The following is a 99,343-nucleotide window of genomic DNA, read 5'->3' on the forward strand; positions in this document are numbered from 1 at the left end:
CCGGGTGGCCGAGTACGCCCTGTGCGACGCCGGTCTCCTCGATCTCGCCGTTGCGCGAGAGGACACCGGGCACCCAGCGCAGGTCGATCTCATCGGGACGCTTGCGCACGTCGCCGAGCACCATCGCACCGTAGGCGGCATTGTCGCTGATCGTGTCCACGATCGTGCGGCCCTCGAGCTCGATGTGGGAGTTGAGCACTTCGAGCGCGGGAACGGCGTAGTCGATCGCGGCCAGAGCGTCTTCCAGCGTGCAGTCGGGGCCCTCGAGCGGCGCCTTCAGCACGAACGCGAGTTCGACCTCGATGCGCACGTTCGAGAAGTCGTCGAACCGGATCTCGGCGCCAGAGGAGAACACGGTGTCATCGAACATCACGCCGTAGTCGGGCTCGGTGATCCCGGTTGCCTGCTGCATCGCTTTGGATGTCAGTCCGATCTTGCGACCGGCGAGCTTGCGCCCGGAGGCGACGTTCTTGTCCCGCCATATTCCTTGAATGGCATAGGAGTCCTCGATCGTCGCATCCGGGTATCGCGCGGTGATCCGCGGGATCACGCTCTTCGTGCGATCGGCCTCGGCGAGCTCGTCCGCGATCGCTTCGATCACCTCGGCAGGCAGCGTCACAACTGGTGTCCCAGTTTGTACTCGCCCTGCTTGTACTCGGGCATGGAGTCTTCGCCCTCGTCCTTGCGGGTGTACGAGAAGCCATCGGCGCCGATCGTGACCGCCATCTCGCTGGAGTCGGTACGTGCGATGACCGGCTGCGGGTTGCCGTCGAGGTCGAGCACGAGGGAAGCCTCGGTGTACCAGGAGGGTACGACGGGGGTGCCCCACCAGTCACGACGCTGGTTGTCATGCACATCCCAGGTGACGACCGGGTTGTCGGGGTCGCCCGTGTAGTAGTCCTGGGTGTAGATCTCGACGCGGTGCCCGTCAGGGTCGCGCAGGTACAGGTAGAACGCGTTGCTCACACCGTGACGGCCGGGGCCGCGCTCGATGGCATCCGAACGGCGCAGCGATCCGAGCTTGTCGCAGATCGCGAGGATGTTGTGCTTCTCGTGCGTGGCGAACGCGACGTGGTGCATCCGCGGGCCATCGCCGCCGGTAGCGGCGGTGTCGTGCACGGTGGGCTTGCGGCGCATCCAGGCGGCGTAGACGGTGCCTTCTTCGTCCTGGATGTCCTCCGTGACGCGGAAGCCGAGGTCCTGGTAGTGGCGCACTGCGCGTGGCACGTCAGGGGTGACCTGGTTGAAGTGGTCCAGACGCACGAGCTCACCCGGAGTGTGCAGGTCGTACCGCCAGGAGAGGCGTTCGACGTGGGTGGTCTCGAAGAAGAACTCGTACGGGAAGCCGAGCGGGTCGACCACGCGCACCGAGTCGCCGATGCCCTTGACGAAGCCATCTGCATTGCGGCGGACGTCGCAGCCGAGTTCGGTGTAGAACTCGACGGCATGGTCGAGGTCCTCCGCTGAACGAACACGGTACGAGAACGCGGCAACGGCCGCGATCGGGCCCGTGCGCAGCACGAGGTTGTGGTGGATGAACTCCTCCGTCGAGCGCAGGTAGATCACCTCGTCGTCCTCTGCGGTCACGTGAAGGCCGAGGATGTCGACATAGAACTGGCGGGAGGCTGCGAGATCGGTGACCACGAGCTCCATGTACGCGCAGCGGAGGATGTCTGGCGGTGACGTCTTGGGGGTCGCGACCGGGTTATCTGTCTGGATGGGGGCCTCTGCGCTCACGTAGTAGCCCGAGGAGGTCAGGGTCATGTCTTCACGGTTCGTCATGTCAGCGTCCTTACTGCTTTCCGAAAACGGGGTTGTGGACCTCGCCGAGGTTGATGTGCACGGCCTGCTGGTCGGTGTAGAAGTCGATCGATCGGTATCCGCCTTCGTGGCCGAGGCCGGACGCCTTCACTCCGCCGAACGGGGTCCGGAGGTCCCGCACGTTGTTCGAGTTCAGCCAGACCATGCCTGCCTCGACATTTCCTGCGAAGTTGTGTGCGCGCCTGAGGTCATTCGTCCAGATATACGCAGCCAGGCCGTACCTGGTGTTGTTCGCCAGGGCGAGAGCCTCTTCGTCGTCATCGAACGGCGTGATCGCGACGACAGGTCCGAAGATCTCCTCCTGGAAGATCCGCGCATCGGGGGAGACATCGGCGAAAACGGTGGGGGCGACGAAGTTGCCGGTCTCGAACCCTTCCGGGCGCCCGCCGCCGGCGACGAGCTTCGCCTCGCCCTTGCCGATCTCGATGTAGCTCATGACCTTGTCGTAGTGCTCGGGGTGGACGAGAGCGCCGACCTCGGTGGTCGGGTCGTTCGGGAGTCCGACCTTCACGCGCCCTGCCTGTGTCGCGTAGCGCGTCACGAACTCCTCGTAGATGCTGCGCTGCACGAGAATGCGCGAACCCGCAGTGCAGCGCTCGCCGTTGAGGGAGAAGACGCCGAAGATGGTCGCGTCGATGGCCGTGTCCAGATCGGCATCTTCGAACACGACAGCGGGCGATTTACCGCCCAATTCCATCGACAGTCCCTTGAGGAACGGCGCGGCATTGGCGAAGATCAGCTGTCCGGTGCGGCTCTCGCCGGTGAACGAGATGAGCGGAACGTCAGGGTGCTTCACCAGCGAGTCGCCGGCAAAGCCCTCTTCGCCGAAGCCGTTGACGAGGTTGAAGACTCCGGCGGGGAGGCCGGCCTCCTCGAAGATGCCAGCCCAGAGGGATGCCGACAGCGGGGTGAACTCGGCCGGCTTCAGCACGACCGTGTTGCCGGTCGCAAGCGCAGGGCCGAGCTTCCACGACTCGAGCATGAACGGGGTGTTCCACGGCGTGATGAGCCCTGCCACACCGATCGGCTTGCGGTTGACGTAGTTGATCTGGCGACCCGGCACCTTGAAGGTGTCATCGGCCTGCGCGACGATCAGGTCGGCGAAGAATCGGAAGTTCTCGGCGGCGCGACGAGCCTGACCCAGAGCCTGGGTGATCGGGAGGCCGGAGTCGAAGCTCTCGAGCTCTGCAAGGCGCTGATCGCGGGACTCGACGATGTCGGCGATCTTGTGCAGCACACGCGAGCGCTCGCGGGGCAGCATCTTGGGCCATGGACCCTCATCGAAGGCGCGCTTGGCTGCCGCGACGGCGCGGTCGATATCGGCGACCTTGCCGGAAGCCGCCTTGATGTAGACCTCGTTGGTGACCGGGTCGATCACGTCGAAGGTGTCGCCGTCGAGCGAGTCGACGAACTCTCCGTCGATGTAGTGCTGGATGTGATCGGGAAGGTCTGCGGGGATGCGTGAGTCGGTCATGATTCCTCCGGTATCAATGGACGGGGGCGGCGACAGCATCGTCGCGCTGTTCTTGGGCAGCTGCACGGTCGTGCGAAATGTAGGCCTCGAGGGTGGCCGAGTGGTGTCTGCGTGCGGCGTCCTCGATCTCGGCGAACGGCGCCCCGGTCTCGATCAGCGCGATGATCTGCTCGTGCTCGCGGACCGATTCATGCGCACGGCCGGGAACGAAGCTGAAGGTCGAATCGCGCAGACGGTTCAGGCGCTGCATCTCGAGGGTGACGAGCTCACGCAGGCGCGGGTTGGGGCATGAGGCGATGAGGGCCTCGTGGAACTGCTGGTTCAACTGGGTGAACGCAGTCGGGTTGAAGTGACCGAGGGTCTCGGTCATCTTCTCGTTGATCGCGCGGGCGCGCTCGAGGTCTTCGGACTTGAGGTGCGGTGCCGACAGGGCAGTCGCACTGCCCTCGAGCACGCTGAGCGCCTCCATGCTGTGGCGGTACTGCGCATCATCGACCATGGCGACGCGTGCGCCGACGTTGTGCTCGAACTGCACGAGACCTTCGGCTTCGAGCTGGCGGATCGCCTCGCGTACGGGGACGACGCTCATGTCGAGCTCGCCGGCGATGCTGCCGAGCACGAGCCGATATCCGGGTGTGTAGCTCTGGCTCGCGATGCGCTCTTTGATCCACTGGTAGGCGCGCTGTGACTTGCTGGGGGGTTTGATCATGCACGGCTCGCTTCGTACTTCGCGCGCCATTCGGCGTTCATGGGGAATAGGCCATCGACCGGGTGCCCTGCCTCGACCTGCGTGGCGATCCAGGCGTCTTCGTCCTCCTGCGCGAGGGTCGCATCGACGATCTCTTCAGCGATGGACGGGGGAATCACGATCACGCCGTCACCATCACCGACGATCACGTCGCCGGGCTGAACAGCGGCTCCACCGCAGCCGATCGTGATGTCGAGCTCCCAGGGGACATGCTTGCGTCCGAGTACCGATGGGTGGGCGCCTTGCGAGAACACCGGTAGGCCGATGCGCGCGACCTCGTCGAAGTCGCGCACGCCGCCGTCGGTGACCACTCCAGCCGCACCGCGCGCGGTGGCGCGAAGGGCGAGAATATCGCCGAGCGTTCCGGTCGTGGCATCGCCTCGTGCCTCGATGACGATGACCTCGCCCTCGCCGACGGCGTCGAACAGGCGTTTTTGCGCGTTGTAGCCGCCGCCATGGCTTGCGAAGAGGTCTTGGCGAGCAGGAATGAAACGCAGCGTGCGCGCGGTGCCCACGATCTTCGTTCCAGGTATGTTGGCGGCGACGCCATCGATGAAGCACTGGTGGTGCCCGCGCTTGCGCAGCTGGGCGGAGAGCCCGGCGGTGGGGGCCTTCTCGAGCTTCGCCCGCAGCTCGGCAGAGAGGCCGCTCGGCGTGGCGGGGGTGAGATCCGCTTCTTCAGCAGATCCCCACGCCTCCGTGCGCTGCGTGTCATCGACAGCGGGAAGCGAGCCCAGCGTCTTGTCGAACGGAATCGAACCCTGCGTGACAGTGGTGACCAGCCGGCCCGAGGTGGGGGAGCCGGGTGCGTTCGGAGCATCCACTTCGACCTCGACGACATCGCCGGGGACGATCACCGATGAGCCCGCCGGGGTGCCGGCGAGGATCACGTCACCGGTCTCGAGCGTGAAATGCTGCGACAGATCTGCGACGAACTGCGCGAGAGGGAAGATGAGGCCGGCGGAGTTGTCGTCCTGACGGAGTTCACCGTTGACCCAGGTGCGCACTCGGATGTCGCCCGGATCGATCGACTGCGCGTCGATCAGGTCGGGACCCAGCGGCGTGTAGCCATCGCCGCCCTTCGAGCGGACGTTCGAGCCCTTGTCGTTCGCGCGCAGGTCGTAGAGGCCGAGGTCGTTGGCCGCGGTGACGGATGCGACATGCGACCACGCATCCTCGAGGCTCACGTGTCGGGCGGGGTCGCCGATGACGAGCGCGATCTCGCCCTCGAAGGCGAGCAGCTCGGTGCCGGCTGGGCGCTCGACAGTGCCACCAGATGCCGCGACCGAGCTTGCGGCCTTGAAGAAGTACGAGGGAGCAGCGGGCCGCCGGCCGCGCTGCTGCGCGCGAGAGGTGTAGCTGAGGTGGATCGCGATGATCTTGCCAGGACGACCGATCGAGTCCGTCACAGTGAGCGCCTCCTTGCGGTGTGTGCATCGCTCTTGTGCGATGTATTTGAAATCGTATATCATCTGATCACGAGGTTGCAAGGATGACTTCAGCCCCGAGACAACGACGTCCCCCCAAGGAGCATCAATGACTGATCAGCCCGGCTTCACGCCGACCGGCACCATCGCCAGTGCCGCAGATCGCCGCCGCGTCGTCTTCGCGACTGTCGTCGGCACCACCGTCGAGTGGTACGACTTCTTCATCTATGCCACCGCCGTCGGCCTCGTCTTCGGACAGCTGTTCTTCTCGGCGCTCGGAACCAACACCGTGATCCTCGGATTCGCCACGGTGGGCATCAGCTTCCTGTTCCGTCCACTCGGCGCGTTTCTGGCAGGACACTTCGGAGACCGGCTCGGCCGCAAGCGCGTGCTGATGTGGACGCTCATTCTGATGGGTGCGGCCACTGCGCTGATCGGTGTTCTGCCGACCGCTGAGGTCATCGGCATCGGTGCACCGATCATGCTCGTCTTCCTGCGCATTCTGCAGGGCATCTCTGCAGGCGGCGAGTGGGGCGGCGCGGTGCTCATGGCCGTCGAGCACGCTCCTAAGCACAAGCGCGGCATCTTCGGCGCCTCTCCGCAGATCGGCGTGCCGCTCGGCCTGCTGCTGGCCTCTGCCGTCATGGCGATCATGACCGTCATCGCACCTGGCGACCAATTCCTCGCCTGGGGATGGCGCATCCCCTTCCTGCTCAGCGTCGTGCTGATCCTGATCGGCTACTACGTGCGTCGCAACGTCGAAGAGAGCCCCGTGTTCGCCGAGCTCGCCGCACGCAAGGAGAAGGCGAAAATGCCGATCGTGCAGTTGTTCCGCAAGCACCTGCTCCTCGTGATCATCGCAGCCCTCGTCTTCGCCGGCAACAACGCGGTCGGGTACATGACCACCGGCGGGTACATCCAGGGCTACGCGACCAACCCCGAGGGCCCGATCGGCCTGGACCGCGGCGAGGTGCTGTGGGCGGTCACGGGCTCTGCGGTCACCTGGCTGCTGACGACTCTTCTCGCCGGATGGATCTCTGACAAGATCGGTCGCCGCAACGCCTACATCTCCGGGTGGATCTTCCAGCTGGTCGGTGTGTTCCTGCTCTTCCCGCTGGTGAACACCGGGAGCGTCGGGCTTCTGTTCCTTGGCCTTGCGATCCTCACGATCGGCCTCGGGTTCACGTACGGGCCGCAAGCCGCGCTGTACACAGAGCTGTTCCCAGCATCCATTCGGTTCTCGGGAGTTTCTATCTCGTACGCGATCGGTGCCATCGTCGGTGGCGCATTCGCTCCCACGATCGCCGCGGCCATCGTGGCTGCCACCGGCTCCACCGAGATGGTCACCTGGTACCTGGCGGGGATGACGCTGATCGGGTTGATCGCGACTCTGCTGCTGCGCGACCGAAGCGGGATTCCGCTGGGTCCTGACCATGAAGACGAACAATCAGTGAGTCCGATCTACGGAATGTCGAGGGCATAAGAAATGCAGTTCCACCACCACGGTTACGTCTCGAAGGACCCGCATGTCGTCGCGGCGGCGGGCACCGGCATCGATCGCCCGGCTGACCTTCCCGATGAGATGGACGTTCTGATCGTCGGATCTGGGCCCGCGGGGATGTTGCTGTCCGCACAGATGTCGCAATATCCGACGATCACCACGCGGATCATCGAACGCCGTGACGGCCGGCTTCCGCTCGGCCAGGCCGACGGCATTCAACCGCGCAGCGTGGAGACCTTCCAAGCGTTCGGGTTCGCCGAGCGGATCATCGCTGAGGCGTACAACATCGCGTACATGAACTTCTGGAGTCCCGACCCGGAGAACCCCGAGAACATCATCCGCACGACTCGCACTGAGGACTACGGATTCAAGATCAGCGAGTTCCCGCACCTCATCGTGAACCAGGCGCGCGTGCTCGACTACTTCGCCGAGGCTGCTGCCGACGGTCCTGGGCGCATTGTGCCGGACTTCGGCGTGGAGTTCCTCGGGCTCACCATCGGCGAGACCGGCGAGTACCCCGTTGAGGTGCGCGTGCGCTACGTCGCGGGGGAGCGCAACGGCGAGGAGCGCACGATCCGTGCGAAGTACGTCGTCGGCTGCGACGGGGCTCGCAGTGGCGTGCGCGAGGCGATCGGTCGCCAGCACATCGGTGAGTTCTCGGCGCACGCCTGGGGCGTCATGGACATCCTGGCGAACACGGACTTCCCGGACTGGCGCACCAAGGCCGCCATCAACGCGGCGGCGGGGAACATCCTGCATATTCCGCGCGAGGGCGGCTACCTCAGTCGTGTCTACGTCGATCTGGGCGAGGTCGCCGCAGACGACAACCATCGCGTGCGCCAGACGCCGATCGAAGCGATCATCAGGAAGGCGAACGAGATCCTGCATCCGTACACCCTGGACGTGAAAGAGATCGCTTGGTCGAGTGTCTACGAAGTCGGACACCGCGTCACGGATGGATTCGATGACGTGGCTGGAACTTCTGACCGCGCACCGCGCGTCTTCCTCACCGGAGATGCCTGCCACACCCACAGCGCCAAGGCCGGCCAGGGCATGAACGTCTCGATGCAGGACGGCTTCAACCTCGGTTGGAAGCTGGGCTCCGTGCTCACCGGAATCTCGCCGGAGAGCCTGCTGCGCACTTTCTCCGCAGAGCGGCAGCCGGTCGCGCAGCAGCTCATCGACTTCGACCGGGAATGGTCGACCCTCATGGCGCGCAAGCCCGAGGAGATCTCCGACCCGCAGGAGCTGTCGAACTACTACCTCGCGACCGCAGAGTTCCCCTCTGGATTCATGACGCACTACGAGCCCTCGGCGATCACGGGCGGCTCTGAGCACCAGGATCTCGCCGTGGGCTTCCCGCTCGGGAGGCGCTTCAAGTCGGTCGAGGTGGTGCGGGTCTGCGATGGCAACGTCGCGCACCTCGGGCACCACGCGAAGGCCGACGGGCGCTGGCGCGTGTACGCGTTCTCGGACGCCTCGCACGAACAGCTGGAGAAGTGGGCGGCAGATGCCGCGCCCATTCTCGCCGGATTCACGCCGGCGGATGCTGACGCGGATGCTGTCTTCGATGTGAAGGTGATCTACCAGGAGAAGTACGAGGACATCGAGATCCTGTCAGCGCCGGAGCTGTTCCTGCCGAAGTCCGGTCCGCTGGGACTGACGGACTGGGAGAAGGTCTATACCGCAGCTCCCAACGCGTGGACGGACGCGGACATCTTCGCTGAGCGCGAGCTGAGCCGAGACGGCGTGGTCGTCGTCGTGCGCCCGGATCAGTACGTCGCCGCGGTGCTGCCGCTGGATGCGGCGGACGAGCTCACGTCGTTCCTGGACGGCGTCTTCCTGCGAGCCTGACCCCGACCACGGCATGACACGTGTCATGCCGACGAGGTGACAGCGGCCTCCGGAACCTGTGCAGCGGCTGCGCCAAGCTGGATGCATGAGCACTTCACAGGCAACTCTGACTCCGAGGACACCCGCAGTCGCGGCAGCCGACACAGCCATCGCGATCGAGAACCTGCAGAAGCGGTTCGGCGTGGGCGAGCGTGCGGTGAAGGCCGTCGACGGCGTGAGCCTCAGCATCCGCCGCGGCGAGATCGTCGCTCTTCTCGGGCCCAATGGTGCCGGCAAGACGAGCACTCTCGACATGCTGCTTGGCCTCGCAGAGCCGAGCAGCGGGAGTGTGACGATCTTCGGCGAGAAGCCGGGCAAGGCAGCCAAGTCCGGCGTGATCGCCGGCGTGCTGCAGACCGGCGGACTGCTGTCGGACCTCACTGTTCGCGAGACCGTCGAGGTGATCGCATCACTGCACGGCTCCGACGCTCTCTCACGTGTTCCGGACGTGCTCGCGCGCACCGATCTGACCGAGATCGCACGCCGTCGCGTCGCCAAGTGCTCCGGTGGTGAGCAGCAGCGGGTGAAGTTCGCGTTGGCGCTGGTCGCCGACCCCGACATCCTCGTGCTCGACGAACCGACCGCGGGAATGGACGTCAACGCCCGCCGGCACTTCTGGGACGTCATGCGCGCCGATGCGGATGCAGGCCGCACGATTCTCTTCGCCACGCACTACCTCGAAGAGGCCGAGCAGTTCGCTCGCCGCACGGTCGTCATGCGCCGGGGCGCGATCGTCGCCGATGCGCCCACCGCGCAGTTGCGCGCGAACCTCGGCGGACGCACCCTCGCAGCAAACCTTCCCGCCGAAGGTGCGGATGCTCTGGTGCGCGAACTGCAAGCGACAGACGGCATCGTCGACGTGCGCGTCGACGGTGATCGAGTCAGCTTGCGGGCGACAGATTCGGATGCCGCGGCATCCGCTCTTCTGAACGCCGGGGCACACGATCTGGAGATCGCAGCGCCCACCCTCGAAACCGCTTTCACCGCCCTCACGGAGGACTGATCATGGCCATGTCGATCTCACCCACAATGTTGCGCGTCGAAGCGATGCGTCAGGTCAGAAACCCGTACACGCTCGCGTTCACGCTCGGGATGCCGGTGGCGATGTATCTGCTCTTCGGAGCGAGCATGGGCTACGGCGACATCACCGCAGGACACGGCAACGTCAAGTTCTACGTGATGGTGTCGATGGCGGCCTACGGCTGCGCGGTCGCGATGAGTTCGCTGTCCTCGTTGGCAGCGACGGAATCCAAGCAGGGCTGGGGGCGTCAGCTCGCCATGACTCCGCTTGGAACGACCGGATACGCGGTGACCAAGCTCCTCACCTCGCTCGCTTTCGCGGCTCTCGCGGTGCTGCTGGTCTTCGCCGTCGGATTCGCCACGGGTGCGGAGGCATCCGATGCCTGGCGATGGTGGGCGTCTGCCGGGATCATGCTGAGCCTCGGCCTGGTCTACGGCTTGTACGGGCTCGGTGTCGGGCTGTTCTTCAACTCCGATACGGCTGCGGCGCTGGCATCGATCTCGATGACCTTCTTCGCTTTCTTCGGCAACGTGTTCATGCCGCTCGATGGCGTCATGCTCGACATTGCGCGGTTCACCCCTCTCTACGGCTACGTCGCACTGAGCCGCTGGCCGCTCACGGACGGAACCCTTACTACCGGACAGGTCGATCCGCTGTGGATGGTCGTGCTGAACATCGTGGTGTGGCTCGCGCTGTTCACCGCCCTCGTGATGGCAGGCATCAAGCGCTCGTACTCGCGCCGATAGGGTCGAGACATGACGGATGGAACCACCCGCCGAGGCCAGCGCTCGCCGTGGGAGCGCTACGGCTGGCTGATGGCTGTGATCTGGCTGGTGTTCCTCGTCTACCCGGTCATCGCCCTCGTGAACTCTCCGGCGGCGCGCGGCTGGGTCATCACCGGTTGGATCGCACTGGCAGCCTTCGTGGTGATCTATGTCGCGGGGTTCATCAACGGCATGAGCGGCAGCGGAGGCGGGCTCATGAGTCCGCCCAAGCCCATTCAGTGGTGCGCGTTCGCTGCGCTGATCGTCTGCGGCGTGTTGACGATCCCGAGTGTGGGCGGCAACGCGCTGAGCTTCATTCCTTTCATCATGTCGTTCGCGTCATACGGACTCACCAGGCCCGCGCATTGGATCACTCTCGCTTCGGGAGTGGTCATCACGGCAGCGACGGTGTTCCTGTTGCCCGGGTGGCTCACCTACCTCGCGATCCTCGCGATCGTGCTCATGCTGGGGGTGGTCAATACGGTGTCCACGACCTTGATCATTCGGTCATCGGAAGCCGACACTCTGGATCGCGAGCTCACCACGAGCGAGGCGCGAGAAGCGGTCGCTCGTGATGTGCACGATCTCGTCGGGCACTCGCTGACCGTCGTGAAGCTGAAGGCGCAGCTGGTGCGCAAGCTCATCGACAGCGACCCTGGGCGCGCGAAGGCAGAGCTCGCGGACATCGAGTCCCTCACCGCCGAGGCGATCGCCGGGGTGCGCGCTACGGTCGCGGGGGTCCGCAGTGCGGCGCTCGGCAGCCAGCTCGAGTCCTGTCGTGATGCGCTGAGGTCGGCCGACGTGGTGCTGCATGTGGAGGGGGATCCCGCAGTGCTCTCCCCGGTGCAGTCGCTGACGGCGAGCTGGATTCTGCGTGAGGCGACGACCAACGTTCTGCGGCACGCGGATGCGAAGAGCGTCACTGTGCGCATCGCGCCGGGGAAATTCGCGGTGATCGACGATGGGCGCGGAAACAGCGGCAACGAGGGCAACGGTGTGCGCGGGATGCGCGAGCGCGCTACGACCAGCGGAGCAATGTTTCGTGTTGCACCGGCCGACGACCAGGGAACGAAAGTGGAGGTGACCTGGTGACAGATTCAGAGCAGATCACGATCGTGGTCGCCGATGACCAGGCGATGCTGCGCGGTGCGCTTGCAGCCCTGCTGGAGCTCGAGTCCGATCTCCGCGTCGTGGGCATTGCCTCCGATGGTGAAGAAGCCGTTCGTGTCGTCTCCGAGACGAATCCCGACGTCTGCCTGATGGATATTCAGATGCCGGGGATGGATGGCATCGTCGCTACGCGCGCCGTGCGCGATGCGAGCCCCGATACCCGGGTGCTGATCGTCACGACGTTCGCGCGCCCCGGCTATCTGCGGTCCGCTCTGGAGGCTGGTGCGAGCGGATTCGTCGTGAAGGATGCTCCGGTGGAGCAGCTCGTCGACGCTGTGCGCCGGGTGCACGCAGGGTTGCGCGTCGTCGATCCGGCGCTGGCCGAAGCCAGCCTGTTCGAGGGCGCGAACCCCCTCAGCGAACGCGAGCAGCAGGTGCTGCGACTGGCAGCTGACGGACGCAGCGCCGCGGCGATCGCATCCGAAGTGTTCCTCTCACCGGGTACGGTGCGCAACAACCTGTCCGCGGCGATCGGCAAGGTCGGCGCTTCGAACCGCGCCCAGGCGGTGCGGATCGCGCAGGACAAGGGCTGGATCTGACGACAGCTCGCTGAAGAGCCCGCAGCTCAGGGCTTCGCCGCTGACTGCTTCATCTGCGCGAGCCAGGTGTGGTTGGCGATCGCCGCGCTCACCTCGGCAGCGTACTTCTGTCGGCCGCCCGGTCGGCGGTAGAGGTCCCTCGAGTAGAAGGGAGACGTCTCTTCATAAGGACCGCTTCTTTCGATACGCCTGGCGAGCTCGGTGATGTAGCCGTGACCGCGTTCGCGATACTGCTGCTGCTCTGACTCATCCAAAAGGATCAGAGCACTGTCGTCGACCATCGTGTTGATCGCGTACCTGACGTCGAGATACAGCCCGTCGGGTCGCTCGACGAGGAACCAGGATGCCGGTTCATGATCGACGTATCGCATTGCGTCGCGGGCCGCAGCGATTCGGGCATCGTCAGCCCATCGCTCGATAGGAGGAATCGCCTCGAGCGGACGTCGCATCGCGGCATCGACGGGATAGTGGCCGAAGGTCGGGGCAGAATCGCGGTGAAGCGTGATGCATGCGACCCGGTGGCATGCGGTGCAGGTGGCCTGACTCTCAACCAGCGCCATCAACGCCGAGACATGCAAAGGTCGAAGATCGGCGAGGGGCACGCATCTGCCTTTTTCTTTGAGGCTCCCGGCGTCGACGGCCGCGATGAGAGCGTCGACCGTTTCATCCACGTCGAAGGATCCGTCGGACGTTCGGCGAATCAGATCGCGGCACACCGAGCAGTCTTCGTCTGCCGGGCGACAATCGGCTTTCGGATCATCAACGATGAAGAGCACGCGCCGCAGATCGCCGGCTGCAGAGCCGCCGTACTTCTTGAACTCAGGGAGCACGAACCCGGAATCGAGTGTGAAACAGCGGTCACCGTCGGCGAAGTGCCATGACGAGCCGAAGACGGTCTTGAAATCGTGGAACGTCGCGTCGTTGTCGACACCATCGATCCATTCCGCCACGTCGAGCCCACGTGGAGCGAACGGTGTTGCGGTCACATGCAGGATCACGGCGATGACGGCATCGTCGTGAAGCACGATCTCCCCGCCGGACTCGAAACACAAGTGCCGCGAGAACACCTGTGGTTCACCGAAGCGGTACTCATGAACCTCGACGGGTTCGCCTCCGAACGCATCGACCAGCTGACTCACCCGTGCGTCGTTCTGTCCGAGACACAGAGAGTCGAGGATCATCTGCATTCGATCGGCCGCTCGCTGCGATGTCATCTGATCAGTATCCAGGACGAATGTCCGTGGTCGCGCGTAGCGTGGTGGATGGCCGGGCGCCGATGCCCGCCAGGAGGAGCAGATGATGGACTGGAAGATCGAACTCATCTTCGTGCCGGTGACCGACGTCGATCGCTCGAAGGACTTCTACGTGAAGATCGGTTTCAACGCCGATCACGATCACACCCCGGCTGAGGGGCTGCGGTTCGTGCAGATGACGCCTCCCGGATCAGCATGCTCGATCGCGTTCGGCACGAACCTCGGGACCAGCCTCGAGCCCGGGCAGCAGAACACGATCCAGGTCGTCGTTGCCGATGCAGATGCCGCCCTCGCGCAGTTGCGCGACGTCGGCGTCGAGGCTGACGGTGTTGATGAGCAGGCATGGGGGAGGTTCGTGACGTTCGACGATCCCGATGGCAACACGTGGACGCTGCAGCAGCTGCCCGACTACAGCGCAGCCTGACGGCAGCGCCTCGTGAGCACAGTGCCTCGTGAGCACAGTGATGGGGCTTTTATGATGCACCGTCAAGGAATACCTTTTCCTTGACGGGCGCTGTGCTTCTTCGCACGTTGCGTGTCCGCCCGCGACGGCAGAAGGGCGATGCGCATGGAAGGTCTCGAGATCACGGTCCTGCTGGGGCTGACGATTCTGGTGGGAACGCTGCTCGCGCCGCGTCTTCGCCTGGCGCTGCCACTCGTGCTCGTCATGTTCGGCCTGCTTCTGGGGTTCGTCCCGCCGCTGCGCGAGGTGCAGCTGCCGCCGGAGACGGTGCTGCTGCTGTTCCTTCCGGTGATGCTGTTCTGGGAGAGCCTGACGACCTCGTTGCGGTCGATCAGGCGTGACTTCCGATACATCCTGCCGATGAGCACTCTGCTCGTGGTCGCCTCCGCATTCGCGGTAGCGGGAGTGGCGGTGATGTTCGGAATGCCATGGGAGATCGCACTCATCCTGGGTGCCGCGGTCGCGCCGCCGGATGCGACGGCTGTCGCGGCTCTTGGCAGACTGCTGCCTCGGCGCGCTTTCATGAAGTTGAAGGCGGAGAGCCTCACGAATGACGGCACCGCGCTGGTGCTGTACGCGATCGCCGTGTCTATCGCCGTCGGTGGCCAGGTGACTCCACTGATCGTCACCTGGACGGTGCTTGTGTCGTACCTCGGCGGGATCGCAGTCGGAATCGCGGTCGCCGCTGCAGCCTGGCTGCTGCTGCGTCGAGTGCACACGACGATCGCGACCAATGTGACGATGCTGCTGGTTCCGTTCACCGCGTTCATGATCGCTGAGATGATTCATGCATCGGGTGTTCTCGCCGTCGTCGTCGCCGGACTCATCGCGGCGTATCTCAGCCCGCGAGTCACCACCGCTGCTTCCCGGCGACAGGCAGAAGCGGTCTGGCCGTTCGGGGTCTTCCTGCTCAACGGGGCGCTCTTCGTGCTGATCGGGCTGGAGGTGCAATGGGTCGTGCACCAGACCTCGCTGCGAATGATCGGCTGGTTGACCATTGCCACCGTCGCCGTATGGGTGGCGCTTCTGGTCGTGCGTTTCCTGTTCCAGATGCTCGCGGTGCCGTTCCAGCGCATGGGGGGAGGGGCGGTGCACCCGCTCGGCCTGCGCACGCGGATGCAGATCGTGAGCACCGTGGCAGGGATGAGGGGTGCGGTCTCACTCGCGATCGCGCTTTCGGTTCCGCTCGCAACCGAGAGCGGCGCCCGACTCGACGGCCGCGACGACATCATCTTCGTCACCGCAGGAGTGATCCTGCTCAGTCTTCTCGTGCAGGGCCCTCTTCTGCCGATAGTGGCCCGCTGGGCGCGGTATCCGGTCGATCACGCCGAGGACGAAGAGTCCGAACTCGCTGAGCGTGCGATCTCGGGCTCGGCGATGGCGGCGCTGGACGCGCTCGCCGCTGAGCACGGGATCAGCGAAGAGGTGCGAGATCGAGTGCGACGCGACGGCTACGAGATGCTCGAGCTCGCGAATGCCAGGGCGATGGCGAGGGAGCGTGCCCTGGTCAATGCCGAGGTGGGGGCGATGGAAGAGATGCTGGACGAACCGGATCCGCTGGCCGATGGCTCGGTGGAGCTGAGCAGTGCTCCCGTCGCGGCATCCGGGAGAGTTCTGCAGATGGTCGCCACCTCGTCGGATGTCGACCTCGAGCAGCGCTCGCCGCTGCTGAAGAACGACGAGCTGTCGCGGCTGAAGCTCGCGATGCTCGAGCACAAGCGCGAGGTGCTTCGTCGCCTCCGCCGTGCGGGAACCGTAGACGATCTCATCGTGCATCAGATCTCTGCGCGACTCGATCTCGACCAGATCCGATTGGAGGGCATCGAACGGTTCGAGTGAGAGACGGCTCGTCAGGAGTTCACGCGGATGACCTCTTGCTGGTACGGCGCGATGACCGTGGGGGAGATGCGCAGGTCGAGCAGCAGGAATGGGCGCTCGGCCGCCGGCTGCGCAACCCAGCTCGCAAGACGATCGAGATCATCGAGAGTGCGTACGGCGACCCCCTCGGCGCCGACTGCGGCAGCGAATGCCGCGAAATCGACCTCGGGAATCAGCATCGGCTCCTCGGCGAGACCCTTTCGTCCATACAGGTGAACCTCGGCGCCGTACGCGGCATCGTTCCACACCACCGCGCAGCCACGTCCACCCGCTGCGCGCACGGCTGACTCCAGATCGGCGATCGCCATCAGGCCGCCGCCGTCTCCGGTGGTCAGGACGATGGTCGATTCAGGCCGCGCGCGCGCTGCGCCGACGACACTCGGCCATCCCTGGCCGATCGCCTGGAAAGCGGTGCCGACCATCATCATGCGATCGGGGGCCGCGACGGGCCAGTACATGTTGGCCCAGCCGATGAAGTGTCCGCCGTCCGAGACGACGATGCGGTCCTCGGGCAGAAGTTCGGCGATGCGACGGGCAGCCGAGCGGGGGTCGATGCGGCCGTCCTGGGCGAGTTCATCGCCGGCGTCATACGCGCGCGCCGCCGCCACATCGACTGTCTCCCGCCACGGCAGCCCGGAGAAGCTCGTACGACTGAGCCGGGCGACGAGGGCCTCCGCGACCACTCGGGCATCGCCTCGAACGAAGCCGCCCACGTGGGCGTGCGTTGCGGCCGGTGCGACATCCACTTGGAACACCCGGGTTCCCGGGGCGAACAGCTCGCCGAAGCGCATCGTGAACTGATTCAGCGAGGCACCGAAGACGACCACGACGTCGGCATCGTGAACCAGCGACATCGCTCCGTCTGCCCCGAATCCGCCGGTGACGCCCAGATCGAATTCTGCAGCGGGGAACACGCCTCGCCCGAGAGCGGTGGATGCTGTCAGCGCACCGGTCGCGTCAGCCAGAGCCCCCAGTGCCTCGCCTGCTCCGGAGAGCCACGCGCCGCGTCCCGCGAGCAGGAACGGCCGCTTCGCATCGCGCAGCGCAGCAGCGATCTCATCCAGCATCCCTTCGGCGAACTCGCCTTCTGGTTCAGGGGCGGAAGGCACGCGGGGGGAAGGAACGTCAGGGACCGGCCCTGCTTCTCGTGAGGCGACGTCGTAGGGAATCGCGAGCACGACCGGCACGCGGTAGGTGAGTGCGTGCTCGATGGCGATGACGGTTGTCGCCGCGGCATCCGCATGTCCGACGGTGTAAGTGCGGGCGCCGACGGCCGAAGCCAGTGCGATCTGATCCACATCCCATGGGCGAGGGCCAGAGGTCGGCTCATCGCCGACGACGAGAACGAGCGGAACGCGCGCCTGCACCGCCTCCGCGAGGGCCGTCAGCGTGTTCGTGAAGCCTGCACCGTAGGTCGCCGTCCCCGAGGCGACACGGCCGGAGGCGCGATAGTGGGCATCGGCCGCGACGACCGCGCCCTGCTCATGACGCACCGCGGTGAATCCCGCCGTGGTCTCGCGTTCCAAGGCATCGAGAAAGTAGGCGTTGCCGTTGCCCATCACGCCGAAGACGGCATCGATGTGTTGAGCGAGGGTGAGAGCGACGTGTGCGGAAACCGAGGGCATGGCAAGCCTTTCGAGACGGTATCGGTGAAGGATTCCGTATGTGTCTCGCGCATCGCATCGCTGCGACGTCGGCGTCGTGCCCTTTTTTCGAGCACCGGCTCGGCCGGACGACTCGATTCTACTGTCGTTCGCCAAACCACTGCTGAGCATGCGGCCCCCACTACGCTGGGAAGTACCTTGACTCACCGGGACGGCCTGACTATGACAACCTCAACCTCATCACTCCTGCAGCGGGTGCAGCACGCTTCGCGCAGGGGCGTGATCACTCTCGAGAGTGCGGCTCTGCTCGTCGGCGCGGTGTTCTTCGCGCTCGGTTTCCTCATCGCGATCATCATCTTCTGGGGGCGCGAACTCGCCATCACGGGAGAGGGCTCGATCGGTACGTACGCCGCAATCGGCGGGGCAGTGGTCGCGGTTCTGTCCGTGCTGCTGGGCAGATACGTCGTGGCGCGCGAGATCGGCATGAAGACCCGTGCGGACGGGCTGAAGATGCACGATGATCGCCTGCGCTGGTACGACATCGCAGCGATCGCGCTCGCCTACGCATCGACAGCATTCCTGGGGTGGTGGGGCGTCGCGTCGCTGCTCGAGCTCAGCTTCACAGGCGCTCCGGTCTTCGACTTTCCCGGAGCGATCCTGGTCGCCGTCGCTTTTGCGCTGACCGCGTACATCTGCTTCCTGAGCTCGGCATCGCTGACGCCGATGACACTCTCGCTCGTGCTGGCGATCTTCCTGGTCGTGGGCGCGTTCGCCAGCATGCTCACGGCCACTGATGCGCACTGGTGGCAGGACAACCTCTCCGCACTGGGCATGGCCAGCAATGCCTCGTCGTGGGTCTTCAACGGAACCGTGATCGTCGCCGGCGTCATCGTGACGATCATCGCGCGCTATGCGACCTCGGAGCTGCCCGTCGATGACCAGAAGGCCATCCGCCGGCGCCACGTCGTGCGCATCGGTCTCATCCTCATGGGCATCTTCCTCACGTGCGTGGGGATCTTCCCGGTCGACAAGTTCTTCCTCGTGCACAACACCGTGGCCACCGGCATGGTGGTGTCGTTCGGCCTCGTGGTCCTCGCGCTGCCGTGGCTGGTGCCGTCGGTCTCTAAGGTGTTCGTCGCACTCGGATACATCTATGTTGCGGTGATCGTGCTCGTGGTGATCTTCTTCGCGACGGGCTACTACAACCTCACCGCCGTCGAGCTGATCGCCGCGATCCTCATCTTCAGCTGGATCATCGTGTTCCTGCGGGCGACCGCAGAAACCGCGTCAGCAGACGAAGAGGTCGTACGGCTCTGACGAGGTCGGCCCTCGGCGAGGGTGCGCTGCTCGGTCAGTCGCGCAGCGCGAGTGTTGCGTCGCGCGTGCGCTGGAGGGCGTCCATCGTCTCTGCGTAGCGACGCTTGGCGACGCCGATGAACAGGCAGTCGACCAGGGCGAGCTGCGCGATGCGGCTCACCATCGCGCCAGCGCGGAACGTCGATTCGCGCACGACGGTGTACAGCGCGTGGTCCGCGACGCGAGCCAGCGGCGTCTCCTTCGACGACGTCACCGCGATCGTCGTGGCACCGCTCTGCCCCGCTGCGCGCAAGAAGCGCACGGTCTCGGCGGTGGCCCCCGAGTGTGAGAACCCGATCGCGACGGTCGGCCCGCTCTTCAGCGCGGTCGCCGCGATGGCTTCGTGCGGGTCTGTGATGGCGTGAGCGTTGCGCCCCACGCGCAGCAGCTTGTGGGCGAGGTCGCCCGCGATGAAATGGCTGGCGCCGATCCCGAAGAGCAGGATGCGCTCCGCTTGATCAATCGCAGTGATCGCCTCGTCCAGCACGCCGAAGTCGAGGCTGCCGACGGTCTCTTCGATGGCGAGCAGTTCGAGGGTGGCGAGTTTGGATACTGCGTCAGGGAGCGTGTCGCTGTCGGAGATCTCTGAGCCGAGGGCTCCCCGCGTGGGGAACTGGGCGGACTCCTTGCCGAGCTCTGTGGCCAGCGCCATGCGCAGAGGAGCATAGCCACTGAATCCGATCGCGCGGCAGAATCGCACGACGGACGCCACTGACGTATCGCACTTCTCGGCGAGTTCGTTGATCGTCAGATCGATCACTGTGGAGGGGGTCTCCCGCACCACGGCCGCAATACGTGCAAGTGAAGGCGGAAGTGTCGACGCCGCGGCCTCGATCGTGGACTGGATGCTCATCCGCGCTCCTTCTGGGTGGGATTACAGTATGTCTCGTCGGGAACCTCAACGAAGAGTAAATTCTTTTCATCAAGCATACGCTCCATGTAGACTCTTTTCACTGTTCCCGTCCTGCCTGCTGAGCTGAGAGTTGAGAGATGCCGATACCGCTCACGATCGCCGCCATCGACCTTGGGAAGTCTCGTTGCCGAGTCGCTGTTCTTCGCGGCTCTGAGCGAGAGACATTCGCCGATGCCGGTTCCCCTGGGCTCGCCACCAGCGATGGCGTCGACACGGCGCTCGCCGCGATCCTTCCGCTTCTCGAACAGGCGGGCGCGGTAGAGGCGATCGGGGTGGGAGCTGCCGGAGCCTGGTCGGCATCATCCGCGGCGCTCGAACTCGCACGGGCGCTGGCGCGGGCTACCGGTGCCACAGCGGCAGTCGCCTCCGATGTCGTCACCGCGCATGTCGGGGCGCTGCAAGGAGACCCGGGAACGCTGCTGATCGCTGGCACAGGTGCCGCTGCCCTCGGCGTCGATGCCGAAGGTGTGCGACTGGTCGATGGCTGGGGACCCGACCTCGGCGACTTCGGCGGCGGCTCATGGATCGGCCGTGAAGGCGTTCGGGCGACGCTGCGTGCTCGCGCGGGGCTCGCAGACCAGACAGTGCTCACTGTCGCCGTGCAGGCGCACATCGCACCACACGCGGATGCCGTCGCCTGGCTCGCCGGTGAGATCCCCGTCGCAAGGCAGCTCGCCACCGTCGCCCCGCTCGTGCTGGATGCCGCGGAAGCCGGAGACTCCGTCGCCGAGGCGATCGTTCGAGAGGCAGTGCGGCTGCTCGCCGCATCCGCCACCGCAGCATCCGCCGACCCTGCCGTCGTGATCCACGGCGGGCTGACCGATCACGCCTGGTTCAGAAGCGAACTCGAGAACTCCCTGACGATTTCCGGCCGCACGCTCACCCCAGCTGCCGGAGACGCACTAGATGGCGCCGCACTTCTCGTGCGCCGCAGCGACATGCCCCACGAAAGGTTTGTGCACCGTGCCCGATAAGACTGTCCCCGAAGCGGATTCCTCCCGTCTGACCGAGCTCCTCGAGGTGCTCTCGACGCTCAGCACCGAGGCGGTGACGACCGAGCGCGGCGACCTCGACCTGCAGGGCACCGTCGAGCTCGTGTATCAGATGAATCAAGAGGACCGGCGCGTGCCCGCCGCTGTCGCGGAGCGCGCAGACGTCATCGCGCTGGCCGTCGATGGCATCACCGCACGCTTCCGCCGCGGTGGTCGCCTCATCTACATCGGCGCAGGAACCGCCGGACGCATCGGCGTGCTCGACGCGAGTGAGTGTCCGCCGACGTTCGGGACTGATCCCTCGATGGTCGTCGGTCTGATCGCGGGTGGCGAGAGGGCGATCCGCAACGCCGTCGAGAATGCCGAAGACGATGCGGATGCTGCGCCGCAGGCGCTGCGCGAACTCGAACTCACCGATCGCGACACGGTCGTGGGCATCTCGGCATCCGGGCGCACGCCCTACGTCACCGGCGGGCTCGAGTACGCACGCAGCGTCGGCGCGCTCACAGTGGCGATCTCGTCGAACGCGCATTCCGAGATCGGCGCAGCGGCTGAGATCGCGATCGAGGTCGTCACCGGTCCCGAGTACATCTCGGGTTCGACGCGGCTGAAATCGGGCACCGCGCAGAAGCTCGTCGTCAACATGCTGACCACGCTGTCGATGATCAAGCTCGGCAAGACCTATCGCGGCGTGATGGTTGATCTCATCGCGACGAACGAGAAGCTGCACGCGCGATCGGTTCGCACTGTCGCGCAGCTCTCGGGGGCCGAGATCGATGAATCATCGACCGCGCTGCGCGCGGCGGATGGCTCGGTGAAGCTCGCCGTACTCATGCTGGTGACCGGTGCCGATGCGGAGCGCGCGAAGGCTGCGCTGGCGGACGCCGACGGCATCCTGCGCGAGGCGATCGCCGAGCTCGCCTGACGGCGACTTCTCAGCTGATCCGAATCTCGAACCCGCCATCGCTCGGGGCGAGCTCGATCTGCGTGAGGTCATCGACGTGATGCGCCGGACCGAATGACGGTGCGTGCGGTCCGACGCCGATGACTGTCATGCCGGCGTCGATCCCTGCGCGAATGCCCGCGCCGGAGTCTTCGAAGACGACGCAGTCGGCAGCGGCGATGCCGAGAGTGGATGCGGCGAGCAGGAAGCCCTCTGGGTGGGGCTTGCTGTTCGAGACGCGCTCCGCTGTGATCGCGAGTGCGGGGATCTGTAATCCTGCAGCACTCATCCTGGCGTTCATGAGCGCGATGTCGGCTGAGGTGACGATCGCGTGGGGCACGCGCTGCAGCGCGCTCAGAAGCGCTGCGGCCCCGGGGATCTCGATGACACCGTCGGTCTCGGCGCTCTCGCGGGCGAGCATCTGCTGGTTCTCTTCGAGATTGATCGCATGGTCACGGTCGGGAAGCAGCATCGACATGCTCTGCCAGCCCTGGCGGCCGTGGACGGTCTGGAGCACTGTGTCCTGGTCGAGGCCGTGGGGAGCTGCCCATTCCCACCACAGGCGCTCGACAACCGCCGTCGAGTCGACGAGCGTGCCATCCATGTCCAGGAGCGCGGCACGGGCAAAGAGAGTGGTGGTCATGCATCCAGGCTAGCCGGGGTGCATCACGGCCTCGCGCTTCGCAGTATCCTGGAGGCATCCCCCGAAGCTTTACCCGGCAACCTGCGCGCCGGACGATCTTCGGTGCGCTCAGACATGCAAGGACGCAGATGAACGACTTCGCGGCACACAGTGATGACTGGAAAGCCAAGGAAGAACTCGCAGAACAGATGGTTCCCCTCGTCGGTGAACTTCGCCGTGATCGGGAGGTCGTGACCTCGTTGCACGGGCACCGGCTGCTCGGACTGTCGACAACGGGAATCATCGAACTGCACGAGCGCGTGGCGCAGCTCGGGCATGAAGAGCTCGCACTCGAAGAGACCCTCGCGGTGCTCGAAGGTCTGCGTGAACTGGCCCCGGGAGCATCCTCGATCGACGTCGCACGTCTTGTCGAGGGACGGACCGATGCACCGCTGGACGAGTACCTCCGCGAGGTGCTCGCACCGGCGATGGGCGCGACGCCCGCAGATCCCACCGACGTCGTGCTCTACGGCTTCGGCCGCATCGGACGGCTGCTCGCCCGCATTCTCATCGCCCACAACAGCGGCGGCAGCGGACTGCGTCTGCGCGCGATCGTCGTGCGACGCGGCTCGGAGAACGACCTCGTCAAGCGCGCTTCGCTGCTGATGCGGGACTCTGTGCACGGCCGCTTCGCAGGCTCCGTGACGGTCGATGAAGAGGCCGAGCAGATCATCGCCAACGGCACGCGCATTCAGGTGATCTACTCGAACGATCCGGCATCCATCGACTACACCGGCTACGGTATTCGCCACGCGATCATCGTCGACAACACCGGGCGCTGGCGCGATGAAGAGGGCCTTGCTCGTCACCTCGAGGCGAAGGGGGCAGCACGAGTTCTGCTGACTGCCCCCGGCAAGGGGAGCCTGAAGAACATCGTGCACGGAATCAACGATGCGACCATCGAGGACGGCGACCGCGTCGTGTCGGCAGCATCCTGCACGACCAACGCGATCACGCCGGTTCTGAAGGCCATAGACGAGGCGTACGGCATCGTGCGCGGACACGTCGAGACAGTGCACTCGTTCACGAATGACCAGAACCTCATCGACAACTTCCACACCGGTGACCGGCGCGGACGCTCCGCAGTGCTGAACATGGTCATCACCGAAACGGGCGCGGCGAAGGCTGTGGCGCGGGCGCTGCCAGAGCTCGAGGGAAAGCTCACCGGGTCGGCGATTCGCGTTCCCACCCCTGATGTCTCGCTCGCCGTGCTCCACCTGACGCTGGAGCGCCCGGCGCAGAAGGACCAGCTCAACGACTACCTGCGCCGCGTCTCACTGCACTCGAAGCTGCGCCAGCAGATCGATTACGTCGAGTCGCCCGAAGTGGTCTCGACGGACTTCGTCGGCTCTCATCGCGCCGGCATCGTCGATGGGCTCGCAACCATCGCGAACGACCGTGATGTCGTGCTGTACGTCTGGTACGACAACGAGTACGGCTACTCGTGCCAGGTGATCCGTGTGCTCGAAGTGATGGCGGGCTCGCACCCGATCGTGCTGCCGACGCGCCGCGAGGTGACTCTGGAGGTCTGACGGTCTCGCCCGCGCCGCGCGTAGTTCCCTGTGCGGGAGTGCTCGCACCCGGCAGGATGGGGGGATGGAACCCCGGATGCTGCGCGCGGAGCGCCTGCGCTCGCATCGGCTGATCGCACCGGCACGGTCGGTCGCGGATGCAGCGCACCACATGCTCGCCGTGCAGGCGCAGGAATTCTGGGCGGGCCGCTGGGCGCTCGCCGCACGGACCACTGGCGCGTCGACTCTGCGGGCGGTGGACGCACTGTTCAACCGCGGCGCGCTCATCCGCGCCTGGACGCAGCGCGGCACGCTGCACATCATCCCCGCCCAAGATCTGGCGTGGGTGCTGAGTGTGACCGGCGCGCGCCAGCTGCGGATGGCCGCGCCGCGCTATCGGGAACTGGGGCTCGGCGCCGACGAGCTCGCCATGGTCGAACGCGTGGTGACCCGCGCCCTGCGCGGTGGCAACGCGATGACCCGGACCGAGCTGTTCACCGTGCTCGAGACCGCGGGCATCGACCCGACAGGTCAGCGCGGGCTGCACTCGATCCAGAACCTCGCCCTGCGCGGCATCATCTGTCAGGGGCCCGTCGTGCCGCGCCAGGGCGGCGCCTCGCGCGAGCAGCTGTTCGTCCTCGCGGAGGAGCACATCGAGACCTCAGGCGCGCCCGCTGATCCTGCCGCCGAGATGTTCGCTCGCTACATCATCGGGCACGGGCCTGCGACTGCCGAGGACTTTGCCTGGTGGGCAGGTGTCACGCTCGGGGTGGCGCGGGCCGCGGCATCCGTTCCCGATGACCGCATCCATGAGATCGACGACGGCGTGTTCCTGGCGCGCACGCGTCCGCGGCTACGGACGCGCGCGGCATCCGTCTTCGCCCTCGGCCCTTTCGAGGAGTACTACATCTCGTATCGGGACCGTACGGTCGCCTGTCCACCCGAACACCTCGCCGCCATCGGACCGGGAAAGAACGGCATGGTGCGCCCGATCATCCTCGCTGAGGGCGTCGTTGTCGGCACCTGGCGGCATTCGACCGCTGTCGGCCGGCTCGCCGACGACCCTGTGCCCGAACTGCTCACCACCGGCGTTGCGCCGGATGCGGAGGTCGCGGCAGCGCTCGGTCGCTACGCCGCATTCATCACCGGCTGATGCTGGCTTTTCACCGTTTCCCCGCCTCGCGAGATGGATTTCGTCGCTGCGGAGTGCTTTCGAGCGACGAAATCCAGCCCGTGCGGGGCCGCAAGCGGGTAGTGGCCTACTCGGCCGCGTGGCGGTCGAGGAACGAGTAGACCTCGCTGGCGTCTACACCGGGGAACGCGCCTCGGGGGAGCGGCGAGAACATGTGGGTGTGCACGCGCGCGCTCGGCCAGGAGCGCCCCGCCCAGTGTCCGGCGAGCTCAGGGGAGGGCAGGCGGCAGCATGCCTCATCCGGGCACGTCGATACGGCGCGATCGGCGGTCTCCCTTCCGCGCCACCAGCGTGCGTCGTCGAACGGCACGCCCACGGTGACCGAGTACTCGCCGTCGCTGCCCGATCCGGTCTGGGTCGCGCACCAGAAGGTCCCCGACGGAGTGTCCGTGTACTGGTGGCGCTCGGTCGTGCGGTTCTGCTGCGTGAAAGCAGCCCGCGCCTGGAACTTGCGGCACACAGGCTGCCCCTCCACTGCACCGGTCACGTCCATCGGCAGTGGCAGGTCGTCGTTCTCGTACACGCGGGTGATCGCACCGGCCTGGTCGACGCGCAGGAAGTGCAGCTTCATGCCGAGGTGCTCGGTCATGAGGTTGGTCATGCGCATCCCGGCGGCCTCGTGCGTGACACCGAATGCGTCGCGGAAGTCCTCGACGGCGAGGTTGCGGTCCTTCTTCGCCTGCTGCAGGAAAGCGACACCAGCAGTCTCAGGGATGAGGCACGCCGCTGCGAAGTAGTTGATCTCGAGACGCTGCTGCAGGAAGTCGGCGTAGTCGGTCGGCGGCTTGTGGCCGAGAAGGCGGTGCGCCATCGCCTGGAGCGACATTGAGCGGAGGCCGTGACCACCTGGAATGGATGCCGGTGGCAAGTAGATCCGGCTGTTCTCGAGGTCCGTGACCGAGCGTGTGGATTTCGGCAGATCGTTCACGTAGATCAGCTCGAAGCCGAGCTTCTCGGCCATGATGATCACGGTGCGGTGGGTGAGTGCGCCGCTGACGTGCCCGGCAGATTTGAGCTGCTTCTCTGCCAGCTTCTCGATATCGCTGATGTAGTTGTTCTGCGCGCGCATGCGCAGACGCAGCTCGGTGTTCGCGCGCCTGGCCTCTTCAGGAGTCGCAATAGCCTCGCGCTCACGGCGCTGCAGCTCACGGTGCAGGCCGAGGACCGACTCGATGGTCTCGTCTGGCATGCCCTTCGACACACGCACGGGGTCGATGCCGAGCTGGCGGAAGACCGGGCTTGCCTGCGCCTTCTCCAATTCGATCTCCAGTGCCGCGCGCCGGTTCGGCGGTTCGTCGGAGATGAGGTCTGAGACTTCGGTGCCGGTCGCCTGCGCGATGGCCTGCAGCAGTGAGAGCTTGGGTTCGCGCTTGCCGTTCTCGATGAGGCTCAGCTGTGAGCCTGCGACGCCGACCCGGGCGCCGAGTTCGTCGAGGGTGAAGCCCTGAGCCACGCGGTGGTGACGGATGCGGTGCCCGAGAGTCGTGAGATGGATGCCGGAGCTGCTCATTCCTTGATCATAGCGAAAGAAACGCATTTCTTTAGAGCAGAAACGTCCGAAAGTGCCCGTTTAGGTTGCGCAGAATGGATGCATACACCGATCTCTTCGATCACCAAGGAGTAGACATGGCTATGGCTGAGACCTTCACCCCTCGCGTTCCGGCGGTTACCGCAGTGCGAACCCTGGGAGCGGCTCCGACCTATGACACGCCTGCCATGGCCGAGCTTCAGGTCTGGGTGGACGAGATCGCCGAACTCACTCAGCCCGACGCCGTGCACTGGGTCGACGGCTCCGCCGCCGAGAACGACGCGATTCTGCGCGGGCTCGTCGATGAGGGCAAGATCATCAAGCTCAATCCCGAGTGGCGCCCAGGGTCGTACCTCGCCCGCTCTCACCCGAGCGATGTCGCTCGCACAGAGGCGCGCACCTTCATCGCTTCCGCGAAGGAGAAGGACGCCGGCCCCACGAACAACTGGGCTGAGCCCACCGAGATGCACAAGAAGATGGACGAGATCTTCGAGGGTTCCATGCGCGGCCGCACGATGTACGTCGTGCCGTTCTCGATGGGTGCCATCGGCGGTCCGCTCTCGCATATCGGCGTCCAGATCACTGACAGCGCCTACGCCGTGGCATCCATCGGCATCATGACCCGCGTTGGAGACGCGGTCACCCGTCAGATCGCCGAGGGCAAGCCGTGGGTCAAGACCGTTCACTCGGTCGGCGCACCGCTCGCTCCTGGTGAGAACGACGTCGAGTGGCCGTGCAGCGACGAGAAGTACATCGTGCACTTCCCCGACACTCTCGAGGTCTACTCCTACGGCTCTGGCTACGGCGGAAACGCCATCCTCGCCAAGAAGTGCTTCGCGCTGCGGATCGCGTCGGTCATCGCCCGCGACGAGGGCTGGCTCGCCGAGCACATGCTCCTGATCCGCGTCATCGATCCCGCGGGCAAGGCCTACCACGTGGCTGCCGCCTTCCCCTCGGCATGCGGCAAGACGAACCTGGCGATGCTGCGCCCGACCATCCCCGGCTGGAAGGTCGAGACTCTCGGCGACGACATCGCCTGGATCCGCCCGGGTGAAGACGGCCGTATGTGGGCCATCAACCCCGAGGCCGGTTTCTTCGGCGTCGCACCGGGCACGGGCGAGTCGACCAACGTCACCGCCATCGAGACGCTCTGGGGCAACACGATCTTCACGAACGTCGCGCTTCGCCCCGATGGCGACGTCTGGTGGGAGGGTCTGACCGACGCTCCGCCGGCGAACCTCATCGATTGGGAGGGCAATGACTGGACGCCTGACTCCGGTCGCCCTGCTGCGCACCCGAACTCGCGTTTCACGGTCGCTGCCGCGCAGTGTCCGCAGATCTCGGATGACTGGGAAGAGGCAGTCCCGCTCGACGTCATCCTGTTCGGCGGTCGCCGCGCGAGCAACGTACCGCTCGTCGTCGAGGCCACGGACTGGACGCACGGCGTCTTCCTCGGATCGACCATCTCCTCGGAGCGCACGGCCGCAGCTGAGGGAACCGTCGGCGAACTGCGCCGCGACCCCTTCGCGATGCTGCCGTTCTGCGGTTACAACATGGGCGACTACTTCGCGCATTGGCTGAAGGTCGGCCGGTCCCTGCGCTTCGACCGCGCACCGCGCATCTTCCAGGTCAACTGGTTCCGTCGCGGTTCGGACGGCCGCTTCCTGTGGCCTGGATTCGGCGACAACTCCCGCGTGATCGACTGGATCATCCGTCGTATCAGCGGCGAGGTCACCGCAATTGACAGCCCGATCGGTCGCCTGCCCCGTCCGGAGGACCTCAACCTCGACGGCGTGGATGTGCCGGAGAAGGATCTCGAGGAGCTCTTCGAGGTGGATCCGGTGGCCTGGGCGGCCGAAGCCGACTCGACCGAGGCGTTCTACGACACCTTCGGTGACACACTTCCGGCGGCCCTGCGCACCGAGCTCGCCTCGCTGCGCTACCGCCTCGCACAAGCTTGAGGCTGCATCTGCAGTCTCACTGAGACCCGCGGCGGCGGGATGACTGGGATGACCCATGGCTGAGTGGTCCCGCCATCCTGCTGCCGCGAGATAGCCGGGCGCACGCGCCCGATCATCCGGGCCTGTCCCGTTCTGCTGACGTTTCGGGGGAATCAGTCTGCAGATCGGGACAGAGTCCGTAAATCGTGAGATCCGACCGGATGCTGCGAGTCGAGGGCCTTACGCCAGCAGCTGATGCCGGGCGAGATCCCGGTACAGCGGAACCTGTTCGACCAGCTCGGTGTGCGTGCCGCTTCCGACGACCTCGCCGTCCTGCAGCACGACGATCAGATCACTGTCGACCACCGTCGACAGCCGGTGGGCGATCACAACGAGCGTGCGGTCGGCAGACACGGCATCGATGGCCTCGCGCATGCGCTGCTCGTTCACCCCGTCAAGGGACGAAGTCGATTCGTCGAGCAGCAGGATCGGAGCCTCGGTCAGCAGTGCGCGGGCGATCGCGAGGCGCTGGCGCTCACCGCCAGAGAGCATGACGCCGTCTTCTCCCACCGGTGTCTGAAGGCCCAGCGGCCCGCGCTCGAGCACATCGCCGAGGTTCACGGCGCGCAGTACCCGCTCGCAGTGGGCATCCGTCGCGTCGGGCGAGGCAAGACGCAGGTTGTCGGCGAGCGTTCCGGCGAGTGTGGGGGCATCCTGCTCGACGTAGCCGAAGCGGGCGCGCAGCTCGGCGCGCGGATAGGTGCGGATGTCGTGTCCGTCCAGGCGAATGGAACCACCGGTCGGGTCGTAGAAGCGCTCTACGAGAGACAGGATCGTGCTCTTGCCCGCACCACTGGGTCCGACCAGCGCGACTCGTGCACCGCGTGGCACGTCGAATGAGACGCCGCGGAGCACGTCGTGGCCGGTGGGTGCTTCAGCATCCAACGCCTCTTCTGTGCGCTCCAGATGCGCGTCGACCAGAAGCGTGCGCGCTTCCTTCGTCGCGGCCTCGCGGGCGGCGATGACGGCGTCGGGGTAGCGGAAGCGCACGTCATGGAACGACAGCGCGGGTGCCGCACCGTTCGCGCTCATTGAGCCTGTCGAAGTGTCGCTCACAGATGCCGCGATCGCTGCGTCGTCCTGATCCTCGGTCGGGAGGTCCAAGACCTCTTGGATGCGACCGAGCGCTCCGAGCGCCTGGTTCACCGAGGTGATCGCGCCGAAGGTCGTCGCGAGCGGCATGAGCAGCATGAACAGGAACATGACGAATGTGATGAGGGATGCCACGGTGAGTGCCCCCGCGGCGACGCGGAAGCCGCCGACTCCGAGCACGGCGAGCAGCGAGAGCTGCAGGGCGACGCCCGAGATCGGCACCACGAGCGCCGAGACCTTGGCGATGCGCACGCCGATGCCGTACGCATCCTTCGCGAGCCCTGAGACCGCCTCTGACTCGCGTTCGGTCGCGCCCGAGGCCCGAACGGTGCGGATAGAGCCGACAGCGCGTTCGACGGCAGATGCCAGCTCGCCGACCTTCACCTGCTGAGCGGATGATGCCGTGCGGATGCGTCCGCCGAGGACCACGACGACGGTGAGTGAGACGCCCACGACCACGACGATGATCAGCAGCAGGATGGGGTCGATGATGAGCATCGCGATCAGTGCGCCGACGAAGAGGACCGTGCTGCCGACGGCATCCGCCAGTCCTTGGGTGAGCACGGCGTACAGCAGTGTCGTGTCGGTGCCGACGCGCGAGACGAGGTCACCGGTGCGGCGGGCGTCGAACTCGCGGATCGGCAGGTGCAGGATGCGGGCGATGAGCTGGCGGCGGCTGGAATGCACGACGGCCGTTCCCGTGCGCTGCAGCAGGTAGTGCTGGTATCCCGAGATGACGGAGGAGATCACCACGAACCCGACGAGCGCCCACACGAGCATGCCCAGGGTCTGATTGGTCTGCACCGCGCTGATCACCTGTCCGACCAGCAGCGGCTGCACGAGTGAGGTGGCGGCGCCGATGACGCTGAGCACCGCGACGACGATCAGCGTGCGCTTGTGCTCGAAGAGGAAGGGGAGAAGCTGACGGAATGTGGCGCGCGGGCCGTCCTGCTGCGCGCCGCGTCCGCGTCGGCGGGTGGGCGCCGTACGAGACATGCGAGACCTCGATCTGAGTAAAAGGGGTTACCTACGACCGTACTTCCTGTGCGCGGCCTGCTTCGTCACTCCGAGGGCGCTGGCGATGGCCTGCCAGGAGTATCCGGCCAGGCGGGCGCGGTGCACCTGAGCCTCTTCGGCACGCGCGATCTCGGTGCGGATGCCGGCGAGCCGGTGCAGCTCGGCGATCGGCTCGCCGTCGGGGTCGAGCTCTTGCGCGGTGCGTGCGGTCATATCGTCAATATATATTGACACGGTTCGATCGTCAAGCCATGTTGACGCGGTTCCGCGGATGCCTCATCGAGCGCGAGTCTTGCCGGGCAAGGCGGACGCCGGGCAGATGCCACAATGGGCGGATGCTCACACCGCCCAAGCTCGTTCCCGGTGACCGCGTCGCCGTCCTCTCTCCCTCCTTCGCCGCTCCCGCCGTGGCGCCAGAGCTGCACGAGCAGGCGCTGCGGCGGCTCACAGATCTGACGGGGCTCATCCCGCTCGAGTACCCGACGACGAGCGAGCTCGGCGCGACCCCCGCGGCGCGTGCGGCCGATGTCAATGCGGCGTTCGCCGATCCGAGCATCCGGGCGATTCTCGCCACGATCGGCGGGGACGACCAGATTCTCGTCGTGCCGCATCTGGATGCCGCGTTCGCGATAGCGGACCCGAAGCCGTTCGTCGGATACAGCGACAATACGAACATCCTCAACTGGCTCTGGCGCCACGGTGTCGAGGGGTTCTACGGCGGATCGACTGCCGTGCATCTCGGCCCAGGTCCCGCTGTCGATGACATCCACCTGCGGTCCCTGCGCGCAGCCCTTCTCGACGGCGGCGAGATCGAGCTCACCGAACCGGGGGAGTCTGAGGACGTGGGTAAGCGATGGGAAGACTCGCGCGCGCTCACCGAGTACGGCGACCGGATCCCGACCGACCAGTGGACCTGGGCGGGCCCCGCGAAGCGCGTGGAAGGCCGCACCTGGGGTGGATGCCTCGAGGTACTCGACGGGCTCGCCTTCGCGGACCGTCTGCCGGCCGCAGGCGATCTCGAAGGCGCGATCCTGCTCGTGGAGACCAGCGAGGAGCGTCCAGCGGCTGGATGGGTCGCACGGTGGCTCCGCGGGCTGGGGGAGCGCGGCATCCTCGCGGCTATCGCCGGTGTCGTCGTCGCTCGCCCGCCGGTCAGCGACTTCGAGTTCCTTCCGTCCGCGGCCGAGGCAGACGCGCTGCGCGCCGCCCAGCGCGACGTGGTGATCGAGACGATCGCCCGCTACAACCCGGATGCTGTCGTGTGCGTCGGTGTGCCGTTCGGGCACACCCGGCCGCAGTGGATCGTGCCCTACGGCGGCCAGATGGTGCTCGACGGTGCGCAGCAGAAAGTGTTCGCCCGCTACTGACTGCGCTTACGGCTCCGGGTTCACAGCTCCGCGCTCTGCGCGAGGCCGAGGTCGGACTCGTAGTCGTGATCCTTCGTCTCGGGCGTGAAGATCAGCGCGATGAAGGTCAGCACACCCATCGCCGCGAGATAGATGCCGACCAGCCACGGTGAACCGTCGGCCGCAGCCCACAGCGCGACGGCGATGAACGGCGCGACAGCGGCGCCGAGGATCGACGAGACGTTGTACGAGATCGCAGATCCTGAGTAGCGCACATTGGTCGGGAACAGCTCGGGCAGCAGTGCGCCCATCGGTCCGAACGTCGTTCCCATGAGCATGAAGCCGAGGACGAGGAACGCCTGCACGAGTGCGCCGGTGAACTTCGGGTCAGCCGTCGGCATCAGGAAGACGTTGAACGTGAGGCCGAACACGATGATCGCCCCGGTCACCCACAACAGCAGCTTCCGGCGGCCGATGGCATCGGCGATCGGGCCGGAGAGCAGCGTGAAGATTCCGAAGAAGACGACGCCGACGATCTGCATCAGCACGAAGTCGGTGTATCCGAACCCGAGACCTGGCACCTCAGCATCCGTCAGCGCGACGCCGTACGTGAGGGTGAAGTTCGTCATCAGGTAGAACAGCACGTACGTCGCCAGCATGATGAACGTGCCGAGGATGAGCTGCTTCCAATGGTGCTGGAACACCGTCACGAGCGGCATCTTGCGGATGGTGCCCTTCTCCTCGGCCTTCTTGAAGGTGTCGGACTCGACGAGCTTCAGACGCACCCACAGGCCGATGATCACCATGACGGCCGAGAACAGGAACGGGATGCGCCACCCCCAGGAGAGGAACGCCTCGGACTTCAGCGCCGGATCCTCGGCGTGCGGCAGCAGCCAGTTGATCGCGAGGAAGATGAAGTTGGCGATGATGAAGCCGATCGGCGCACCCAGCTGCGGGAAGGACCCGTACCAGGCGCGCTTGCCCTTCGGCGCATTCTCGGTGGCGACGAGGGCCGCGCCCGACCACTCTCCGCCGAGTGCGAAGCCCTGGGCGAGACGCAGAACCAGCAGCAGCAGGGGTGCGAGCCAGTTGATCTGCTGGAACGTCGGGAGCAGACCGATGAGCACGGTCGCGATTCCCATCGTGAGCAGGGATGCCACCAGCGTCGCCTTGCGTCCGTACTTGTCGCCGAAGTGACCGAACACCATCGCACCGATCGGGCGCGCGACCATGGCCGCACCGAAGACGGCGAAAGAGGCCAGGAGAGAGGCCGTCTCGTTGTCACTCGGGAAGAACAGAATCGGGAACACGAGGACCGCAGCCGTCGCGTACGCGTAGAAGTCGTAGAACTCGATGGTGGTTCCGACCAGGCTCGCGGTGATGACGCGCGAGCGCGGGTTGGCGGGTTTGACGGGGGCGCTCAAGGTACTCCTGACGTTCGGATGCTCGAGAGACAAGCACCTCGGGATTTTACGCCTTCGGAGAGCTCGTCGATCACTGGCTCTCCGACGATCTCGTTCGTCGTCGGATCGCGAGCTCGGTGGGTATTCCGCGTGAGAAGAGCATCGATCACGGTCTCGCGCACGTCGCTCGGCAGATTGCTCGCCGTCACCCCGCGGCGAAGGAAGTCGACAGCGCGCCGATCAGGATCGACCCGATCAGCGCGGTGCCGAGCGAGGAGCCGAGGTTCTGGAATACGCCCTGGAGTCCGCCGACCTCACTGGTGTCCTTCTCGGTCACACTCGACATGTTGACGTTGCCGAGCTGTGAGGCGAGCAGCCCCAGCGCAGCGCCGGCGAGGAACATCCCGATCGCGAACAGGACACCGCGCAGGTCTTCGAAGTGCTCGTCCGTGGACGCATGAGCACGGAGCTGGCGCAGGCGCTGATCGACTTCAGCGTCGAACCGCGGCCGGGCGGGCTGATGAGCATCGTCGGAGCCGTCGACGATCTGTTGCCTCATCGCCGACGGAGGGCATCACGAAGGCGCTCGCGTCGTGACACCTCGCGGAGTCACCAGAGAACAGCGATACCGGCGTTGACGAGCGTCAGGACGCCGACGAGCCAGAACAGGGCCGGTGCGACACTCTGGTTCTTGCGCTGCTTGCCGAGGCCGATGCCGAGGAGTGCACCGATGATGAGCAGGATCACAAGCTTGGTGCCGATCTTGGCGTAGTTCATCTCGAAGCCCTCGGGCAGACCCCACGGGGCTGCGAGGATCAAACCGGCGACAGCGGCGATCGCCATGCCTGTGTTCATCAGGCTCGTGAACTGGCGCTTGCCACCGAACGCCTGCACGGCCCACGATCCGAAGAGCGTGGCGAAGCCGATGAGGTGGATGAAAAGAACGATGTGGCGCAGGGTCTCCATGCCCACAGGCTAGCCCTCCGCGCATCCTCCCGCCACACAGGCGACCCTCAGCCGCGCAGCGCCTTGACGACAAGCGCTGTGCGCAGCGCGGCATCCGCGGCCTCAGCGCCCTTGTCTTCCTTCGACCCTTCCAGGCCTGCCCGGTCCAGACCCTGCCGTTCATCGTCGAGAGTGAGTACGCCGAATCCGACCGGCTTTCCGGCATCCAGGGCGACGCGCGTGAGTCCGTCGGTGGTCGCCGCCGATACGTACTCGAAGTGAGGAGTGCCGCCTCGGATGATGACGCCCAGTGTGACCACAGCATCCGCCCCACCGGCGAACGCCGCCTGCGCGGCGATGGCGAGTTCGAAGGACCCGGGCACGCGCACGGTGTCGAAAGACGCTCCGGATGCTGTGAGCACGCGCTCTGCGCCGGCGATCAGCCCGTTCGTGATGACATCATGCCAGGTGCCGGCGATGACGACGACGCGCAGACCTGTGCCGTCGATCTTCTCAGTAGGGGAGGGGGCTCCGACGCCGCTCATGCGTTGTCCTTTCCTTCGGCGAGGGCCGCGGCGAGTTCGTCCTCGCCGATGATGTGGCCCATGCGATCGCGCTTGGTCTCGAGGTACTGGTGGTTGTTCGGTCCGACGCCGACGATCAGAGGCACCTGCTCGATGACATCGAGGCCGAGCTCGCGAAGCTTGCTGACCTTGTCGGTGTTGTTGGTCATCAGGCGCACCTTCGACACCCCCAGGTCGCTCAGGATGCCGGCGGCTGCCGCGTATTCGCGCGCGTCGGCGGGGAGGCCGAGGGCGAGGTTCGCGTCGACGGTGTCGAGCCCGTCCTCCTGCAGGCTGTAGGCGCGCAGCTTGTTGATCAGGCCGATGCCGCGTCCTTCGTGGCCGCGCATGTAGATGACGACGCCGCCGTCCTGCTCGATCGCGTCGAGTGCGGCATCCAGTTGCGGCCCGCACTCGCACTTCAGGGAACCGAAGGCTTCTCCGGTCAGGCACTCCGAGTGCACACGCACGAGCGCGGTCTCGCCGAGCTCCCCCGAGACGACCGCGATGTGGTCGGTTCCGGTGACGCGATCCTTGTACGCCAGGAAGCGGAACGTGCCGTGGTCGGTCGGCACCGTGGCATCCGCTCGCAGGCTCACGCGGCGGCGACCACTGCGCGAGGGGGTGATCGGCTCGGAGAGCGGGTCGATCACGTTCAGGTGCGCGATGAGCTGCTCGATCGTGATGACGGGGATGCTGTTGCTCCTGCCGAGCTCCTGGAGCCCGGGCAGACGCATCATGCTGCCGTCCTCGGCGACGACCTCGGCGATCGCGCCGACGGGGTGCAGGCCCGCGAGCTTCATGAGGTCGACGGCTGCCTCGGTGTGGCCGCTGCGCTCGCGCACGCCACCATCGACAGCGCGCAGCGGCAGAACATGGCCGGGACGGATGACGCTCGTCGCCGTGGACTCCGGGTTCGCGAGAACATTCAGAGTGTGTGCGCGGTCGGAGGCACTGATGCCGGTCGTGACGCCCTCGGCCGCATCCACGCTCACGGTGTAGGCGGTGGAGCGGGCGTCCTCGTTGGCCTCGACCATCGGAGGGAGGTTTAGATGATCGGCGAGATCAGACGGCATCGGGGCGCAGATGAAGCCGGATGACCAGCGCACTGTCCACGCGACCCATTCGGGTGTGGCGAGCTCGGCCGACAGGATGATGTCGCCCTCGTTCTCGCGATCCTCATCGTCGGCGACGATGACAGGGCGACCTGCCTTCAGCGACTCGAGGGCTTCTTCGATGGTGGACAGGCTCATCGCGAGCCTCCTTCCGCAGCGGCCCGGAACGCCAGAAGGCGCTCGACATGACGGGCGAGGATATCTGTTTCGAGGTTGACGCGGTCGCCGATGACCAGGCGCCCGAGAGTGGTGGCGACAAGGGTCTCGGGAATGAGGGAGACTTCGAGCCAGTCGCGCCTGGCCGCCCCCTCGACAGGCTCAGGGATCGCCTCACTCACCGCGCTGACGGTGAGGGAGGTGCCATCGATCGAGATCGACCCCTTGTCGACGACGAGTGGTGCGAGCTCCGCGGGGAGGGAGACGCGCAGCACGCTCCACTGATCGCCGGGACGCACATCGATGACGACGCCGGTGCCGTCCACATGCCCCTGCACGATGTGTCCGCCGAGGCGGGCACCGACCGGCATCGCCTTCTCGATGTTGACTGCCGTTCCCACAGATGCCGTCGCCAACGCCGAGACGTCGAGCGTCTGCTTCATGACGTCGACGGTGAAGGTGTCGGGTGAAGAATCGACCACGGTCAGGCAGACACCCGAGACAGCGATCGACTCGCCGTGCACGGCATCGTGTGCGGCCTTCGCCGCGCGCACCGTCAGACGCCAGCCGTCGCCGGACGGCACGATAGCGGTGATCTCGCCGATCTCTTCAATGATTCCGGTGAACATCAGTGGGTTCCTCCCTGGGGGTCGTCGTCGATGACGTGGGCGATCACGAGCAGGTCCGCGCCGAGCGGCTTCCACTCGTCGACGGCAAGGCGCCGCGCAGCGGCGATGGTCGGGACGCCGATATCGGTGAGAGCCAGGCGATCGCCGCCGAGGAGCACGGGGGCGATATAGGCGAGGATGCGGTCGGCGAGACCCGCGGCGATGAACGAGCTGGCAAGAGTCGGACCGCCCTCGATGAAGACGCTCTGGATGCCGCGGGCATGAAGATCGGCGACGACGGCGTGCAGATCGCGCGTGTCGTAGAACAGCGGTTCGTGCGGATGACGGCGCAGCGCGGCATCCGCCGGTGTCTTGCGCGACCCGATCACGACGGGGATCGGCTGATCGTCGTACAGGGCATCTCCGTCGCGGGCAGTGAGCGCGGGGTCGTCTGCGAGCACGGTGCCCGTGCCGACGATGATCGCATCCGCAGCGGACCTGCGGCGGTGCACGTCGGCCCGCGCATCGGAGCCGGTGATCCACTGGCTGGTGCCGTCTGAGGCGGCGGCACGACCGTCCAGACTCTGCGCCCACTTCACCGTGATGTGCGGGCGGCCCAGTCGATGCGCGGTCAGCCAGTCGGAGATCAGGGTGTCGACGGCATCGGTCTGCTCTCCGGACTGCACTTCGACGCCGGCGGCACGCAGCCGCTCGGCGCCTCCGCTCGATGCGTCACCGGGGTCGCTCTCGGCGTAGATCACGCGGGCGATGCCGGCGTCGATCAGCGCGAGCGCGCAGGGCCCCGTGCGTCCGGTGTGGTTGCAGGGCTCGAGAGTGACGACCGCTGTCGCCCCGCGGGCGGCACCGTCTTCGAGCTTCGAGAGCGCGTCGACCTCAGCGTGCGGGGTGCCGGCGCCACGATGCCAGCCCTCGGCGATGACGTCGCCTGTGGGGGAGAGGATCACTGCGCCGACCTGCGGATTGACACCGCGAGGGCCGCGGGCGGCGAGTTCGATCGCGCGCGTCATCGCGTGGCGCTCTGCCCCGGTCACTGCCATCCGTCGTCCTTCGGTCTGGCTCCGGGGATGACAGAAGTCGCGCTTGCGCGCATCGTGCTGCCTCCCTTCCGGACTAGCGAGATCTCTCTCGCATCACCGTCGGTCCCGGAATTTCACCGGATCGGCACTTCGGAATCCGAAGCGCTCGCGGACTGTCACCGCCGGTTCGGATTCTCACCGACCCCGGAGCACGTTGATGCTCAGTGTAGTCAACGCGCAAGCCCGGGATTCATTCCGCGTTGCACGAGGTCATTTGAGCAGGCGGGACAGTCGCCGGTCGGCGAGGATCTTGCCGTCGGTCTGGCATGTCGGGCAGTACTCCAGTGAGCGGTCGGCGAAGAACACGCTGCGGACGGTGTCGCCGCAGACCGGACACGCTTCGCCTCGGCGTGCGTGCACACGGAACCCGGAACGCTTGGCGTCTTTGAGGTCGGCCGGCGGTTTACCGGATGCTGTCGACACGGCATCCTTCAGCGTGCTCTGCATCGCGTCGTAGAGTTGGTTGACCTCGGCGGGATCGAGCTTGCCGCTGATCGCATACGGCGACATCTTCGCGGCGTGCAGGATCTCATCGCTGTAGGCGTTTCCGATGCCGGCGATGACGCTCTGGTCGCGCAGCAGCCCCTTGATCTGCATCCGTTTGCCCTCGAGAAGAGCGGCGAACGCGTCGCGGGTGAAATCGGCGCCGAGCGGTTCCGGACCCAGTCGCGCGATCCCTGGGACGTCCTGAGGGTCGCGCACGACGTAGACGGCCAGCGACTTCTTCGTGCCCGCCTCGGTGAGATCGAAGCCGCTGTCGTCATCGAGTGCGACGCGCAGCGCGATCGGGGACTTGCCCGGCTTGATCAGCGTGGTCGGCAGCAGCTCGTACCAGCGCAGCCAGCCCGCCTTGGCGAGGTGGAAGACCAGATGCAGCTCATCTCCGCAGGAGAGGACGATGAATTTGCCCTGTCTGCTCGCCGCAGTGATCGTCGCGCCGTGCAGGGCGGTGTTCGGCGGATCGTAGGTCTTCAGGGCCGCGATCTCGCCGACGCTGGTGCGTGTGATCGCGTGCCCGACCACGCGCTCTCCGAGGAAGTCGACGAGTCCCTGCACCTCAGGCATCTCGGGCATGCGCCCATCCTGCCACCGGCGTCGGACGTTCGGGGGATCAGTTCGGTCCGGAACTCTCGCGCACGATCAGCTCGTACCCGATGTCGATGTTCGTCGGCTCCAGGTCGTTGTCATCGAGCAGCGCGAGCAGCGAATCGACGGCCTGATCAGCGATCGCCTGCTTGTCCGGTGCGATCGTCGTCAGCGAGGGAACGGAGAACTCCGCCTCCTGCACGTCATCGATCGAAGCGATCGCGACGTCGTCGGGTATGCGCACACCGAGGTTGGCGAAGGCTCGGATCGCACCGAAGGCGAGGAGGTCGGTGAAGCAGACGAGAGCGTCGAAGCGAGTGCCGTCCTGCCACGCCTGCATGATGCCTTCCAGCCCCGCCTGCCTTCCGAAACGGTCGGTGTACAGCACGAGGTCAGGGTCGAAGGGCACACCTGCATCGTCGAGTGCCTGGCGGTAGCCGCTGAGCCGGAGGCGCGAGCTGCGGTAGACGTCGGAGTGATATGCGCCGAGCGTGGCGATGCGCCGATGGCCGCGCTCGAGCAGGTGTCGGGTGATGTCCGCGGTCGCTGCGACGTTGTCGATGGCGATGTTCGTGTAGCGCGAGCTGGAGATCTGCTCGCCGATGAGCACGGTGGGCACATTCGGGGGAGTGCGGTAGAGCTCTTCCTTCTCCATCGACATCGGTGAGAAGACGAGCCCGTCTACGATGTGCGAACCGAGGTCGCGGAGGGCGCGCACCTCGTTCTCGCGGATGCCGCCGGTCTGCGTGGCGATGACGGTGTATCCGCGCTTCTGCGCAGCGATCTCGACCAGTTCGCTGAGCTCGGCGAAGTAGGGCTGCGAGAGCTCGGGCACTGCGAATCCGAGGATCCGCGTGCGTCCCTGACGCAGGCGGCGGGCCGAGATGTTCGGACGGTATCCCAGCTCTTCGATAGCGGCGAGCACGCGCTGGCGGGTGGTGTCGCGAACATGGACGAAGTCGTTCACGACATTGGAGACCGTGCGCGGAGAGACACCCGCGAGCTTCGCCACGTCAGTGATACTCGCGCTCATTCGTCCTCCTTGATCGATCACAATTCGATCCCATCCTCGCAGACGCATTTGACACCAGATATGCAACGTGGCAAAAATATATGCATTGCTGGTTTGCAACGTGGCAAAAGGGAGATATGGATGTCGAGTCAGTCGACCACCGGACGTAGTCGCATGCGCCGAGCCTCGCAGCGCAGCGGCAGCGGCCTGAAGTACGGCATCGCGTTCACAGCCCCGTTCCTGCTCCTGTACCTGATCTTCGTGATCTACCCGGTCGTGCAGGCCGTCTGGATGAGCTTCCACGACTGGGACCTGCTCGGCGCCACCCGCGACTTCATCGGCATCGACAACTTCGAGCGGATGCTGTGGGGCCACGACATCACGTGGTCGATGAGCCACCTCGCGCTGCCGCGCGTGATCCTGGTCGTCGCCGCGCTCGCTCTGCTCATCAAGCCGCTGCTGCGCCGCCGGCTCACTCTCGGCATCGGCCTCGGCGTCGCCGGCATCCTGGCTCTCGTCGTCGCACTCGGCTTCCACCCGGCCGAGGGCGGGTTCTGGTTCGATCCTGACTTCTGGACCGCGCTGCAGAACACGCTGCTGTTCACGGCGATCTCGACACCGCTGATCGCCGGTCTCGGCCTGGTGATGGCTCTCGCCCTGCAGGGGAACCGCCGGGGCACGCGCATCTACCAGATGGTCTTCTTCCTGCCGTATATCCTGCCCGTGTCGGTCGTGACGCTGGTGTGGACCTACTTCCTCTCGCCGAACCAGGGGCTGCTCGCTGCCCTGCTCGAACCGCTCGGCATCGATCCGATTCCCTGGCTCGCCAACCCGAACGTCGCAATGCTCGCCGTGATCGCCACCACCATCTGGTGGACGGTCGGCTTCAACCTCGTGCTGTTCGCCGCAGGCCTCCAGGACGTCGACCCCGCGCTGTACGAGGCGGCATCGCTTGACGGCGCCGGCGCGTGGCGCAAGTTCACGAGCATCACTCTTCCCGGACTCAAGCACGTGCTGCTGCTGGTCATGGTCATGCAGGTGATCGCATCGTTCCAGGTCTTCGGCCAGGTCAACATCATGACCGGCGGTGGACCAGGCACCTCGACCCTCGTGCTGATCCAGCACATCTATGAGACCGGATTCCGCGACTTCGAGCTCGGCTACGGCTCGGCGATGTCACTGTTCCTCTTCGCAGTGATGCTCGTCGTCTCCCTCATCCAAATGCGCACCCTCGGCAAGGACGACAGCAAATGAGCACGCAGGCGATGACCACGACCGCCCGGAATGCTGCGCGTCGACCGGTTCGCATCAAACGCAGCGGTGTCGTCACCGCCTGGTACCACGTGGCCATGATCGTCGCAGCCCTCGTCTGGCTGATCCCGATGCTCTGGATGTTGTCGCTCTCGCTGAGCGACAACCAGGCACTGACCAAAGAGACCCAGACTCTCATCCCGCAGGGCTTCACACTGGAGAACCTGCTCGGCGTCTTCAGCGTCGGTCTCACCAGCCGCTGGTTCCTCAACAGCGCGATCGTGACGATCTTCACCACGCTGCTCACGGTTCTGCTGTGCGCGATGGCGGGCTACGCATTCGCGCGCTTCACGTTCCGCGGCAAGACGATCGTGTACGCCAGCGTTCTCGCAGGCCTCATGATCCCCAAAGAAGCGATGTTCATCCCCCTGTTCACGATGGTGGCCGACGTGGAGATGCACAACACCTACGCCGCGCTGATCCTGCCGCGTATCGCCGCCCCGCTCGGCGTCTTCCTGATGACACAGTTCTTCTCGCAGGTTCCGGCAGAAGTGGAAGAAGCGGCGCGCATCGACGGCGCGGGCCCCTGGCGGACCTTCTTCTCGGTCATGCTGCCGCTGGCTCGGCCTTCGATGATCGCGCTGTCGATCTTCACCTTCGTGCAGACCTGGAACGACTACCTCTGGCCACTGGTCTCTGCAACGAACCCGGAGATGTTCACCATCACCACGGGCCTTGCATCGCTGCAGGGAAACTTCGCCCAGGCGACTGAGCTCGGCAGCCTCATGGCTCGCGGGCTGATCGGTTCGCTGCCGTTGCTGCTCGTGTTCATCTTCTTCCAGAAGCACCTGATCCGAGGCATCTCGATGACCTCGGGCAGTAAGTGACCATCCATACTCCGGCCATCGATGGCCGATCGGCTGCTGCCCGGCAGCCACGGACAACAACGTCCACCCCATGAGAGGAAAACCATGCAGAAGACCAAGATTGTCGCTGCAGCAGCGTCGCTGACGGCAGCGGCCCTGTTGCTCACGGCGTGCGGCACTGGAGCCGATGGTGGCTCCGGATCCGCTGACAGCGGCGACCTGAACGAGCAGATCGCAGCAGTCACGGCAGAGCAGCTCGACGGCACCACGATCACCATGTCGCGCATGTTCGGTGACTGCGAGGAGACCACGCAGGGCGTCACCGACCCCGCGAAGGCGACCACCGAGTGCGAGGCCATTCAGATCCTCACCAACAAGTTCAACGCCGAGAACGAGTACGGCATCACCATCGAGCGCCTCGGCGGGACCGACTGGAACTCGTACTACGACGCGTTCAACGCATCCATTGCGGGTGGCGAGCCCGCCAACATCGCGAACCTGCACGACTATTCGATGTCCGACTACGCCACGCGCGACCAGCTGCTGGCGTTCGATCCCGAGTCGATCGGCATCGACATGACCGACGCGACCGAGCAGGCGCAGAAGTCCGTGATGTGGGACGGATCGACCTACGCGGTTCCGTTCGACGCACACGCACTCGTGATGCACGTGAACACCGACGTGCTCGCCGCCGCAGGCTACATCGGCGAGGACGGCCGTCCCGTGCTGCCGACCACCCCGGACGAGCTGCTGCAGATGGGCAAGGATGTCAAGGACAAGACCGGCCTGATGCTGTTCTCGTCTGGTTTCGCCAATGACGACATGGCATGGCGCTTCTTCTACTCGCTGGTTCGCCAGCAGGGCAGCGACGTCATCTCGGCTGACGGCAGCGCCGAGGTTGACACCGAGGCCGCAGCTAAGGCTCTCGAGCTCATCAACGAGCTGCTCGACGCCGGCTACATGCACACCGACGCCGACTACGCAGGATCCATCGACGAGTGGAAGAACGGCCAGTCCGCGATTCTGCTGAACGGCGTGTGGGCGATCAACGAGTACGCAGCGACCACCGACTTCGGTTACACGGTCACCGACCTGCCGACGCTCTACGACGCACCTGCCGCGTGGGCTTCGTCGCACATGTGGGTGCTGCCGCGTCAGAAGGGCGATGACCCTGTCGAGTACCGTGCCGGACTCGAGTTCGCCAAGTTCCTCTACGACAACAGCGGATCCTGGTCAATCGCAACCGGTCACATCGCGCCGCGGGTTTCGATCATCGACTCGGAGGAGTACCTCGCGGCTCCCGAGCGTGCGAACTACACCGAGACCGCTCTGACCGGCATCAGTTTCGTGCCGCAGGTCGAGAACTGGACGTCCGTGAAGTCGCTCATCCACGCACAGCTGGATGAGGTCTGGTTCAGCGACAAGGACATCGCCGAGGCTCTCAGCGAAGCGCAGGCTCGCGTCACGCAGGAAATCAAGTAACACAGCAGTTCCTGTGGGGTGGGGACGATCGCGTCCTCACCCCGCTCTCTTTCGGAAGAAGGCTTCATGCTCACCGCCCACCGCGCCGCTGTCAGTCTCGACGGCGCTTGGCTCCTGCACCTCCCCGGCGATGCCGAATCGCGGGAGGTCATGATTCCCGGAACATGGACCACCCAGGTTGCCGGCTACGGCGACTCGCACGAGACCGTGCGCTTCGAACGCGAGTTCGAGGTCACCAGTGCGCCTGCGGGACGCCTGGTGCTGTGCTTCGGGGCCGTGAACCACACCGCGTCGGTGCGAGTGAACGGGCGAGAGATCGGCACGCATTCCGGAGCATGGGAGCCCTTCGAGTTCGACATCACGGATGCCGTCTCTGCAGGCCCCAACACCATTGAGGTAACCGTCTCGTACCCGCCGCGCTTCGGCTCCTCCAGCGAACCGGGCTTCCTCGAGCATCCGTTGGGCAAGCAGTCCTGGTACGGCACCACGGCGGGCATCTGGCAATCCGTGGTTCTGGAGGACCGGCATCCGGTTCACGTCCGCGCGCTTTCGATCAGATCGGATGCCGCGACCGGCACGATCTCTCTCCGCGGCGCCGCCGCGGCGGAAGCAGAATCGGCCCAGGTCCGGGTGCTGCGTGATGACGCGGTTGTCACCACCGCAGCTCTCACTGTGCAGGGCACTGAAGTCTCCGGCGACATCGTCGTTGTCGACCCCGAGCTCTGGGACCTCGATGACCCGCGGCTGTACACCGTCGAGGTCTCGCTGCAGAGCGCAGGCGCGACGACCGATGTGCTCACGCGCGACACCGGCTTCCGCTCGTTCCGCTCGCAGGGCGGGCGATTCTTCCTGAACGACCGCGAGATCTACCTGCGCGCCGTTCTCGACCAGGATTATCACCCCGGTGCCACTCCCGCGGCGGACGACTTCGCCGCATGGGAGGACATGCTGCGCCAGACCAAGGCGCTCGGCTTCAACATGCTGCGCGTGCACATCAAGCGCCCCGACCCGCGCTACTACGAGATCGCTGACCGCATGGGCATGCTGGTGTGGACCGAGCTGCCCAGCTGGATGACGTGGACGCCGGAAACCGCGAAGGCCGGCCACGAGCTGCTGCGCTCGCTCATCGACCGTGACGGTCACCACCCGAGCATCGTGATCTGGACGATCATGAACGAGTCGTGGGGCATCGATCTGGCAAGTGCCACCCAACGCGCGTGGCTGCGTGACGTGTTCGACGACATCGAGCAGTACGCCGCAGGATCGCTCGTCGTCGACAACTCCGCGTGCGAGCCGAACTTCCATCTGCGCACGCACATCGACGACTTCCACGTCTACCGGGGCATCCCGGAGAGCCGCCAGGTATGGGACGCGAAGATCGCGGACTTCGCGACCCGCCCCGATTGGACCTTCTCGCCGCACGGCGATGCCGAACGCACCGGCGACGAGCCGCTCGTTCTCAGCGAATTCGGCAACTGGGGTCTGCCCCATGTGCTGGATCAGTACGATGACGACGGCGCTGAGCCCTGGTGGTTCGCGCTCGGTGCGGACTGGGCCTTCGGCGCTGCCGAGGGCACGGGTCTCATGGCTCGCTTCCGGGGCCTGGGCCTTGAGGACACGTTCGGATCATGGGAAGAGCTGGTCCGTCAGCTGCACCACGCGCAGCTCGTCGCCAACCGCTACCAGACCACGAGCATCCGACTGCATGACGACATCCGCGGTTACGTGCTCACCCAGTTGAGCGACGTGCAGTGGGAAGCCAACGGGCTCTTCGACATGAACCGCAGGCCCAAGGAGTACACCGCCGAGTTCGCGCTGGCTAACGGCGAGCACGCTGTGGCGCTGCGGCCTGAGGCATACAGCCTCTATGCGGGAGATGAGCTGGCGCTGACGGTGACGTCGCTGCCGGCGCCGGTCGGCCTGCCAGCGGATGTCACCATGCGGGTGGTCGTCAATGGTGAGCCTGTTGCGTCGCAGCCCGCGGGAGCAGACCGCGAAGAATGGACGCTGCGCATCCCGATGCCGGCCGAGAACGCGCAGCACCTGGTCGAAGCCGAACTGCACGTCGGGGGGGAGCTGCTCGCCCGCGACGCTGCAGACATCCTCGTCGTCGCACGCACCCCATGGGCGGGGGGCGCTGTGCGAGCGGGGGATGCCGAGATCGCGCAGTGGCTCGGCGAGCTCTCCGTTCCGACGTCCGTCGACAGCGATCTGCTCGTCGTGCGGTCGTTCACGACTGAGGCACAGCAGCACGCCCGATCAGGTGGACGCGTTCTGCTGCTGGCCGAAGCGGACAACGCGCTCGGCGCGGCATTTGACTACCTGCCCTCCGCGCGATTGACCTCGCGTGCGGGAGACGGCGACTGGGTGCCGCGCACCGAGTGGCTGGACCGCCGCGGAGCCTTCGCTGAGGTCCCCGGTGACACGATCCTCGGCATCGCCTACGAGGATCTGCTCGGTGAGTTCGTGATCAGCGGGATTCCTGGACCCTTGCGTTCGGCGGTCGTGCACTCGGCGATCTTCTCCGGATGGCTGCGCGGGGCTGCGACCAGCACCGCGACCGTCCGCTGGAGTGAGGGCTCAGTGACGATCAGCACCCTGCGTGTGCGCGAGGCGTTGCAGACGTCGCCGATCGCCCACGCTGTGGGACGCGCGCTCCTGCGCGCGAGCGCAGGGGAGTAGCAGCTCAGCCGAGTGGCACGGGCCAGTCGGTCGGCGTGCGGTCATCGGATGCCAGCAGGCCTGCCATCCAGCCGTCGTCGCGCCCGCGTGTGCTCGTCAGTCCTTGGCGAACAGTGCCCTCGTAGTGGAATCCGAGTGCGCGGGCGGTGCGGGCTGAGGGGATGTTTCCCACCACCGCGCGCCAGGTGATGCGCGCGAGCCCGAGCTCGGCGAACCCCCACTCGATGACAGCGCGGGATGCCTCGACCATGAAGCCCTGGCCCCGTGCCGCAGCCGTCGCCCAGTAGCCGAGTTCGGTAGAGCCGCCTGTGTCGTGCGCCGCGATGTGATGGAGACCGACGACGCCTATGAGCGTGTCGTTGTGGAAGATGCCCCAGATCGTCTGGCTCTCGTCCGCCCACCACTGCGCGATCAACTCGACGAAACCTTCGGCGTCTTTTCGTGTGTAGGGGCTCGGAACCGTCGTCCAGCGGGGGATCTCCGGATCCTGGCAGGCCTCGAAGATAGCGTCCACGTCATCTGCGGTGGGAGCCTGCAGGACGAGTCGATCGGTGTGCAGGGTGACCGGTTCCATCGTGAAAGGCTACCGGTGTCCGAGGCGCCCATTAGACTCACCTGGTGACTGTTCCCGGGATTCTGCGCGCCTTGGAAGAGGCAACCCTGTACCACGACGCCCTCACCTGGGCGCAGACCGATGCCGACCTCGGGCTCGTCGACGGACTCGATGCTCCCACGATCGCGGGTCTTCTTGCCAAGCGCACGAGCGCGGGGCATCCGGCTTCTCTTCTCGTCGTCGCGCCGACCGGTCGCCGTGCCGAGTCGCTGGCCGCAGCGCTCGGGTCTTTCGTGCCGGATGCTGAGATCCTCAGCTTCCCCGCCTGGGAGACGCTGCCCCACGAACGACTCAGCCCGAGCGCCGACACGGTCGGCCGGCGACTGGACACCCTGCGCCGCATCACGACCTGGGCTGGCGAGCGTCCGCTCATCGTCGTGGCCTCCGTGCGTGCGGCCCTTCAGCCGATCGCCGGCAACCTCGGCGACACCGCTCCTCTCGCTCTCGCGCTGCGGGGGCGAGGTCTCGAGCTCGATGATGCGGTCGAGCAGCTCGTCGAGCGCGCGTATACGCGGGTGGACATGGTCTCTCGTCGCGGTGAATTCGCTTTGCGCGGCGGCATCCTCGATGTCTTCCCGCCGACGAGCGAGCATCCGTACCGCGTGGAGTTCTTCGGTGATGAGATCGACCAGATCCGGGCGTTCTCGGTCGCCGACCAGCGGTCGCTACCAGGCGATATCGAGCTCGTCGAGCTTCCGGCGACCCGAGAGCTGCTGCTGACCGCGGAGGTGCGTGACAAGGCGCGGTCGCTCATCGCCGGCTTTCCTGCGATCGCGGGAATGCTCGAGAAGATGTCCGAGGGCATTCCTGTTGAGGGCATGGAGTCGCTGCTGCCAGCTGTCGCCGGCCCGCTCAGGTCTCTCGCCGAGTACTTCGCACCTGGCACCGCTGTCGCCCTCGTCGACCCTGAGCGGGCCACCGCCCGCGCCCATAGCCTCGGTGAGACGAACCGCGAGTTCCTGGATGCCGCGTGGAGCGCGGCGACGTCTGGAGCATCCGCACCCATCGACCTCGGCGCCGGAGACTTTCTCAGCGTCGCGAGGCTGCGCGAGATCGTCCGCGAGCGCGATGGCGTCTGGTGGCGGTTCAGCCCATTCGCGAGCGATGACGCGGATGCCGCCAACATCGACGCGTCGATCATCCCGTCCTTCCATGGCAACGTCGACGGCGCGATCGACTTCGTCGCCGCCCGGCTCGCTGATGCGTGGTGCGTTGTGGTCGTGGCATCCGGAATCGGGCTCGTCGACCGCGCTCGCGACGTCCTCTCGGAGCGGGGGCTTGCCGCCCGTCCGGTCGAGACGCTGACGGATGCTCCGGACCCGGGTGTCGCAACTCTCGTGCTCGGATCTCTTGAGTCCGGATTCCAGGTGCCGGAGGCGAAGCTCGCCGTCCTCACCGACAACGAGTTCTACGGCCGAACGATCGGCGGCGACCAGCGCGTCGTGAAGAAGCTCGCCTCGCGGCGCCGCAACGTCGTTGACCCGCTGCAACTGAAGAACGGCGACTATGTCGTGCATTCCACGCACGGCATCGCGAAGTTCGTCGAGATGACCCAGCGCGAGGTCTCCACCGGCGGGCGCAACGCCACCAAGACCACGCGCGACTACCTCGTGCTCGAGTACGCGCCCGCAAAGCGCGGCTATCCCGGTGACAAGCTCTACGTGCCCACTGACCAGCTCGACCTGCTCTCGAAGTACGTCGGCGGTGAAGCACCGACTCTGTCGAAGATGGGCGGCAGCGACTGGTCGGCGGCCAAGAGCAAGGCACGCAAGGCGGTCCGCGATATCGCGGTCGAACTCGTGAAGCTGTACTCAGCCCGCATGGCGGCCAAGGGCTACGCGTTCTCGCCGGACACTCCCTGGCAGCGCGAGCTCGAAGAGGCGTTCCCGTTCGCCGAAACACTCGATCAGCTGCAGACGATCGACGAGATCAAGGCAGACATGGAGCGGCCGATCCCGATGGATCGTCTGCTCTCTGGCGACGTCGGATTCGGCAAGACCGAGGTCGCAGTGCGCACGGCGTTCAAGGCGATTCAGGACGGCAAGCAGGTCGCCATGCTCGTGCCGACCACGCTGCTGGTGAAGCAGCACCTCGAGACCTTCACCGAGCGCTTCGCCGGGTTCCCCGTGAAGGTCAAGGCGCTCTCGCGCTTCCAGACCGATAAGGACGCCAGGCTGACGCTCGAGGGGCTCCTGGACGGTTCGGTCGACATGGTCATCGGCACGCACCGCATCCTCACCGACCAGGTGATGTTCAAGGACCTGGGGCTGCTGATCATCGACGAGGAGCAACGCTTCGGCGTCGAGCACAAGGACAAGCTGAAGAAGCTGAAGACCAATGTCGACATCCTGGCGATGAGCGCGACGCCGATTCCGCGCACGCTCGAGATGGCGGTCACGGGGATTCGTGAGATGTCGACGCTTGCGACGCCGCCGGAGGACCGGCATCCGATTCTCACCTTCGTCGGTCCCCGGAGTGACAAGCAGATCGCCGCCGCGATCCGGCGCGAGATCCTCCGCGAAGGACAGGTCTTCTTCGTGCACAACCGGGTGCAGTCGATCCAGCGCGTGGCGAGCGAGCTGGCCGAGCTCGTGCCGGAGGCGCGCATCGCCGTCGCCCACGGACGAATGGGCGAGCACCAGCTCGAGCAGGTCGTCGATGACTTCTGGGAGCGCAAGTACGACGTGCTCGTGTCGACGACGATCGTCGAGACCGGACTCGACATCTCCAACGCCAACACGATCATCATCGACAAGGCCGACAAGTACGGGCTCTCGCAGCTGCACCAGCTGCGAGGCCGCGTGGGGCGTGCGCGCGAGCGCGCCTACGCATACTTCCTTTACGACGATGCCAAGCCGCTCTCCGAGACAGCCGCTGACCGGCTGCAGACCATCGCGATCAACAACGATCTCGGCTCGGGTATGCAGGTCGCGCTGAAGGACCTCGAACTGCGCGGGGCGGGCAACATGCTCGGCGGAGAGCAGGCCGGCCACATCGCCGGTGTCGGATTCGACCTCTACCTGCGCATGGTCGGCGAGGCCGTGGCGAACTTCCGCGGTGAAGACACCGGAGAGGACGTGGAGCTTCGGATGGAGCTTCCGGTGGATGCCCGTATTCCCGAGACCTACATCGACAGCGAGCGGCTGCGCCTGGAGGCCTATCAGAAGCTGTCAGCCGCAGCGGCTCTCAGTGCGAAGGACGACGCGATCGACCTCGTCATCGAAGAGCTCACGGACCGCTACGGCGCGCTGCCTGAAGAAGTCGAGGGCCTCATTGCGATTGCGCGTCTGCGCCGTCGTGCGGCCGCAGCAGGGCTGACTGATCTCGTCGTCATGGGATCGAACCTGCGCGTGGCCCCGGCGCGTCTCGAGGACTCGATGAAGGTGCGCCTGCAGCGCCTGTACCCGAAGGCGAAGCTCGTCGCCGGGGGAGAGGCGCTCGTCGTGCCGCTCGCGCCGGATGCCGAGATCCTCCCGTGGGTGTCGCAGTTGCTCACCGCGCTTTTCCCGCAGCCGGCCCCGGCCGCGTCCTGAACTCGTGCACGCCGGCACCGCGCAGCGCTAGTCTGGCGGCATGTTGTACGAGCACCTCGGGGCTCGGCCCCGCATCGATGACACTGCCGTCATCGCGCCGACCGCTGTCATCTCGGGCGATGTCCAGATCGGACCTGGCTGCCAGGTGCTGCATGGCGCCGTGATCACCGCCGAGGGTGGTCCGATCACCCTCGGCGAGTACGTGATCGTGATGGAGAACGCCCTCATCCGCGCCACGGCCGCCAACGCGGTGCGCATCGGGGATCACACGCTCGTCGGCACTCTTGCGAGCATCGCCGGTGCGACCGTCGGCGACGAGGTGTTCTTCGCTTCGGGCGCCCGTGTGTTCAACGGTTCAATCGTCGGAGGGCGCTGCGAGATCCGAGTGAACGCGATCGTGACGCGCCGTGCGGTGCTTCCAGAGGGCACGGTGGTGCCGATCGGGTGGGTCGCCGTCGGAGACCCCGTACAGCTGTTCTCACCTGATCAGGCGGATGCCATCGCCGCGGCGCAGCCGGATCTGGACTTCCCAGGGCACGTGTTCGGCGTCGACCGGGACACACCGGATCTGATGGTGCAGCTCACCGAGCGGTACGCGACGTCGCTCGCGCGGCACGCCGACGATCGCGTGCTCTGACCGGCGAGGTTCGCACGGATGTCAGTACAAAACACGGATGTCGGTCGAAACCGGGTGGTTTCGACCGACATCCGTGAAATCGACTGACAAGTGTCAGCCAGCAGAGATACCGGCGATCAGATGACGCCCTGGGCGAGCATCGCTGCGGCAACCCGCTGGAAGCCCGCGATGTTCGCGCCGGCGACGTAGTCTCCTGCGACGCCGTACTTCTCGGCCGCATCGAACGATGCCCGGTGGATGTCGCGCATGATCTCGCGCAGCTTGTTCTCGCTGTCGCCGAAGGTCCAGCGCTGACGCGATGCGTTCTGGCTCATCTCGAGCGCAGAGGTGGCCACACCACCGGCGTTGGCCGCCTTGCCCGGTGCGAACAGGACGCCGGCACGCTGGAATGCGGCGACGGCATCGGGAACACACGGCATGTTCGCGCCCTCGGAGACCGCGCGGACGCCGTTCGCGATCAGCGACTCTGCGTCGGCGAGGGTGACCTCGTTCTGCGTTGCAGACGGCACGGCGATGTCGACGGGAACATCCCAGACGCTGCCGCCTTCGATGAAGCGTGCGCTTGCGCGACGGTTCGCGTACTCGACGATGCGGCCGCGCTCGACTTCCTTGATCTGGCGCAGGAGGTCGAGATCGATTCCGGCATCGTCGACGATGTAACCCGAAGAGTCGGATGCCGTGACGGCAGTCGCACCGAGCTGTGACGCCTTCTGGATGGCGTAGATCGCGACATTGCCCGAGCCCGAGACGCCGACGCGCTTGCCCTGGAGAGAGTCCCCATGCACGCCGAGCATCTCCTCAGCGAAGAACACCGCTCCGTAGCCGGTGGCCTCGGTGCGCACTTCAGCGCCGCCCCAGCCGGTGCCCTTGCCGGTGAACATGCCCGACTCATGACGGTTCGTGATCTTGCGGTACGCACCGAACAGGTAGCCGATCTCGCGCCCGCCGACGCCGATGTCACCCGCAGGAACATCGGTGTGTTCGCCGAGGTGGCGGTACAGCTCGCCCATGAACGACTGACAGAAGCGCATGATCTCGGCGTCGCTCCTGCGGTGCGGATCGAAGTCCGAGCCGCCCTTGGCGCCGCCGATGCCCTGACCGGTCAGAGCGTTCTTGAAGATCTGCTCGAAGCCCAGGAACTTGATGATCGAAAGGTTCACCGAGGGGTGGAAGCGCAGTCCGCCCTTGTACGGGCCGAGCACCGAGGAGAACTGGATGCGGTAGCCGCGATTCACCTGCAGCTTTCCTGCGTCATCGATCCACGGCACGCGGAACATGATCTGACGCTCGGGCTCGACGAGCCGCTCGAGGATGCCTGCTTCGACGTATTCCGGGTGCTGCTCGAGCGCCGGGGAGATCGTTCCGAGCACTTCGTGCACTGCCTGCTGGAACTCGGGTTCGTGCGGGCTGCGGGCCAGAACCGTGTCGAACACGGGCTGGACAGACTCGGTGAGCGGGTGAAATTCAGTGAGGGTTGCGGTCACGCGGGACAGCTTTCTGGTTCTGTGGCTGAGGGCGCGATCGTGTCGCGTGAAGTCGTGCGCCGGATCGGGCGCGAGGTTTCACTTTACCCCGGGTGTTCGATGGTGTAGTAACAGGGGGCCTCACCCGGTGTTCTGCAGGCCAGCGGCAACGCCGCTGACCGAGAGCAGCAGGAGCCGGCGCTGCTCGTCAGCCACGCCCGACACTTCGACAGGCTCAGTGACCGATTCCGATTCGGATGCCGCCGAGCGCAGCTCGCGCAGCGCACGCAGCTGCAGCAGCGACAGCGCATCCACGTAGGGGCTGCGCAGTGTCACGGCCCGCTGGAGGATCGGCTTGTTCTCGAGCAGACCCGTGCCACCGGTGAGGCGGATGACCCACGCTTTGGTGAGCGCGAGCTCGTCGAGGACGAGGGCGGCGAGGTCGTCACGGTCGCCGAGCGCCAGGTATTGACGCGCGATGCGCTCGTCGGTCTTCGCCAGGCTCATCGCCACGTTGTCGATCATCGCGTGCAGCAGCGGCCACTCGCGGTAGGCCTCGACGAGGAGCGCTTCATCCCCCACAGCCTCGAGCGCGCTGCCCAGACCGAACCAACCCGCCAGGTTGATGCGGGCCTGGGTCCACGCGAACACCCACGGAATCGCGCGCAGGTCTTCGAGGGACTCGACAGAGAGCCCGCGGCGGGCGGGCCGCGAGCCGAGAGCGAGCAGGCCGATCTCCTCCATCGGGGTGACGGTGGCGAACCAGGGGGCGAAGCCCTCGGCCTTCACGAGCGAGAAGAAGCGCTCGCGGGACGCGGCATCCATCGTCTGTGCGATCTTCGCGTAGCGCGCAGCAGCGCCGCTGGTGCGCTCCTCGACGCTCGGCGAAGATGCCAGCAGAGTCGCCGCGGCGACCTGGTCGATGTGGCGCATGGCGATCGCGGGTTCGCCGTAGCGGGCGAAGATGGTCTCGCCCTGCTCGGTGAGCTTGAAGCGTCCGTCGACGGAGTGCGGCGGCTGGGCGAGGATCGCCGAGTTCGCAGGCCCCCCGCCGCGGCCGAGAGCGCCGCCGCGACCGTGGAACAGGGTCAGGGCGATGCCGGACTCCTTGGCCCACAGCGCGATCTTCTCCTGCGCTTCGTAGAGGGCGAGATTCGCGGCGACCGGGCCGACGTCCTTCGACGAGTCGGAGTACCCGAGCATGACCTCGAGGCGGTTGCCGGTCGCAGCCATCCGCGCCTGGAATTCAGGGAACTCGACGACCTCGGTGAGGATCGCCGGGGCTGCCTGCAGGTCGGCGAACGTCTCGAACAGCGGCACGACGTCGAGCACAGGGGCGTCATCGCCCAGCGCGTACTTCGCGAGGCGGTGCACGTTCGCGAGGTCCTGTGCCGACTGCGTGAACGAGACGACGTAGCGGCCGGCTGCACGCAGACCATAGGCGCGCTGAATGTCAGCGACCGCGCGGAAGACATCGAGCACCTCGAGCGTCCGCTCGCTGAGCTCCCCGCCCGCTTCGAGTTCTGCAAGAGCCTCACGGTGCACCTGCGAGTGCTGGCGCACTTCGAGCTCAGTGAGGTGGAAACCGTACGTCTCGACCTGCCAGATCAGGTGCTGGATGCCACCGAAGGCGTGCCTGTTCGCGCCCGAGGCCACGAGCGATTCCTGAACAGCACGGAGACAGGCCAGCAGCTCTTCCGGAGCGCCGTACGCGCCCGCGGCTTCTGTGCGCGTCGCGGAGACCCGGTGCGCGAAAGCGAGCAGCACGCGGCGGTGCGGCTCATCGGGGGCGCGCGTGGCGATCTCGTTCGCCAGGTCGGGCGCGGACTGCGCGAACGCATCCCACAGCGCAGTGACCTCGGCGCTGGGCGGGGTGCCCTCGGCATCGAGCGTGAGACTGCGGCCGATGCGGTCGATGGCGCGCTCGAGACCGCGCAGAACGTGGTCAGAGGCGATCCTCGACGCCTCGCGGGTCACTGCGGCAGTGACGAACGGGTTGCCGTCACGGTCACCGCCGACCCACGATCCGATGCGCACGAATGCGGGAACGATCGGTGCGCTCGCGCCGGACTCCTCGCCGCGCAGAGCGTCGTCGATACGGCGATATACGTGCGGCACCGTGGTGAAGAGGGTCTCATCGAACACCGACATGACGGTGCGGACCTCGTCGGTCGGAGAAGGCTTCTGCGCGCGCAGGGGGGCGGTGCGCCAGAGAGTGTCGACCTCTTCTAGCATCCGACGATTCGCGCGGCGCTCTTCAGCGCCGCCGACGCTCGCCGCATCGCGCTCGCTCAGGAGCTCAGAAAGGCGACGGATGCTGCCCGACACCGCCCTGCGGCGCGCCTCGGTGGGGTGCGCGGTGAAGACCGGGTGGAAGCGGAGCTCTCCGAGGCGACGCTGGGCCTCGTCATCGCCGACCTCGCGGCGCAGCTGCGCGTAGGCAGCGGCGACCGTGTCGGACTCCCGAGCTCCAGTCGCTGAGCCAGAGGACGTGGCCGGGCGACCTGCGCGCTCGCGGAGGACGCGCACCCGCTGGTGCTCTTCGGCGAGATTCACCAGGTGGAAATAGCAGGTGAAAGCGCGGGCGACCTCGTCAGCCCGCTCGGTCGTGAACGACTCGGCGATCTCGGCAGCGCGATCGAAGGCTCCGCTCTCTGCGGGGGTGCTGTGCTCTTCGTAGGCCTGGATGCTGGCCAGACGCAGTCGCTCGACGTCTTCGAAAAGTCCGGGGCTGCCGCACTCGCGCAACACCTGGCCGAGCAGAGCGCCGAGCATCCGCACGTCCGCACGCATCGCGTCGGGAATGCCGCGTCCGGCTTCGAAACGGCCGATGACGCGGATGGCCTCTGTGGGTGTGGGCTCGGGGGAGGGGGAATCCGTGATCACCCTTCGAGGTTAGCCGCGTCGCTGTGCGATCTCCGACCACGTGACGGGTCGTGACCGGGAGCCGTAGCATGGAGCGGATGTCTGATACCCGTAACCTTCTGCGCACGCAGCAGTTTCCCGCCGTGCTCCTTCTGCTCGCCGCAGCGCTCGGCCTCCTGCTCGCGAACCTGCCCAGTCATGGACCGATCGCGGCGATTCTCGACGCGCATATTGCGATTCCGGGGACAGGCATCGACCTCTCGGTCGCACACTGGATCTCAGACGGACTGCTGGCGATCTTCTTCTTCGTCGTCGCGATCGAGCTGCAGTACGAACTCACCCGAGGAGAGCTCAACTCCTTCGGCAAGGCGCTGCAGCCCGCGATCGCTGCGGCAGGCGGCGTGCTCGTGCCGATCGCCATCTACCTCCTGATCGCCGGTGATGGAGCGACAGCATCCGGGTGGCCCATTCCTACCGCCACCGATATCGCCTTCGCGCTCGGGGTACTGGCGGTCTTCGGCAAGGGGCTGCCTGCCGCACTGCGGGTGTTCCTGCTCGCGCTCGCGATTCTCGACGACATCATCGGCATCGTCTTCATCGCCGTGCTCTTCGCGCACGATCTGAACTGGATCTTCCTCGTGCTCGCTGTCGTGGGCGTCGTCGCGTTCGGTGCCGTGTCGCGGATGCTGCCCGCGAAGCGCTCATGGCCCATCGTCGCCGTGATGATCATCCTCGGCGTTGTGGTGTGGGCGCTCGTGCTGCTCTCCGGCATCCACGCCACCATCGCAGGCGTCATGCTGGGACTGGCGATCGCGCAGGCACCGTCGATGCGCGCCCGTCATGTTCTCGAACCCTGGGTCAACGCGGCGATCCTGCCGATCTTCGCGTTCGCTGCGGCATTCGTCGTGATTCCGGCTGTGGCACCGGCGGAGCTGTCTCCGGCGTTCTTCGGCATCGCAGTGGCACTGCCGGTGGGCAAGATCATCGGCATCACGGCGTTCGGGTGGATCGCCATCAGAATCGGCTCCCGCGGAAAGCGCCCTGCGCTGGGACTCATGGACCTGGTCGCGGCAGGAACGCTCGGCGGCATCGGGTTCACCGTCTCGCTGCTGCTGGCGAACCTGGCGTTCGCCGCCGATCCCGGCGTGCGTGACCAGGCGATCCTCGGCGTGCTCGTCGGATCGCTGATATCGGTGGTGCTCGCGGGAATTCTCGTCTCTTCCCGTGCGGCGTGGCACCGTCGCGTGAACGCGGCGAGCTCGTGACGACCTGGAGGATACGATGACCGACTCTGACGCACTGCGCACCGCCGCCGAGACGATGCGCGCGGTGCGCGAGAGGTGCGTCTGGTCGCAGCAGATCACGCATCGTGATCTCGTGCCCTACCTGATCGAAGAGTCCCACGAGGTCATCGACGCGGTCGAGAGCGGTTCGCGCGCCGACCTGCGGGAGGAACTCGGTGACCTGCTGTGGCAGGTGTTGTTCCACGCGGCGATCGCCGCGCAGGATGCGGAGGATCCGTTCGACATCGATGATGTGGCCGAGACGCTGACCGAGAAGATGGTCCGCCGGCATCCGCATGTCTTCGGCGATGAGGTGGCGACGACTGCTGACGAGGTGCTCGTGCACTGGAACGCGGCGAAGGCGGCCGAAAAACGTGAGCGACGCAGCGTGCTCGACGGGGTTCCCGCGGGGATGCCGTCACTCGCACGTGCGCAGAAGGTGCTGGGCCGTGCGGCATCCGTGGGAGCAGGCGACGATGTGGCGCTCGCCGCGCACGATGCAGCCGAGGTCGGCGCCGCGCCGGAGTCGGAAGAAGAGCTTGGCGAACTGCTGCTGATGCTCACAGCCACCGCTCGTGCGAACGGATGGGATGCAGAGCGCGCGCTTCGCGAACGCGTGCGCGTGCTCGAGGACGAGGTCCGCGCGGCCGAGGCTCGCTGACCTGGAAAGATAGAGACGTGGCTACTGTGAACCCGCCGCGCGGCATGCGCGACATCCTCCCCGCCGATAAGGCTCGCCGTGAGCGCGTGCTCTCCGTCATCCGCGAGCGCTACCTCGCGCATGGATTCGACGAGATCGAGACGCCTGCCGTCGAGGAGTACGACCGGCTGCATGCGGGCATCGGCGGCGACAACGAGAAGCTCTCGTACAACATCCTTCGTCGTGGGCTGGATGCTGACGCCATCGCCGCAGGCGCTGAGGACCCCGCTGCCCTCAGCGACCTGGGCCTGCGCTACGACCTGACGGTGCCGCTCGCGCGTTTCTACGCCAGCAATCGTGGGCAGCTTCCCGGCGTGTTCCGTGCGATTCAGATCGGCCCGGTCTGGCGCGCAGAGCGCCCGCAGAAGGGCCGCTACCGCCAGTTCATGCAGTGCGATATCGACATCATGGGCGATGACACCTCCCGTGCCGAAGCCGAGCTGCTGGTGGCATCCCTTGATGCCCTCGACGCGCTCGGCCTCGCCGGTGCGACCGTGCGCATCAACGACCGTCGAGTGCTCGATTGGATGCTGGATTCCTTCGGCTTCGCGGCCGAAGAGCGCCCTGGCGTGCTGATCACGATCGACAAGCTCGACAAGATCGGGCCCGACGGCATCATTGCTGAGCTGCGCGAACGTGAAGTCACGGCATCCGCTGTCGATGCCTTCGACGCGTTCCTGCGTCGTCCGCAGACGATGGAGTACAACGCCTTTGGCGAGCGGCAGGTTCGCAAGGCGCTGCCGGAGAACGCGCCGGATGACATTGTCCAGCACCTCGTTGGTATCGGCGAGGCTGTTGCTGGTGGGCGCCCTTCGACCGCGGGGACCGTCGAAGAGATTCCGCTTGTCTTCGATCCCTTCCTCGTACGAGGGATGGGCTACTACACCGGCACGATCTTCGAGCTCGCGCACCCGTCGGTGTCGTACTCGCTGGGTGGTGGCGGGCGCTACGACGGCATGATCGGTCGGTTCCTCGGCCAGCAGGTGCCCGCGGTCGGCTTCTCACTCGGCTTCGAACGGCTCGTCGACCTCGTCGAGTTGGATGCGGATGCCGAGAGCCAGGCGGTCGTCCTTGTACACGACGCTGATGTGCCGGTTACTGAACTCGTCGCGCACAAGGCCGCGTTACTTCGCTCCCTGAGCGCGTCGAAGGGTCGCGTACGTCTCGAGCGCCGCGTGAAGAACTTCAAGGCGCTACTGGAGCGCTCGGCCGCCGATGGCTATACCGCTTTCGCGACGGTTTCCGCCGGTGTCGAGCCAGGGTCGCTCGAGCTCAAGCCGCTGTCGTAGCCTCTGCTCCCGCATCCGAGCTTCGCCGTCAATCGAACTTCGGTCGCAGTTCCTCAGGTATCGTGTCAAACGTGGCGGGCGTCATCTCCCAACGTGCCGCATCGGTGTCCTCGAAAGTGACCTCATACTGGCCTTTATCTCGCTCGAGTTGCACGAGCAACTTGATCGGAAGCGGGCTACCTGGCTCGAAGTAGCTGTCCGTGTAGGCCTTGACCGCGGACCGGATCTCGTAGGGCGACGCGGTCACCCCCGTATCCTTTCCGTCAGCCGAGTAGGCGAACCCGTACACGCCATTGACCTTCTCAGCATCGAACTCGAGAACCATGGCCAGCGACGACGTAGGTCTTCCAGACGCCACCGCCGCGCTCGAGCACGACGGCATCCGCGTGCAGATCCCCGACGCCGTCGAGGGCGGGCGTATCGAGATTTTCGGTACGCACGACGTCCCAAAGCTCGGTTGGCGGACGCCGGTGGCCAGGCGGTCGTCCTCGTGCACGATGCTGATGTGCCGATTGCTGGACCCGTCGCGCAGCGTTCCGCAGCCGACGGCTACACCGCGTTCGCGACGGTTTCTGCCAGCACCGAGCCTGGAAGGCTGGAGCAGAGCCGCTGTCTTAGCCTCCGCCAGGCGCCTCAGCATCGACTCGGTTGGTGTAGAGGTCGATGACCTCAGACCACGACCAGCGCACATCGATGCCTCGTACAGGCTTTACGGCCCGACGTTCGGAGACCCAGCTGGCAGGCACGACGTGCAATGCGAGCGACATCGTCCCTTCGTCTTCGGACCCTGCCCACACCAGCGCGATCCCAACGGTCTCGGAGTACGTCCAGCAATCCGCCCGGGTGGCCCCGGCTACGCGGAGCGCGGCGTTGTACGAACCGATGCTGTCATCCCGGCGTTCTTCGAGTTCGAGCACGCGCCAGTTCCCGGCCCAATGCATGCCTGCACTCTGCATATTCGATGCGAACTTGGCGATTTGCCCAGCCTCGGCGTACGCGTTGTATTCGCTCGAGGGGATACCTTGCCACGCGAGCGGCAAGATCCTGACCGGCCCCCGGACAAGAATCGGGGTATCCGCTGAGAGCCAACCGTCGTGCCCCGCGTCGAATACGGCTGGAGGCAACCCGGTATCTCGTTGTATGAACGCACGCCCTTCGTACGGCAGAAGTCCGCCCGCTCGCAAAGATGCGGGACCGAATGCGACAGCCGCGTCCCTGTGCAGGTCCATGTCGAAACTCACTCGTCGTTCCTCGTATCCACTCGGGTGAACTCGACCACATCGGCCCAGGACCAGCTGAGATCTGCCCCGATCTTCTGCTTCAACTTCCCGCGACCCCGGGAGTCCCTTACCCAATCGATCGGAACCACCTGTACGGCCGTCAGCGTCTTAGGTGCCGGGAGCGGCTCTCCATAGACGACACAGACCATCGCGGTGTTGCCGAAGCGCCACCAGCAGGCGTCTCTCGCTCCGTTGCGCCTCAGCTCCGTTGCGTAGCCGCTCTTGCCTGTTTCAGGATCAAGATCGACCCAGATCGGGGACCCATGGCGGTGCCCGCAGTCGACGCGGATGTGAGTCGTGATTTCGGTGGCTCGCTTCTGGAGGCTTGGCCACTGTGCGTCATCCCCGTCGATCAGCGCAGGTTCCCACGAAAGGGGCACGATCCATGCATCGCCTCGGGCGAAGAGAGGTATGCCATCCGCGAGCCACTGATCATGGCGGACTTTCGTCGTCGACAAATCAGCGATTCGAATCTCGAGAGAGGTGATCACCCTGCCCGCGCCGTCAGGAAGCGTTGCCCCGGTGCGCATCGAGCGCGGCGCGAAATCCACCGAACGTCTGCTTCCCGCGTGGTCGGGCAGCGCCGCGCCGGTACGACGAGCTTCTGCAATCTGACGCAGCTTGCGCAGGACGGCCCAGAGCGCGGCCGTCTCGTCGTTGAACGTTCGCATTGTGTGCGTGATGATCGCGGACTGATCATCGGTGAGATGTGTTCTCCACACCCCGCCGCCGCGCTCCAGCACCACGGCATCCATATACAGATCACCGACGCCGTAGAGGACCGGTGTGTCGAGGTGCTCGGTGCGCACGACGTGCATGAGCTCGTCTACGTCCATCGTTCACCCCCAGGATCGATTCCATCGTACAAAGCAGACTGGATACCGACGCACCGTCGAGGCGTTGCTGCAATCGCTGTCAAAGGCGCGGACGCAGTTCCTCACGGATCTCGCTGTAGTTCTCTGCGGTCACTTTCCATCGTGTCGCATCGAGGTCCTCGACCGTTACTGCGTGCTCGCCCTTCTTTCGGTCGAACTGCAGGAGAAGCTTCACGGGCAGTCGTTCGCCCGGCGCGCAGCGACTCTCGATGTAGGTGTTCACGAGAGGGCGGATCGCGGAAGGACGTGACGCCACGGCGAGGATCTCACCGCTCGGCGAGTACGCGTAGCCGTACGTGCCGGTGAATCGGTCGCCATCGAAAGAGATCACCATGGCGAGCGAGTCCCAGTCGTCTCCGGCACCGCTCAGGTGCTCGACCAGGCCTTCGATCAGGGCTGCGATGGCATCATCGTTCTGCACGGCGCTCCACTCTCCATGGGCTCCCATCGTAACGACGTGTGAGCTGGCAGGACTCTCGCCTGCGGCGATGATCCGCAGGCGCCGTCTACGCCGACGAGCTACCGGTCTGAGAGCGCGCGACCTTGAGACGCAGCATCCGGTACGCCACGCCCACGAGGACGACTCCGGTTCCGATGAGCGTTGCCACGACGGGCAGAGTGTTCACCAGCACCAGGCAGCCGAGCGCGCCGAAGACCTGAAGCGCGCGCGGATAACGGCGCACATCTGCCTTCTGGCGGAACGCGGAGGCGTTCGCGATCAGGTAGTAGAGCAGCACGCCGAACGATGAGAAGCCGATCGCGTTGCGCAGATCGGCGAACAGCAGGATGACGATGACGACGAGACCGATTGCGATCTCGGCGCGGTGCGGAACCTGCCAGCGAGGATGCACGGCCGCGAGCCATGGCGGCAGGTCGGATTCGCGCGCCATCGCGAGGGTCGTGCGCCCGATTCCGGTCATCAGCGCGAGCAGCGCGCCGAGGGATGCTGTGGCGGCAGCGACTCGTACGACAGGTGCGAGCGCAGACCACCCGGCTGCGCTGACGACATCGGCCAGTGGCGCAGTGCTGGTCGCGGCATCCGCCCCCAGCGTCTGCATCACGACGACGGCGATGAGTGCGTAGACGATGATCGCTCCGGAGAGAGCGAACACGATCGCGCGCGGGATGTTGCGGGCGGGGTCTGTGACCTCTTCGCCCATCGTGGCGATGCGCGCGTAGCCGGCGAAGGCGAAGAACAGCAGCCCCGCCCCCTGCAGCACGCCGTAGGCGGTGAGGTCGGGCAGAGGAGTGGGATCTGCCGTCGGCGTTGCGGCGAACCCCGCGGCCACGACGACCGCGAGTCCCAGCAGCGAGACGATGACGAGGATGCGGGTGAGCAGCGCTGTGCGCGTGACACCGAAGCAGTTCACCGTGACGAGGGCGGCGACGGCGAGGATCGCGACCGGCAGCTGCCAGCCCTCGGGGGCGGCGTACGCCGCGAACGTCAACGCCATCGCGGCGCAGCTGGCGATCTTGCCGATGACGAAGCACCAGCCGGCGATGAATCCCCACCACGGGCCGATCTCGGCGCGGGCGTAGGAGTACGTGCCGCCCGAAACCGGGTGCACGGCGGCGAGCTGGGCAGACGAGGTGGCATTGCAGAACGCCACCACAGCGGCGATGGCCAGCGCGATGAGGAGACCGGAACCGGCGGCGTCGAGCGCTGGTCCCCACACCGAGAAGACCCCGGCGCCGACCATAGAGCCAAGACCGATGGCGACGGCATCTGTGAGGGTCAGGCGACGGGCGAGCTGCATCCTGTCATCGTGTCACCTGCGGGTGAACTTCAGGTGTCGCGAGCGACGGTCACACGCTTCTTCTCACGGATGTAGACCTCCCGGCGCACCTTCGCCACCACGTCTCCGTTGCGGTCGGTGATCTCGGTCTCGAACCATTCGAGCACCTTTGCGCCGCCGTGCGCGCGTTCGCGGATCTCAGCGATCCGCTCCTTCGAGACGTGGAAGTGCGCGGTCAGCACGCCACGTCCCGGCTTGATGAGGTCGATCTCACCACGGGTGTCCCAGACCACGTAGTCACGTCCGAGCTGGTGCATGACGAGCATGAAGTAGTACGGGTCGGTCATCGCTGACATCGAGCCGCCGAACGCGGTCTTCACATAGTTGCGCGTGAACACGTTGACATGCAGCTCGACGCTCGCTCGCGTCCAGTCGTCGCTGAAGCGCCGAACGCGGATGCCGCTGAAGAAGTTCGGGGCCCACAGGCTCATTCCGATAGCGAGGCGGCGGGGAGTGATCTTCATGTCCTCAGTGTGGCCGACCGAAAGAGGTCAGCAAGAATTGATGTGAGTGTTGCCACAGTTGTTCTAGTTGTCATAGAATTACAGCGATAACTCAGGAGGTGCAGGATGCTCATCAGAATCGATGCCGAGAGCAATCGGCCGCTGTTCGAGCAGGTCGCGTCCTCGGTGCGCGGCGACATCCTCACCGGACGCATCGGCCCGGGGGACCGGCTGCCGACGGCGCGTGAGGTGGCTGATGCGCTCGAGATCAACCTGCACACCGTCCTCCGCGCTTACCAGCAGTTGCGTGACGAGGGCCTGATCGATCTGCGCCGTGGCCGCGGCGCGGTGGTCTCCGCTTCTGCCGCGCCCCTCGCCGATCTCGCCGGCGACGTCGCTGATCTCGTCCGCCGCGCCGCGTCCCTCGGGATCTCATCTACAACTCTTGCCTCTCTCGTGAAGGACACAGCTCATGAAAGATGACGTCCGGCGGTCGCGCACCGCATTTGTCTGGGTTGGTGTGATCGTCCCGTTGGCGATCATCCTCATCACCACCGTCATAGTCGCGACATGGCTGCCGGAGCTGCCTGACCCGATCGCTATTCACTGGGGCTCTGAGGGCGTCGACGGCTACGGGCCGAAGTGGATGGCGATCGTGCTTCCGCTCGGTGTCGGTGGTGGTTTGGTGGCGTTCATGACGCTGATCGGGGTGTCAGGGCACCGCATGCCGCAGAGCAGCACGAAGTCACAGGTACAGCCGTGGGGGTCCACGTCGCGATTCCTCGGCGGAATGAACCTGGGGCTCGCCCTGCTCTTCGCGTTCATCTCACTTGTCATGACTGGGGTGCAACGCGGGATCACCGACGCGGCACAGGCGCCTGACATCGCAGGCGCGGTCTGGATCGCGTTCGGGCTGCTCGTCGTCGGTGCAGCGGTCGGATGGTTCCTGCAGCCGCGCTCGCCTGAGCCCACTGGTGACGCGGGGGCGGCGGGAGAAGACATCGAGCTCGGTGAGACGGAGCGCGCAGCCTGGTTCGGTACCGCCGCGATGGCGCGCCCCGGCATCATCACCTTGATCGTGGCAGTCCTCCTGCTGATCATCACGACCGCATGGGTATTCGGCGCCGATCCCGGCACGGGATGGATCATGGCCACGGTCACGCTGTTGGTGGTCCTGCTGGTCGTCGTCACGCTCGTCTTCCGCGTCAGGGTGAACGCTGAGGGACTTCGAGTGCGCTCGATCGCAGGGTGGCCGCGGTGGAACATCCCCGCGGCAGACATCAGCGATGTGCGGGTCGTATCGGTCAATCCGATGGGAGAGTTCGGCGGGTGGGGTCTGCGCATCGCCGTCGACGGCCGGATGGGCATCGTGCTGCGCACCGGGGAGGGCCTCCAGGTCACTCGGCACAGCGGTCGACGATTCGTCATCACCATCGACGATGCCGCCACCGCGGCATCCGTCCTCAACAGTGCTGCCAAGGGAGCGCAATCATGACCCGCATCCGCCCGTTCGCCACCATCGCGTTCATTGTCCTCGCCTGCGGGCTGGCCTGGCTCGTCGCCCTTCCGCTGTGGATGGATGGCGGGCTCGCGAATCCGCTCACGGGGATCCTGATCCCGATCATGATGTACACGCCGGCGGTCGCCGTGCTGATCGTCATGCTCGCTCTGCGTCCGGTGCCGAAAGGCGAGCGCCTGAGATTTCTGGGCATCTGGCCGCTGCGTCCGGCGAAGCGCGTCGTGTGGATGATGGTGCTCGGCCTGTTCGCTCCCATCGTGCTGACGATGGCGACTGTGGCCGTTGCGGCGCTGTGCGGATGGGTGCAGCTCGACCTGGTGCACTTCTCGGCGTTCGCCGAGCAGATCGAGGCGAGCCTTCCTGCAGGAGTGCCCGCACCGCCGGCCATCATCGTGATCCTCTCGCAGCTCATGCTGATCCCCGTCGCCGGAGCCACGATCAACTCGGCTCTCGCCTTCGGTGAAGAGATCGGCTGGCGTGGTTTCCTCGTTCCGGCGCTGCGTCCGCTGGGAACGTGGCCTGCGCTGCTGATCAGCGGTGCCGTGTGGGGACTGTGGCACTCGCCCGTCATCCTGCTCGGCTACAACTTCGGCCGCCTCGACATCACCGGCGTGCTGTTCATGACGGGCGGATGCATCGCCTGGGGCGTACTGCTCGGATGGCTGCGCCTGCGTTCGGCGTCGGTGTGGCCGGCGGTATTCGCGCACGGCGCGATGAATGCTTCCGGTGGACTGATCGGGCTGCTGTACCTTTCCGGGACCACGTTCGATCCCGCGCTGGCGGGATTGCTCGGAGTATCCGGCTGGATCGTATGCGCGATCGTGGCGGTTGTGCTGGCGCTGACCGGGCAGTTCCGTCATCAGCCCGAGCTGGACGGTGCAGTGGGTCGCGTGCTCTCCGCACCGCGCATTGGAGCGCAGCACACGGGCGCTTGACGTGGCGAGCACCGCGGGGTTGGGTGGAGCCATGGCCGAATCGACTCCCGCGAACTGGCGCCGCACAGACGAGTTCCTCTCTGAGCTGCTGGTCGGCCACGACGCGGCGCTCGCCGCCGCGCTCGCTGCGCAGGAAGCCGCCGGGATGCCGGCGATCGAGGTGGCACCGGTCAGCGGCAAGCTGCTCGGCCTCCTCGCCCGCATCAGCGGCGCTCGCCGTGTGCTCGAGGTCGGCACGCTCGGTGGATATTCGACGATCTGGCTCGCGCGCGCCGTCGGCGATGACGGTGAGGTCGTCTCGATCGAAGCCGAGCCAGCGAATGCCGCAGTGGCACGAGCGAGCATCGATGCGGCCGGGGTGGGGGATCGGGTCGCCATCCGCATCGGGCGCGCGGCGGAGGTGCTGCCCACGCTCGAAGGCTCAGAGCCCTTCGACCTGGTATTCATCGATGCGGATAAGCAGTCGAACACGATCTACCTCGACTGGGCGGCCCGGCTCGGCAGACAGGGCACCGTCATCGTGCTCGACAACATCGGGCGAGACGGCGAGATCGTCAATGACGCGACGACCGATCCGATGGTGATCGGCACGCGTGACGCATTGCGGATGCTGGCGGAGGACCCGCGCTTCGACGCGACGGCTCTCCAGACCGTGGGAATCAAAGGCTGGGACGGCTTCGCGCTCGCCCTCGTGATCTGAACATGTGGCGGGTGAGCGCCGCCAGCTAGACTGACCACGGATCGACGACGCTCCACACCCACCTTTCTCTCTGATCAAGGAGCACATACGTGGCACTCATCGAGGCTGTAGGCGCACGCGAGATTCTGGATTCCCGTGGCAACCCGACCGTCGAGGTGGAGGTGCTCCTCGATGATGGGATCGTCCAGCGGGCAGCTGTTCCCTCCGGCGCATCCACTGGCGCGTTCGAAGCGTACGAGCTCCGCGACGGTGACAAGTCCCGCTACGGCGGCAAGGGCGTCCTCAAGGCTGTCGAAGCGATCATCGACGAGCTCGGCCCTGCGATCGAGGGTGTCGAGGCGAGCGAGCAGCGCATCGTCGACGAGATCCTGAACGAGACCGACGGCACCGAGAACAAGAAGCGCACCGGCGCCAACGCGATCCTCGGCGTGAGCCTCGCGGTCGCCAAGGCTGCCGCAGACAGCGCAGACCTGCCGCTGTACCGCTACCTCGGCGGACCCAACGCGCACGTCCTGCCCGTTCCGCTGTTCAACGTCATCAACGGTGGCGAGCACGCCGACAACGGCATCGACATGCAGGAGTTCTTCCTCGCACCCATCGGCGCCGACACATACTCAGAGTCGCTGCGCTGGGGCGTCGAGACCTACCACGTGCTCCGCGGCGAGCTGAAGGCTGCGGGCTACGCCACGGGCCTCGGCGACGAGGGCGGCTTCGCGCCCGACCTGCCCAGCAACCGCGAGGGACTGGACTTCCTCGTCAAGGCCATCGAGAAGGCCGGCTTCACCCCGGGCAAGGACATCGCCCTCGGCCTCGATGTCGCCGCAACCGAGTTCTTCAAGGACGGCGTCTACCGCCTCGAGAACAAGGACTGGTCGGCTGACGAGCTCATCTCGTACTACGAGGGCCTCGTGAACGACTTCCCGATCGTCACGATCGAGGACGCGCTCGCCGAGGACGACTGGGATGCCTGGAAGTCACTCACCGACGCACTCGGCTCGAAGGTGCAGCTCGTCGGTGACGACCTGTTCGTCACGAACCCGCAGCGCCTGGCAGACGGCATCAAGCGCGGTGTCGCCAACTCGCTCCTGGTGAAGGTCAACCAGATCGGCACCCTCACCGAGACGTTCGACGCTGTCAGCCTCGCTCAGCGCTCCGGATACACCGCGATGCTCTCGCACCGCTCGGGTGAGACCGAAGACACCACGATCGCCGACCTCGCCGTTGCGACGAACGCCGGCCAGATCAAGACGGGTGCACCGGCGCGCAGCGAGCGTGTTGCGAAGTACAACCAGCTGCTGCGCATCGAAGAAGACCTCGCAGACGCCGCGGTCTTCGCCGGCCGCTCGGCGTTCCCGCGTTTCCAGGCCTGAGCGCGTAAAGCGATCGACTGAACGCAGCACAGCACACAGCTGAGAGACGACAGAGAGGGGAGTCATGACGAAACGTCCGGCTCCCCTTTCTGCTCCCTCGGCACAGGCCACCCCTCGTGCGCAGGCTCGTCCGCGCGTGCAGAACGCCCAGGTCGACGTGCGGGAGTGGGCCTCCGGCATCCGTCTTTCGGGATTCATGGTCATCATGCTCTCGCTGGTCATCCTCGGCGCGTGGGTGCTCGTGCCCACGCTCGGCACCTACATCGATCAACGTCAGAAGATCGCGGCGCTGGAGGCTTCGGTGCAGGTGAGTGCCGCAGAGATCAAGGCGCTCGAACAGCAGCAGACGCGCTGGGAAGACCCCGCGTTCATCACCACGCAGGCGCGCGAGCGTCTGTACTACGTCAAGCCCGGCGAGGTCGTCTACCTCGTCGACAACGACCTCGACCCCGCCTCTCTGCCAAAGGAGCAAGCCCCGGTCAGCGGTGATCTCGTGGAGACGCCGGCCGACTGGATGCCGCAACTGCTGCGGACCGTCGTCGGAGCAGGTCTGGCGCAGAACGCAGCCCCCGGCCCTGCGGAGTGATTTCGGGAGATTCCACAGGCGGGACCCGTAGGCTGATGGGGTGACGACACCGCCATTCGCCCCGCCCACCTCCGCTGAAATCGACGTGGTCTCCGCACAGCTCGGCCGCCAGGCGCGCGGTGTCGTCGGTATCGCCGCACGGTGTGTCTGCGGCAACCCGACGGTGGTTGCGACAAGCCCTCGTCTGGGCGACGGCTCTCCGTTCCCCACGTTCTATTACCTCACTCATCCCGCGGCAACCGCGGCCATGTCGACGCTCGAAGCGAATCAGCTCATGCCTGAGCTGGCAGCCACGCTCGAGGATGAAACAGTCGCCGCTGCCTACCTGGCAGCGCACGAGGCGTTTCTTGCGGACCGCGCTCAGTTCGGTGACGTCGAGGAGATCGCGGGCATCTCCGCCGGAGGCATGCCCACCCGGGTGAAATGCCTGCATGCGCTGGCCGGGCACGCTCTCGCGGCAGGCCCCGGAGTGAACCCGATCGGCGACGCTGCGCTCGAGCGTTCGAGCTGGTCGCCGCAGCGCTGCCAGTGCGAAGACCCGGGCGCTGCGACGCGATGAAGCTGAAGACGATGCTGCGGGGAGCTGTCGCTGGCGCGGCGGTTGCAGCATCCGTCTTGCTCGTCGGTGCGACCGCCACCCCAACACCCGCGCCCACCCCGACGCCGGTGCCGGTGCCGATCCCGGACAACCCGTCTGATCCGGTACGCGCACTCGAGTACTGGCTCGACAGTGCCCAGATCCGCGAGGCGTGGCAGACGACGCGCGGCGAGGGTGCCACGATCGCCATCATCGACACCGGAATCGGCAAGGCTCCCACCGCCTTCGACAACGCCGTGACAGCAGGCACCGACGTCTCCGGCAGCGGTACGCCCGATGGCCGCTCTCCTGTCGGCGCTGTCGATGGCGATCACGGTTCGTGGGTTGCCTCTCTCGCGGCCGCGCGGGGAAAGAGCGACGGCACCGGAATGATCGGTGTCGCCCCCGAAGCCAAGCTGCTCTCGGTATCGATCGGCTTCGGCGCCGCCGCAGCAGTGCCGTTCGTCGACCAGGTCGCCGAGGGCATCCGCTGGGCCGTCGATCACGGCGCCGACATCATCAACATGTCCTTCACGACCAACACTCTCGACTGGGACAAGAGCTGGGATGAGGCGTTCCTTTACGCCTATGAGCATGACGTCGTCGTCATCGTCGCCGCGGGAAACCGGGGCAGTGGCACCTCAGTCGTCGGCGCGCCGGCGACGATCCCAGGGGTACTCACCGTCGGCGGCGTCAACCAGACGGGAACAGCGAGCGTCGAGGCATCCACCCAGGGCATCACGATCGGAATCTCCGCACCCAGCGAAGGACTTCTCGGCATCTCGGCCGACGGTCAGCTGAGTGCCTGGCGCGGTACAAGCGGTGCGGCGCCGATTGTGGCGGGAGTGGCGGCGCTCGTGCGCTCGGCTCACCCTGACCTGGATGCGGCGAACGTCATCAACCGCATCATCCGCACCGCGACTCCGGTTCCTGGGGTGACCGCGGTCCCCGACAAGCTCTACGGCTATGGTCTGCTGAACGCGGCAGCTGCGGTCTCCGCATCCGTTCCTCTTGTCGATGAGAATCCGATGGGCGACCTCGCTGAATGGGTGCGGCTGTACCGCCGTGCTGATGTGGAGCCCGCGCCGGAGCCGGAGTTCACGCCGATCGAGGTCGCTCCGCTTCCCGCCGCAGATGCGCCGACCACTCCCGGTTCGCCGCTGCTTCCCAGCGCAGAAACGTTGCGCTTCGGGACGCTTCCGCTCATAGCACTCACAGTCCCTGGTATTCTTGTCGGGCTAGGCGTCACCGCAGCGGCCCGGCGCATCCGATCGGCGCGCAAGCAACGCACGCCAGCAGCCTGACGAGGAGTTGTCCTTCTGTGCCTGAGAACAGAACTGTGCCCAAGATTCTGATCGTCGGTGGTGGCTACGCGGGCTTCTACACTGCGTGGAAGCTCGAGAAGCACCTCCGCAAGGGCGAAGCTGAAGTGACGATGGTCGATCCCTTGCCCTATATGGCGTACCTGCCCTTCCTTCCGGAGGTTGCTGCCGGATCGATCGAACCGCGTCACGCCGTGGTCTCGACCCGCCGCCACCTGAAGCGCACGAACGTGGTTGCCGCGAAGGTGACCAAGATCGATCACGCGAACAAGGTCGCCACGATCACCCCGGCAGAGGGCGAGTCGTACGAATACGCCTACGACCAGATCGTCGTCACCGCTGGCTCGGTGTCGCGCACCTTCCCGATCCCGGGCATCGCTGACAACGCGATCGGCATGAAGTCGATCGAAGAGGCCGTCTGGGTCCGCGACAAGCTCCTGTCGAACTTCGACAAGGCCGCAGCCCTTCCGGCCGGGCCCGAGCGCGAGCGTCTGCTCACCGTCGTCGTCGTCGGCGGTGGCTTCGCGGGCATCGAGACCTTCGCCGAGCTGCGCTCCTTCGCTTCTGCGCTGCTCAAGCGCTACCCGGAGCTCACGTTCGAAGAGACGCACTTCCACCTCGTCGAGGCCATGGGGCGCATCATGCCCGAGGTCTCGCTCAAGACCAGCGAGTGGGTCCTCAAGGACCTCGCCAAGCGCGGCGCGAACGTTCACCTCGACACTCAGGTCACCGGTGCTGTCGGCGGTAACGTCGAGCTGTCGACGGGTGAGGTCATCCCCAGCGACATCATCGTCTGGACTGCAGGCGTCATGGCCAACCCGCAGGTCGTCCGCGCGGGTGACCTTCCCATCGAAGAGCGCGGTCGCATTCGCGCCGAGGCCACGCTGCGCGTCATCGACGCCGACGCGAACGTCGTCGAGGGCGCCTGGACCGCAGGTGACGTCTCGGCTGTTCCCGACCTCACCGGTGGGGGCGTCGGCGGCTTCTGCGTTCCGAACGCACAGCATGCGGTTCGCCAGGCCAAGCGCCTTGCCAAGAACCTCGTTGCGGTTCTGCGTGGCGAAGAGCCCGTGAACTACGTGCACAAGAACCTCGGTGCCGTTGCTGGCCTGGGCCTGGGCACCGGTGTCTTCCAGTCCGGAAAGTTCGCCCTCAAGGGTTTCCTCGCCTGGGTCGCGCACCGCGGCTACCACGGTCTGGCCATGCCGACGTGGGAGCGCAAGTGGCGCGTGCTGTGGGGCTGGTGGAACAACCTGTGGCTCGACCGCGACATCGTGAACCTCGAGAAGGTCCAGCAGCCGCACGCGTTCTTCCAGGAGTTCGCCGCACGTCCTCGCCCGGCAGCGGATGCTGCTCCGGCAAAGCCTGCCGCGGAGAAGCCTGCCGCGGAGAAGCCTGCTGCGGAGAAGCCCGCTGCTGCCAAGAAGGCTCCTGCCAAGAAGGCTCCCGCGAAGAAGGCTCCGGCCAAGCAGGCTGCGTCGTAATCACGATCTGACCGCGCATGCGGGATGCTTTTCGTCGCTTGTGGGACTCCACAAGAAGCGAAAAGCATCCCGCATGTTTCGTATGGCGAAATGAGCGCAGTGGTGCCCCCACTGGGACTCGAACCCAGACTGAAGCGATTTTAAGTCGCCTGCCTCTGCCATTGGGCTATGGGGGCCTGACACTCTCAGCCTAGCCGTGCGTCCCCGCGCGTCGAGGCATAAGGTGGGGGAGTGATCGACCTCACCGCGCCTCCGACGTCCCCTGCCGATCGCACGTGGGAGCAACCTGCGCACTGGTGGCCGCGGCTGACAGAGGCCACCGCTCATCTTCCCGCACCCGTGGGGATCATCGATCTCGATGCCCTGCGCCACAACGCCATGGATCTCCTCGTGCGCGCGGGCGGAATCCCGATCCGAGTCGCCTCAAAATCAGTGCGGGTGCGCGCGGTGCTTGATGCGGTGCTGCAGATCCCCGGGTATCACGGCATCCTGTCGTACGCTCTCGCCGAAGCGCTCTGGCTCTCCGAGACGCATGACGACATCATGCTCGGTTATCCCACCGTCGACCGCGCGAACCTCGAGCGTCTCGTGCACGATGAGCGGGCGGCATCCCGCATCACCCTGATGGTCGACGACGTCGCGCACCTCGATTTCATCGACAGCATCGCCGCTCCCGGCCAGCGAGAGACTATTCGTGTCGCGATCGATGCGGATGCTTCGTGGCGCTCCGCTGCCCTCGGTCACATCGGCGTGCGTCGCTCACCGCTGTTCACCGCGGGTGATGTCGCACGGTTCGCCCGTGTCGTCACGAACCGTCCGGGGTTCCGACTCGTCGGTCTGCAGATGTATGAGGCACAGATCGCCGGCCAAGGAGACAACGGATCGGATGCTCCGGTGATCCGCGCTGTGCAGGCGCGCTCCCGCGCCGAATTGCGCTCACGTCGGGCCGAGATCGCCGATGTCCTCACCGATATCGCCTCGTTGGAGTTCCTCAACGGCGGCGGCACCGGCTCTCTGGAATTCACCGCAAGCGATGAATCCGTCACAGAGGCCTCGGCGGGCAGCGGTCTGCTCGGGGGACACCTGTTCGACGGATACCGGTCGTTCCACCCCGCGCCGGCCAGTGCGTTCGCCTTCGACGTGGTCCGCCGCCCCGCGAGCGACATCGCGACGGTGCTCGGCGGCGGTTGGATCGCGTCCGGCCCGCCGGTGGCATCCCGCCAGCCGAAGGCCGTGTGGCCTGAAGGTTTGCGCCCGATGCCACGCGAGGCGGCCGGTGAGGTGCAGACCCCGCTTCAGGGTCGTGCCGCCGCTGGTCTCGCCATCGGGGACCGCGTCTGGTTCCGGCACTCGAAGAGCGGCGAACCCGCTGAGCACATCGATGCGTACCACCTCGTCTCCGGTACGCAGATCATCGATGAGCTCCCCACTTATCGCGGCGAGGGAAAGGCGTTCCTGTGACTCGTCCCGGCGGCACCTGGCAGAACTGGGGACGCTCGGCCAAGGTGAAGCCGGCACGGGTTGAGCGTCCGCGAAGCCCAGAAGGCGTTCAGCGTGCGGTGGTTGCGGCAGCCTCTCACGGCCTTCCGATCAAGGCCGTCGGCGCCGGCCACAGCTTCACCGGAATCGCGGTCGCGCCCGGCGTTCTGCTCGAACTCGACGACATGCAAGGGGTCGTATCCGTCGACGCAGCGCGCGCACGCGTGACTCTGCTCGCCGGAACGCGGCTGCATCGCATTCCACGCCTTCTGGCGCGCTACGGGCTTGCGATGCAGAACCTCGGCGACATCGATCGGCAATCCATCTCAGGGGCGATCTCCACCGGCACGCATGGCACCGGCGCCGGATTCGGCGGATTGTCTACGCAGGTCGTCGGTGTGACGCTGATCACCGCGGCGGGGGAGTTCCTCCGTGTGAACGAAGAAGAGAACTCCGAACTGCTGCCTGCCGTGGCCTTGGGGCTCGGGGCGCTGGGCATCCTCGTTGAGGTCACGTTGCAGTGTGTGCCGGCTTTCATCCTGCACGCGATCGATGAGCCGACGCCGCTCGATGAGGTGCTCGAGACGCTTGACGAGCGCGTCGCAGCATCCGATCATTTCGAGTTCTATTGGTTCCCGCACACGGATGTCGCACTCACGAAGCGTCAGACCCGTCTGCCAGAATCTACACCGCGACGGCCGCTGCCGAAGGCCGGCAGATGGATCGACGAGACACTCCTCTCCAACGGCGTCTACCGCGCCGTGTGCGCCGCAGGCCAAGTGGTGCCGGTGATCACCCCGCCGTTCAACAGGCTCGCGGTGAAGCTCACCGGTGACCGTGAGTACACCGACCGCTCGCACACCGTGCTGACCCAGAGTCGCACTGTGCGGTTCCGTGAGATGGAGTACGCGCTCCCCGCCGAGAACGTGGTCCCCGCGTTCCACGCGATCCAGAAGCTCATTCGCGAACGTGGATGGAAGATCGAGTTCCCGGTCGAAGTGCGCTTCGCGGCATCCGACGATCTCTGGCTCTCCACGGCGCACGGGCGAGCCAGTGGGTACATCGCGGTGCACCGATACTGGCGCGCCGCCCCGACCGCCTATTTCGAAGCAGTCGAGAGCATCTGCCTCGAGCATGGTGGGCGACCCCACTGGGGAAAGCTGCACACGCTCACCGCCGATCAGTTGCGTGGGCGCTACCCGAGGTTCGATGATTTTCTCGCGCTGCGCGACAAGATGGATCCCGAGAGGCGGTTCGCCAACCGCCACCTCGATCGGGTTCTCGGCGCGTGAGTTCGGGGCCAGACGCCCAGTGCGCTTGCAGACAGCGTCGATAGTATGAAGAAAATACGCTTCAAGGGGGGTTGCCTGAGATGGAATGGCTCATTCCGGTTCTGATCGTCGTCGCGGTGCTCGTGCTGATCGGCATCTACCTATGGGCGACGTACAACTCCCTTGTGCAGCTCAACGTCCGTGTTGATGAAGCGTGGAGCGGAATCACCGTTCAGCTCAAGCGGCGTGCGGATCTCATCCCCAACCTCATCGAGACGGTGAAGGGCTACGCCGCGCATGAGAAGGCCGTGTTCGAGAACGTCACTCGCGCCAGGGCCGAGACACTCTCTGCCACTAGTCCGGGCGAGGCGGGCATCGCCGAGGGGCACCTGCAGCAGGCGCTGAAGAGCCTGTTCGCGGTCGCAGAGGCCTATCCACAGCTGCAGGCGAGTCAGAACTTCCTCCAGGTACAGCACGCCCTGGTCGACACCGAAGACAAGATCCAGGCCGCTCGCCGCTTCTACAACGGTGGCGTGCGCGAGCTCAACACGAAGATCAAGGTCTTCCCGAACAACCTCTTCGCGCGCGGCCTCGGCTTCACCGAGCGTGAGTTCTTCGAGGTGGCTGACAGTGCTGCGATCTCTGAGCCGCCGCGCGTGCAGTTCTGAGCGAGCAGACGCCTATTCGCGCTCGTGCGCGTGGCGCAGCACGCGTCCATGACTGAAGGCGAGCCCGCCCGCTACGGCTTCGGCAGCATCGCCCCAGCGGGAGACAGAGATGTTCTCCAGACCCTGCCAGGATGCCGCCAGCGCAAGCTCCTGCGCGATGCTCTCGGCGTCTTCGGCGCGTGATTGCGGCTCCCACCAGGCCGACTGCACCTGAAGAGTCGACGAGGCTCGATCGGCTTTAAGATCGATGCGCGCGACGATGCGGTCGCCAACGAGAACGGGCAGCGAGTAGTAGCCGTAACGGCGCTTGGCGGCCGGTACGTAGATCTCGATCCGGTAGTCGAGCTCGAAGGCGCGCAGCGCGCGTTCTCTGAACCACACCACGGGGTCGAACGGCGTGAGGATGGCCGCGGCATCCACACGGCGAGGGAGCGCCGCATCACGGTGCATCCACGCCTCGACAGGGCGGCCTGCGCGCTCCCATCCGCGCACCTGAACAGGGCGCAGTTCACCGTCGTCGACGAGTTCGTCGATGGCGGATCGGACCGCCGCGCGGTCGCGGATCCGGTAGTAGTCGGCAAGATCTGCAGCCGTTGCGACCCCATGCGACCGAGCGGCACGGCCCACGAGCTCACGGATCGCCTCTTTGCGCGGCACGTCGCGATCGCGCACCTCGGCGGGGATGACCTGCTCTGCGAGAGCATAGACCCGCTCGAACCCTCGGCGACCGCTGATGGCGACGTCGCCGGTGCGCCACAGGTGTTCGAGCGCGAGCTTGACCTCATCCCAGTCCCACCAGGTGCCGCGCTCTCGCGGCGCATCGGCGCGCAACTCGGCGGGTCGCAGTGGCCCGCGAGTACGCAGCTCGTCCTGCACCCACGCGAGGGTGCGAGCGTTCTGACTCGTCCACGAATCGGGCGAGTCCCAGCGACGGCGGAAGTCCTCCATGCGGAATCGCCACAGTGCCCAATCGTCGACGGGGACGAAGGTCGCCTCGTGCGCGAGGTACTCCACGTAGTGCGTCGTGCGCGACATGAAGACGCGGTCGAGCAGCGCGGGGTCGTAGGAGCCGAGGCGCGAGAACAGCGGCAGGTAGTGGCTGCGGGCGAAGACGTTGACCGAATCGATCTGCAGCACGCCCAGGCGCTCCATCGTGCGGTGCACATGACGCGCTGACACGGTGGCCTCTGGACGGCGACGGGTGAAGCCTTGAGCGGCGAGAGCGATACGGCGTGCCTGCGAAGCACTGAGATTCTCCGGCATCCGGTCAGCGTATCGTCCGTCTCAGACATCGACGGCGACGTCACAGCAGACATCATGCCGCAACTAGACTTGCCGCATGACGGATGAGCAACGCCCTCGCAAGCGTGATCTTCTGTGGGGTCGCATGCCCACCGATCGGACGATCTCGACCGAGGCTGACAACAGTGTGCCATTCTCGTTGCGTGTGGGCGCGAGCTACGCCTGGCGGCTGCTGCTCATCGCTGCGGCTGCGGGTGTGATCATCTGGCTCGTCATTCTGCTCAAGCTCCTGGTCATTCCGCTGCTGGTGGGCATCCTCATCACGGCACTGCTCTGGCCGGCATTCGAGTGGATGCTGCGCCACCGCGTACCGCGCTGGCTCGCGATCGTCGTCTCACTCCTGAGTACGATCGCGATCGTCGTGGGCTTGATGTGGCTGGTCGGCTGGCAGGTCTCACGCGAGTGGCCGGAAGTTCAGGCACGGACCGTGACCGCCGTCGAGGGGCTGCGCGCCTACCTCATCGACGGGCCGCTCCATCTGACCGATTCGCAGATCCAGGACTACCTCGACCAGGGCTTCGAGCTCATCCAGCAGCAGGCGCAGCTCCTGTGGTCGGGGGCTCTGGCGATCGGCACGACGGCGGGGCACGTCGTCATCGGCGCGCTGCTGACGGTGTTCATCCTGATCTGCCTGCTCGCCGATGGCGGCGGGATCTGGCGCTGGACGACCAAGCTCTTCCCCAAGGCCGCCCGCCCGGCAGTCGACGCTTCCGCCCGCAGCGGATGGCGCACCGTCGTCAACTACGCCAAGACTCAGCTGCTCGTGGCGACGATCGACTCGATCGGCATCGGCCTCGGCGCGTTCCTTCTCGGTGTTCCGCTGCCCATCCCGGTCGCTGTGCTGGTGTTCCTCGGTGCGTTCGTCCCCATCGTCGGTGCCGTCACCACCGGCACCGTCGCCGTCTTCCTCGCGCTGGTCTACAACGACCCGTGGAATGCGCTGTGGATGCTGGTCGTGGTGATCGGCGTTCAGCAGATCGAGGGGCATATTCTGCAGCCGATCCTGATGGGCTCGGCAGTCAAGGTTCACCCGCTGGCCGTTGTGCTCGTGGTGGCCGGAGGATCGATGATCGCCGGCATCCCGGGTGCGCTCTTCGCTGTGCCGCTGGCCGCGTTCGTGAACGTGGTCGCGGTCAGCCTCAGCAGCGGTTCGTGGAAAACCGGCGCCAGACCGCCCGGTGATCTGATCTGGAGTACAGTGCCGCGCGAGCGGAGACGGAGGAGCACATGAGCGCAGTCCCCACCCTGGCCGAGTTCGAAGAAGCCGCACGGGGGCTGGAGCGCGTGATCTCGCACACTCCGACATTGCCCTCCCGAGCGCTCTCCGACATTCTCGGGTCGCCCGTCGTGCTGAAGATGGAGAATCTTCAGCGCACCGGTTCGTTCAAGATCCGTGGTGCCGGGTACCGGCTCTCGCAGCTCACTCCCGAGGAGCGCTCGCACGGTGTGGTGGCGGCATCGGCCGGAAACCACGCGCAGGGTGTGGCGCTGGCGGCACAGGCACTGGGGATTCCCGCGACGGTCTTCATGCCGCTGGGTGTTCCCGTTCCCAAGCTCCTCGCCACGCGCGGCTATGGTGCGGAGGTCGTGCTCGAGGGGGAAACGGTGTCCACGGCGCTGCGGCTCGCCGCCGAGTACGCTGAGCGCACCGGCGCGATCATGATCCACCCCTACGACCACCGCGACATCGTGATCGGTCAGGGAACCCTCGGCCTTGAACTGATCGAGGATGCTCCAGACATCGACACGATCATCATGGGCATCGGCGGCGGCGGACTCATCGCCGGCGTGGCGGCGGCGGCCAAGGCAGCGGCAGCGAAGCTCGGACGAACGATTCGCGTGATCGGTGTGCAGGCCGAGAACTCGGCAGCCGTGCCGCCATCTCTTGCCGTCGGACACCCGATCGAGATCGAGACGCGTCCGACGATCGCAGACGGCATCCTCGTCGCAAAGCCGGGGGTCGTGCCGTTCGAGATCATCAAGGACCTCGTCGATGAGGTCGTCACGGTGAGCGACGACGACATCGCGCGAGCGATCCTCATCCTGCTCGAGCAGGCGAAGGTTGTGGCCGAGCCCGCTGGAGCGGTGGCAGTCGCCGCGATTCTTGCCGGCAAGATCGCTGACACGGGCAACACGATGGCAGTGCTCACGGGGGGCAACATCGACCCGCTGCTGCTCCAGCGTGTGGTCGCTCATGGCCTGGCAGCATCCGGCCGCTATCTCACGATCCGCATTCCGCTTCCTGACCGCCCGGGGCAGCTCGCGCGCGTCTCCGAGCTCGTCGCTGAAGCCGGCGCGAACGTCATGGAGGTGATGCACACGCGGCACGGGCAGGGCTTGCAGATCAGCCAGGTCAGCCTGCAGCTGAGCATCGAGACCCGCGGCGCAGAGCACACCGAGCTGACGCTCGACACTCTCCGCCGTGCCGGTTACGACCCGATCGTCGTGCCCGACTAGCCTCGCGCTCGCTCGCAAACCTGCAAAACCACGCCGAGACCACGTCATGGCGACGCGGTCTCGGCGTGGTTTTGCAGGTTCGGGCGCGAACTCAGCCGGAGAAGGTCTCCACACCGGTGACCTTGACCGAGATCGACTTTCCGCTGGGCGCTTCGTACGAGGTCTTCTCGCCGATCTTGAGGCCGAGGATGGCTTGTCCGAGCGGGCTCGCCTCGCTGTAGACGTCGAGGTCGGTGTCGCCAGCGATCTCGCGGCTGCCGAGGAGGAAGACTTCTTCGCCACCCGCGACGAGAGCGGTGACGACAGTGCCGGGCTCGACGACGCCACGGCTGGCCGGCGCGACGCCGACTTTCGCGGTCTTCAGCAGCTGCTCGAGGGTGCGGATGCGCGCTTCCTGCTTGCCCTGCTCGTCCTTGGCGGCGTGGTAGCCGCCGTTCTCTTTGAGGTCGCCCTCTTCGCGTGCCGCTTCAATGCGTTTGGCGATCTCATCGCGACCGATGGTGGAGAGGTGCTCGAGCTCGGCGACGAGTCGATCGTAGGCCTCTTGCGTGAGGAAAGGTACCTGAGCGTCTGTAGACACAGCGTGCTCCTTTGTCGAACGCCCTTCAGGGCGGTTTTCTGAACGCCCGTGTGGGGCTGAGGGGATATGCCAAGACGCCCCGGCGGATGGGCCAGGGCGTCGTCTCGAGAGAATTCTATGCGACCCAGCAGGCGTTCACCAAACCTGTGGTGGCCTCTGAAACAGTGGGAACGGTCGTGGTGAACTGCTGGGTATGGCTCTCCATCTTCGGGATCTCGACGATCTTCCAGCCGACGACGCCGAACTCCTCATCCAGTGCCTCGACCGCGCAAGCGACCTCTTTGCCGTGCGCGTCGGAGATCTGGAATCGCACGGTCACCTCGTGCGAATCGACGACCTCGAAGCCGAGATCATCGGAGGTGACGGAGTTCATGGACTGCGAGATCGTCATCCACGCGGCGATCGCGACGACGATGACAGCGGCGATGATTGCGAGCAGCCAGGGTAGGCGCCGACGGCGGGTGCGTCCGTATCGCTGGTCGAGCTCTTCGGCGGTCGTCACGCAGGTCGCCTTTCGGTCGTTAGGCTTGTAGTTCCAGGTTACGCGACCTGTGATCGAGAGGCGGACACATGATGGGGCTCTTCGGAACGGCACTGGCCGCAACGGTGTTCGCAGGAACAGTGTTCTCAGACACCGACACCCCGATGCCGACTCCGACGATGACGGTCGACCCGAACTCCGTCACCCCTGGCCCCGCAGGCTTCGCCGTGATCGTCATCATCGTCGTCGCCCTGGCCCTCCTGATCTGGGATATGAATCGTCGGGTGCGCCGAGTGCGCTATCGCGATGAGGTTCGTGAGGAGCTCGACGCCGAACAGGCGGCCGCGCAGACGGATGCTGAGAAGACGGACACAGGGCAGGCGGATGCTGGGCCCTCGAGCGATCCGGATGCTGACGACGAGCAGCCGCCGGCGGGCGACGCGCGCTGAACGTGACGCCGGCTGGTTCCGGCGTCAGTGCATCGTCATGCCGCCAGTGACGTTCAGTCCCTGACCGGTCATGTAGCTTGCGAGGTCACTCGCGAGGAAAAGCGCGACACCGGCAACATCCTCCGGGGTGCCGGTACGACCGAGCGGCACCTGCGAACGGTCTTCCGCAGCGACCTCTTCCGCAGTCATCCCGCGGATCGCCCCGCCTTCGATGCGCTCACGGTGCTTCATCGGCGTCTCGATGATTCCGGGGCAGATCGCGTTCACCGTGATGCCGTGCGGCGCAAGCTCCACCGCCATCGTCTTGGTCACCCCGAGCACGGCGTGCTTGGACGCCACGTACGCGGTCATCCCGCGGTAGCCGTTCTTCGCGGCCTGAGAGGCGATGAAGATGATGCGGCCGGTGCGCCCAATATCCACCAGTCGTCGCGCGACCCCGCGCGCGACGAGGAAGGACCCCTTCGCGTTCACGTCGAGGTTTCGGTCCCAGTCCGCGCTGGTCGTCTCGGTCGCAAAGCCCATCGTGGAGGTGCCGGCTGCGGTGACGACGACGTCGACGATGCCGACGGTTTCAGCGACAGCATCCAGGACCTGCTCTACGGCGCTCTCGTCGCTGACATCCAAACGCACCGTCCATTCGTCGTCGCGACCCTCGTTCAGGCCCTCAGGCAGGCTCAGATCGGCGCTGACGACGGTCGCGCCCTCTGCGAGGAACGCATCTGCGGTGCCGGCGCCGATTCCGCTGGCGCCGCCGGTGACGAGAATGACGCGATCGCGCAGATCGTTGAACATCACACGCCCATGCGTGTGAACGCGTCGAGGCTGATTCCCTGCTCGAGGATGTGCTTGGACCACTCGCGAGCACTGTGCAGGCTGTGGTCGCGGTAGTTTCCGCAGCTGATTGCATCGACGCCGGGAACATCGCTCCAGGTGATGTCCTCTGCGATCGCAGTGAGACCGGTTCGCACGGCCGCCACCACGGCGGCGACGCTCGGCTCGCCCCACACGATGAGGTGGAAGCCCGTGCGGCAGCCGAACGGTGAGATGTCGATGACGCCCTCGAGGTGATCGCGGATCAGGCTGGCGAGCACATGCTCGATCGTGTGCAGGCCTGCCGTGGGGATCTCTCCCTCGTTGGGCTGGACGAATCGCACATCGAAGTTCGAGATCGCATCGCCCTTGGGGCCGTGCTCCGTCTGGATGAGCCGCACATAGGGGGCGCGGACTTTAGTGTGATCGAGGGTGAAGCTCTCGACATCGGCCATGGTGTTCTCCTTGAGATGTCAGCCCGGCAGCCCGAGCGAGGGGGAATACGGTGCGATTGAGATGAGCAGGCAGGCGGTCCAGTGGCACAGGAACGCCAGCACCGTGCACAGGTGGAAGAGCTCGTGGAACCCGAAATGACCTGGCCACAGGTTCGGCTTCTTCATCGCGTACGCGATGGCGCCCAGTGTGTACAGGACCCCGCCCACGCACACCAGAACCATCATGGCGACGTTGGCGTTCAGGAGGTCGCCCATGTACATGACGGCGGCCCAGCCGAGAGCCAGGTAGAGGGCGACGTACAGCCAACGAGGTGCATTTATCCAGAACACCCGGAACAGGATGCCGAGTATCGCCCCGGCCCACACGACGCACAGCAGCAGGATGCCCTTCTCGGGGATGAGCGCGTTCACTGCCAGCGGAGTGTAGGTTCCCGCGATCAGGAGGAGGATGTTCGCGTGATCGATGCGCTTGAGGAGCAGCTTGGTCTTCGGTTTCCAGTCGATGCGGTGGTACAGGGCGGAGTTCCCGAACAGCAGCAGCGAGCTCGCCATGAAGACGGCGGCTGCCCACTTCGCGGGTGCGCCATCCGCGAGGATGATGAGCACGATGCCCGCAACGATCGCCACGGGGAAAGTTCCGGCGTGCAGCCAGCCGCGCCAGGTCGGTTTGATCTCGATCTCGGCATCATCGGCTGCCGCTTCGACAAGAGGCAGCTCGGGCACGGGAACGGAGCCGGAATCGGATGTACTCACGTTCTCACTCTAAGTCGCCGCGCACGCCACGAACTCTACATATCCTTGATCCTCAGCCGCATCACATGAGTCGGAGCCGGTGGCGCGGTAGCGTAGGCACGTGAATGCACGCACGAGCGAAGGTCGGGGTCCGCTGTACCGGCTGTACAGCAATCGGCTCCGCAGGCAGCTCGATCCGGCATCCGTTCCGCACCATGTCGCGATGATGATCGATGGCAATCGGCGGTGGGCGCGACAACTCGGATTCGACTCCGCCGCTGACGGACATCGTGCGGGAGCTGCGAAGATGCGCGAGTTCCTCGGCTGGTGCGATGAGATCGGCGTGCGTGTCGTGTCTTTGTACCTGCTCTCCAGCGACAACCTGAGAAAACGCGACTCGAAAGAGATCGAGGATCTCATCGAGATCATCGCCGAGCTCGCAGAAAGCCTGTCGCAGGAACCGGACTGGCGAGTGAAGCACGTCGGCCGATCAGACATTCTGCCCACCGAGCTCGCCCGAGTCCTCGCCGACGCAGAGGCGCGTACGAACGGGCACACCGGTCTCCACGTGAACCTCGCCGTCGGATACGGCGGACGCAACGAGATCGTGGATGCTGTGCGGTCGATCATCGGGGAGCACGAGGCATCCGGTGGGACTCTCGAGGACCTCGCAGCGCACCTGACTCCGGAGATGATCGGGGAGCACCTCTACACGGGAGGGCAGCCCGATCCCGACCTCGTCATTCGCACGAGCGGTGAGCAGCGGCTCAGCGACTTCCTGTTGTGGCAGAGCGCGCACAGCGAGTTCTATTTCGTAGAGGCGCTCGGCCCCGATCTGCGTGAGGTCGACTTCCTGCGCGCGATCAGAGACTTCACGGACCGGGATCGCCGCTTCGGGCGGTGAGCATCCGGTCGTTAACCCAGCGTTAATCCCGCCACGCGCGTGTCCTCCGAGGTGTCGCGCGACCGCAGCCGTACCTTCGAGGCATCGGACACCGTGTCTGATCGAGTCGGCCCTCAGGATCGCGACTCGTGGCCCCAGGCCGACTCGTGGCATAGCCGGGAAGCATCCCGGGTCGGGAGTGGGTCGTGACCACACGTGCAGCACAGCAGTCAACCCGTCAGATCTCACACAGGTCTTCCTCTGGGAAGCCTGACCAGGATCTCCGCACTTATGTGCTCGACACCTCAGTGTTGCTTTCGGATCCGCAGGCGCTGTTCCGCTTCGCCGAACACTCGATCGTCCTTCCCGTTGTCGTCATCACCGAGCTCGAAGGCAAGCGGCACGACCCCGAGATCGGCTACTTCGCACGGCAGGCGCTGCGTCACCTCGACGAACTGCGCATCGAACACGGTCGCCTCGACTACCCGGTGCCGATCGGCGAGGGTGGCACGCTGCGCGTCGAACTCAGCAACACGGATGGGGGCGTGCTTCCCAGCGGCATCCGGCTCGGCGATAACGACAGTCGCATCCTCGCGGTTGCCATGCATCTCGCAGAAGACGGCCAAGACGTCACGATCGTGTCCAAGGACCTGCCGATGCGGGTCAAGGCGGCATCTCTCGGAATCTCGGCGGAGGAGTACCTCGCCGAGCAGGCGGTCGATTCCGGCTGGACCGGGATCGCCAACCTCGACCTCTCCGGCGATGAGATCAGCGACCTGTACGAGAGCGAGGTCGGCATCAGCGAGGATGCTCGCGGCATCCCCGTCAACACCGGACTGATCATCCACTCCGAACGGGGGTCCGCGCTCGGGCGGGTTTCCGGCGACGGCGAGTACCGACTGGTGCGAGGTGACCGCGAGCTGTTCGGGATGCACGGCCGGTCGGCAGAGCAGCGTATTGCGATCGACCTGCTGCTCGACCCCGACGTCGGGATCGTCTCGCTCGGTGGTCGGGCCGGCACCGGCAAGTCGGCACTCGCGCTGTGTGCGGGTCTCGAAGCCGTGCTGGAGCGGCAGCAGCAGAAGAAGATCATCGTGTTCCGGCCGCTGTTCGCCGTCGGAGGCCAGGAGCTCGGATACCTGCCGGGTGACCAGAACGAGAAGATGGGCCCGTGGGGGCAGGCGGTCTTCGACACGCTCGGCTCGGTTGTCTCTGGGAACGTCGTGGAGGAGGTCATCGCGCGAGGACTGCTGGAAGTCCTTCCGCTGACGCACATTCGCGGACGCTCGCTGCACGACGCGTTCGTGATCGTCGACGAGGCGCAGTCGCTGGAGCGCAACGTGCTGCTGACGGTGCTCAGCCGGATGGGACAGAACTCGCGCGTCGCGCTCACCCACGACGTCGGACAGCGCGACAACCTGCGTGTGGGCCGGCACGACGGCATCGCTTCGGTGATCGAGACGCTCAAGGGGCACGAACTCTTCGGTCACGTGACGCTGATGCGCTCGGAGCGCTCGGCCATCGCGGCACTGGTCACCGACCTGCTGGAGGGTGGGGAGCTCAGCTGAGGCTGGGCGCCGGCCCTGACAGTTTGGGGGCCGACTGCACGGATGTCGGACGGTTTCATGGATGATCGTCCGACATCCGTCGTTCGTGCCCCCGTCCTGTCGCTCATGCATAGTCGCGGAGACGCGCGAGCGCACCCAGGATCGCCCGTTCGACATTCGGCCAATCGTGGATGACCTGCGCATAGTCGAAGTGGAGCGTCTCGTATCCGATGGCGGATGCTGCGGCATCCCGCATCAGATCCTTATGACGCATCAACGGGCCATCGTGATTCTCTCTTCCATCGACCTCGATGATCAAGCGACCGTCGGCGACGAAGTCGACACGGCCGACGCCGACGATCTGCACCTGACATTCGAGCGCGATCCCGATGAGGTGCAGGCGAAGCCGCAGGATGGATTCGAGTCCGCTGCCCGCGTCGGGTCGCGCGAAATCCACGAGCCAGCGTGCGGATGCCGGTAGTGCCGCCCGCACGCGATCCCTCGCCGGTTTCGAGAGGAGCCGGAGCTGCCATGCGGATTCGAAGGACGCGAAGAATGACTCGGCTCCCTCACAGCGGTAGAGGTGGACGAGGGAGTCTTCAACCTCGGTGAGGCCTAACGGAGGCGTGCCGCGGAAGAAGTGGCTCACACACGAGCAGCGCGCATGCGGATGGCCGCGGCCGCGGCGACCGACCCACACGTGAGCGGATCCGACGGCTGCGAGCACCCACACTCCGTGTTGCCGAAGTCCGGCCGAGCAGGTGAGTGCTCCGCCGTGCATGGCCGCGTTCACCTCAGCCGGGTGCGCATCCGGCGACGCGAACGTCCCCGGGCGCAGACGTCGGATCTCGCCGGCGTCGACGGCGATCGCGAGCTGATGCCTTGTGACGCCGAATTCTTGAAGCCGCACGCCGCGGACGATTCCGCCGAGGCGTGCGATGAGCAGGGCAGGGTCGAACATGCCGACTACTTTGGCGGAAGCATCCGTTCGTCTACGCCCGGAAACACGCGTTCCGTGGATAACCCTGCCTCGCTGCATCCGGTGCAGAACGAGCCGTGCCCGACACTTCGGGGGCCGCAACGACGAATGTCGGACCGATCCCGAAGAATCGTCCGACATTCGTGTAACCGGCCCCCAAAGTGTCGCGGAGCCCGAGCCGCGAGTCAGCCCGCGCGCGTCATGCTCAGCAGGTCGAGCTTCTCGTCCAGCTGAGCCTCGGTGAGCTCACCGCGCTCGACGTAGCCGAGGTCGATCACGGCGTCGCGCACCGTGATGCCCTTGGCGACAGCGTGCTTGGCGATCTTCGCGGCAGCCTCGTAGCCGATGAGCTTGTTCAGCGGCGTCACGATCGACGGCGACATTCCGGCGAATGCTGCCGCGCGCTCGGTGTTGGCGACGAGGCCGTCGACGGTCTTGTCGGCGAGCACACGCGAAGCGTTCGAGAGCAGACGGATCGACTCGAGAAGCGCAGTGCCCATCACCGGGATGGCGACATTGAGCTCGAACGAACCGGATGCTCCGGCCCAGGCGACCGTCGCGTCGTTGCCGATCACACGGGCACAGACCATCAGCACGGCCTCCGGAACAACCGGGTTGACCTTGCCGGGCATGATCGAGGATCCGGGCTGCAGGTCGGGGATGTGCAGCTCGCCGAGGCCTGTGTTGGGGCCGGAGCCCATCCACCGGAGGTCGTTGTTGATCTTCGTCAGCGAGACGGCGATGGTGCGAAGGGCGCCCGATGCCTCGACCAGGCCGTCGCGGTTGGCCTGAGCCTCGAAGTGGTCCTTCGCCTCGGTGATCGGCAGCTCGGTCTCGGATGCGAGAAGCTCGATGACCTTCTGGGGGAAGCCGAGCGGGGTGTTGATGCCGGTTCCGACCGCGGTGCCGCCGAGCGGAACCTCAGCGACGCGGGGGAGTGCGGACTGCACGCGCTCGATGCCCAGGCGCACCTGACGGGCATAGCCGCCGAACTCCTGGCCGAGGGTGACGGGTGTGGCATCCATGAGGTGCGTGCGGCCCGACTTGACGGCGTCCTTCCACAGCTCCGCCTTCGCCTCGAGCGCCACAGCGAGGTGGTCGAGCGAAGGGATGAGCGTGTCGATGAGCGCCTGGGTGACGGCGATGTGCACGGAGGTCGGGAACACGTCGTTCGACGACTGCGACGCGTTCACGTGGTCGTTCGGGTGCACGGCAGAACCGAGGATGCGGGTGGCGAGAGTCGCCAGCACCTCATTCATGTTCATGTTCGACGACGTGCCAGAGCCGGTCTGGTAGGTGTCGACGGGGAACTCACCGTCGTGTGCGCCCGTAGCCACATCGTCTGCGGCCTGAGCGATCGCGTCGGCGATCGCGCCATCGAGCGTGCCCAGGCTCTTGTTCGCGAGAGCGGCGGCCTTCTTGATTCGGGCGAGGGCGGCGATCTGTGTCGACTCCAGGCCGGTGCCCGAGATCGGGAAGTTCTCCACCGCGCGCTGAGTCTGAGCTCCGTAGAGCGCGTTCACGGGAACGCGCACTTCGCCCATGGTGTCGTGTTCGATGCGGTACTCGGTATCGGTCACTTCGATTCCTCCTGGATTGCGGGATCGTCTGCGATCCCCGATTCGATTCCAACAGTGATGACGGGCACGGCTGTGCCCTCGGAAAGACGGTAGTTCGCACCGACGATGCCCAGCCGCCCCTCGGCGACTGCGGTGCTGATCATCTCGGACGACTGCAGCAGGTTGCGCACGGTGTTGCGCAGGTGCTCCTTGCCGACCAGCTCTGCGTCGATGTCTGAGACCGCGACACCACCGCTCTCAGCGAGCACCTTGCGAGCGGCCGGCACGATGGGGGCGATGAGCTTCCAGATCTGCGGGGGCAGGGGTGCGGCGTCGATAGGCGTGCCGTCGATCGCTGCGCGCACGGCTCCGCACGAGTCGTGCGCGAGGACCACGATCAGCGGCACATCGAGGATACCGACGGCGTACTCCAGGCTCGCCACGATCGATTCGCCGATCACCTGGCCGGCGTTGCGGACGACAAAGAGGTCTCCGAGTCCGAGATCGAAGATGATCTCGGCCGCGAGTCGGGAGTCGGAGCATCCGAACAGTGTGGCGAGCGGGTTCTGGTGGTTGGCGAGGTCATGACGTCGTCCCACGTCCTGGTTAGGGTGTCGCGGCTCTCCTGAGACGAAGCGCTTGTTTCCCTCGAGCATCTGCTCCCAGGCGGCTGTGGGGGTGAGAGCTGTCATGAGGCCTCTGCAATCTCTTTGATCTGTGGCACAAGAGACTCGGCGAGTTCTGCGGTCGAGTCGGGGGAACGCGAGCCGTAAAGGAGGACGTAGTCGACGCCTGCCTGGATGCCGATGGCGTAGCTCACGTTGTCGTCGGAGTTCCGGCTCACCGAGTAGACGTCCCACTCAAGGCCGCCGATGCGGGTGGTCTCGGTCGCGGCCGTGCCGTTCAACACCTGCGGCGCCCATTTCGCATCGGCCTTGAAGGCCTGCGCTACTCGGATGAATCCGCGTTCGTCTTCAGCGGCGGGCGCCAGAGTGATGTTCCAGACGACGGTGGCACCGCCTTCGAGCTCCGCAGCGTTCACACGCCAGAAGTCGCCCAGCTCGGGTACGAGCACCGGACGCTCCATCGTTGACTCGACGTCTGCTGCGATCCCGGGCAGATCGACTTCGGGTTCGGATGCCGGCTGGCCCCGTGGCACGCCGAAGATCACGATCGCGACGACGGCGAGTGTGATGATGAGCGCCGCGATCAGGTTGCGGAACGTCTGGCTGGAACGATAGGTCTTGCTGAACTCGGCCTTGCGCTCAGCGGTCTCTTCAGCAGTCTCGGGCCGACCGAGCTCCGCGACGACGCGTGGCTGCTTGCTCATGAACTCGCCCCGATGGAGTCTGCGGAATCGGATGCCGAAGAGTCGGATGCCGCGGCACGCGTGGCCTCGAGACGTCGCTTCGCGCCGAGGAGCCATTCCTCGCAGCGGGCGGCGAGCGCTTCGCCGCGCTCCCACAGAGCGAGTGAGTGCTCGAGCGTAGGAGAACCCTGCTCGAGCTCGGAGACCACGCGAACGAGTTCGTCACGGGCGTCTTCGAACGACAGGGATTCCACCGGGGTGTCGTTGGGCGCAGTCACGCTCCCCAGTCTACGACGCGCTCCGACAACGCCTGCCCGGGTAACGATCAGCCGACCTCGGCGATCTCACCTTCGGATCGGGCGGCGATCGATCCGCGGTCCACGGTGATGGTGAGGGTGCTGCCTGCTGGAGCATCCGATGCATCGCGAACAATCACGCCCCCGTCGAGGTGAGCGATCGCGTACCCGCGGGCCAGGGTTGCGGCAGGGGACAGCGCGCGCAGCGACGCGCGCAGCTCGGAGGTCTTGCGGCCAGCAGCATCCAACTGTCGATCGATCGTGTCGCGCCCACGCGACTGCAGCAGCCAGAGCTCCTGCGCGCGTGCGGCGATGATCGGCTCGGGGGAGCGCAGCACCGGGCGCGAGCGCAGCTGCTCGAGCTGTGCGATGTCATGAGAGATGCGCTGAGTCAGGCGCGAGGTCGCGCGGGCGCGCAGCTGGCCGATGAGCGCCCGCTGCTCTCCGACGTCAGGGACGACGCGCTTGGCAGCATCCGTCGGCGTCGATGCGCGCAGGTCTGCGACATCGTCGAGAAGCGGGTGGTCGTTCTCATGGCCGATCGCCGAGACGATGGGGGCGGATGCCGCGGCCACCGCGCGTACGAGACGCTCGTCGCTGAATCCCAGCAACGTCTGCGGATCACCACCGCCACGGGCGATGATGATCACGTCGACGTCGGGATCGGCATCCAGTCGTGCGAGCGCCGCCAGCGTCTCGGGGACGCACCGGTCCCCCTGCACAGCGGCGTATTCGGTACGGAAGCGCACCTGCGGCCAGCGCAGCTCGGCGTTGCGATGAACGTCCTTCTCGGCATCCGATCGCTCGCCGGTGATGAGTCCGATCACGTGCGGAAGGAAGGGCAACGGCTTTTTGCGGGATGCGTCGAACAGGCCTTCTTGACGCAGCTGCGCACGGAGCTTCTCGAGCCGCTCGAGCTGGTCGCCGAGACCGACGTGCTTCATGCTCGCAACGGTGAAGCTGAAATCTCCGGCCTTGACGAAGTAGTCGGCCTTGACTGCGGCGATCACATGGTCGCCGATCGAGAGGTCGGCAGGGATTCGGCCGCGCACGCTCGACCACACGCGGATCGAAATCTGCGCGTCGGACTGCGTGTCTTTGAGGCGGCCGAACACGTTGCCGCCACGGACGTTCCACGAGGTGATCTCACCCTCGACCCAGACGGTGTTCCACCGGGCGATGAAGTCGCGGATGGTGCCGTTCAGTCGCGCGACTGAGGTCGGAGCATCCGCTGTCGAATCGCGGGGTGCGACCGCGTCTGCCGGGGGCGTCTGGCCATTCGCGGAGGAGGCTTCGAAGACCGTCATCGCGTCCTTTCATCGGTTGTGCGCCCGGTGCGACGCCCAGGCCTCTCACCGCCGCCCGAAGGTAGGATCGAAGTGTGAGCCAGGCCACCGTACATCTTCCCGTTCCCCGTATTCCACGTTCGCGGGCGACGCGGCTTCAGGATATCCCGGTCGACGGACACAAGCGCGTTCTGCTCGCCGCTCCACGCGGCTACTGCGCCGGTGTCGACCGTGCCGTCGTCGCCGTCGAGAAGGCGCTCGAGCGCTACGGCGCACCCGTGTATGTGCGCAAGCAGATCGTGCACAACATCCACGTCGTCACCGAGCTCGAGGCGAAGGGAGCGATCTTCGTCGAAGAGGTCGACGAGGTGCCGGAGGGCGCACACGTTGTCTTCAGCGCGCATGGTGTTTCGCCAGCAGTCGTGGATGCAGCATCCGATCGCGGATTGCACGCCATCGACGCGACCTGCCCGCTGGTGACCAAAGTGCACCGCGAAGCGGTGCGGTTCGCGCGTGATGACTTCGAGATCCTGCTGATCGGCCACGAAGGACATGAAGAGGTCGAGGGCACAGCCGGGCACGCACCCGAGCGCGTGACCATCGTGAACTCGCCCGACGAAGCCGACACCGTGCAGGTGAAGGATCCTTCGAAGGTCGTCTGGCTCTCGCAGACCACACTGTCGGTCGACGAGACCATGGAGACCGTCAACCGACTGCGCGCTCGGTTCCCCGACCTGCAGAACCCTCCGTCTGACGACATCTGCTACGCCACGCAGAACCGTCAGGTCGCGATCAAGAAGGTTGCGAAGGACGCTGACCTGGTGATCGTCGTCGGCTCGTCGAACTCGTCGAACTCGGTGCGTCTCGTTGAGGTCGCTCTGGAATACGGTGCGAAGGCCGCTTACCGCGTCGACTACGCGGAAGAGGTCAAGCAGGAGTGGCTCGACGGCGTTGAGACGGTCGGCGTGACCAGTGGCGCCTCCGTGCCCGAGGTGCTCGTCCGCGAGGTGCTCGAGGCGCTGAGCGGCGCCGGCTACCGGGATGTCGAAGAGGTCAAGACCGCCGAGGAAGACCTGATGTTCTCGCTTCCCAAGGAGCTTCGTCAGGACATTTCGGGCCAGAAGGACCCGCGTGCGCTCGGCGGCCGTACGGGAGCTGCTTCTTCATGAGTGACCGTCCGTCGTACGGAGAGTACGCGACGCCTGAGGAGCAGCGCCGGCTGGCCGGGCTCCCTCCTGTGGACGAGGCACCGGTGATACAGGCCGCGCCCGCAGCTCCCGTGCAGGCGGCGCCGTCCGCGCCAGCCGCCCGCCCGTGGGATCGCATCATCACGATCGCTCTGCTCGCGTACGGCGTGGTCAATGTCTTCATGACCGCGATGTCGTATCTGGATCTTCCCGCGTTGATGAACCAGAGCATGGAGATCCTCGGCATCGACGGCGAGTTCACGAATTTCGCGCAGGGCAAGACCTGGGGCGCAGTCGCCGCGGTCGTGCTGTTCATCGGCTGGGCGATCACCGCCTGGCTGTCGGTGCGACGTCTGCGTCGCGGCAAGCTCAGCTGGTGGGTGCCGCTCGTCGGGGCTGTCGTCACCATGATCATCACGACGATCTGCATCACTGTGCCGATGATGAACGATCCCGCCTTCATCGCGTACCTGAACGGTGCGACAGGGCAGTAGCTCCATCGAACCTGCAAAACCACGCCGAGACCGCGTCGAATCGACGCGGTCTCGGCGTGGTTTTGCAGGTTTGCGCGTGATCAGCTCTTGGACTGGCCGTAGGAGCCGAGCTGGCGGGTCGACTCGACGACGCGAGCGGCCATCGCGGATTCCGCGACCTTGCCCCACGCACGCGGGTCGTACAGCTTCTTGTTTCCGACCTCACCGTCGACCTTCAGGACGCCGTCGTAGTTCTTGAACATGTAGTCGGCGATCGCACGCGTGTACGCGTACTGCGTGTCGGTGTCGATGTTCATCTTGATGACGCCGTTGGCGACCGCGAGAGCGATCTCTTCGTCGCTTGAGCCGGAGCCGCCGTGGAAGACGAGGTCGAGGGGCTTTGCGCCGGTGCTGTACTTCGCGGCGACCTGCTGCTGGATCTCGCCGAGCAGCTCGGGGCGCAGCTTCACTCCACCCGGCTTGTACACGCCGTGCACGTTGCCGAAGGTGAGGGCGGCGATGTAACGGCCCTGCTCGCCGAGGCCGAGTGCCTGAACCGCCTGGTCGACGTCAGCGAACGTCGTGTAGAGAGCGTCGTTCGAGCCCTCGTGCGCCACGCCGTCTTCCTCGCCGCCGACGACGCCGATCTCGACCTCGAGGATCGCGTTGATGTTCTTCATGCGGGGGAGGAGATCCTTGGCGATCTCGATGTTCTCCGCCAGCGGCACGGCCGAGCCGTCCCACATGTGCGACTGGAAGATCGGATTGCGTCCGGCCTTGACCTCTTCTTCGGATGCCGCGATGAGCGGCTCGACGAAGCCTGCGAGGGCATCTTTCGGGCAGTGGTCGGTGTGGAGTGCCACGGTGACCGGGTAGTTCTTGGCGACCTCGGTCGCGTAACGCGCGAAGGCAAGGGCGCCCGTGGCGCGTGCCTTGACGGTGTGGCCGGCGAAGTAGTCGGCGCCACCGGTGGTCACCTGGATGATGCCGTCAGAGCCGGCCTCGGTCAGGCCCTGGAGGACGGAGTTGATGGTCTGCGAGCTGGACACGTTGAACGCCGGGTACGCGAAGCCACCGGCCTTCGCGCGGTCGAGCATTTCTGCGTACTGTTCCGGGGTGGCGACGGGCATGAAAAACTCCTGCGATAGATGAAGCGGGGTCAGTGCTCACTCTATCGCTGGCCATGAACTGATGACGGCGCTGCCGGTCTCGGCGCCAGCGCCTCTTGCTCTGCCGTTAAGAACCGCAATTTCTTCGTGCTAGCTGCGACGAAAACGCCCCAGTCTCATGCGGGGTCGTCACTAGGCTGGCCACATGGTGAGTCTTACGGCTGATATGAGCCCCCTGCGTCCCGATCGAAACCTTGCGCTTGAGCTCGTGCGTGCGACCGAGGCTGCCTCGATCCGGGCGGTGCCGTTCATCGGCCGCGGGGCGAAGGAAGCTGCTGACGGAGCGGCCGTCGACGCCATGCGCGCATTCCTCGGCACTGTGAACTTCCAGGGCCGTGTCGTCATCGGCGAGGGCGAGAAGGACAACGCCCCGATGCTCTTCAACGGCGAGGTCGTCGGCTCTGGGCGCGGACCCGAGTGCGACATCGCGGTCGACCCCATCGATGGCACTTCGCTCACGGCTGCTGGTCGCCAGAACGCGCTTTCGGTCATCGCGGTCTCTGATCGCGGCACGATGCTCGATGCCTCGACCGTCTTCTACATGGACAAGCTCGTCACAGGTCCTGCCGGCGTCGGTGTCGTCGACATCAATCTGCCGGTCGGTGAGAACATCCGACGCCTGGCGAAGGCTCTCGGCAAGTCGGTCGACGAGATCGTCGTCTCGGTACTGAATCGTCCTCGTCACGAGAAGCTGATCGATGAGATCCGTGAGGCGGGTGCCGGCACCCGTTTGATGAGCGATGGCGACGTCGCAGGCGGCATCAATGCAGCGCGTCACGGCGCTCGCACCGACATGTGCGTTGGTGTCGGCGGCAGCCCGGAAGGCATCGTCACCGCGTGTGCCATCAAGGCGCTCGGCGGACACATCCAGGGGCGCCTCTGGCCGCGTGACGATGAAGAACGCCAGCGAGGGATCGATGCCGGGCTCAAGATGGACTACGTCTACGAGGCCGACGAGCTCGTCAAGGGCGACAACACGATCTTCGTGGCGACCGGGGTGACCGATGGGCAGCTCGTAGCGGGCGTTCGTCGTGAAGGCAACTACGTCTATACGGAATCCGTGGTGCTGCGCGGTGCATCCGGAACTCTCCGCCGCGTCACATCTGAGCACCTCGTCTCGAAGTGGCTCTGAGTCTCTGAGAGTGCCCCTCCGACCGTTATCAGGGTTACCTGGCACAATGGGTGATGTCGCAGAGGAGTCATCCTCGACGACATCCAGGGAGGGGTCACATGGCCGCGGGACAGATGAGCAGCAACGAGAAGTCGGCTCCAGTGAAGATGGTCACCACCAACACTGGCCGCATTCTGCGGGTCTCTGCGGACGATGAGGCAGCGCGTGTGGCCGCTGCGGCCGCCGCGACATCAGCCCCGGCGCACGTGGATCCTGCACGCCGCGCTGATGTGCTCTTCCGGGTCCGTCGCGCCGAAGGACACGAGATCAGCTCGTGGTGGATGATCGGCGCATTCGTCCTGACTTCGGGGCTCGTGATCGCTGCGCTCAGCTGGGTTCCCTACAGCGCCTGACCCTCGTCGTTGCTGCCGACCGAATCGACCTCTGTCAGCCGGTTTCGCAGTGCGCCGAGGTCGGCTTCGATCTCTGATGTCGGATCTGCGTCGACCAGCTCAGGAGCGGTGAACTTGCGCGGCACGTTGGTGATCGCGGGCGATGCGGGAGCGAGCGCGGATGCATCGATTCCGGGGAACTGTCGCGCTGTCACGAGCACACGGGTCTCGAGAGAGCCGGCGAACTTGTTGTAGCTGTCGACCGTGCGCTCCAGCGCGCGGCGCAGGTCGTCGGCGTGACCGGCGAGGGTGCCCAGACGATCGAACAGCTGCGTGCCCAGCGCGAGCAGCGTGCGGGCCTCGGTAGACACTTCCTGCTGCGTCCACGTGAACGAGACTGTCTTCAGTACTGCCCAGAGGTTGACCGGCGATGCCAGTGCGACGCGTTTGCTGAACGCATAGTCGAGCAGAGTCGGGTCCTCATCGATCGCGGCGGCGAGCAGGGACTCGCTCGGCAGGAAGCAGATCACGAACTCTGGGCTCGCATCGAGCCCGGACCAGTACGCCTTCTTCGCCAGTGCATCGACGTGAGCCCGAACAGCCTTGACGTGTTTCTGCATGTGCACCCGGCGCTGGGCCTCGTTCGCGTCACCGCCGCTGAGCGCGCTGGCTTCGAGGTAAGCGTCGAGCGGCACCTTGGCATCGACCGCAATCGACGTGCCTCCAGGAAGACGCACCACCATGTCGGGTCGGCCTTGCCCGCGGTCGGAGGAGATCGTCGACTGCAGATCGAAATCGACGTGGCGAGTGAGGCCGGCAGCCTCGACGACGCGCCGAAGCTGGGTTTCGCCCCACACGCCTCGCGTCGACGTCGAGCGAAGTGCGCCGGCGAGCGATTCGGTGGTCGCACGCAGCGCCTCGTCTGATTCCTGTGCGCGCCGCAGCTGCTCGGCAAGCGACCCGAACTGCGCATGGCGTTCTTGCTCGAGAGAGGCCACCTTGGTCTGCATCTGTTGGAGCGATTCGCGCACTGGCGCGAGTGCGGTCAGTACCGCGTTCTGTTGCTGCACGCGTTCTGCTTCGGCCCGCTGCTCTGTACGAGCATGCTCCACGGCATCGCGGTACAAGTCGTACTGCCGATCACGGTCGTCGCGGGCCGCGGCCAGTTCGGCTTCAGTGCGCGCGAGGTCAGCACGTGCCTGCGCTTGCGAAGAGGTGGCGCGCGTTGCGCGCGCGAACCAACCCACAGCAGCACCGACCGCGAGGGCGGTGATAACCAGCAGAGCGATCAGCGAAGCATCCATACCGCCATGATGCCGCGGGCCTCGGACATTGTCGGGCTGCCGCCCCGATAAGGCAACGTCAGCGTGCCGCGTACTCTTCGAGCACCGTGCGCATCTCGGTGAGCTTGAACTGGTCGGCGATTGCGATCGCCGACATTGCGCCGGCGTTCTGGTCAGCTCCGGCATCCAGCAGCATCCGCAACAGTGTCTCGTTCTTGCGGAATACCGCACATGAGATCGCGGTCTGACCGTTCGCATTCTCGGCATTTAGATCTGCCCCGCGACGGATGAGATCTGCAACTGTGTGCGGTTCTTCGGCGTATGTCGCGACGATCATGAACGTGTCGCCGCGCGGGTTGCGCAGGTCGAGCGGGACGCCGGCGTCGATCATCTCGCCGAGCGGGCCGGTACGACCCGCTCGCGCAAGATCGAAGGTGCCCTCGATGACTTCGAGGCTGACGGGGGAGGCGCCGGATGGATTCGTCATACGGCCATTCTTGCGTGCCGGGCGGAGGATGTCCTCACGCAGCGCGTTCGGCGATCGCCGGTGCGGCCGGCTCGGTGACGCGCAGGCTCAGCGAGCTGGCGAGCGCGTGCACATCTGCAGCTGCGGTGCGGCGGGCTGCATCGATGACGATCTGCGCGCAGGCACGAGCATCTGCCAGAGCGTCGTGATGCGAGAACTCGGCGAAGCCGGCAGCGGCTGCGGCGTTCGGCAGCCGGTACGAATCAAGGTCGTACACCTTTCGTGCCACCTGGAGGCTGCACAGCGAGCGGTAGGGCGGGCAGTCGAGGAGCGTGACTTCGGACGCCGTGCGCAGCACCTTCATATCGAAGCCCGCGTTGTGCGCCACGAGGACGTCAGCTCCGGCGAAGGTGCACAGCCTGTCGAACTGCTCGGGCCAAGTCGCAGCATCCGCCACTTCATGAGGATGGATGCCGTGGATCTTGATGTTCCACTCCTGGAACTCGTCGTGTCCTGCCGGGGGACGAATCAGCCACCCTGCGGTCGCGACGACCTCTCCGTCTCGGACGCGGACGAGTCCGACCGAGCAGGCAGATGCCGGGCTGGAGTTTGCGGTTTCGAAGTCGATTGCAGTGAAGTCCAGAGGCACCCTTTCACTTTCACCCTGAGCTGGAGTCTCGCGCGGCAGACTCGCCGTAGGAATCAACGACCGACTGCGAGTGAGGCGTCCAGGTGCGCCCCGGTAGACTCTTACCCCGTGGCTCTCACTATCGGAATCGTCGGCCTGCCCAACGTCGGCAAGTCCACCCTCTTCAACGCTCTGACCAAGAACGACGTGCTCGCGGCGAACTATCCGTTCGCGACGATCGAGCCGAACGTCGGGGTCGTCAACCTGCCGGACTCGCGTCTGCAGACACTCGCCGACATCTTCGGCAGCGAGCGACTGCTCCCGGCGACGGTGTCGTTCGTCGACATCGCCGGAATCGTGCGCGGAGCGAGTGAGGGCGAGGGCCTCGGCAACCAGTTCCTCGCGAACATCCGTGAGGCGGATGCTATCGCTCAGGTCGTGCGCGGATTCGCCGACGGTGACGTGGTGCACGTCGAGGGCGCGATCAACCCGAAGAACGATCTCGAGACGATCAACGCAGAGCTCATGCTCGCTGACCTGCAGACGGTCGAGAAGGCGATCCCGCGCTTTGAGAAAGAGGTGCGCGGTAAGAAGCTTGACCCGTCGGTCATCGAGACGGCGAACGCTGCGAAGGATGCTCTGGAGCGTGGAGTGCTGCTCTCCGTCAGCGGCATCGATCTTGCCCCGATCAAGGAACTGGGCCTGCTCACTTCGAAGCCGGTCATCTTCGTGTTCAACGTCGATGAGACGGTGCTGACGGATGCTGCGCGCAAGGCTGAACTCGAAGCGCTCGTCGCACCGGCCAAGGCGATCTTCCTCGATGCGAAGATCGAGTCCGAGCTCATCGATCTCGATCCTGAGGATGCTGCTGAGCTGCTGGCATCCACGGGTCAGGACGAGTCGGGCCTGGACCAGCTCGCCCGCATCGGCTTTGAGACGCTAGGACTGCAGACGTACCTCACGGCAGGTCCGAAGGAATCCCGCGCCTGGACGATCCCGAAGGGCGCCAAGGCGCCGCAGGCTGCCGGCGTCATCCACACCGACTTCGAGAAGGGCTTCATCAAGGCCGAGGTCATCTCGTTCGAAGACCTCGTCGAGACCGGCTCGGTCGCCGAAGCCCGCTCCAAGGGCAAAGCCCGCATGGAGGGCAAGGACTACGTCATGCAGGATGGCGACGTGGTTGAATTTAGATTCAATGTCTAGTCGAGTTCCGCTTTAAGGTCTGCGCGAGCGCCGGATCCCAATGCGGGGTACGGCGCTTGCGTTTTGCATGGGTCACTCGTTGCGCGAGCATTCAGTGTGCTTCGCTCCTCAAGGGCGTGGGGAGCCCGCAATACTCAGTCTCCGGCAATGCGATTGAGTGTGGTCACCAGCTCGCGGAACGTTCCTCTGCCCTCTGGTGTCAATCGGATCAGTGTCGTTCCGTAACGGTTCTTGCGTTCCTTAGAGACTTCCACCAGGCCTCGCTCCTCCAAGTCGCGAAGGATCTTCGATAGATCGGGCTTCGATAGGCCAGTCGTCTCTTGCAGTGCGGAGTAATCCGCTTGCTCTACCTGACTCAGATGCGACAGTGTGACGAATCGCTTGGGCGCGACCAAGTGCGCATCGATCTCTGCATATGACATCTCAGCGGCGGATCAGCAGCACGACATAGAACACCAGCCATGCCGCAGGTGCCAAGCCCGCGAAGATGAACGCTTCAGGGAACGGAATCGTCTCGCCATGCACAAGGCCCCGCCAGGTGGGGATCAGGAGCCAAACGGCAAAAGCTGCGGAGATGATGGTCCCCTTGAGTCGGGGCTCGTTCGGCTGACTCAGTCGCTTGGAGATCCAGACGTTTGACAGGACGATTGCACCCAAGGTGAGTGGGATGGCCCACCAGGGAAATCCGCTCAGCGCGAGAAGTCCGGACGTGAATGAGAGCACGATCGTGGCAATCGCGCTCAGATGATCACCGGCAGTAAAGACTCGCTGCGGTCGAGGCGGCATCGAGTCAAGCAGTCGCTGTGCTTCGACTGCGGTGACGTTCTGGCGCTCGCTCGGTTCTGTGTCCTTCATGGTGCCAAGCTAGCAACTAGTTGCAGAAAATGAAAGTAGCGCTCGAGGTGACCCGCACGCCCGTCGTTTCGCGGTCTTGCCAGCGGGCTGGAATGTCGGCTGTAGAGGTTGTTATCTGTGGCGACGTGGTGGAATGGCGCTTTAACGTCTAGTCGCGTTCCGCTTCAACGTCTCGCGCAAGCGTCGGTTCCCTCCGCGGGGTCCGGCGCTTGCGCTTGGTGCGGGCGAATCCGGTCTAGCGGGGCATCTGCAGGAATCTAAGCCCGTCCGCGTTGATCTAGCGGCAGGCTTCGGTACTTTTGCCAGTCACGAAGCAGATCCTCGCGAAGCCCGGGACTGCTGACGGTTTAGTTGACTCCAACGCTGTGA

95 protein-coding genes, 1 tRNA gene and 1 riboswitch (1 of these 97 running past the window's edge) are annotated in these 99,343 nt (G+C 65.7%); of the genes, 46 read left to right on the plus strand and 50 right to left on the minus strand.

All coding sequences use genetic code 11. The annotated features are described in order from the left end of the window. The 5 genes in view from ACTU6V_RS06955 to ACTU6V_RS06975 are tightly spaced (at most 13 nt apart) and all read right to left on the minus strand, a layout consistent with a single transcriptional unit that may run on beyond the window. Positions 1–613 carry the 5' portion of a 2-keto-4-pentenoate hydratase gene (locus tag ACTU6V_RS06955; RefSeq protein ID WP_443467895.1) on the minus strand. Its footprint begins 170 nt before the window's first position, so the window shows 613 of its 783 coding nt (coding positions 1–613); its start codon is at positions 611–613; its stop codon lies off the left edge, out of view. A 2-nt stretch (positions 614–615) separates the two neighbouring features. Continuing rightward, positions 616–1,782: a 3,4-dihydroxyphenylacetate 2,3-dioxygenase gene (gene hpaD, locus ACTU6V_RS06960; RefSeq protein ID WP_443475299.1), complete on the minus strand. Its 1,167-nt coding sequence runs from the start codon at positions 1,780–1,782 to the stop codon at positions 616–618. A gap of 10 nt (positions 1,783–1,792) precedes the next feature. Continuing rightward, positions 1,793–3,295 carry a 5-carboxymethyl-2-hydroxymuconate semialdehyde dehydrogenase gene (hpaE, locus tag ACTU6V_RS06965; RefSeq protein ID WP_443475300.1) on the minus strand — a complete coding sequence of 501 codons (1,503 nt, stop codon included), beginning with the start codon at positions 3,293–3,295 and terminating at the stop codon, positions 1,793–1,795. Between the two features lie 13 nt (positions 3,296–3,308). Further along, a complete protein-coding gene (locus ACTU6V_RS06970) occupies positions 3,309–4,004 on the minus strand; it encodes a GntR family transcriptional regulator (RefSeq protein ID WP_443467296.1) in 696 nt (231 codons plus the stop codon). Further along, the gene (locus ACTU6V_RS06975) at positions 4,001–5,452 is read right to left on the minus strand and encodes a fumarylacetoacetate hydrolase family protein (protein ID WP_443475301.1); all 1,452 of its coding nucleotides are present in this window, start codon (positions 5,450–5,452) and stop codon (positions 4,001–4,003) included. The genes ACTU6V_RS06970 and ACTU6V_RS06975 overlap by 4 nt, the downstream gene beginning before the upstream one ends. 127 nt (positions 5,453–5,579) lie before the next feature. Here ACTU6V_RS06975 and ACTU6V_RS06980 point away from each other — a divergent pair, with 127 nt between their 5' ends. The 6 genes from ACTU6V_RS06980 (at position 5,580) to ACTU6V_RS07005 (ending at position 12,358) form a co-directional block, all read left to right on the plus strand. Beyond that, positions 5,580–6,953, plus strand: coding sequence for an MFS transporter (locus ACTU6V_RS06980; RefSeq protein WP_443467294.1), 1,374 nt, complete (start codon positions 5,580–5,582; stop codon positions 6,951–6,953). Between the two features lie 3 nt (positions 6,954–6,956). After that, a complete protein-coding gene (locus ACTU6V_RS06985; RefSeq protein ID WP_443467293.1) occupies positions 6,957–8,825 on the plus strand; it encodes an FAD-dependent monooxygenase in 1,869 nt (622 codons plus the stop codon). A gap of 85 nt (positions 8,826–8,910) precedes the next feature. After that, on the plus strand, positions 8,911–9,867 hold the full coding sequence (locus tag ACTU6V_RS06990; protein ID WP_443467292.1) for an ABC transporter ATP-binding protein: 957 nt from the start codon (positions 8,911–8,913) through the stop codon (positions 9,865–9,867). 2 nt (positions 9,868–9,869) lie between these two features. Beyond that, the gene (locus ACTU6V_RS06995; RefSeq protein WP_443467291.1) at positions 9,870–10,631 is read left to right on the plus strand and encodes an ABC transporter permease; all 762 of its coding nucleotides are present in this window, start codon (positions 9,870–9,872) and stop codon (positions 10,629–10,631) included. Between the two features lie 9 nt (positions 10,632–10,640). Next, on the plus strand, positions 10,641–11,741 hold the full coding sequence (locus tag ACTU6V_RS07000) for a sensor histidine kinase (RefSeq protein ID WP_443467290.1): 1,101 nt from the start codon (positions 10,641–10,643) through the stop codon (positions 11,739–11,741). Next, the gene (locus tag ACTU6V_RS07005; RefSeq protein WP_443467289.1) at positions 11,738–12,358 is read left to right on the plus strand and encodes a response regulator; all 621 of its coding nucleotides are present in this window, start codon (positions 11,738–11,740) and stop codon (positions 12,356–12,358) included. The genes ACTU6V_RS07000 and ACTU6V_RS07005 overlap by 4 nt, the downstream gene beginning before the upstream one ends. A 26-nt stretch (positions 12,359–12,384) precedes the next feature. Here ACTU6V_RS07005 and ACTU6V_RS07010 read toward each other — a convergent pair whose 3' ends face one another. Then, positions 12,385–13,572 carry a hypothetical protein gene (locus ACTU6V_RS07010; protein WP_443467288.1) on the minus strand — a complete coding sequence of 396 codons (1,188 nt, stop codon included), beginning with the start codon at positions 13,570–13,572 and terminating at the stop codon, positions 12,385–12,387. 85 nt (positions 13,573–13,657) lie between these two features. Here ACTU6V_RS07010 and ACTU6V_RS07015 point away from each other — a divergent pair, with 85 nt between their 5' ends. Together ACTU6V_RS07015 and ACTU6V_RS07020 are read left to right on the plus strand one after the other, a co-directional pair. Beyond that, on the plus strand, positions 13,658–14,035 hold the full coding sequence (locus ACTU6V_RS07015) for a VOC family protein (RefSeq protein ID WP_443467894.1): 378 nt from the start codon (positions 13,658–13,660) through the stop codon (positions 14,033–14,035). Between the two features lie 144 nt (positions 14,036–14,179). Then, positions 14,180–15,913, plus strand: a complete 1,734-nt coding sequence (locus ACTU6V_RS07020) for a Na+/H+ antiporter (RefSeq protein ID WP_443475302.1) — start codon at positions 14,180–14,182, stop codon at positions 15,911–15,913. Between the two features lie 11 nt (positions 15,914–15,924). On the opposite strand, the gene ACTU6V_RS07025 is transcribed toward ACTU6V_RS07020, so the two are convergent. Continuing rightward, complete coding sequence (locus ACTU6V_RS07025) at positions 15,925–17,577, minus strand: thiamine pyrophosphate-binding protein (protein WP_443475303.1); 1,653 nt, start codon at positions 17,575–17,577, stop codon at positions 15,925–15,927. Positions 17,578–17,778: 201 nt separating this feature from the next. Between ACTU6V_RS07025 and ACTU6V_RS07030 the strand changes: the two genes are divergently transcribed. Continuing rightward, a complete protein-coding gene (locus ACTU6V_RS07030; RefSeq protein WP_443467285.1) occupies positions 17,779–18,873 on the plus strand; it encodes a DUF998 domain-containing protein in 1,095 nt (364 codons plus the stop codon). A gap of 34 nt (positions 18,874–18,907) precedes the next feature. Here ACTU6V_RS07030 and ACTU6V_RS07035 read toward each other — a convergent pair whose 3' ends face one another. Then, a complete protein-coding gene (locus ACTU6V_RS07035; RefSeq protein WP_443467284.1) occupies positions 18,908–19,765 on the minus strand; it encodes a MurR/RpiR family transcriptional regulator in 858 nt (285 codons plus the stop codon). 137 nt (positions 19,766–19,902) lie between these two features. Here ACTU6V_RS07035 and ACTU6V_RS07040 point away from each other — a divergent pair, with 137 nt between their 5' ends. Then, complete coding sequence (locus tag ACTU6V_RS07040; protein WP_443467283.1) at positions 19,903–20,799, plus strand: N-acetylglucosamine kinase; 897 nt, start codon at positions 19,903–19,905, stop codon at positions 20,797–20,799. Beyond that, positions 20,789–21,742 (plus strand): N-acetylmuramic acid 6-phosphate etherase, encoded by a 954-nt coding sequence (gene murQ, locus ACTU6V_RS07045; RefSeq protein WP_443475304.1) that lies wholly within the window; start codon positions 20,789–20,791, stop codon positions 21,740–21,742. The genes ACTU6V_RS07040 and murQ overlap by 11 nt, the downstream gene beginning before the upstream one ends. Before the next feature lie 10 nt (positions 21,743–21,752). Here the strand turns inward: murQ and ACTU6V_RS07050 are convergent, their stop codons facing one another. Then, the gene (locus tag ACTU6V_RS07050) at positions 21,753–22,403 is read right to left on the minus strand and encodes an HAD-IA family hydrolase (protein WP_443467281.1); all 651 of its coding nucleotides are present in this window, start codon (positions 22,401–22,403) and stop codon (positions 21,753–21,755) included. Positions 22,404–22,531: 128 nt separating this feature from the next. On the opposite strand from ACTU6V_RS07050, the gene ACTU6V_RS07055 reads away from it, so the two are divergent. Continuing rightward, positions 22,532–23,974, plus strand: a complete 1,443-nt coding sequence (locus ACTU6V_RS07055) for a glyceraldehyde-3-phosphate dehydrogenase (protein ID WP_443475305.1) — start codon at positions 22,532–22,534, stop codon at positions 23,972–23,974. Between the two features lie 64 nt (positions 23,975–24,038). After that, positions 24,039–25,106, plus strand: a complete 1,068-nt coding sequence (locus ACTU6V_RS07060) for a winged helix DNA-binding domain-containing protein (protein ID WP_443467279.1) — start codon at positions 24,039–24,041, stop codon at positions 25,104–25,106. A 106-nt stretch (positions 25,107–25,212) separates the two neighbouring features. Here ACTU6V_RS07060 and ACTU6V_RS07065 read toward each other — a convergent pair whose 3' ends face one another. Beyond that, the gene (locus tag ACTU6V_RS07065) at positions 25,213–26,655 is read right to left on the minus strand and encodes a helix-turn-helix domain-containing protein (protein WP_443467278.1); all 1,443 of its coding nucleotides are present in this window, start codon (positions 26,653–26,655) and stop codon (positions 25,213–25,215) included. A gap of 116 nt (positions 26,656–26,771) precedes the next feature. Here ACTU6V_RS07065 and ACTU6V_RS07070 point away from each other — a divergent pair, with 116 nt between their 5' ends. Then, positions 26,772–28,634 (plus strand): phosphoenolpyruvate carboxykinase (GTP), encoded by a 1,863-nt coding sequence (locus ACTU6V_RS07070; RefSeq protein ID WP_443467277.1) that lies wholly within the window; start codon positions 26,772–26,774, stop codon positions 28,632–28,634. 219 nt (positions 28,635–28,853) lie between these two features. Here the strand turns inward: ACTU6V_RS07070 and ACTU6V_RS07075 are convergent, their stop codons facing one another. Beyond that, positions 28,854–30,761 (minus strand): ABC transporter ATP-binding protein, encoded by a 1,908-nt coding sequence (locus tag ACTU6V_RS07075; RefSeq protein ID WP_443475306.1) that lies wholly within the window; start codon positions 30,759–30,761, stop codon positions 28,854–28,856. A gap of 27 nt (positions 30,762–30,788) precedes the next feature. Continuing rightward, a complete protein-coding gene (locus ACTU6V_RS07080) occupies positions 30,789–30,995 on the minus strand; it encodes an AsnC family protein (protein ID WP_443467275.1) in 207 nt (68 codons plus the stop codon). 122 nt (positions 30,996–31,117) lie between these two features. Between ACTU6V_RS07080 and ACTU6V_RS07085 the strand changes: the two genes are divergently transcribed. Next, positions 31,118–32,149 (plus strand): LD-carboxypeptidase, encoded by a 1,032-nt coding sequence (locus tag ACTU6V_RS07085; RefSeq protein ID WP_443475307.1) that lies wholly within the window; start codon positions 31,118–31,120, stop codon positions 32,147–32,149. Between the two features lie 20 nt (positions 32,150–32,169). Here the strand turns inward: ACTU6V_RS07085 and ACTU6V_RS07090 are convergent, their stop codons facing one another. The 9 genes from ACTU6V_RS07090 to ACTU6V_RS07130 all read right to left on the minus strand — a co-directional run bounded on the left by ACTU6V_RS07090 (position 32,170) and on the right by ACTU6V_RS07130 (position 40,134). After that, positions 32,170–33,552, minus strand: a complete 1,383-nt coding sequence (locus ACTU6V_RS07090) for an MFS transporter (protein ID WP_443467273.1) — start codon at positions 33,550–33,552, stop codon at positions 32,170–32,172. A 184-nt stretch (positions 33,553–33,736) separates the two neighbouring features. Continuing rightward, a complete protein-coding gene (locus ACTU6V_RS07095) occupies positions 33,737–34,090 on the minus strand; it encodes a hypothetical protein (RefSeq protein ID WP_443475308.1) in 354 nt (117 codons plus the stop codon). 50 nt (positions 34,091–34,140) lie between these two features. Next, positions 34,141–34,497 carry a Fe-S protein gene (locus ACTU6V_RS07100; RefSeq protein WP_443467271.1) on the minus strand — a complete coding sequence of 119 codons (357 nt, stop codon included), beginning with the start codon at positions 34,495–34,497 and terminating at the stop codon, positions 34,141–34,143. Positions 34,498–34,544: 47 nt separating this feature from the next. After that, the gene (ribH, locus tag ACTU6V_RS07105) at positions 34,545–35,021 is read right to left on the minus strand and encodes a 6,7-dimethyl-8-ribityllumazine synthase (protein ID WP_443467270.1); all 477 of its coding nucleotides are present in this window, start codon (positions 35,019–35,021) and stop codon (positions 34,545–34,547) included. Further along, positions 35,018–36,292 carry a GTP cyclohydrolase II gene (gene ribA / locus ACTU6V_RS07110; protein WP_443467269.1) on the minus strand — a complete coding sequence of 425 codons (1,275 nt, stop codon included), beginning with the start codon at positions 36,290–36,292 and terminating at the stop codon, positions 35,018–35,020. Before ribA ends, ribH begins: the two co-directional genes overlap by 4 nt. Beyond that, on the minus strand, positions 36,289–36,939 hold the full coding sequence (locus ACTU6V_RS07115) for a riboflavin synthase (RefSeq protein WP_443467268.1): 651 nt from the start codon (positions 36,937–36,939) through the stop codon (positions 36,289–36,291). Before ACTU6V_RS07115 ends, ribA begins: the two co-directional genes overlap by 4 nt. After that, positions 36,939–37,976 carry a bifunctional diaminohydroxyphosphoribosylaminopyrimidine deaminase/5-amino-6-(5-phosphoribosylamino)uracil reductase RibD gene (ribD, locus tag ACTU6V_RS07120; protein ID WP_443467267.1) on the minus strand — a complete coding sequence of 346 codons (1,038 nt, stop codon included), beginning with the start codon at positions 37,974–37,976 and terminating at the stop codon, positions 36,939–36,941. The genes ACTU6V_RS07115 and ribD overlap by 1 nt, the downstream gene beginning before the upstream one ends. A 51-nt stretch (positions 37,977–38,027) precedes the next feature. Continuing rightward, positions 38,028–38,171: riboswitch (FMN riboswitch) on the minus strand. A gap of 54 nt (positions 38,172–38,225) precedes the next feature. After that, the gene (locus ACTU6V_RS07125; protein ID WP_443467266.1) at positions 38,226–39,089 is read right to left on the minus strand and encodes an Fpg/Nei family DNA glycosylase; all 864 of its coding nucleotides are present in this window, start codon (positions 39,087–39,089) and stop codon (positions 38,226–38,228) included. Between the two features lie 37 nt (positions 39,090–39,126). Next, positions 39,127–40,134, minus strand: coding sequence for a LacI family DNA-binding transcriptional regulator (locus tag ACTU6V_RS07130; RefSeq protein WP_443467265.1), 1,008 nt, complete (start codon positions 40,132–40,134; stop codon positions 39,127–39,129). A 120-nt stretch (positions 40,135–40,254) separates the two neighbouring features. Here ACTU6V_RS07130 and ACTU6V_RS07135 point away from each other — a divergent pair, with 120 nt between their 5' ends. The 4 genes from ACTU6V_RS07135 to ACTU6V_RS07150 all read left to right on the plus strand — a co-directional run bounded on the left by ACTU6V_RS07135 (position 40,255) and on the right by ACTU6V_RS07150 (position 46,394). Then, positions 40,255–41,367 carry a carbohydrate ABC transporter permease gene (locus tag ACTU6V_RS07135; RefSeq protein WP_443467264.1) on the plus strand — a complete coding sequence of 371 codons (1,113 nt, stop codon included), beginning with the start codon at positions 40,255–40,257 and terminating at the stop codon, positions 41,365–41,367. Beyond that, positions 41,364–42,251: a carbohydrate ABC transporter permease gene (locus tag ACTU6V_RS07140; RefSeq protein ID WP_443467263.1), complete on the plus strand. Its 888-nt coding sequence runs from the start codon at positions 41,364–41,366 to the stop codon at positions 42,249–42,251. The genes ACTU6V_RS07135 and ACTU6V_RS07140 overlap by 4 nt, the downstream gene beginning before the upstream one ends. Positions 42,252–42,335: 84 nt before the next feature. Further along, the gene (locus ACTU6V_RS07145) at positions 42,336–43,712 is read left to right on the plus strand and encodes an extracellular solute-binding protein (protein ID WP_443475309.1); all 1,377 of its coding nucleotides are present in this window, start codon (positions 42,336–42,338) and stop codon (positions 43,710–43,712) included. A 66-nt stretch (positions 43,713–43,778) separates the two neighbouring features. After that, entirely contained in the window at positions 43,779–46,394 is a 2,616-nt protein-coding gene (locus tag ACTU6V_RS07150; protein WP_443475310.1) for a glycoside hydrolase family 2 protein, read from the plus strand. Between the two features lie 4 nt (positions 46,395–46,398). Here ACTU6V_RS07150 and ACTU6V_RS07155 read toward each other — a convergent pair whose 3' ends face one another. Then, complete coding sequence (locus tag ACTU6V_RS07155) at positions 46,399–46,968, minus strand: GNAT family N-acetyltransferase (protein WP_443467260.1); 570 nt, start codon at positions 46,966–46,968, stop codon at positions 46,399–46,401. A gap of 44 nt (positions 46,969–47,012) precedes the next feature. Between ACTU6V_RS07155 and mfd the strand changes: the two genes are divergently transcribed. Together mfd and ACTU6V_RS07165 are read left to right on the plus strand one after the other, a co-directional pair. Then, positions 47,013–50,540 (plus strand): transcription-repair coupling factor, encoded by a 3,528-nt coding sequence (gene mfd, locus ACTU6V_RS07160; RefSeq protein ID WP_443475311.1) that lies wholly within the window; start codon positions 47,013–47,015, stop codon positions 50,538–50,540. 40 nt (positions 50,541–50,580) lie between these two features. Then, positions 50,581–51,177 carry a gamma carbonic anhydrase family protein gene (locus ACTU6V_RS07165; RefSeq protein WP_443475312.1) on the plus strand — a complete coding sequence of 199 codons (597 nt, stop codon included), beginning with the start codon at positions 50,581–50,583 and terminating at the stop codon, positions 51,175–51,177. A gap of 116 nt (positions 51,178–51,293) precedes the next feature. Here ACTU6V_RS07165 and gdhA read toward each other — a convergent pair whose 3' ends face one another. Together gdhA and ACTU6V_RS07175 are read right to left on the minus strand one after the other, a co-directional pair. Next, positions 51,294–52,661, minus strand: coding sequence for an NADP-specific glutamate dehydrogenase (gene gdhA, locus ACTU6V_RS07170; protein WP_443467257.1), 1,368 nt, complete (start codon positions 52,659–52,661; stop codon positions 51,294–51,296). A 120-nt stretch (positions 52,662–52,781) separates the two neighbouring features. Continuing rightward, positions 52,782–55,433 (minus strand): phosphoenolpyruvate carboxylase, encoded by a 2,652-nt coding sequence (locus tag ACTU6V_RS07175; RefSeq protein WP_443475337.1) that lies wholly within the window; start codon positions 55,431–55,433, stop codon positions 52,782–52,784. 170 nt (positions 55,434–55,603) lie between these two features. Between ACTU6V_RS07175 and nhaA the strand changes: the two genes are divergently transcribed. Genes nhaA through ACTU6V_RS07190 form a run of 3 tightly spaced genes read left to right on the plus strand, consistent with a single transcriptional unit; the run spans position 55,604 to position 58,777 of the window. Continuing rightward, the gene (gene nhaA, locus ACTU6V_RS07180; RefSeq protein WP_443475313.1) at positions 55,604–56,770 is read left to right on the plus strand and encodes a Na+/H+ antiporter NhaA; all 1,167 of its coding nucleotides are present in this window, start codon (positions 55,604–55,606) and stop codon (positions 56,768–56,770) included. A gap of 16 nt (positions 56,771–56,786) precedes the next feature. After that, entirely contained in the window at positions 56,787–57,449 is a 663-nt protein-coding gene (locus ACTU6V_RS07185) for a nucleoside triphosphate pyrophosphohydrolase (RefSeq protein WP_443467255.1), read from the plus strand. A gap of 44 nt (positions 57,450–57,493) precedes the next feature. Then, positions 57,494–58,777, plus strand: a complete 1,284-nt coding sequence (locus tag ACTU6V_RS07190; protein ID WP_443467892.1) for a histidine--tRNA ligase — start codon at positions 57,494–57,496, stop codon at positions 58,775–58,777. Positions 58,778–58,805: 28 nt separating this feature from the next. Here ACTU6V_RS07190 and ACTU6V_RS07195 read toward each other — a convergent pair whose 3' ends face one another. The 7 genes from ACTU6V_RS07195 to ACTU6V_RS07225 all read right to left on the minus strand — a co-directional run bounded on the left by ACTU6V_RS07195 (position 58,806) and on the right by ACTU6V_RS07225 (position 63,192). Then, entirely contained in the window at positions 58,806–59,102 is a 297-nt protein-coding gene (locus ACTU6V_RS07195) for a hypothetical protein (protein WP_443467254.1), read from the minus strand. After that, on the minus strand, positions 59,080–59,217 hold the full coding sequence (locus ACTU6V_RS07200) for a hypothetical protein (RefSeq protein WP_443467253.1): 138 nt from the start codon (positions 59,215–59,217) through the stop codon (positions 59,080–59,082). Before ACTU6V_RS07200 ends, ACTU6V_RS07195 begins: the two co-directional genes overlap by 23 nt. Positions 59,218–59,391: 174 nt before the next feature. Continuing rightward, the gene (locus ACTU6V_RS07205) at positions 59,392–59,718 is read right to left on the minus strand and encodes a hypothetical protein (RefSeq protein ID WP_443467252.1); all 327 of its coding nucleotides are present in this window, start codon (positions 59,716–59,718) and stop codon (positions 59,392–59,394) included. Between the two features lie 296 nt (positions 59,719–60,014). After that, entirely contained in the window at positions 60,015–60,893 is an 879-nt protein-coding gene (locus ACTU6V_RS07210; protein WP_443467251.1) for a hypothetical protein, read from the minus strand. A gap of 79 nt (positions 60,894–60,972) precedes the next feature. Then, entirely contained in the window at positions 60,973–61,353 is a 381-nt protein-coding gene (locus ACTU6V_RS07215) for a hypothetical protein (protein ID WP_443467250.1), read from the minus strand. 85 nt (positions 61,354–61,438) lie between these two features. Further along, positions 61,439–62,689 carry an APC family permease gene (locus tag ACTU6V_RS07220; RefSeq protein WP_443467249.1) on the minus strand — a complete coding sequence of 417 codons (1,251 nt, stop codon included), beginning with the start codon at positions 62,687–62,689 and terminating at the stop codon, positions 61,439–61,441. 29 nt (positions 62,690–62,718) lie between these two features. Beyond that, complete coding sequence (locus tag ACTU6V_RS07225) at positions 62,719–63,192, minus strand: DUF4442 domain-containing protein (RefSeq protein WP_443467248.1); 474 nt, start codon at positions 63,190–63,192, stop codon at positions 62,719–62,721. A gap of 105 nt (positions 63,193–63,297) precedes the next feature. Between ACTU6V_RS07225 and ACTU6V_RS07230 the strand changes: the two genes are divergently transcribed. From ACTU6V_RS07230 to ACTU6V_RS07270, 9 genes are all read left to right on the plus strand, one after another. Then, complete coding sequence (locus ACTU6V_RS07230; protein ID WP_443467247.1) at positions 63,298–63,654, plus strand: GntR family transcriptional regulator; 357 nt, start codon at positions 63,298–63,300, stop codon at positions 63,652–63,654. Then, positions 63,644–64,666 (plus strand): DUF1648 domain-containing protein, encoded by a 1,023-nt coding sequence (locus tag ACTU6V_RS07235; protein WP_443475314.1) that lies wholly within the window; start codon positions 63,644–63,646, stop codon positions 64,664–64,666. Before ACTU6V_RS07230 ends, ACTU6V_RS07235 begins: the two co-directional genes overlap by 11 nt. Then, on the plus strand, positions 64,663–65,625 hold the full coding sequence (locus ACTU6V_RS07240) for a CPBP family intramembrane glutamic endopeptidase (protein ID WP_443475315.1): 963 nt from the start codon (positions 64,663–64,665) through the stop codon (positions 65,623–65,625). Before ACTU6V_RS07235 ends, ACTU6V_RS07240 begins: the two co-directional genes overlap by 4 nt. A gap of 31 nt (positions 65,626–65,656) precedes the next feature. Continuing rightward, the gene (locus ACTU6V_RS07245; protein WP_443467244.1) at positions 65,657–66,325 is read left to right on the plus strand and encodes an O-methyltransferase; all 669 of its coding nucleotides are present in this window, start codon (positions 65,657–65,659) and stop codon (positions 66,323–66,325) included. Between the two features lie 89 nt (positions 66,326–66,414). After that, positions 66,415–67,695: a phosphopyruvate hydratase gene (gene eno, locus ACTU6V_RS07250; protein WP_443467243.1), complete on the plus strand. Its 1,281-nt coding sequence runs from the start codon at positions 66,415–66,417 to the stop codon at positions 67,693–67,695. Between the two features lie 64 nt (positions 67,696–67,759). Further along, positions 67,760–68,281, plus strand: coding sequence for an FtsB family cell division protein (locus tag ACTU6V_RS07255; RefSeq protein WP_443467242.1), 522 nt, complete (start codon positions 67,760–67,762; stop codon positions 68,279–68,281). A 40-nt stretch (positions 68,282–68,321) separates the two neighbouring features. After that, complete coding sequence (locus ACTU6V_RS07260; protein ID WP_443467241.1) at positions 68,322–68,840, plus strand: DUF501 domain-containing protein; 519 nt, start codon at positions 68,322–68,324, stop codon at positions 68,838–68,840. After that, a complete protein-coding gene (locus tag ACTU6V_RS07265) occupies positions 68,837–70,162 on the plus strand; it encodes a S8 family peptidase (protein WP_443467240.1) in 1,326 nt (441 codons plus the stop codon). Before ACTU6V_RS07260 ends, ACTU6V_RS07265 begins: the two co-directional genes overlap by 4 nt. A gap of 35 nt (positions 70,163–70,197) precedes the next feature. Then, a complete protein-coding gene (locus ACTU6V_RS07270; protein WP_443467239.1) occupies positions 70,198–71,664 on the plus strand; it encodes an NAD(P)/FAD-dependent oxidoreductase in 1,467 nt (488 codons plus the stop codon). Positions 71,665–71,764: 100 nt separating this feature from the next. Here the strand turns inward: ACTU6V_RS07270 and ACTU6V_RS07275 are convergent. After that, positions 71,765–71,840, minus strand: a tRNA-Leu gene (locus ACTU6V_RS07275). A gap of 58 nt (positions 71,841–71,898) precedes the next feature. Between ACTU6V_RS07275 and ACTU6V_RS07280 the strand changes: the two genes are divergently transcribed. From ACTU6V_RS07280 to ACTU6V_RS07290, 3 genes are all read left to right on the plus strand, one after another. Further along, a complete protein-coding gene (locus ACTU6V_RS07280) occupies positions 71,899–73,125 on the plus strand; it encodes a type III PLP-dependent enzyme domain-containing protein (RefSeq protein WP_443467891.1) in 1,227 nt (408 codons plus the stop codon). Next, positions 73,122–74,435, plus strand: coding sequence for a D-arabinono-1,4-lactone oxidase (locus ACTU6V_RS07285; protein WP_443467238.1), 1,314 nt, complete (start codon positions 73,122–73,124; stop codon positions 74,433–74,435). Before ACTU6V_RS07280 ends, ACTU6V_RS07285 begins: the two co-directional genes overlap by 4 nt. 80 nt (positions 74,436–74,515) lie before the next feature. Then, positions 74,516–75,082 (plus strand): LemA family protein, encoded by a 567-nt coding sequence (locus tag ACTU6V_RS07290; protein ID WP_417508576.1) that lies wholly within the window; start codon positions 74,516–74,518, stop codon positions 75,080–75,082. A gap of 12 nt (positions 75,083–75,094) precedes the next feature. Here the strand turns inward: ACTU6V_RS07290 and ACTU6V_RS07295 are convergent, their stop codons facing one another. Continuing rightward, positions 75,095–76,345: a winged helix-turn-helix domain-containing protein gene (locus ACTU6V_RS07295; protein ID WP_443475316.1), complete on the minus strand. Its 1,251-nt coding sequence runs from the start codon at positions 76,343–76,345 to the stop codon at positions 75,095–75,097. Between the two features lie 76 nt (positions 76,346–76,421). Here ACTU6V_RS07295 and ACTU6V_RS07300 point away from each other — a divergent pair, with 76 nt between their 5' ends. Continuing rightward, positions 76,422–77,615: an AI-2E family transporter gene (locus ACTU6V_RS07300; RefSeq protein ID WP_443467236.1), complete on the plus strand. Its 1,194-nt coding sequence runs from the start codon at positions 76,422–76,424 to the stop codon at positions 77,613–77,615. Further along, a complete protein-coding gene (gene ilvA / locus ACTU6V_RS07305; RefSeq protein ID WP_443467235.1) occupies positions 77,612–78,841 on the plus strand; it encodes a threonine ammonia-lyase in 1,230 nt (409 codons plus the stop codon). The genes ACTU6V_RS07300 and ilvA overlap by 4 nt, the downstream gene beginning before the upstream one ends. Positions 78,842–78,932: 91 nt before the next feature. Here ilvA and greA read toward each other — a convergent pair whose 3' ends face one another. Then, a complete protein-coding gene (gene greA / locus ACTU6V_RS07310; RefSeq protein ID WP_443467234.1) occupies positions 78,933–79,421 on the minus strand; it encodes a transcription elongation factor GreA in 489 nt (162 codons plus the stop codon). Positions 79,422–79,536: 115 nt separating this feature from the next. Continuing rightward, positions 79,537–79,923 (minus strand): DUF4307 domain-containing protein, encoded by a 387-nt coding sequence (locus ACTU6V_RS07315; RefSeq protein ID WP_443475317.1) that lies wholly within the window; start codon positions 79,921–79,923, stop codon positions 79,537–79,539. Between the two features lie 68 nt (positions 79,924–79,991). On the opposite strand from ACTU6V_RS07315, the gene ACTU6V_RS07320 reads away from it, so the two are divergent. Beyond that, positions 79,992–80,351, plus strand: a complete 360-nt coding sequence (locus ACTU6V_RS07320) for a hypothetical protein (RefSeq protein ID WP_443475318.1) — start codon at positions 79,992–79,994, stop codon at positions 80,349–80,351. A gap of 24 nt (positions 80,352–80,375) precedes the next feature. Here ACTU6V_RS07320 and ACTU6V_RS07325 read toward each other — a convergent pair whose 3' ends face one another. The 3 genes from ACTU6V_RS07325 to trhA are packed head-to-tail and all read right to left on the minus strand — an operon-like array spanning position 80,376 to position 82,339. Continuing rightward, positions 80,376–81,143, minus strand: a complete 768-nt coding sequence (locus ACTU6V_RS07325; RefSeq protein WP_443475338.1) for an SDR family NAD(P)-dependent oxidoreductase — start codon at positions 81,141–81,143, stop codon at positions 80,376–80,378. Beyond that, entirely contained in the window at positions 81,143–81,616 is a 474-nt protein-coding gene (locus ACTU6V_RS07330) for an S-ribosylhomocysteine lyase (RefSeq protein WP_443475319.1), read from the minus strand. Before ACTU6V_RS07330 ends, ACTU6V_RS07325 begins: the two co-directional genes overlap by 1 nt. An 18-nt stretch (positions 81,617–81,634) precedes the next feature. Further along, on the minus strand, positions 81,635–82,339 hold the full coding sequence (gene trhA, locus ACTU6V_RS07335) for a PAQR family membrane homeostasis protein TrhA (protein ID WP_443467890.1): 705 nt from the start codon (positions 82,337–82,339) through the stop codon (positions 81,635–81,637). Positions 82,340–82,469: 130 nt separating this feature from the next. On the opposite strand from trhA, the gene ACTU6V_RS07340 reads away from it, so the two are divergent. Then, positions 82,470–83,252 (plus strand): isoprenyl transferase, encoded by a 783-nt coding sequence (locus tag ACTU6V_RS07340; protein ID WP_443467229.1) that lies wholly within the window; start codon positions 82,470–82,472, stop codon positions 83,250–83,252. A gap of 221 nt (positions 83,253–83,473) precedes the next feature. After that, positions 83,474–84,799: an RNA 5'-3' helicase PhoH2 gene (gene phoH2 / locus ACTU6V_RS07345; protein ID WP_443467889.1), complete on the plus strand. Its 1,326-nt coding sequence runs from the start codon at positions 83,474–83,476 to the stop codon at positions 84,797–84,799. Positions 84,800–84,902: 103 nt separating this feature from the next. On the opposite strand, the gene ACTU6V_RS07350 is transcribed toward phoH2, so the two are convergent. The 6 genes from ACTU6V_RS07350 to xseA form a co-directional block, all read right to left on the minus strand. Next, entirely contained in the window at positions 84,903–85,739 is an 837-nt protein-coding gene (locus tag ACTU6V_RS07350) for a DUF559 domain-containing protein (RefSeq protein WP_443475320.1), read from the minus strand. Between the two features lie 203 nt (positions 85,740–85,942). Next, positions 85,943–87,337, minus strand: a complete 1,395-nt coding sequence (locus ACTU6V_RS07355) for a class II fumarate hydratase (protein WP_443467227.1) — start codon at positions 87,335–87,337, stop codon at positions 85,943–85,945. Continuing rightward, positions 87,334–88,008: a carbonic anhydrase gene (locus ACTU6V_RS07360; protein WP_443467226.1), complete on the minus strand. Its 675-nt coding sequence runs from the start codon at positions 88,006–88,008 to the stop codon at positions 87,334–87,336. Before ACTU6V_RS07360 ends, ACTU6V_RS07355 begins: the two co-directional genes overlap by 4 nt. Continuing rightward, the gene (locus ACTU6V_RS07365) at positions 88,005–88,646 is read right to left on the minus strand and encodes a DUF4245 family protein (RefSeq protein ID WP_443467225.1); all 642 of its coding nucleotides are present in this window, start codon (positions 88,644–88,646) and stop codon (positions 88,005–88,007) included. Before ACTU6V_RS07365 ends, ACTU6V_RS07360 begins: the two co-directional genes overlap by 4 nt. Then, complete coding sequence (locus ACTU6V_RS07370; protein WP_443467224.1) at positions 88,643–88,903, minus strand: exodeoxyribonuclease VII small subunit; 261 nt, start codon at positions 88,901–88,903, stop codon at positions 88,643–88,645. The genes ACTU6V_RS07365 and ACTU6V_RS07370 overlap by 4 nt, the downstream gene beginning before the upstream one ends. Before the next feature lie 47 nt (positions 88,904–88,950). Next, positions 88,951–90,228, minus strand: coding sequence for an exodeoxyribonuclease VII large subunit (gene xseA, locus ACTU6V_RS07375; RefSeq protein ID WP_443475321.1), 1,278 nt, complete (start codon positions 90,226–90,228; stop codon positions 88,951–88,953). A gap of 110 nt (positions 90,229–90,338) precedes the next feature. On the opposite strand from xseA, the gene ACTU6V_RS07380 reads away from it, so the two are divergent. Both ACTU6V_RS07380 and ACTU6V_RS07385 read left to right on the plus strand, forming a co-directional pair. Next, on the plus strand, positions 90,339–91,376 hold the full coding sequence (locus ACTU6V_RS07380; protein WP_443467888.1) for a 4-hydroxy-3-methylbut-2-enyl diphosphate reductase: 1,038 nt from the start codon (positions 90,339–90,341) through the stop codon (positions 91,374–91,376). After that, positions 91,373–91,888, plus strand: coding sequence for a DUF6264 family protein (locus tag ACTU6V_RS07385; RefSeq protein WP_443467222.1), 516 nt, complete (start codon positions 91,373–91,375; stop codon positions 91,886–91,888). Before ACTU6V_RS07380 ends, ACTU6V_RS07385 begins: the two co-directional genes overlap by 4 nt. 80 nt (positions 91,889–91,968) lie before the next feature. On the opposite strand, the gene fbaA is transcribed toward ACTU6V_RS07385, so the two are convergent. After that, complete coding sequence (fbaA, locus tag ACTU6V_RS07390; protein ID WP_443467221.1) at positions 91,969–92,997, minus strand: class II fructose-bisphosphate aldolase; 1,029 nt, start codon at positions 92,995–92,997, stop codon at positions 91,969–91,971. A 184-nt stretch (positions 92,998–93,181) separates the two neighbouring features. Between fbaA and glpX the strand changes: the two genes are divergently transcribed. Together glpX and ACTU6V_RS07400 are read left to right on the plus strand one after the other, a co-directional pair. Further along, positions 93,182–94,168 (plus strand): class II fructose-bisphosphatase, encoded by a 987-nt coding sequence (gene glpX / locus ACTU6V_RS07395; protein ID WP_443467220.1) that lies wholly within the window; start codon positions 93,182–93,184, stop codon positions 94,166–94,168. 98 nt (positions 94,169–94,266) lie between these two features. Next, entirely contained in the window at positions 94,267–94,560 is a 294-nt protein-coding gene (locus ACTU6V_RS07400) for a hypothetical protein (RefSeq protein WP_443467219.1), read from the plus strand. Here ACTU6V_RS07400 and ACTU6V_RS07405 read toward each other — a convergent pair. Genes ACTU6V_RS07405 through ACTU6V_RS07415 form a run of 3 tightly spaced genes read right to left on the minus strand, consistent with a single transcriptional unit; the run spans position 94,548 to position 96,937 of the window. Further along, on the minus strand, positions 94,548–95,843 hold the full coding sequence (locus ACTU6V_RS07405) for a DNA recombination protein RmuC (protein ID WP_443467218.1): 1,296 nt from the start codon (positions 95,841–95,843) through the stop codon (positions 94,548–94,550). The two genes, ACTU6V_RS07400 and ACTU6V_RS07405, sit on opposite strands and share 13 nt — an antisense overlap. A gap of 58 nt (positions 95,844–95,901) precedes the next feature. Beyond that, positions 95,902–96,309, minus strand: a complete 408-nt coding sequence (locus ACTU6V_RS07410) for an ankyrin repeat domain-containing protein (protein ID WP_443467217.1) — start codon at positions 96,307–96,309, stop codon at positions 95,902–95,904. A gap of 34 nt (positions 96,310–96,343) precedes the next feature. After that, positions 96,344–96,937, minus strand: coding sequence for a 3'-5' exonuclease (locus ACTU6V_RS07415; RefSeq protein ID WP_443467216.1), 594 nt, complete (start codon positions 96,935–96,937; stop codon positions 96,344–96,346). Positions 96,938–97,045: 108 nt separating this feature from the next. Here ACTU6V_RS07415 and ychF point away from each other — a divergent pair, with 108 nt between their 5' ends. After that, the gene (gene ychF / locus ACTU6V_RS07420; protein ID WP_443475322.1) at positions 97,046–98,119 is read left to right on the plus strand and encodes a redox-regulated ATPase YchF; all 1,074 of its coding nucleotides are present in this window, start codon (positions 97,046–97,048) and stop codon (positions 98,117–98,119) included. Between the two features lie 134 nt (positions 98,120–98,253). Here the strand turns inward: ychF and ACTU6V_RS07425 are convergent, their stop codons facing one another. Next, positions 98,254–98,541 (minus strand): transcriptional regulator, encoded by a 288-nt coding sequence (locus tag ACTU6V_RS07425; protein WP_443475323.1) that lies wholly within the window; start codon positions 98,539–98,541, stop codon positions 98,254–98,256. A 1-nt stretch (position 98,542) separates the two neighbouring features. After that, positions 98,543–98,974 carry a hypothetical protein gene (locus tag ACTU6V_RS07430; RefSeq protein ID WP_443475324.1) on the minus strand — a complete coding sequence of 144 codons (432 nt, stop codon included), beginning with the start codon at positions 98,972–98,974 and terminating at the stop codon, positions 98,543–98,545. Between the last annotated feature and the right edge of the window lie 369 nt (positions 98,975–99,343).

The sequence above is a fragment of the Microbacterium zouquanmingi genome, assembly GCF_052266675.1.
Lineage (GTDB): Bacteria > Actinomycetota > Actinomycetes > Actinomycetales > Microbacteriaceae > Microbacterium.

What these genes read in the sequence shown, in the direction of transcription:
- ACTU6V_RS07320 (WP_443475318.1), top strand. Translation starts at nt 79,992, where the DNA reads ATGATGGGGCTCTTCGGAACGGCACTGGCCGCAACGGTGTTCGCAGGA.
- ACTU6V_RS06990 (WP_443467292.1), top strand. Translation starts at nt 8,911, where the DNA reads ATGAGCACTTCACAGGCAACTCTGACTCCGAGGACACCCGCAGTCGCG.
- ACTU6V_RS06995 (WP_443467291.1), top strand. Translation starts at nt 9,870, where the DNA reads ATGGCCATGTCGATCTCACCCACAATGTTGCGCGTCGAAGCGATGCGT.
- ACTU6V_RS07190 (WP_443467892.1), top strand. Translation starts at nt 57,494, where the DNA reads ATGCGCGACATCCTCCCCGCCGATAAGGCTCGCCGTGAGCGCGTGCTC.
- ACTU6V_RS07025 (WP_443475303.1), bottom strand. Translation starts at nt 17,577, where the DNA reads ATGCCCTCGGTTTCCGCACACGTCGCTCTCACCCTCGCTCAACACATC.
- ACTU6V_RS06970 (WP_443467296.1), bottom strand. Translation starts at nt 4,004, where the DNA reads ATGATCAAACCCCCCAGCAAGTCACAGCGCGCCTACCAGTGGATCAAA.
- ACTU6V_RS07075 (WP_443475306.1), bottom strand. Translation starts at nt 30,761, where the DNA reads ATGTCTCGTACGGCGCCCACCCGCCGACGCGGACGCGGCGCGCAGCAG.
- xseA (WP_443475321.1), bottom strand. Translation starts at nt 90,228, where the DNA reads ATGACGGTCTTCGAAGCCTCCTCCGCGAATGGCCAGACGCCCCCGGCA.
- ACTU6V_RS07010 (WP_443467288.1), bottom strand. Translation starts at nt 13,572, where the DNA reads ATGACATCGCAGCGAGCGGCCGATCGAATGCAGATGATCCTCGACTCT.
- glpX (WP_443467220.1), top strand. Translation starts at nt 93,182, where the DNA reads ATGGTGAGTCTTACGGCTGATATGAGCCCCCTGCGTCCCGATCGAAAC.
- ACTU6V_RS07230 (WP_443467247.1), top strand. Translation starts at nt 63,298, where the DNA reads ATGCTCATCAGAATCGATGCCGAGAGCAATCGGCCGCTGTTCGAGCAG.
- ribH (WP_443467270.1), bottom strand. Translation starts at nt 35,021, where the DNA reads ATGAGCGGCGTCGGAGCCCCCTCCCCTACTGAGAAGATCGACGGCACA.
- ACTU6V_RS07365 (WP_443467225.1), bottom strand. Translation starts at nt 88,646, where the DNA reads ATGAGCAAGCAGCCACGCGTCGTCGCGGAGCTCGGTCGGCCCGAGACT.
- ACTU6V_RS07000 (WP_443467290.1), top strand. Translation starts at nt 10,641, where the DNA reads ATGACGGATGGAACCACCCGCCGAGGCCAGCGCTCGCCGTGGGAGCGC.
- ACTU6V_RS07295 (WP_443475316.1), bottom strand. Translation starts at nt 76,345, where the DNA reads ATGCCGGAGAATCTCAGTGCTTCGCAGGCACGCCGTATCGCTCTCGCC.
- ACTU6V_RS07225 (WP_443467248.1), bottom strand. Translation starts at nt 63,192, where the DNA reads ATGAAGATCACTCCCCGCCGCCTCGCTATCGGAATGAGCCTGTGGGCC.
- fbaA (WP_443467221.1), bottom strand. Translation starts at nt 92,997, where the DNA reads ATGCCCGTCGCCACCCCGGAACAGTACGCAGAAATGCTCGACCGCGCG.
- ACTU6V_RS07030 (WP_443467285.1), top strand. Translation starts at nt 17,779, where the DNA reads ATGACAACCTCAACCTCATCACTCCTGCAGCGGGTGCAGCACGCTTCG.
- ACTU6V_RS07100 (WP_443467271.1), bottom strand. Translation starts at nt 34,497, where the DNA reads ATGGAGACCCTGCGCCACATCGTTCTTTTCATCCACCTCATCGGCTTC.
- ACTU6V_RS07150 (WP_443475310.1), top strand. Translation starts at nt 43,779, where the DNA reads ATGCTCACCGCCCACCGCGCCGCTGTCAGTCTCGACGGCGCTTGGCTC.
- ACTU6V_RS07125 (WP_443467266.1), bottom strand. Translation starts at nt 39,089, where the DNA reads ATGCCCGAGATGCCTGAGGTGCAGGGACTCGTCGACTTCCTCGGAGAG.
- ACTU6V_RS07130 (WP_443467265.1), bottom strand. Translation starts at nt 40,134, where the DNA reads ATGAGCGCGAGTATCACTGACGTGGCGAAGCTCGCGGGTGTCTCTCCG.
- ACTU6V_RS07085 (WP_443475307.1), top strand. Translation starts at nt 31,118, where the DNA reads ATGCTCACACCGCCCAAGCTCGTTCCCGGTGACCGCGTCGCCGTCCTC.
- ACTU6V_RS07140 (WP_443467263.1), top strand. Translation starts at nt 41,364, where the DNA reads ATGAGCACGCAGGCGATGACCACGACCGCCCGGAATGCTGCGCGTCGA.
- ilvA (WP_443467235.1), top strand. Translation starts at nt 77,612, where the DNA reads ATGAGCGCAGTCCCCACCCTGGCCGAGTTCGAAGAAGCCGCACGGGGG.
- ACTU6V_RS07165 (WP_443475312.1), top strand. Translation starts at nt 50,581, where the DNA reads ATGTTGTACGAGCACCTCGGGGCTCGGCCCCGCATCGATGACACTGCC.
- ACTU6V_RS07065 (WP_443467278.1), bottom strand. Translation starts at nt 26,655, where the DNA reads ATGAGCAGCTCCGGCATCCATCTCACGACTCTCGGGCACCGCATCCGT.
- hpaE (WP_443475300.1), bottom strand. Translation starts at nt 3,295, where the DNA reads ATGACCGACTCACGCATCCCCGCAGACCTTCCCGATCACATCCAGCAC.
- ACTU6V_RS07195 (WP_443467254.1), bottom strand. Translation starts at nt 59,102, where the DNA reads ATGGTTCTCGAGTTCGATGCTGAGAAGGTCAATGGCGTGTACGGGTTC.
- ACTU6V_RS07115 (WP_443467268.1), bottom strand. Translation starts at nt 36,939, where the DNA reads ATGTTCACCGGAATCATTGAAGAGATCGGCGAGATCACCGCTATCGTG.
- ACTU6V_RS06980 (WP_443467294.1), top strand. Translation starts at nt 5,580, where the DNA reads ATGACTGATCAGCCCGGCTTCACGCCGACCGGCACCATCGCCAGTGCC.
- ACTU6V_RS07290 (WP_417508576.1), top strand. Translation starts at nt 74,516, where the DNA reads ATGGAATGGCTCATTCCGGTTCTGATCGTCGTCGCGGTGCTCGTGCTG.
- ACTU6V_RS07245 (WP_443467244.1), top strand. Translation starts at nt 65,657, where the DNA reads ATGGCCGAATCGACTCCCGCGAACTGGCGCCGCACAGACGAGTTCCTC.
- ACTU6V_RS07135 (WP_443467264.1), top strand. Translation starts at nt 40,255, where the DNA reads ATGTCGAGTCAGTCGACCACCGGACGTAGTCGCATGCGCCGAGCCTCG.
- ribD (WP_443467267.1), bottom strand. Translation starts at nt 37,976, where the DNA reads ATGGCAGTGACCGGGGCAGAGCGCCACGCGATGACGCGCGCGATCGAA.
- ACTU6V_RS07405 (WP_443467218.1), bottom strand. Translation starts at nt 95,843, where the DNA reads ATGGATGCTTCGCTGATCGCTCTGCTGGTTATCACCGCCCTCGCGGTC.
- ACTU6V_RS07050 (WP_443467281.1), bottom strand. Translation starts at nt 22,403, where the DNA reads ATGACCACCACTCTCTTTGCCCGTGCCGCGCTCCTGGACATGGATGGC.
- ACTU6V_RS07425 (WP_443475323.1), bottom strand. Translation starts at nt 98,541, where the DNA reads ATGTCATATGCAGAGATCGATGCGCACTTGGTCGCGCCCAAGCGATTC.
- ACTU6V_RS07080 (WP_443467275.1), bottom strand. Translation starts at nt 30,995, where the DNA reads ATGACCGCACGCACCGCGCAAGAGCTCGACCCCGACGGCGAGCCGATC.
- ACTU6V_RS07145 (WP_443475309.1), top strand. Translation starts at nt 42,336, where the DNA reads ATGCAGAAGACCAAGATTGTCGCTGCAGCAGCGTCGCTGACGGCAGCG.
- ACTU6V_RS07035 (WP_443467284.1), bottom strand. Translation starts at nt 19,765, where the DNA reads ATGAGCATCCAGTCCACGATCGAGGCCGCGGCGTCGACACTTCCGCCT.
- ACTU6V_RS07175 (WP_443475337.1), bottom strand. Translation starts at nt 55,433, where the DNA reads ATGCGTGCGGACGTGCGGATGCTCGGCGCTCTGCTCGGCCAGGTGTTG.
- ACTU6V_RS07095 (WP_443475308.1), bottom strand. Translation starts at nt 34,090, where the DNA reads ATGAGGCAACAGATCGTCGACGGCTCCGACGATGCTCATCAGCCCGCC.
- ACTU6V_RS07385 (WP_443467222.1), top strand. Translation starts at nt 91,373, where the DNA reads ATGAGTGACCGTCCGTCGTACGGAGAGTACGCGACGCCTGAGGAGCAG.
- ACTU6V_RS07240 (WP_443475315.1), top strand. Translation starts at nt 64,663, where the DNA reads ATGACCCGCATCCGCCCGTTCGCCACCATCGCGTTCATTGTCCTCGCC.
- ACTU6V_RS07185 (WP_443467255.1), top strand. Translation starts at nt 56,787, where the DNA reads ATGACCGACTCTGACGCACTGCGCACCGCCGCCGAGACGATGCGCGCG.
- ACTU6V_RS07220 (WP_443467249.1), bottom strand. Translation starts at nt 62,689, where the DNA reads ATGCAGCTCGCCCGTCGCCTGACCCTCACAGATGCCGTCGCCATCGGT.
- ACTU6V_RS07055 (WP_443475305.1), top strand. Translation starts at nt 22,532, where the DNA reads ATGAACGACTTCGCGGCACACAGTGATGACTGGAAAGCCAAGGAAGAA.
- ACTU6V_RS07060 (WP_443467279.1), top strand. Translation starts at nt 24,039, where the DNA reads ATGGAACCCCGGATGCTGCGCGCGGAGCGCCTGCGCTCGCATCGGCTG.
- ACTU6V_RS07265 (WP_443467240.1), top strand. Translation starts at nt 68,837, where the DNA reads ATGAAGCTGAAGACGATGCTGCGGGGAGCTGTCGCTGGCGCGGCGGTT.
- ACTU6V_RS07325 (WP_443475338.1), bottom strand. Translation starts at nt 81,143, where the DNA reads ATGTTCAACGATCTGCGCGATCGCGTCATTCTCGTCACCGGCGGCGCC.
- hpaD (WP_443475299.1), bottom strand. Translation starts at nt 1,782, where the DNA reads ATGACGAACCGTGAAGACATGACCCTGACCTCCTCGGGCTACTACGTG.
- ACTU6V_RS06985 (WP_443467293.1), top strand. Translation starts at nt 6,957, where the DNA reads ATGCAGTTCCACCACCACGGTTACGTCTCGAAGGACCCGCATGTCGTC.
- ACTU6V_RS07430 (WP_443475324.1), bottom strand. Translation starts at nt 98,974, where the DNA reads ATGAAGGACACAGAACCGAGCGAGCGCCAGAACGTCACCGCAGTCGAA.
- ribA (WP_443467269.1), bottom strand. Translation starts at nt 36,292, where the DNA reads ATGAGCCTGTCCACCATCGAAGAAGCCCTCGAGTCGCTGAAGGCAGGT.
- ACTU6V_RS07040 (WP_443467283.1), top strand. Translation starts at nt 19,903, where the DNA reads ATGCCGATACCGCTCACGATCGCCGCCATCGACCTTGGGAAGTCTCGT.
- ACTU6V_RS07205 (WP_443467252.1), bottom strand. Translation starts at nt 59,718, where the DNA reads ATGCATTGGGCCGGGAACTGGCGCGTGCTCGAACTCGAAGAACGCCGG.
- ACTU6V_RS07210 (WP_443467251.1), bottom strand. Translation starts at nt 60,893, where the DNA reads ATGGACGTAGACGAGCTCATGCACGTCGTGCGCACCGAGCACCTCGAC.
- nhaA (WP_443475313.1), top strand. Translation starts at nt 55,604, where the DNA reads ATGTCTGATACCCGTAACCTTCTGCGCACGCAGCAGTTTCCCGCCGTG.
- ACTU6V_RS07360 (WP_443467226.1), bottom strand. Translation starts at nt 88,008, where the DNA reads ATGACAGCTCTCACCCCCACAGCCGCCTGGGAGCAGATGCTCGAGGGA.
- ACTU6V_RS07255 (WP_443467242.1), top strand. Translation starts at nt 67,760, where the DNA reads ATGACGAAACGTCCGGCTCCCCTTTCTGCTCCCTCGGCACAGGCCACC.
- ACTU6V_RS07155 (WP_443467260.1), bottom strand. Translation starts at nt 46,968, where the DNA reads ATGGAACCGGTCACCCTGCACACCGATCGACTCGTCCTGCAGGCTCCC.
- ACTU6V_RS07300 (WP_443467236.1), top strand. Translation starts at nt 76,422, where the DNA reads ATGACGGATGAGCAACGCCCTCGCAAGCGTGATCTTCTGTGGGGTCGC.
- ACTU6V_RS07350 (WP_443475320.1), bottom strand. Translation starts at nt 85,739, where the DNA reads ATGTTCGACCCTGCCCTGCTCATCGCACGCCTCGGCGGAATCGTCCGC.
- ACTU6V_RS07410 (WP_443467217.1), bottom strand. Translation starts at nt 96,309, where the DNA reads ATGACGAATCCATCCGGCGCCTCCCCCGTCAGCCTCGAAGTCATCGAG.
- ACTU6V_RS07330 (WP_443475319.1), bottom strand. Translation starts at nt 81,616, where the DNA reads ATGGCCGATGTCGAGAGCTTCACCCTCGATCACACTAAAGTCCGCGCC.
- ACTU6V_RS07020 (WP_443475302.1), top strand. Translation starts at nt 14,180, where the DNA reads ATGGAAGGTCTCGAGATCACGGTCCTGCTGGGGCTGACGATTCTGGTG.
- ACTU6V_RS07070 (WP_443467277.1), top strand. Translation starts at nt 26,772, where the DNA reads ATGGCTATGGCTGAGACCTTCACCCCTCGCGTTCCGGCGGTTACCGCA.
- ACTU6V_RS07235 (WP_443475314.1), top strand. Translation starts at nt 63,644, where the DNA reads ATGAAAGATGACGTCCGGCGGTCGCGCACCGCATTTGTCTGGGTTGGT.
- ACTU6V_RS07400 (WP_443467219.1), top strand. Translation starts at nt 94,267, where the DNA reads ATGGCCGCGGGACAGATGAGCAGCAACGAGAAGTCGGCTCCAGTGAAG.
- ACTU6V_RS07015 (WP_443467894.1), top strand. Translation starts at nt 13,658, where the DNA reads ATGGACTGGAAGATCGAACTCATCTTCGTGCCGGTGACCGACGTCGAT.